Annotated in this window: 95 protein-coding genes and 2 pseudogenes (1 of these 97 only partly in view); 49 read left to right on the top strand and 48 right to left on the bottom strand. The window is 72.8% G+C overall.

Going from position 1 to position 112,764, the window contains the following annotated elements; genetic code table 11:
* The 4 genes from kdpB to ACZ69I_RS30955 all read right to left on the bottom strand — a co-directional run.
* Window positions 1–1,756, bottom strand: the 5' portion of a protein-coding gene (gene kdpB, locus ACZ69I_RS30970; RefSeq protein ID WP_470835877.1) for a potassium-transporting ATPase subunit KdpB. Its footprint begins 389 nt before the window's first position; only the first 1,756 of its 2,145 coding nucleotides appear in the window; its start codon is at window positions 1,754–1,756; its stop codon lies off the left edge, out of view.
* On the bottom strand, window positions 1,753–3,417 hold the full coding sequence (gene kdpA / locus ACZ69I_RS30965; RefSeq protein ID WP_467680733.1) for a potassium-transporting ATPase subunit KdpA: 1,665 nt from the start codon (window positions 3,415–3,417) through the stop codon (window positions 1,753–1,755). Before kdpA ends, kdpB begins: the two co-directional genes overlap by 4 nt.
* 8 nt (window positions 3,418–3,425) lie before the next feature.
* The gene (kdpF, locus tag ACZ69I_RS30960; protein WP_033264828.1) at window positions 3,426–3,515 is read right to left on the bottom strand and encodes a K(+)-transporting ATPase subunit F; all 90 of its coding nucleotides are present in this window, start codon (window positions 3,513–3,515) and stop codon (window positions 3,426–3,428) included.
* Between the two features lie 254 nt (window positions 3,516–3,769).
* Complete coding sequence (locus ACZ69I_RS30955; protein ID WP_467680731.1) at window positions 3,770–4,177, bottom strand: cupin domain-containing protein; 408 nt, start codon at window positions 4,175–4,177, stop codon at window positions 3,770–3,772.
* A 52-nt stretch (window positions 4,178–4,229) separates the two neighbouring features.
* Between ACZ69I_RS30955 and ACZ69I_RS30950 the strand changes: the two genes are divergently transcribed.
* Together ACZ69I_RS30950 and ACZ69I_RS30945 are read left to right on the top strand one after the other, a co-directional pair.
* Window positions 4,230–5,273, top strand: coding sequence for a GlxA family transcriptional regulator (locus tag ACZ69I_RS30950; protein ID WP_470835874.1), 1,044 nt, complete (start codon window positions 4,230–4,232; stop codon window positions 5,271–5,273).
* A 72-nt stretch (window positions 5,274–5,345) separates the two neighbouring features.
* Entirely contained in the window at window positions 5,346–6,908 is a 1,563-nt protein-coding gene (locus tag ACZ69I_RS30945; RefSeq protein WP_470835873.1) for an acetolactate synthase large subunit, read from the top strand.
* A gap of 163 nt (window positions 6,909–7,071) precedes the next feature.
* Here the strand turns inward: ACZ69I_RS30945 and ACZ69I_RS30940 are convergent, their stop codons facing one another.
* A complete protein-coding gene (locus tag ACZ69I_RS30940) occupies window positions 7,072–9,951 on the bottom strand; it encodes a peroxidase family protein (protein WP_470835872.1) in 2,880 nt (959 codons plus the stop codon).
* 378 nt (window positions 9,952–10,329) lie between these two features.
* Between ACZ69I_RS30940 and ACZ69I_RS30935 the strand changes: the two genes are divergently transcribed.
* Window positions 10,330–11,613, top strand: a complete 1,284-nt coding sequence (locus ACZ69I_RS30935) for a lipase family protein (protein ID WP_470835871.1) — start codon at window positions 10,330–10,332, stop codon at window positions 11,611–11,613.
* Between the two features lie 22 nt (window positions 11,614–11,635).
* On the opposite strand, the gene ACZ69I_RS30930 is transcribed toward ACZ69I_RS30935, so the two are convergent.
* Together ACZ69I_RS30930 and ACZ69I_RS30925 are read right to left on the bottom strand one after the other, a co-directional pair.
* A complete protein-coding gene (locus ACZ69I_RS30930; RefSeq protein WP_470835870.1) occupies window positions 11,636–12,046 on the bottom strand; it encodes a YchJ family protein in 411 nt (136 codons plus the stop codon).
* 77 nt (window positions 12,047–12,123) lie between these two features.
* On the bottom strand, window positions 12,124–12,825 hold the full coding sequence (locus ACZ69I_RS30925) for a FadR/GntR family transcriptional regulator (protein ID WP_470835869.1): 702 nt from the start codon (window positions 12,823–12,825) through the stop codon (window positions 12,124–12,126).
* Between the two features lie 138 nt (window positions 12,826–12,963).
* Here ACZ69I_RS30925 and ACZ69I_RS30920 point away from each other — a divergent pair, with 138 nt between their 5' ends.
* Both ACZ69I_RS30920 and ACZ69I_RS30915 read left to right on the top strand, forming a co-directional pair.
* Window positions 12,964–13,470: a gluconokinase gene (locus ACZ69I_RS30920; RefSeq protein ID WP_470835867.1), complete on the top strand. Its 507-nt coding sequence runs from the start codon at window positions 12,964–12,966 to the stop codon at window positions 13,468–13,470.
* Between the two features lie 105 nt (window positions 13,471–13,575).
* Window positions 13,576–14,973 carry a GntT/GntP/DsdX family permease gene (locus tag ACZ69I_RS30915; RefSeq protein ID WP_470835865.1) on the top strand — a complete coding sequence of 466 codons (1,398 nt, stop codon included), beginning with the start codon at window positions 13,576–13,578 and terminating at the stop codon, window positions 14,971–14,973.
* 83 nt (window positions 14,974–15,056) lie between these two features.
* Here the strand turns inward: ACZ69I_RS30915 and ACZ69I_RS30910 are convergent, their stop codons facing one another.
* The 3 genes from ACZ69I_RS30910 to ACZ69I_RS30900 form a co-directional block, all read right to left on the bottom strand.
* Window positions 15,057–16,622, bottom strand: coding sequence for an APC family permease (locus ACZ69I_RS30910; protein WP_470835864.1), 1,566 nt, complete (start codon window positions 16,620–16,622; stop codon window positions 15,057–15,059).
* Between the two features lie 47 nt (window positions 16,623–16,669).
* Window positions 16,670–17,632, bottom strand: a complete 963-nt coding sequence (locus ACZ69I_RS30905) for a hypothetical protein (RefSeq protein ID WP_470835862.1) — start codon at window positions 17,630–17,632, stop codon at window positions 16,670–16,672.
* A gap of 168 nt (window positions 17,633–17,800) precedes the next feature.
* The gene (locus tag ACZ69I_RS30900; RefSeq protein ID WP_467680709.1) at window positions 17,801–19,465 is read right to left on the bottom strand and encodes an FAD-binding dehydrogenase; all 1,665 of its coding nucleotides are present in this window, start codon (window positions 19,463–19,465) and stop codon (window positions 17,801–17,803) included.
* Between the two features lie 217 nt (window positions 19,466–19,682).
* Between ACZ69I_RS30900 and ACZ69I_RS30895 the strand changes: the two genes are divergently transcribed.
* The 6 genes from ACZ69I_RS30895 (at window position 19,683) to ACZ69I_RS30870 (ending at window position 23,440) form a co-directional block, all read left to right on the top strand.
* Window positions 19,683–20,570 (top strand): DMT family transporter, encoded by an 888-nt coding sequence (locus tag ACZ69I_RS30895; RefSeq protein WP_470835861.1) that lies wholly within the window; start codon window positions 19,683–19,685, stop codon window positions 20,568–20,570.
* 152 nt (window positions 20,571–20,722) lie between these two features.
* Window positions 20,723–21,376 carry a TetR/AcrR family transcriptional regulator gene (locus ACZ69I_RS30890; RefSeq protein WP_470835860.1) on the top strand — a complete coding sequence of 218 codons (654 nt, stop codon included), beginning with the start codon at window positions 20,723–20,725 and terminating at the stop codon, window positions 21,374–21,376.
* Window positions 21,373–22,143: an SDR family oxidoreductase gene (locus tag ACZ69I_RS30885; protein WP_470835859.1), complete on the top strand. Its 771-nt coding sequence runs from the start codon at window positions 21,373–21,375 to the stop codon at window positions 22,141–22,143. The genes ACZ69I_RS30890 and ACZ69I_RS30885 overlap by 4 nt, the downstream gene beginning before the upstream one ends.
* Window positions 22,144–22,158: 15 nt before the next feature.
* Window positions 22,159–22,695, top strand: coding sequence for an NUDIX hydrolase (locus ACZ69I_RS30880; RefSeq protein ID WP_470835858.1), 537 nt, complete (start codon window positions 22,159–22,161; stop codon window positions 22,693–22,695).
* A 23-nt stretch (window positions 22,696–22,718) separates the two neighbouring features.
* Window positions 22,719–23,111: a YidH family protein gene (locus ACZ69I_RS30875; protein WP_467680699.1), complete on the top strand. Its 393-nt coding sequence runs from the start codon at window positions 22,719–22,721 to the stop codon at window positions 23,109–23,111.
* Complete coding sequence (locus ACZ69I_RS30870; RefSeq protein WP_470835856.1) at window positions 23,108–23,440, top strand: DUF202 domain-containing protein; 333 nt, start codon at window positions 23,108–23,110, stop codon at window positions 23,438–23,440. Before ACZ69I_RS30875 ends, ACZ69I_RS30870 begins: the two co-directional genes overlap by 4 nt.
* A gap of 27 nt (window positions 23,441–23,467) precedes the next feature.
* On the opposite strand, the gene ACZ69I_RS30865 is transcribed toward ACZ69I_RS30870, so the two are convergent.
* Entirely contained in the window at window positions 23,468–24,403 is a 936-nt protein-coding gene (locus tag ACZ69I_RS30865) for an NADP-dependent oxidoreductase (protein WP_470835855.1), read from the bottom strand.
* Between the two features lie 136 nt (window positions 24,404–24,539).
* Between ACZ69I_RS30865 and ACZ69I_RS30860 the strand changes: the two genes are divergently transcribed.
* From ACZ69I_RS30860 to ACZ69I_RS30845, 4 genes are all read left to right on the top strand, one after another.
* Complete coding sequence (locus ACZ69I_RS30860) at window positions 24,540–24,836, top strand: hypothetical protein (protein WP_467680693.1); 297 nt, start codon at window positions 24,540–24,542, stop codon at window positions 24,834–24,836.
* 154 nt (window positions 24,837–24,990) lie between these two features.
* Window positions 24,991–26,037 carry a phosphotransferase family protein gene (locus ACZ69I_RS30855; protein ID WP_470835853.1) on the top strand — a complete coding sequence of 349 codons (1,047 nt, stop codon included), beginning with the start codon at window positions 24,991–24,993 and terminating at the stop codon, window positions 26,035–26,037.
* Window positions 26,038–26,046: 9 nt separating this feature from the next.
* Window positions 26,047–27,261, top strand: a complete 1,215-nt coding sequence (locus ACZ69I_RS30850) for an acyl-CoA dehydrogenase family protein (RefSeq protein ID WP_470835851.1) — start codon at window positions 26,047–26,049, stop codon at window positions 27,259–27,261.
* A 96-nt stretch (window positions 27,262–27,357) separates the two neighbouring features.
* Complete coding sequence (locus tag ACZ69I_RS30845) at window positions 27,358–28,281, top strand: hypothetical protein (protein ID WP_470835850.1); 924 nt, start codon at window positions 27,358–27,360, stop codon at window positions 28,279–28,281.
* Between the two features lie 33 nt (window positions 28,282–28,314).
* Here the strand turns inward: ACZ69I_RS30845 and ACZ69I_RS30840 are convergent, their stop codons facing one another.
* The 4 genes from ACZ69I_RS30840 to ACZ69I_RS30825 all read right to left on the bottom strand — a co-directional run bounded on the left by ACZ69I_RS30840 (window position 28,315) and on the right by ACZ69I_RS30825 (window position 32,371).
* The gene (locus ACZ69I_RS30840) at window positions 28,315–28,908 is read right to left on the bottom strand and encodes a TetR/AcrR family transcriptional regulator (RefSeq protein WP_467680685.1); all 594 of its coding nucleotides are present in this window, start codon (window positions 28,906–28,908) and stop codon (window positions 28,315–28,317) included.
* Between the two features lie 21 nt (window positions 28,909–28,929).
* Window positions 28,930–30,612, bottom strand: coding sequence for a class I adenylate-forming enzyme family protein (locus tag ACZ69I_RS30835; protein WP_467680683.1), 1,683 nt, complete (start codon window positions 30,610–30,612; stop codon window positions 28,930–28,932).
* Window positions 30,609–31,376 (bottom strand): SDR family oxidoreductase, encoded by a 768-nt coding sequence (locus ACZ69I_RS30830; RefSeq protein WP_470835917.1) that lies wholly within the window; start codon window positions 31,374–31,376, stop codon window positions 30,609–30,611. The genes ACZ69I_RS30835 and ACZ69I_RS30830 overlap by 4 nt, the downstream gene beginning before the upstream one ends.
* Window positions 31,377–31,651: 275 nt before the next feature.
* Window positions 31,652–32,371, bottom strand: a complete 720-nt coding sequence (locus tag ACZ69I_RS30825) for an alpha/beta fold hydrolase (RefSeq protein ID WP_470835848.1) — start codon at window positions 32,369–32,371, stop codon at window positions 31,652–31,654.
* A 159-nt stretch (window positions 32,372–32,530) separates the two neighbouring features.
* Between ACZ69I_RS30825 and ACZ69I_RS30820 the strand changes: the two genes are divergently transcribed.
* The gene (locus ACZ69I_RS30820) at window positions 32,531–33,862 is read left to right on the top strand and encodes an MFS transporter (RefSeq protein WP_467680679.1); all 1,332 of its coding nucleotides are present in this window, start codon (window positions 32,531–32,533) and stop codon (window positions 33,860–33,862) included.
* Window positions 33,863–33,937: 75 nt separating this feature from the next.
* Window positions 33,938–35,206 (top strand): serine-threonine protein kinase, encoded by a 1,269-nt coding sequence (locus tag ACZ69I_RS30815; RefSeq protein WP_467680677.1) that lies wholly within the window; start codon window positions 33,938–33,940, stop codon window positions 35,204–35,206.
* 12 nt (window positions 35,207–35,218) lie between these two features.
* Here ACZ69I_RS30815 and ACZ69I_RS30810 read toward each other — a convergent pair whose 3' ends face one another.
* Window positions 35,219–38,068: a penicillin acylase family protein gene (locus tag ACZ69I_RS30810; RefSeq protein WP_470835846.1), complete on the bottom strand. Its 2,850-nt coding sequence runs from the start codon at window positions 38,066–38,068 to the stop codon at window positions 35,219–35,221.
* Window positions 38,069–38,392: 324 nt separating this feature from the next.
* Here ACZ69I_RS30810 and ACZ69I_RS30805 point away from each other — a divergent pair, with 324 nt between their 5' ends.
* Window positions 38,393–39,001: a hypothetical protein gene (locus tag ACZ69I_RS30805; protein WP_467680673.1), complete on the top strand. Its 609-nt coding sequence runs from the start codon at window positions 38,393–38,395 to the stop codon at window positions 38,999–39,001.
* A 12-nt stretch (window positions 39,002–39,013) separates the two neighbouring features.
* On the opposite strand, the gene ACZ69I_RS30800 is transcribed toward ACZ69I_RS30805, so the two are convergent.
* Both ACZ69I_RS30800 and soxR read right to left on the bottom strand, forming a co-directional pair.
* On the bottom strand, window positions 39,014–39,532 hold the full coding sequence (locus tag ACZ69I_RS30800; protein ID WP_470835845.1) for a hypothetical protein: 519 nt from the start codon (window positions 39,530–39,532) through the stop codon (window positions 39,014–39,016).
* Window positions 39,533–39,671: 139 nt separating this feature from the next.
* Window positions 39,672–40,142 (bottom strand): redox-sensitive transcriptional activator SoxR, encoded by a 471-nt coding sequence (soxR, locus tag ACZ69I_RS30795; RefSeq protein ID WP_467680669.1) that lies wholly within the window; start codon window positions 40,140–40,142, stop codon window positions 39,672–39,674.
* Window positions 40,143–40,261: 119 nt separating this feature from the next.
* Between soxR and ACZ69I_RS30790 the strand changes: the two genes are divergently transcribed.
* Window positions 40,262–40,726, top strand: a complete 465-nt coding sequence (locus ACZ69I_RS30790) for a MaoC family dehydratase (protein ID WP_467680667.1) — start codon at window positions 40,262–40,264, stop codon at window positions 40,724–40,726.
* Between the two features lie 58 nt (window positions 40,727–40,784).
* Here the strand turns inward: ACZ69I_RS30790 and ACZ69I_RS30785 are convergent, their stop codons facing one another.
* The 3 genes from ACZ69I_RS30785 to ACZ69I_RS30775 form a co-directional block, all read right to left on the bottom strand.
* Window positions 40,785–41,423: a TetR/AcrR family transcriptional regulator gene (locus ACZ69I_RS30785; RefSeq protein ID WP_467680665.1), complete on the bottom strand. Its 639-nt coding sequence runs from the start codon at window positions 41,421–41,423 to the stop codon at window positions 40,785–40,787.
* Window positions 41,424–41,503: 80 nt separating this feature from the next.
* The gene (locus tag ACZ69I_RS30780; protein WP_467680663.1) at window positions 41,504–41,791 is read right to left on the bottom strand and encodes a YiaA/YiaB family inner membrane protein; all 288 of its coding nucleotides are present in this window, start codon (window positions 41,789–41,791) and stop codon (window positions 41,504–41,506) included.
* A 59-nt stretch (window positions 41,792–41,850) separates the two neighbouring features.
* Complete coding sequence (locus ACZ69I_RS30775; protein WP_467680661.1) at window positions 41,851–43,002, bottom strand: acyl-CoA dehydrogenase family protein; 1,152 nt, start codon at window positions 43,000–43,002, stop codon at window positions 41,851–41,853.
* A gap of 100 nt (window positions 43,003–43,102) precedes the next feature.
* On the opposite strand from ACZ69I_RS30775, the gene ACZ69I_RS30770 reads away from it, so the two are divergent.
* Window positions 43,103–43,750 (top strand): TetR/AcrR family transcriptional regulator, encoded by a 648-nt coding sequence (locus tag ACZ69I_RS30770; protein ID WP_467680659.1) that lies wholly within the window; start codon window positions 43,103–43,105, stop codon window positions 43,748–43,750.
* Between the two features lie 9 nt (window positions 43,751–43,759).
* Here ACZ69I_RS30770 and ACZ69I_RS30765 read toward each other — a convergent pair whose 3' ends face one another.
* Both ACZ69I_RS30765 and ACZ69I_RS30760 read right to left on the bottom strand, forming a co-directional pair.
* Window positions 43,760–44,335 carry a TetR/AcrR family transcriptional regulator gene (locus tag ACZ69I_RS30765; protein ID WP_467680657.1) on the bottom strand — a complete coding sequence of 192 codons (576 nt, stop codon included), beginning with the start codon at window positions 44,333–44,335 and terminating at the stop codon, window positions 43,760–43,762.
* Window positions 44,336–44,467: 132 nt separating this feature from the next.
* Window positions 44,468–44,779: an EthD family reductase gene (locus ACZ69I_RS30760; protein WP_467680655.1), complete on the bottom strand. Its 312-nt coding sequence runs from the start codon at window positions 44,777–44,779 to the stop codon at window positions 44,468–44,470.
* A gap of 119 nt (window positions 44,780–44,898) precedes the next feature.
* Between ACZ69I_RS30760 and ACZ69I_RS30755 the strand changes: the two genes are divergently transcribed.
* The 4 genes from ACZ69I_RS30755 (at window position 44,899) to ACZ69I_RS30740 (ending at window position 50,715) form a co-directional block, all read left to right on the top strand.
* Window positions 44,899–45,801 (top strand): LysR family transcriptional regulator, encoded by a 903-nt coding sequence (locus ACZ69I_RS30755; RefSeq protein ID WP_470835842.1) that lies wholly within the window; start codon window positions 44,899–44,901, stop codon window positions 45,799–45,801.
* 131 nt (window positions 45,802–45,932) lie between these two features.
* Window positions 45,933–46,943, top strand: a complete 1,011-nt coding sequence (locus ACZ69I_RS30750) for an urea transporter (RefSeq protein WP_470835840.1) — start codon at window positions 45,933–45,935, stop codon at window positions 46,941–46,943.
* A 29-nt stretch (window positions 46,944–46,972) separates the two neighbouring features.
* The gene (locus tag ACZ69I_RS30745; protein WP_467680649.1) at window positions 46,973–47,353 is read left to right on the top strand and encodes a hypothetical protein; all 381 of its coding nucleotides are present in this window, start codon (window positions 46,973–46,975) and stop codon (window positions 47,351–47,353) included.
* A complete protein-coding gene (locus ACZ69I_RS30740; protein WP_470835839.1) occupies window positions 47,350–50,715 on the top strand; it encodes an NACHT domain-containing protein in 3,366 nt (1,121 codons plus the stop codon). The genes ACZ69I_RS30745 and ACZ69I_RS30740 overlap by 4 nt, the downstream gene beginning before the upstream one ends.
* A 31-nt stretch (window positions 50,716–50,746) precedes the next feature.
* Here the strand turns inward: ACZ69I_RS30740 and ACZ69I_RS30735 are convergent, their stop codons facing one another.
* The 4 genes and pseudogenes from ACZ69I_RS30735 to ACZ69I_RS30720 form a co-directional block, all read right to left on the bottom strand.
* Complete coding sequence (locus ACZ69I_RS30735) at window positions 50,747–51,826, bottom strand: Zn-dependent alcohol dehydrogenase (protein WP_470835916.1); 1,080 nt, start codon at window positions 51,824–51,826, stop codon at window positions 50,747–50,749.
* A gap of 79 nt (window positions 51,827–51,905) precedes the next feature.
* Window positions 51,906–53,294: an aldehyde dehydrogenase family protein gene (locus tag ACZ69I_RS30730; protein WP_470835838.1), complete on the bottom strand. Its 1,389-nt coding sequence runs from the start codon at window positions 53,292–53,294 to the stop codon at window positions 51,906–51,908.
* 221 nt (window positions 53,295–53,515) lie between these two features.
* On the bottom strand, window positions 53,516–53,668 hold the full coding sequence (locus ACZ69I_RS30725; protein WP_470835914.1) for a rhodanese-like domain-containing protein: 153 nt from the start codon (window positions 53,666–53,668) through the stop codon (window positions 53,516–53,518).
* Between the two features lie 10 nt (window positions 53,669–53,678).
* Window positions 53,679–53,957, bottom strand: a pseudogene (locus ACZ69I_RS30720) (MBL fold metallo-hydrolase); the annotation flags it as partial.
* Between the two features lie 325 nt (window positions 53,958–54,282).
* Between ACZ69I_RS30720 and ACZ69I_RS30715 the strand changes: the two are divergent.
* Window positions 54,283–55,497, top strand: a complete 1,215-nt coding sequence (locus ACZ69I_RS30715) for a S8 family peptidase (RefSeq protein WP_470835837.1) — start codon at window positions 54,283–54,285, stop codon at window positions 55,495–55,497.
* On the opposite strand, the gene ACZ69I_RS30710 is transcribed toward ACZ69I_RS30715, so the two are convergent.
* The 5 genes from ACZ69I_RS30710 to ACZ69I_RS30690 all read right to left on the bottom strand — a co-directional run bounded on the left by ACZ69I_RS30710 (window position 55,481) and on the right by ACZ69I_RS30690 (window position 65,352).
* Window positions 55,481–56,719, bottom strand: a complete 1,239-nt coding sequence (locus ACZ69I_RS30710) for an MFS transporter (RefSeq protein ID WP_470835836.1) — start codon at window positions 56,717–56,719, stop codon at window positions 55,481–55,483. The genes ACZ69I_RS30715 and ACZ69I_RS30710 overlap by 17 nt on opposite strands.
* Window positions 56,719–58,155 carry a CitMHS family transporter gene (locus ACZ69I_RS30705; protein ID WP_470835834.1) on the bottom strand — a complete coding sequence of 479 codons (1,437 nt, stop codon included), beginning with the start codon at window positions 58,153–58,155 and terminating at the stop codon, window positions 56,719–56,721. Before ACZ69I_RS30705 ends, ACZ69I_RS30710 begins: the two co-directional genes overlap by 1 nt.
* 121 nt (window positions 58,156–58,276) lie before the next feature.
* Window positions 58,277–63,793 carry a caspase family protein gene (locus ACZ69I_RS30700; RefSeq protein ID WP_470835833.1) on the bottom strand — a complete coding sequence of 1,839 codons (5,517 nt, stop codon included), beginning with the start codon at window positions 63,791–63,793 and terminating at the stop codon, window positions 58,277–58,279.
* Complete coding sequence (locus ACZ69I_RS30695) at window positions 63,774–64,631, bottom strand: hypothetical protein (RefSeq protein WP_470835831.1); 858 nt, start codon at window positions 64,629–64,631, stop codon at window positions 63,774–63,776. Before ACZ69I_RS30695 ends, ACZ69I_RS30700 begins: the two co-directional genes overlap by 20 nt.
* Window positions 64,632–64,698: 67 nt before the next feature.
* The gene (locus tag ACZ69I_RS30690; RefSeq protein ID WP_470835830.1) at window positions 64,699–65,352 is read right to left on the bottom strand and encodes a TetR/AcrR family transcriptional regulator; all 654 of its coding nucleotides are present in this window, start codon (window positions 65,350–65,352) and stop codon (window positions 64,699–64,701) included.
* A gap of 102 nt (window positions 65,353–65,454) precedes the next feature.
* On the opposite strand from ACZ69I_RS30690, the gene hmgA reads away from it, so the two are divergent.
* The 3 genes from hmgA to ACZ69I_RS30675 are packed head-to-tail and all read left to right on the top strand — an operon-like array spanning window position 65,455 to window position 68,809.
* Window positions 65,455–66,804, top strand: a complete 1,350-nt coding sequence (gene hmgA / locus ACZ69I_RS30685; RefSeq protein WP_470835829.1) for a homogentisate 1,2-dioxygenase — start codon at window positions 65,455–65,457, stop codon at window positions 66,802–66,804.
* Window positions 66,805–66,831: 27 nt separating this feature from the next.
* Window positions 66,832–67,581, top strand: a complete 750-nt coding sequence (locus tag ACZ69I_RS30680; protein WP_467680627.1) for a GntR family transcriptional regulator — start codon at window positions 66,832–66,834, stop codon at window positions 67,579–67,581.
* Window positions 67,582–67,606: 25 nt separating this feature from the next.
* Entirely contained in the window at window positions 67,607–68,809 is a 1,203-nt protein-coding gene (locus ACZ69I_RS30675; RefSeq protein ID WP_470835827.1) for a type ISP restriction/modification enzyme, read from the top strand.
* A 20-nt stretch (window positions 68,810–68,829) separates the two neighbouring features.
* Here ACZ69I_RS30675 and ACZ69I_RS30670 read toward each other — a convergent pair whose 3' ends face one another.
* Window positions 68,830–69,573 (bottom strand): TetR/AcrR family transcriptional regulator C-terminal domain-containing protein, encoded by a 744-nt coding sequence (locus ACZ69I_RS30670; protein WP_470835826.1) that lies wholly within the window; start codon window positions 69,571–69,573, stop codon window positions 68,830–68,832.
* Window positions 69,574–69,636: 63 nt separating this feature from the next.
* On the opposite strand from ACZ69I_RS30670, the gene ACZ69I_RS30665 reads away from it, so the two are divergent.
* Both ACZ69I_RS30665 and ACZ69I_RS30660 read left to right on the top strand, forming a co-directional pair.
* Window positions 69,637–70,569: an ATP-binding cassette domain-containing protein gene (locus tag ACZ69I_RS30665; RefSeq protein ID WP_470835824.1), complete on the top strand. Its 933-nt coding sequence runs from the start codon at window positions 69,637–69,639 to the stop codon at window positions 70,567–70,569.
* Between the two features lie 62 nt (window positions 70,570–70,631).
* Window positions 70,632–71,414, top strand: coding sequence for an ABC transporter permease (locus tag ACZ69I_RS30660; protein ID WP_470835823.1), 783 nt, complete (start codon window positions 70,632–70,634; stop codon window positions 71,412–71,414).
* A gap of 145 nt (window positions 71,415–71,559) precedes the next feature.
* Here the strand turns inward: ACZ69I_RS30660 and ACZ69I_RS30655 are convergent, their stop codons facing one another.
* Window positions 71,560–71,829 (bottom strand): hypothetical protein, encoded by a 270-nt coding sequence (locus ACZ69I_RS30655; protein WP_361168343.1) that lies wholly within the window; start codon window positions 71,827–71,829, stop codon window positions 71,560–71,562.
* Window positions 71,830–72,057: 228 nt separating this feature from the next.
* Window positions 72,058–72,654, bottom strand: coding sequence for an ECF RNA polymerase sigma factor SigK (sigK, locus tag ACZ69I_RS30650; RefSeq protein WP_470835822.1), 597 nt, complete (start codon window positions 72,652–72,654; stop codon window positions 72,058–72,060).
* A 162-nt stretch (window positions 72,655–72,816) separates the two neighbouring features.
* On the opposite strand from sigK, the gene ACZ69I_RS30645 reads away from it, so the two are divergent.
* From ACZ69I_RS30645 to ACZ69I_RS30630, 4 genes are all read left to right on the top strand, one after another.
* Complete coding sequence (locus tag ACZ69I_RS30645) at window positions 72,817–74,379, top strand: DUF4331 domain-containing protein (RefSeq protein WP_470835820.1); 1,563 nt, start codon at window positions 72,817–72,819, stop codon at window positions 74,377–74,379.
* A gap of 187 nt (window positions 74,380–74,566) precedes the next feature.
* Entirely contained in the window at window positions 74,567–75,892 is a 1,326-nt protein-coding gene (locus ACZ69I_RS30640; protein WP_470835819.1) for a tetratricopeptide repeat protein, read from the top strand.
* Window positions 75,889–77,526: a HoxN/HupN/NixA family nickel/cobalt transporter gene (locus ACZ69I_RS30635; RefSeq protein WP_470835818.1), complete on the top strand. Its 1,638-nt coding sequence runs from the start codon at window positions 75,889–75,891 to the stop codon at window positions 77,524–77,526. Before ACZ69I_RS30640 ends, ACZ69I_RS30635 begins: the two co-directional genes overlap by 4 nt.
* A gap of 31 nt (window positions 77,527–77,557) precedes the next feature.
* Window positions 77,558–79,231, top strand: coding sequence for a serine/threonine-protein kinase (locus tag ACZ69I_RS30630; protein WP_470835816.1), 1,674 nt, complete (start codon window positions 77,558–77,560; stop codon window positions 79,229–79,231).
* Between the two features lie 7 nt (window positions 79,232–79,238).
* On the opposite strand, the gene ACZ69I_RS30625 is transcribed toward ACZ69I_RS30630, so the two are convergent.
* Window positions 79,239–80,060, bottom strand: coding sequence for an SGNH/GDSL hydrolase family protein (locus tag ACZ69I_RS30625; RefSeq protein ID WP_470835815.1), 822 nt, complete (start codon window positions 80,058–80,060; stop codon window positions 79,239–79,241).
* A gap of 234 nt (window positions 80,061–80,294) precedes the next feature.
* Between ACZ69I_RS30625 and ACZ69I_RS30620 the strand changes: the two genes are divergently transcribed.
* From ACZ69I_RS30620 to ACZ69I_RS30595, 6 genes are all read left to right on the top strand, one after another.
* On the top strand, window positions 80,295–80,720 hold the full coding sequence (locus ACZ69I_RS30620) for a hypothetical protein (RefSeq protein WP_470835814.1): 426 nt from the start codon (window positions 80,295–80,297) through the stop codon (window positions 80,718–80,720).
* 1 nt (window position 80,721) lies between these two features.
* Complete coding sequence (locus tag ACZ69I_RS30615; protein ID WP_470835813.1) at window positions 80,722–81,822, top strand: GNAT family N-acetyltransferase; 1,101 nt, start codon at window positions 80,722–80,724, stop codon at window positions 81,820–81,822.
* Window positions 81,823–82,184: 362 nt separating this feature from the next.
* Complete coding sequence (locus tag ACZ69I_RS30610) at window positions 82,185–83,018, top strand: glycosyltransferase family 2 protein (protein WP_470835812.1); 834 nt, start codon at window positions 82,185–82,187, stop codon at window positions 83,016–83,018.
* A complete protein-coding gene (locus tag ACZ69I_RS30605) occupies window positions 83,015–84,016 on the top strand; it encodes a glycosyltransferase family 2 protein (protein WP_470835811.1) in 1,002 nt (333 codons plus the stop codon). The genes ACZ69I_RS30610 and ACZ69I_RS30605 overlap by 4 nt, the downstream gene beginning before the upstream one ends.
* Window positions 84,013–84,816 carry a polysaccharide deacetylase family protein gene (locus tag ACZ69I_RS30600; RefSeq protein WP_470835810.1) on the top strand — a complete coding sequence of 268 codons (804 nt, stop codon included), beginning with the start codon at window positions 84,013–84,015 and terminating at the stop codon, window positions 84,814–84,816. Before ACZ69I_RS30605 ends, ACZ69I_RS30600 begins: the two co-directional genes overlap by 4 nt.
* On the top strand, window positions 84,809–88,576 hold the full coding sequence (locus ACZ69I_RS30595; RefSeq protein ID WP_470835809.1) for a lipopolysaccharide biosynthesis protein: 3,768 nt from the start codon (window positions 84,809–84,811) through the stop codon (window positions 88,574–88,576). Before ACZ69I_RS30600 ends, ACZ69I_RS30595 begins: the two co-directional genes overlap by 8 nt.
* Before the next feature lie 118 nt (window positions 88,577–88,694).
* On the opposite strand, the gene ACZ69I_RS30590 is transcribed toward ACZ69I_RS30595, so the two are convergent.
* Window positions 88,695–90,122, bottom strand: coding sequence for a xylan 1,4-beta-xylosidase (locus tag ACZ69I_RS30590; RefSeq protein WP_470835808.1), 1,428 nt, complete (start codon window positions 90,120–90,122; stop codon window positions 88,695–88,697).
* A gap of 139 nt (window positions 90,123–90,261) precedes the next feature.
* Here ACZ69I_RS30590 and ACZ69I_RS30585 point away from each other — a divergent pair, with 139 nt between their 5' ends.
* On the top strand, window positions 90,262–91,356 hold the full coding sequence (locus ACZ69I_RS30585; protein ID WP_467680591.1) for a DUF5925 domain-containing protein: 1,095 nt from the start codon (window positions 90,262–90,264) through the stop codon (window positions 91,354–91,356).
* 38 nt (window positions 91,357–91,394) lie between these two features.
* Here ACZ69I_RS30585 and ACZ69I_RS30580 read toward each other — a convergent pair whose 3' ends face one another.
* Complete coding sequence (locus ACZ69I_RS30580) at window positions 91,395–91,775, bottom strand: GntR family transcriptional regulator (protein ID WP_389717026.1); 381 nt, start codon at window positions 91,773–91,775, stop codon at window positions 91,395–91,397.
* A 111-nt stretch (window positions 91,776–91,886) separates the two neighbouring features.
* Between ACZ69I_RS30580 and ACZ69I_RS30575 the strand changes: the two genes are divergently transcribed.
* From ACZ69I_RS30575 to ACZ69I_RS30565, 3 genes are all read left to right on the top strand, one after another.
* The gene (locus tag ACZ69I_RS30575; protein WP_467680588.1) at window positions 91,887–92,825 is read left to right on the top strand and encodes a GNAT family N-acetyltransferase; all 939 of its coding nucleotides are present in this window, start codon (window positions 91,887–91,889) and stop codon (window positions 92,823–92,825) included.
* On the top strand, window positions 92,806–93,312 hold the full coding sequence (locus tag ACZ69I_RS30570) for a ribonuclease FAU-1 family protein (protein ID WP_470835807.1): 507 nt from the start codon (window positions 92,806–92,808) through the stop codon (window positions 93,310–93,312). The genes ACZ69I_RS30575 and ACZ69I_RS30570 overlap by 20 nt, the downstream gene beginning before the upstream one ends.
* A gap of 93 nt (window positions 93,313–93,405) precedes the next feature.
* Window positions 93,406–93,546, top strand: a complete 141-nt coding sequence (locus ACZ69I_RS30565; protein WP_361728517.1) for a hypothetical protein — start codon at window positions 93,406–93,408, stop codon at window positions 93,544–93,546.
* 18 nt (window positions 93,547–93,564) lie between these two features.
* Here ACZ69I_RS30565 and ACZ69I_RS30560 read toward each other — a convergent pair whose 3' ends face one another.
* Genes ACZ69I_RS30560 through ACZ69I_RS30545 form a run of 4 tightly spaced genes read right to left on the bottom strand, consistent with a single transcriptional unit; the run spans window position 93,565 to window position 97,055 of the window.
* Window positions 93,565–94,038, bottom strand: a complete 474-nt coding sequence (locus ACZ69I_RS30560) for a GNAT family N-acetyltransferase (protein ID WP_467680583.1) — start codon at window positions 94,036–94,038, stop codon at window positions 93,565–93,567.
* Window positions 94,035–95,543: a tripartite tricarboxylate transporter permease gene (locus tag ACZ69I_RS30555; protein WP_467680582.1), complete on the bottom strand. Its 1,509-nt coding sequence runs from the start codon at window positions 95,541–95,543 to the stop codon at window positions 94,035–94,037. Before ACZ69I_RS30555 ends, ACZ69I_RS30560 begins: the two co-directional genes overlap by 4 nt.
* A 1-nt stretch (window position 95,544) precedes the next feature.
* Window positions 95,545–96,075 carry a tripartite tricarboxylate transporter TctB family protein gene (locus tag ACZ69I_RS30550; RefSeq protein WP_467680580.1) on the bottom strand — a complete coding sequence of 177 codons (531 nt, stop codon included), beginning with the start codon at window positions 96,073–96,075 and terminating at the stop codon, window positions 95,545–95,547.
* On the bottom strand, window positions 96,072–97,055 hold the full coding sequence (locus tag ACZ69I_RS30545) for a Bug family tripartite tricarboxylate transporter substrate binding protein (protein WP_470835913.1): 984 nt from the start codon (window positions 97,053–97,055) through the stop codon (window positions 96,072–96,074). The genes ACZ69I_RS30550 and ACZ69I_RS30545 overlap by 4 nt, the downstream gene beginning before the upstream one ends.
* A 127-nt stretch (window positions 97,056–97,182) precedes the next feature.
* Here ACZ69I_RS30545 and ACZ69I_RS30540 point away from each other — a divergent pair, with 127 nt between their 5' ends.
* Window positions 97,183–97,869: a response regulator gene (locus ACZ69I_RS30540; protein ID WP_467680578.1), complete on the top strand. Its 687-nt coding sequence runs from the start codon at window positions 97,183–97,185 to the stop codon at window positions 97,867–97,869.
* Window positions 97,870–98,090: 221 nt separating this feature from the next.
* Window positions 98,091–99,104: a lytic polysaccharide monooxygenase gene (locus ACZ69I_RS30535; RefSeq protein WP_470835806.1), complete on the top strand. Its 1,014-nt coding sequence runs from the start codon at window positions 98,091–98,093 to the stop codon at window positions 99,102–99,104.
* A gap of 91 nt (window positions 99,105–99,195) precedes the next feature.
* Here the strand turns inward: ACZ69I_RS30535 and ACZ69I_RS30530 are convergent, their stop codons facing one another.
* Entirely contained in the window at window positions 99,196–100,068 is an 873-nt protein-coding gene (locus ACZ69I_RS30530) for an esterase/lipase family protein (protein WP_470835805.1), read from the bottom strand.
* 261 nt (window positions 100,069–100,329) lie between these two features.
* Between ACZ69I_RS30530 and ACZ69I_RS30525 the strand changes: the two genes are divergently transcribed.
* The gene (locus tag ACZ69I_RS30525; RefSeq protein WP_467680572.1) at window positions 100,330–101,388 is read left to right on the top strand and encodes a vWA domain-containing protein; all 1,059 of its coding nucleotides are present in this window, start codon (window positions 100,330–100,332) and stop codon (window positions 101,386–101,388) included.
* Window positions 101,389–101,446: 58 nt separating this feature from the next.
* On the opposite strand, the gene ACZ69I_RS30520 is transcribed toward ACZ69I_RS30525, so the two are convergent.
* Both ACZ69I_RS30520 and ACZ69I_RS30515 read right to left on the bottom strand, forming a co-directional pair.
* Window positions 101,447–102,442, bottom strand: coding sequence for a DNA polymerase Y family protein (locus ACZ69I_RS30520; protein ID WP_470835804.1), 996 nt, complete (start codon window positions 102,440–102,442; stop codon window positions 101,447–101,449).
* Window positions 102,439–105,912 (bottom strand): DNA polymerase III subunit alpha, encoded by a 3,474-nt coding sequence (locus ACZ69I_RS30515; protein WP_470835803.1) that lies wholly within the window; start codon window positions 105,910–105,912, stop codon window positions 102,439–102,441. Before ACZ69I_RS30515 ends, ACZ69I_RS30520 begins: the two co-directional genes overlap by 4 nt.
* Before the next feature lie 183 nt (window positions 105,913–106,095).
* On the opposite strand from ACZ69I_RS30515, the gene ACZ69I_RS30510 reads away from it, so the two are divergent.
* Both ACZ69I_RS30510 and ACZ69I_RS30505 read left to right on the top strand, forming a co-directional pair.
* The gene (locus tag ACZ69I_RS30510) at window positions 106,096–107,142 is read left to right on the top strand and encodes a DUF3533 domain-containing protein (protein WP_470835802.1); all 1,047 of its coding nucleotides are present in this window, start codon (window positions 106,096–106,098) and stop codon (window positions 107,140–107,142) included.
* 89 nt (window positions 107,143–107,231) lie between these two features.
* Complete coding sequence (locus ACZ69I_RS30505) at window positions 107,232–108,380, top strand: AAA family ATPase (RefSeq protein WP_470835801.1); 1,149 nt, start codon at window positions 107,232–107,234, stop codon at window positions 108,378–108,380.
* Window positions 108,381–108,398: 18 nt separating this feature from the next.
* Here the strand turns inward: ACZ69I_RS30505 and adhE are convergent, their stop codons facing one another.
* From adhE to ACZ69I_RS30490, 3 genes and pseudogenes are all read right to left on the bottom strand, one after another.
* Window positions 108,399–111,032, bottom strand: a complete 2,634-nt coding sequence (gene adhE / locus ACZ69I_RS30500) for a bifunctional acetaldehyde-CoA/alcohol dehydrogenase (protein ID WP_470835800.1) — start codon at window positions 111,030–111,032, stop codon at window positions 108,399–108,401.
* A 179-nt stretch (window positions 111,033–111,211) separates the two neighbouring features.
* Window positions 111,212–112,291 carry a S1 family peptidase gene (locus ACZ69I_RS30495; protein ID WP_470835799.1) on the bottom strand — a complete coding sequence of 360 codons (1,080 nt, stop codon included), beginning with the start codon at window positions 112,289–112,291 and terminating at the stop codon, window positions 111,212–111,214.
* Window positions 112,292–112,569: 278 nt separating this feature from the next.
* Window positions 112,570–112,764: pseudogene (locus tag ACZ69I_RS30490) on the bottom strand (slipin family protein); the annotation flags it as partial.

Genomic DNA, 112,764 nt, shown 5'->3' with positions numbered 1-112,764 from the left:
GGTCGGAGTCCAGGTCCACCATGTTCCCGGCCTCCTTGGCGGCCGAGGTGCCGGTGTTCATGGCCACGCCGACGTCGGCCTGGGCGAGGGCGGGGGCGTCGTTCGTGCCGTCGCCCGTCATCGCGACCAGCTTGCCCCCGGCCTGCTCGCGCTTGATCAGCGCCATCTTGTCCTCGGGCGTGGCCTCGGCGAGGAAGTCGTCCACGCCCGCCTCGTCCGCGATGGCCTTGGCGGTCAGCGGGTTGTCGCCCGTGATCATGACCGTCTTGATGCCCATGCGGCGCAGTTCGTCGAAGCGCTCGCGCATGCCCTCCTTGACGACGTCCTTGAGGTGGATGACGCCGAGGACCCGGGCGCCTTCGGCGTCCTCGAGGGCCACCAGCAGCGGCGTGCCGCCGGCCTGCGAGATGCGGTCGTTCAGCTCCTGCGCGTCCTCGGCGACCTCGCCCCCGCGCTCCCTGACCCAGGCGATGACCGAACCGGTCGCGCCCTTGCGGACCTTGCGTCCCTCGACGTCCACGCCGGACATCCGGGTCTGCGCCGTGAACGGCACCCACTCGGCGCCGGTCAGCTCGCCCTGGTGCCTCTCGCGCAGGCCGTACCGCTCCTTGGCGAGTACGACGACGGAGCGGCCCTCGGGCGTCTCGTCGGCCAGCGAGGAGAGCTGGGCCGCGTCGGCGACCTCGGCCTCGGTGGTGCCGCGCACCGGCAGGAACTCGGCGGCCCGGCGGTTGCCGAGGGTGATGGTGCCGGTCTTGTCGAGCAGCAGGGTCGAGACGTCGCCGGCCGCCTCGACCGCCCTGCCGGACATGGCGAGGACGTTGCGCTGGACCAGGCGGTCCATGCCGGCGATGCCGATCGCGGAGAGCAGCGCGCCGATGGTCGTCGGGATGAGGCAGACGAGCAGCGCCGTCAGCACGATCATCGACGTCTGGTCGTCGGCCTCCGCGTAGACGGCGAAGGGCTTGAGGGTGACGACGGCGAGCAGGAAGACGATGGTGAGGGACGCGAGGAGGATGTTCAGCGCGATCTCGTTGGGCGTCTTCTGGCGGGCCGCGCCCTCGACGAGGTTGATCATGCGGTCGATGAAGGTCTCGCCGGGCTTCGTCGTGATCTCGATGACGACGCGGTCGGAGAGCACCCTCGTACCGCCCGTGACGGCCGAGCGGTCGCCGCCGGACTCGCGGATGACGGGGGCCGACTCGCCGGTGATGGCGGACTCGTCGACGGAGGCCACGCCCTCGACGACGTCTCCGTCGCCGGGGATGGTGTCGCCCGCCTCGCAGACGACGAGGTCGCCGACGCGCAGTTCGGTGCCGGGCACCGATTCCTCGGTGGCGCCCGTCAGGCGGCGCGCGACGGTGTCGGTCTTGGCCTTGCGCAGGGTGTCGGCCTGCGCCTTGCCGCGCCCCTCGGCGACGGCTTCCGCGAGGTTGGCGAAGACCGTGGTCAGCCAGAGCCAGGCGGTGATCGCCCAGCCGAACCAGTCCCCCGGGTCCAGGGCCGCGAGCGCGGTGGTGACCACCGAGCCGATCAGGACGACGAACATCACCGGGGACTTGGCCATCAGGCGCGGGTTCAGCTTGCGCAGGGCGTCCGGCAGCGACTTGAGCAGCAGGGCGGGGTCGAAGAGGCCCGCGCCGACCCGGGTGTCGTCGGGGCCGCGGTGGCCGGTGGGCGCGCTCTGGTGGGGGGCGCGGTCGGCGGTGGCGACCGCTCCCCCGTCCCGGTCGTTCTCGTGCAGGTCAGTGCTCATGACGCCAGCCCCTCGGCGAGCGGTCCCAGCGCGAGCGCGGGGAAGTAGGTCAGTCCGGTGATGATCATGATCGCGCCGACGAGGAGGCCACTGAAGAGCGGCTTCTCGGTGCGCAGGGTGCCCGTGGTGGCGGGGATCGGCCGCTGTTCGGCCAGCGAGCCCGCGAGGGCCAGGACGAACACCATCGGCAGGAAGCGGCCCAGCAGCATCGCGATGCCGATCGTGCTGTTGAACCACTGGGTGTCGGCGTTCAGGCCCGCGAAGGCCGAGCCGTTGTTGTTGGCCCCGGAGGTGTACGCGTACAGGACCTCCGAGAAGCCGTGCGCACCGGAGTTGGTCATCGAGTGGCCCGGGGTCGGCAGGGCCATCGCGACGGCGGTGAAGCCGAGGACGAGGGCGGGGGTGACGAGGATGTAGCAGGCCGCCAGCTTGATCTCGCGGGTGCCGATCTTCTTGCCCAGGTACTCCGGGGTGCGGCCGACCATGAGCCCCGCGATGAACACCGCGATGATCGCCATGATGAGCATGCCGTAGAGGCCGGAGCCGACGCCGCCGGGCGCGATCTCGCCCAGCTGCATGCCGAGCATCTGCAGGCCGCCGCCGAAGCCGGTGTAGGAGGAGTGGAAGGAGTTCACGGCGCCGGTCGAGGTGAGCGTGGTGGCCACCGCGAAGATCGACGATCCGGCGACCCCGAACCGGGTCTCCTTGCCCTCCATGGCCCCGCCCGCCAGGTCGTGGGCCGGGGCGCCGTGGTGGAACTCGGTCCACATCATCAGCGCGGTGAAGCCGATCCAGATCGTCGCCATCGTGGCGAGGATCGCGTAGCCCTGCCGGAGTGAGCCGACCATCCTGCCGAAGGTCCGCGTCAGCGCGAAGGGGATCAGCAGGATCAGGAAGATCTCGAAGAGGTTGGAGAGCGGGCCGGGGTTCTCGAAGGGGTGGGCGGAGTTGGCGTTGAAGTAGCCGCCGCCGTTGGTGCCCAGCTCCTTGATGACCTCCTGCGAGGCGACCGCGCCGCCGTTCCACTGCCGCGCGCCGCCGGTGAACTGGCCGACCTCGTGGATGCCGGAGAAGTTCTGGATGGCGCCGCAGGCGACGAGGACGAGCGCGCCGATGACGGAGATCGGGAGCAGGACGCGGACGGTGCCGCGGACCAGGTCGGCCCAGAAGTTGCCGAGTTCACCCGTGCGGGAGCGCGCGAAGCCGCGTACCAGGGCCACCGCGACGGCGATGCCCACGGCCGCCGAGACGAAGTTCTGCACGGCGAGGCCGCCGGTCTGCACGACGTGGCCCATGGCCTGTTCGCCGCCGTAGGACTGCCAGTTGGTGTTCGCCACGAAGGACGCGGCGGTGTTGAACGCCTGGTCCGGGTCGATGGACCGGAAGCCGAGCGAGCCCGGCAGCGAGCCCTGGAGCCGTTGCAGCAGGTAGAGGAAGAGGACGCCGACCGCCGAGAAGGCGAGGACACCGCGCAGGTACGCGGGCCACCGCATCTCGGTGTCGGGGTCGGCGCCGATGGCCTTGTAGATCCACTTTTCGACGCGAAGGTGCTTCTTCGAACCGTAGACGCGGGCCAGGTGGTCGCCGAGCGGACGGTGTGCCAGCCAGAGTGCCGCGATCAGGGCGAGCAGCTGGAGCACACCGGCGAGGACGGGGCTCATATCCGTACCTAGAACCTCTCCGGAAAGACGAGGGCGAGGACGAGATAGCCCAGCAGGGCGACGGCCACGACCAGGCCGACGATGTTCTCGGCGGTCACAGCTTCGTCACCCCCTTGGCGACGAGTGCCACCAGCGCGAAGACCGCGATCGTGGTGGCGACGAAGGCCATGTCGGCCATCGTGGGCTCCTGACGGAAGAGACGGGGAACTGCTTGATCGGACGCTTAGAGGTAAACGCCCGTTCGGCCGCATCCGTCGTCCGTTGACGCCCTCCATACGGCGTCGGCGGACCTCTTGACGGGTCTCTTACGATCGCGCGCCGCTGACCGGCACCAGGGCCCTGACCTGGACCGCTACGCCTTCGGTCCGGGATGCCAGGGGTGGCCCGTCGTCACGTCCACGTGGTCGGGGACCTCCTCGTGGCGGTCGCCGACCGTCGGGGTGCCGGTGGGTTCCAGGAGCAGGATCCGGGCGCCGTCCGGGGCGGAGGGCCGGTGCTCGGTGCCGCGCCGGACCGTGAAGACCGAGCCCTGCGCCAGCGTCACCCTGCGCTCCCCCGCCGGCTCGCGCAGATCGATGTGGAGCTCGCCGCCGAGGACGAGGAAGAACTCGTCGGTGTCGTCGTGGACGTGCCAGACGTGCTCGCCCTCGACCTTGGTGACGCGGACGTCGTAGTCGTTGACGGAGGTGACGATGCGGGGGCTCCACAGGGCGTCGAAGGAGGAGAAGACCTGGTCCAGGGAGACGGGTTCACTGTTCATGGAGTGATCATCCGGTGTGCCGTACCGCCCCCACGAGTGCTAGAAATCGCGTATGCCGCAAGAATCCTCGCAACCGTCGGCGGGCCGGTCCCGGCACCGCGTCGTGGTCGTCGTCGACGAGGGCACCAACCCCTTCGAGGTCGGCGCCGCCACGGAGGTGTTCGGTCTGCCGCGCCCCGAACTCGGCCCGGACGAGGCCCTGTACGAGCTCGTGCTCTGCACCACCGGGCCCCGGGTGCGGATGAACCACGGGTTCTTCCACCTCACCGGCGTGCCCGGCCTCGACGCGGCGGAGACGGCCGACACCCTGATCATGCCGGGCCGGCCCGACACCACCGTGCCGCGCGCCCCCGCCGTGCTCGACGCCGTCCGGCGCGCCCACGCGCGCGGCGCGAGGATCATGAGCTTCTGCACCGGCGCCTTCGCGCTCGCCGAGGCCGGCATCCTCGACGGACGCCGGGCGGCCACTCACTGGCAGTGGGCGCGGTCCTTCCGGGAACGCTTTCCGGCCGTGCGGCTCGAACCGGACGTGCTCTTCGTGGACGACGGCGACATCCTCACCGCGGCGGGCAGCGCGGCCGCGCTCGACCTGAGCCTGTACGTGGCGCGCGCCGACTTCGGCGCCGAGGTCGCCAACTCCGTGAGCAGGCGCCTCGTCTTCGCGGCCCACCGGGACGGAGGCCAGCGGCAGTTCGTGGAGCGGCCCGTTCCACAGGTGCGGGACGAGTCCCTCGCGCCGCTGCTCGCCTGGGCGCAGGAGCGGCTCGCCGAGCCCCTCACCGTGCCGGGGCTCGCGGCCCGCGCCGGGGTCAGCCCCGCGACCCTGCACCGCCGCTTCCGGGCCCAGCTCGGCACCACGCCGCTCGCCTGGCTCACCGGCGAGCGCGTGACGCTGGCCTGCCGACTCATCGAGCGCGGTGAGGAACGCCTCGACGTGGTCGCACACCGCAGCGGTCTGGGCACCGCGGCCAATCTGCGCGCCCGGCTGCGCCGCGAGACGGGTCTCAGCCCGTCCGGCTACCGGCGCAGGTTCGGCCCCCGGGTGCCCGCGGCGGCTGGCCGGATCGCGGCTGCCGCCACGGCCCGGACCCCGTGAAGACTGGGCCTCCCTCACGCACCGGGCACCGCCGCCCACCGCGCCCACGCCACCGAGCAGAGGCGGACCGCCATGCCGAACGGAGCGCAGATCCTGATCAACGGCCTCGTGGACGGGGGCGTCCGCGTGTGCTTCGCCAACCCCGGCACCTCCGAGATGCACTTCGTGGCCGCGCTCGACGGGACGCCCGGCCTGCGGCCCGTGCTGTGCCTCTTCGAGGGCGTCGCGACGGGCGCCGCCGACGGGTACGGGCGGATGACCGGACGCCCCGCCTGCACCCTGCTGCACCTGGGCCCCGGCCTCGCGGGCGGCCTGGCGAACCTGCACAACGCGCGGCGGGCCGCGACGCCCCTGATCAACGTCGTCGGTGACCACGCCCTGCACCACAAGCGGCTCGACGCGCCCCTGGAGTCCGACATCGGGGCGCTGGCCCGCACGGTGTCGGCCTGGACGCGGCGTACGTACTACGCCACGGAGCTCGCCGGTGACGTCGCGGCCGCCGTCGCCGCCGCGGCCGGGCCGCCCGGCGCCGTCGCGACGCTGGTCGTGCCGGCCGACGTCTCCTGGTCGGGGACGGCCGAGCCGCCCGCCCCCGCGCGTCCCGCCCCCGAGCGGCGCGGTCTCGTCTCCGTGGACGCCGTGACGGGCGCGGCCGCGGCGCTGCGGTCCGGTGAGGACACCGCGCTGCTGCTCGGTGGCGCTGCCGCGCGCGGCGCCGGTCTCGCGGCCGCGGGGCGGATCGCCGGGGCGACGGGCGCGAAGCTGCTGTGCGAGACCTTTCCCGCGCGCCTGGAGCGGGGCGCGGGCCGCCCCGCCGTCGAGCGGCTCGCCTACCTCGGCACGAGCGCGGCCCGCCAACTCGCGGGCGTACGGCACCTGGTGCTGGCCGGGGCCGCGTCGCCGGTCACCTTCTTCGCGTACCCCGGGCAGCCCGGCTCCCTGACCCCCGAGGGGTGCACGGTGCACACGCTCGCGGCCGGCCCGGAGGACGTGACGGCGGCGCTCGAAGGGCTCGCCGAGGTGGTCGGGCCCGGCGCGAAGTCCACAGGGCAGGAGGCCCTCCGGCCCGCGCTGCCCACGGGTGAGCTGACCGCCGAGTCGGCGGCCGCCGTGATCGGGGCGCTGCTGCCGGAGGAGGCCGTGGTCGTGGACGAGGCCAACACCTCCGGCCTGTGGCTGCCCGGCGCGACGGCGGGCGCGCCGCCGCACGACTGGCTGACGCTGACGGGCGGGGCGATGGGCCAGGGCCTGCCGCTCGCGGTGGGCGCGGGGGTGGCCTGCCCGGACCGGCCGGTGCTCGCGCTGGTCGGGGACGGGGCCTCGATGTACACGCTGCAGGCGCTGTGGACCCAGGCCCGCGAGGGGCTCGACGTGACGACGGTCGTCTTCGACAACGGTTCGTACGCGATCCTGAACCTGGAGCTCGGCGCGGTGGGCGCGGCGGCGGGCGGGGCCGGGGCGCACCGGCTCCTGGACCTGTCCGGACCCTCCCTGGACTTCGTCGCGCTGGCGCGCGGGATGGGCGTCCCGGCCGAACGGGCCGCGACGGCGGAGGAGTTCGCGACCCAGCTGAAGCGCGGCCTGGCGGAGCCGGGCCCGTTCCTGATCAGCTGCGCGGTACCGCCCCTGGCATGACGCGTCAGCCTCTCGGCGTCAGGGCCCGCCGTCCCGCGGTCGGTCCGGTGCGGCCGGTCAGCGCGATCAGCACCGCCTCCTCCAGTTCGGAGCGGGGGCGCCGGACCGTCTCCGGGAGGGGCCTCGCGAACAGGTCCGCGAGGCCCGGTGCCCGGGGTCGCCGTCAGCCTCCCGCACGGGTTCCGCCGTCGCTCATCGGCTGCACCTGTCGCCACGGCGCGAACGCGGTGGCCCCGCGCGGCAGCAGCCCGGCGAGTTCCGGGCAGTGCCGCAGCAGGACGGAGTTCATGCCGCCCTTCTGGACCCAGTCGATGCCGAGCGGGGTGTAGATCTCGGGGCGGAAGTCCACGGTCAGGAAGCGGTCGCTCTGCAGCCGCCGGGTGGCCATCAGGATGAAGATGCGGAAGGCCGTGTCGCTGAAGCCGAAGCCGTGCGGCGGGTTCTCGGCGAAGAGGCCGACGACGGTGTCGATCTCGTCGACCGAGCCGTAGACGTCCTTGAGGCGGGCGACGGTCCCGGGGTCCTGCGACAGGTCCTCGAACCGGCGGATGCGCGACTTGTGCAGGCCTTCGCGGAAGTCGTTGTAGCGGGGCACGCCGCGCCTGCGGGTGCGGACCAGGTCGACGACGGAGAGGTCGATGATCTCGCCGTCGCGCTCGAACTGCTGCAGCGCGCGCGGGAAGTTGTTGAGGGTGATCGCGCCGGGGTGGGAGATGCCGAAGGAGTACAGCGTGTCCGCGAGTCCGGTCTTGCGGATGGCGGCTTCGGCGGCGCCGCCCTGGATGTCGCGGAAGTTCAGGGTCTCCAGGCGCTGGCCGAAGTGGTGCTCGCGCATCTCGAAGTCGTCGGGGATCAGCGGGTGCATGCGGTAGACGGTGACGAAGTCCTCCGTCAGGGAGTACGGCGCGCCGTGGTGGTCCGGCAGCGTCCTGGGGATGCCGGTCAGCGAGTGGGATTCGAGCAGCCACAGGCCGAGCTTCTGCAGCCACTTGTCGGGCGGGCCGTCCCAGTTGGTGTGCAGGCCGAGGTCGATGGCCTCGGTGGCGAGGATCGCGGGGGTCCACTCCACCGTGTGGATCTTGGCGATGAGGGCCGACACGACCAGGCGGGCCGTGTGGTAGACGCTCTCCGCGCTCATCGAGGGGTAGGCGTGCCGCAGCGCGTCGCAGACCGCGTTGTGCTCGCGGGCGAAGAGGGTGTGCATGGCGCTGAGCCCCATCCACCAGCTCTCGGCGAAGCCGGTCAGCGGGATGCCGTTCGGGCCGATGGGCAAGTGCCCTTCGTCCAGGCGGAGTTTGGGCCCGCCGTCGGGCTCGCGCAGGTACTTGGCGGTCTGTTCGTTCTCGCCGTACACCTCGGAGCCGTCCCACCAGTGGGAGGCGACGTTGGCGAAGAGGACGGGCGGCCGGTCGCCGGGGAGTTCGATGCCCTCGTTCTCGGCGAAGCGCATCACGTGCTCGGCGGGCCCGCCGGGGGTGTTGTGCCAGGTCGTGCCGGGCGGCAGCGGCACCTCGACGGCCTTGCCGCCGGGCTTGTGGCGCCGGTGGTTGACCCAGTCGTGGACCTGGAACTGGATCCACGCCGCGGCCAGCACGTTCAGCGAGGTCGCGGGCAGGAAGGTCTCCCGGTACAGGAGTTGGCGGCTGACGGTGACCGGGTTCGGGACGTCGAAGAGGTCGGGGCGGTAGACCGGCCGGAGGTTGCGTCCGAAGGGCGCGCCGACCGCGCCCATCGTGGGCCTGGAGAGGTCGTTGTACGTCCCGTCGTAGGACCGGACGGTGCGCAGCTGCTCGTCGAACCTGGGGGGCGCGGGCACGGTCCTGGGCGGCGCCTCGTGCACGTCGGTGTCGATGAGGTTGAAGCGGCGCAGCGCCTTGCGCAGGAGGACGAGGTTGAGCAGGCTCGCCTCCAACGGCAGCTTGTGCCAGGGGACATAGCGGTTGAGGAGGCGGAAGGCGGCGCCGACCGGAACGTCGAGCACCTTGTTGCGCAGCGGCTCCTCGGTGACGAAGCGCAGCCCGTGGCGGTGGGCCGCGCTGGCCTCGTAGGCGGACTTGCGGGCGCGGTTGAGGTTGCCGAGCGGACGGAAGTCGTCGGTGGTGAACCATGGGTTGAAGCCGATGACCTCGACGCGGCCGCCCGCGGCCCGCGCCTCGGCGGTGTCGAGGTCCTGGCTCGGGATGGTCAGGGTGGCGACGGGCAGCGCGGGGGCGACGGACTCCAGCCACTCCACGGAGCCGTCCTCGACGGGGGTGCGCTGCTCGTCGACGTACCGCTGGACGCACAGGTCGAAGACGACGTCGTGGCGGGCGAGGCGGGTCTCCAGCTCGCGGCGCAGGTACTGGGGGTCGCGGCGCTCGGCGCCGGGGCCTGCGCTCGGGACGTTGCCGACCGGGCGCAGCAGGTAGCGGACCGGTCCCGCGGGGCCCCACAGGACGGCGCTGCGGCTCCAGTACGTCTCCCCCGCGAGGCTCTTGACGGGGTGCCGGGCGGCCGCCCGGACGTTGCGGCGCATGCGGGTGGCGGTGGTACGGCCGACGGCGAGCGGGAGCTTGACGAACAGGCCGAACGCCTTCTTCAGCGGTGTGGTCGCGCCCGCCATGGCCCGGGCGAAGGCGACGAACTCGCGGGCGTCGCGGGCGTGCGACACCGGGTGGTTGGTGGCGAGCAGGTCGTGGCTCTCGTCGGCGGAGACCGTCACGCGCAGGGCGACGCCGCGCAGGTCGGGCGCCCCGTCGGCCTGCCGGATGCCGCCGGCGTTGGAGAGCCGCACGGTCGCCGGGTAGGCCGCGCCGGGCTGGGCGAAGCCGCAGCGCAGGTCGGCGGGGAGGTCGTCGTGGAAGCGCAGCCGGGCGTTTTCCACGCCGAGTGCGGCCTTGGCGTGCAGGGCGCGCTCGATGCCCGCGGCCCCGGCCGCGCGCCGGTTCCTCTCCTGGACCTTCATCACTTCCTGTGCGAGGCGCTGGAACAGCCGGCGTTCGGCTTCCGGGCTGCCGCCCAGGTAACGCTCGTGACTCTGCTGGTGCTGTCCGGTGTCGGCCATCGGGCGCCTCTTCCTTCGTACGGCTGCTTGCGGGACTGCGTACGGCACAGGGGGGCAGGCAGACGCTACTGGCGGCACCGGCGGCCCGCAGCGGCGGTTCCCGCCTATGTGCGCGGGCCCCCGCGGGCTTCGAACTGGCGGGCGGGCCAGCGCGTTTGGGCCCGTGGGCGGCTTCTGCCCGGGTGCGGGGGCCGGTGCCGGGTCCTTCTTTCACACCCCGTGTGAGCTCTCGCTCCCCAGCAGCCTCATGCGCGGGGTGCGCCCGGTGGCCGGGTCCCGACGGGTGGCGGCGGCCCGGCCGCCGCCGAGTTGACGGTGCTCCCGGCCGGTGGTGTGCTCACAAGTCCGGTGTGACAGCCGCGCGTTGTGGGGGACGCCATGCGGGAGGACATCGCCAGGGGGCCGAGCTTCGCGGAGCTGCGCCCGTACAAGAGCGCCACCGAGGGCGAGCCGGGGCGGCGGACGGTCTTCCCCGTCCACCCGGACCTGGTGGACCTGCTTGCGGCGGAGAAGGGGCCGCCACGGACGGCGGGTCCGGTGCCGCACACCATGGCGACCTGCGCGGCGTACGCGTACGCGGGGTTCGGGAACGAGGGGGACCCGGAGACCGTCGCCATGATCATGTCTCGGCTCGGCCTGGAGGAGAACCGCTGCCGGGTCTTCGAGCAGCGCGTGGACGCCATGTACATCGCGTCGGCCGCGTACCTGATCCAGGACAAGGACCGGCGCGTGGTGGTCCTCTGCTACCGCGGCACCCAGCCCGAGGACATCATCAGCATCCTCACGGACGCCGACGTACGGCCCGAGACGCTCACCGTGGAGCTGGCGGGCGAGCGCCACCAGGTGCACGCGGGCTTCTACCGCAACATGCGGGCGACCCGGCACCTGATCATGCAGGCCCTGGCCCGGGCCGCGCGCGGCGAATCCGTCGACCCCCGCGAGAAGGGCGTGCGCGGCGAAGGGATGGAGGCGCTGTACATCACCGGGCACAGCCTCGGCGGCGCGATGGCCGCACTGATGGGCGTCGCCCTGGTCCACGAACCGCGCTACGCCGAGATCGCCGAACGGCTGCGGGCCGTCTACACCTTCGGCCAGCCGCTGCTGGGCGGGCCGGACTTCGCCGACGCCTGTGCGCGGGCCACGAACGACCGCGACGAGCACGTCCTGCGCGACCGGCTGCTTCGCTACATCTTCGACCGCGACGTGGTGCCCGCCCTGCCGCCCCGGCCGGTCGGCCCCTACGCCCCCTTCGGCCGCGAGTTCCACTACCGCAGGCCGCGCGGTACGGCGGAAGGGGCGCTGGCGTTCGCGGCGGAGACGGCGATCGACGCGGTCTCGCTGCCGGGCGACCTGATGCGCGGGCAGCTGCGCCGGATGGCGGGCCGCAGGGCGCGGGCGGCGGGGCGCTCGCTGTCCGCGCTCGCGCGCGGGGCGGGCAGCGGCGGCGGCTGGTCCGAGGTGCGCGATCCGGGGCTGCACTACCCGCAGATGGACAGCCTCGCGGGGCTCGCGGTGGTGGCGCCTCTGGCGTTCTTCGCGGCCCGTCTCGCGCTGACGCGGTCGATCCCGTTCACGTACTCCTTCGAGGACCACGGGCCGGGCCACTACGTCAACGCGCTGGCTCCGCCGGGGGTGTTGAGCGAGTACGGGGACGTGCGGTGACCGGCGGTCCGCGCCTGTCCGGCTACTCGATGAAGGTGCCGTCGACGTACACCCACGCGCCGTCGAGCCGCTCGAAGCTGCTCTTCTCGTGCAGGGAGTCCGGGCGGCCGCCGTCGGAGTAACGGGCCCGGAAGGTGACCGTGCCGGTGGTGTGGAAGGCGGTGCCCTCGGTGGTCGCGCCGATCTCCAGGCCCGTCCAGCGCAGCGCCGGGTCGAACTCCACGCGGGGCGGCCGGGTGCGCGGATGCCAGGTGCGCAGCAGATAGCCCTCGTCCCGCACGGCGAAGGCGCTGTAGCGGGAGCGCATCAGCTCTTCGGGGGTGCTCGCGGCGGCCTCGCCCCGGTGCAGCCTGCCGCAGCACTTCTCGTACGGGCGGGGGTGCCCGCAGGGGCAGGGCGTGGGGGTGGTGGGGCGTGCGGCGCGTCGGGACATGGGGCCCATTCTCGCCGACCGGGCGAGGCGGGTCCGGCACGGGGCCCGGCCTCGCGGACGGCTTCAGGGAGGCGGCCTCAGGGGGCGAGGATGTCCAGCTCCTCCAGGGCGCCCAGGGCGATCTGCCGGGTCAGCGCCTCCGCGCGGGCCGCGTCGCCCTCCCTGACCGCCTCCGCGACCTTGACGTGCAGGGTGACGGCGGGCGGGTCCGGGTCCTCGAACATCACCTGGTGCGCGGTACGGCCGGTCAGGACCTCCGCGACGACGTCGCCGAGGCGGGCGAACATCTCGTTGCCGGAGGCGTTGAGGATGACCCGGTGGAAGGCGACGTCGTGCCGCAGGTAGCCCTCCAGCTGGTGTCCGCGCGAGTGGGCGACCATGCCGAGCGCGCACTCGGTGAGTTCCGCGCACTGCGCCGCGGTGGCGTGCCGGGCGGCGAGCCCCGCCGCGACCGGCTCGACCGCGGACCGCAGGACGGTGAGCGAGCGCAGCTGCCGGGCCCGGTCGGCGCCGGCCAGCCGCCACCGGATGACCTGCGGGTCGTAGACGTTCCACTCCTCGGCGGGCAGCACGGTCACGCCGACCCGGCGGCGGGACGCGACCAGGTGCATGGATTCCAGGACCCGGACCGCCTCCCGCATCACCGAGCGCGACACCTCCAGGCGCTGGGCCAGCTCGTCGGTGCGCAGCACGCTGCCCGGCGGGTACTCGCCGGCGGTGATGGCGGGCCCGAGGCTTTCCAGTACGCGGGAGTGCAGCCCTCGGGCCTGTGCGGTCATGACGGAAGCCTACGAGGAGCGACACGTGAACAATAAGTCAGACTTTTATGTCACAGGCTCTTGAATTCGTCAGACCTAATGGGTTTCAGTGACGTGAACAACCGACCGATGTCGATGAGGACAGCGAGGCAGGCAGCGATGAGCACCCCCCACGTCGTCGTAGTCATGGGCGTGGCAGGAACCGGCAAGACCACGATCGGCCCCCTGCTCGCGGACCAGCTCGGCGTTCCGTACGCCGAAGGCGACGACTTCCACCCGCCGGCGAACATCCGGAAGATGTCCGCCGGTACGCCGCTCACCGACGACGACCGGTGGCCCTGGCTCGACGCCATCGGCGCCTGGGCGCACGGGCGGGCCGGTCTCGGCGGGGTGGTCAGCAGCTCGGCGCTGAAGCGCAGCTATCGCGACCGGCTGCGGGCCGCGGCTCCCGGCGTCGTCTTCGTCCACCTGACCGGTGACCGGGCCCTCATCGAGGACCGGATGTCGCACCGGCAGGGGCACTTCATGCCGACCGCGCTGCTCGATTCGCAGTTCGCCACGTTGGAGCCTCTCGGCTCGGACGAGGTGGGCGTCGGCGTCGACGTCGCCGGGTCCCCGGAGGAGATCGCCGACCGGGCGGTCGAGGCGCTCGGTCGACTCGGCTGAGTGCTCCCGCCGGAGGTTCTCTCGCTGCGGGCCGCATGTGGCCGGTCGCGCAGTTCCCCGCGCCCCTGACGGGGCGCACCCCGCACCACGTACAAGGAACCCACCGTGACTCATCTCAGCGTCGAGATGCTGGCGGCGGACCCCGTCGAGCCGATCACCTCGGCGGGCCATGCCCAGCTGGGGATCGCCGTCCTCGCGGGCATCGCCGTCATCGTCCTGCTCATCACCAAGTTCAAGCTGCACGCGTTCCTCGCGCTGACCGTCGGGTCCCTCGCGCTCGGGGCCTTCGCGGGCGCGCCGCTCGACAAGGCCATCACCAGCTTCACCGGCGGGCTCGGCACCACCGTCGCAGGCGTCGGTGTGCTCATCGCCCTCGGCGCCATCCTCGGCAAACTGCTCGCCGACTCCGGCGGCGCCGACCAGATCGTCGACACGATCCTCGCCAAGGCGGGCGGGCGCGCGATGCCCTGGGCGATGGTCCTCATCGCCTCGGTGATCGGACTTCCGCTCTTCTTCGAGGTCGGCATCGTCCTGCTGATCCCGGTCGTCCTGATGGTCGCCAAGCGCGGCAACTACTCGCTGATGCGGATCGGCATCCCGGCCCTCGCCGGTCTCTCCGTGATGCACGGACTGATCCCGCCGCACCCCGGCCCGCTCGTCGCGATCGACGCGGTCAAGGCGAACCTCGGCGTCACGCTGGCGCTCGGCGTCCTCGTCGCCATTCCGACGGTGATCATCGCCGGCCCGCTCTTCTCGAAGGTCGCCGCCCGCTGGGTGGACGTTCCCGCCCCCGAGAAGATGATCCCGCAGCGCCCCTCGGAGGATCTGGAGAAGCGCCCGGGATTCGGCGTCACGGTCGCCACCGTGCTGCTGCCGGTCGTCCTGATGCTGGCCAAGGCGCTGGTGGACATCGTGGTCGACGACCCCGCGGCCACCGTGCAGCGCGTCTTCGACGTCATCGGCTCTCCGCTGATCGCCCTGCTCGCGGCGGTCGTCGTCGGAATGTTCACGCTGGGCCGTGCGGCCGGGTTCACCAAGGAACGGCTCTCCACGACCGTCGAGAAGTCGCTCGCCCCGATCGCGGGCGTGCTGATGATCGTGGGGGCGGGCGGCGGCTTCAAGCAAACGCTCATCGACATCGGCGTGGGCCAGATGATCCTGGACTTCTCCGAGGACTGGTCGATCCCGGCGCTGCTCCTGGCCTGGCTGATCGCGGTCGCCATCCGGCTCGCGACGGGTTCGGCGACGGTCGCGACGATCTCCGCGGCCGGTCTCGCGGCGCCGCTCGCCGCCGACATGTCGACCGCGCACACGGCCCTGCTCGTGCTCGCCATCGGCGCGGGTTCGCTCTTCTTCTCCCACGTCAACGACGCCGGTTTCTGGCTGGTGAAGGAGTACTTCGGGCTGGACGTCGGGCAGACGGTGAAGACGTGGTCGGTGATGGAGACGATCATCTCGGTGGTGGCGGGAGGGCTTGTCCTCCTGCTGTCACTGATCATCTAGCGGCCGGGGCGCGTTTCAGCCCGTCCGGCGCTTGAGGACGGACTCGGCGGAGCCGGTGATTCACCGAGCTCCGTGCGTCCGCCTCACGCCCCCGGTGACGAGGACGCCTTCTCCAGCTGGAACGCCTCGTTGCCCAGCCCGATGCGCGCGTGCGCCTCGGGGCTGCGGGAGCGCAGGAACGCCCCGTGGAGGACGCCGATCAGCGCCGCGGCGAAGATGACTCCGGGCAGCGCCCAGCTGAGCGTGGAGCCCTCGCCCGCGCCCACCAGGACGTCGAAGTCCCTGACCGTGTACCCGGCGATGATCAGCAGTCCGACCGCGGCGAGCGCGGCGGCGGCGATGCGCCAGGCCTGGGCGCGGGCGGCGCCCCTGCGGGCGAAGAAGACGATCACGGCGACGGACGCGGTGGCCATCAGGAGGATCACGCCGAGCGCGCCGATGTTGCCGCCCCAGGTGAACAGGTGCAGGACCGGCGCGGTCGGGTCGCCCGCCGTGCCGTCGTCCGCGACGGCGAAGGCCACGACGACGACCACCGAGACCACGGTCTGCAGCAGGGAGCCGGTGCCCGGGGCGCCGGTGGAGGTGTTGGTGCGGCCGAACGCGGCGGGCAGCAGCCCCTCGCGCCCCATCGCGAAGGCGTAGCGCGCCACGACGTTGTGGAAGCTGAGGATCGCCGCGAACATGCCGGTCACGAACAGTACGTGGAGCACGTCGGTGAAGGTGCCGCCGAGCCGGGACTCGGTCAGGCCGAAGAGCAGTCCCGCGCTCTGTTCCCGCGCCGCGGGGACGATGCCGGAGGGGCCCGCCGCGACCGTGAGCGCCCAGGAGCTGAGCGCGAAGAAGACGGCGACGAAGCCCACCGCGAAGAACATCACGCGCGCCACCACGACCTGCGGGCGGCTGGTCTCCTCGGCGTACACGGGGGCCTGTTCGAAGCCGGTGAACGCCGCGATGCAGAAGCAGAGGGACGTGGCGACGCCCGCGCCGGTGAGCGTGTCCGGGTTGAAGGCGTGCAGCGAGAGTCCCTCCTTGCCCGGGTCGGTGACGGCCGCGATGTCGAAGATGACGACGAGCGCCACCTCGATGAGGAGCAGGACGCCGAGCACGCGCGCGTTGAGGTCGATCTTCAGCCAGGCGAGGACGGCGACGAGGGCCACGGTGACGAGCGCCGGGATCCACCAGGCGACGTCGACCTCGAAGTACGTCTTCAGGAGCCCGGACACCTCGAAACCGAGCAGTCCGTACAGGCCTGCCTGCAGGGCGCTGTAGGCGACGAGCGCGACCAGCGCCGCGCCCGCTCCCGCGGTGCCGCCGAGGCCGCGGGATATGTACGCGTAGAAGGCGCCGGCGTTGTGCACATGACGGCTCATCTCGGCGTATCCGAGGCTGAACAGCGCGAGGACGACGCCGAGGATCAGGAAGAGCAGGGGCTGTCCGACGACGCCCATCACGCCGTACGTGGTGGGCATGACGCCCGCGACGACCATCAGGGGGCCGGTCGCGGCGAGCACGGAGAGCAGCAGGCCCGCGGTGCCGAGGCGGCCCGCGCGCAGCGCCCGCTCCTGACCCTTGTACGTGCTGATCCCGCTGTCGGCCGCCGGGCCGCCGGGTGACCTGGTGCCGCTCGGGCTCGAACTTCCCTTCGCCATGGCGCGGTTGTCCTTTCGGAGGTACTGATCGGGGGACGGACGGCGGGTCAGGACGGGCCGAACGCGGTGGCCCGCGCCGCGGTGAACGCCGCGTACGGGTCCCGGTCCGGGTACGACCAGGGGGCCGGGGTCGCGTGCCGTCCGATGCGGTGGAAGAGCGCGGCGGCTTCGGCCGCCCTGCCCTCGCAGGACTTCGCGTGGGCAAGGAAGTTGAGGTCGATGTGGCAGCGGGGGTGGCCGGGGCCTTCGGGGCCCTCCCGTCCGAGCCACCAGTCGAAGGCGGCCTTCATGACGCCGCGGGCGCGCCGTCCGGTCCAGTGCCCGGACGCGGCGGGGTCGGCGGACTCCAGGCCCGCGGTGGCGAGGACGCGGTAGCGCTCGGCGTGCGCGACGACGGGCAGGACCGCGAGGGGCGAGTCGGCGGGCGCCTGTTCGGCGGCCCAGGCCGCGAAGTCGTACACCTCGTGCAGGGGGTCCTGGCCCGCGCCGGGGCGCCGTTCGGCGAGCCGGGCCACCATCAGGTGGTGGGCGTGGTGGTGTTCGGGGTGGCGGTGGCGGACCTCGTCGAAGAGGCGTACGACGTCCTCCTCGCGGCCCAGGAAGCGTTCGAGCAGGAGGAGCGCGAGCCAGGGCGTGGGGTCGGCGGGAACGCGCGCGGCGGCCTCGCGGCACCGCTCGCGCACCCGGTCCGAACGCTCCTTGCCGCGCAGCGCCTTGTGCACGGCGGCGAAGGCGAACAGCACCTCGGCGTCGTGGCTCTCGGGTTCGGCGAGCCGCCAGTCGCGCGCCCAGGCGCTGGTGGTGGGCTCCTGTCCGAGCACGTCGAAGCGGTGGCCCCTGCGGTCCCAGTCATCGCCGGTCGCGGCGAGCAGCGCACGGACCCCGGTCCAGCGGCCCTGCGCCAACGCGGCGCGAGCAGCGGCGAGTTCGGCGTCGTCGAGCGCGGCGTCGAAGGTGTGCCTCGTGGCTTTTCTGCGGGAACGGCCCAGTGGGGGTGGGGGTGGTGGCACCGCGGGACGTCCCTCCCGGCGCGGCTCGCGTACGGATGATCACGCACAGCAAACCGGTAGGCACTGCTCCACGTCAAGGCCCGCCGCCGGTACCGCCTTCACCAACTCGTTTCAGAATCCGCAGACTTCGCCCTTCGCCCGGCCCGGCCCGGTCCGGCGTGCGCGGGCTCAGTCCACCGCGCGCGCGGCGGCGCGGCCCGCCGTGCGTCCGGAGAAGAGGCAGCCGCCGAGGAAGGTGCCCTCCAGCGAGCGGTAGCCGTGGACTCCGCCGCCGCCGAACCCGGCGGCCTCCCCGGCCGCGTACACGCCGGGCAGGGGCTGCCCGCCCTCGGTCAGGACGCGCGAGGAGAGGTCCGTCTCCAGGCCGCCGAGGGTCTTGCGGGTGAGGATGTTGAGGCGCACGGCGACGAGCGGGCCCGCGGCGGGGTCGAGGATGCGGTGCGGCGCGACGGCCCGGATCAGCCGGTCGCCGAGGAACTTGCGGGCGCCGCGGATGGCTGTCACCTGGAGGTCCTTGGTGAAGGGGTTGGCGATCTCGCGGTCGCGCGCGGTAAGGGTGCGGCGCAGGGCGGCCTCGTCGATGAGGGGGCCCGCCGAGTCCGCCGTCAGCGCGTTCATGCCGCGCACCAGGGCGCCGAGCTCCTTCTCCACGACGAAGTCGACGCCGTGGTCCATGAACGCCTTGACGGGGCCCGGGACATCGGCGCGCGCCCGGTCGATGACGCCGCGCACGGACCTGCCGGTCAGGTCGGGGTTCTGTTCCGAGCCGCTGAGGGTGAACTCCTTGCCGATGATGCGCTGGTTGAGCACGAACCACGTGTGGTCGTACCCCGTCCTCATGATGTGGGCGAGGGTGCCGAGCGTGTCGAAGCCGGGGAACAGCGGCACGGGCAGGCGGTCGCCGCGCGCGTCCAGCCACACGGACGAGGGGCCCGGCAGGATGCGGATGCCGTGCCGCTCCCAGATGGGGTTCCAGTTCTCGATGCCCTCGGTGTAGTGCCACATCCGGTCGCGGTTGATGAGGTGCGCGCCGGCCTTCTCGGCGATGCCGAGCATCTTGCCGTCGACGTGCGCGGGCACCCCGGAGATCATCTTCCGGGGCGGGGTGCCGAGCCGCTCGGGCCAGTGGGCGCGCACCAGGTCGTGGTTGCCGCCGATGCCGCCCGAGGTGACGATCACCGCCTGGGCCCGGAACTGGAAGGCGCCGTTCACCGCGCGGCTGCTGGCCTTGCCCCGCTCGACCGCCGAGGGTTCGAGGATCTCGCCGGTGACCGTGTCGACGGTGCCCGCGCTGCGCGCGAGCCCCGTGACGCGGTGCCGGAACCTGAACTGGACGAGGCCGCGCGCCGCCCCGGCGCGCACCCGCCGGATGAACGGCGCGAGCAGCCCGGGGCCGGTCCCCCAGGTGATGTGGAAGCGCGGCACCGAGTTCCCGTGCCCCTGCGCGTCGTAGCCGCCGCGCTCGGCCCAGCCGACCACGGGGAAGAACCGCACGCCCTGCCCGTGCAGCCAGGACCGCTTCTCGCCGGACGCGAAATCGACGTACGCCTCGGCCCATTCGCGCGGCCAGTGGTCCTCCGGACGGTCGAATGCCGCCGTGCCCATCCAGTCCTGGAGGGCGAGCGCGTGCGAGTCCTTGATCCGCAGCCGCCGCTGCTCGGGCGAGTCGACGAAGAAGAGGCCGCCGAAGGACCAGTGCGCCTGGCCGCCGAGCGACTGCTCGGGCTCCTGGTCGACGAGGATGACCCGGCGCCCCGCGTCGACGAGCTCCGCGGTCGCCGCGAGTCCGGCGAGCCCCGCCCCGATCACGATCACATCTGCGTCGTACGCCATGTAGCTCGTCCTCCTCGACAGGGTCCCGCAAGGTTACCGACCGGTCAGATCCCGGACAGGTCAGATCCTGAACAGCCGAGTGACGCACGTCAACCGACAGAGCGGGGGAACTCGTCAAGATCCGGGGAGCGGCGCGCGGGGATCGCCGCTATCGTCGGCCAAGTCGCGCTTTGCCACCCCGGCTTGGCCCCTCCTCCCCCACCCACAGGTATGTGACGTGTCGGTCCTGGTACTCGCCCTCGCCGTCGGCGCCGCCTGCTGCCTCGGCCTGGGCTTCGTGCTCCAGCAGAACGTGGCGCGCAGGGCGCCGCTGAGCGACTTCCTCTCGCTGCGGCTCCTCCTCGACCTGGTACGGGTGCCGCGCTGGCTGGCCGGGATCGGCCTGATGGTGTGCGGCATGGTGCTCGGCGCGCTCGCGCTCGGCCGCGGGGAGATCTCCTTCGTCGAGCCGCTGCTCGCCACCCAGCTCCTGTTCGCCCTCGCGCTCTCCCGCCGGCAGACCGGGCAGCCGCTCGGCCGCCAGGGGTGGGCGGGTCTGGTGCTGCTCGCGGGCGGCGTCACGGCGTTCATCGTGGCGGGCGAGCCGCGCGGCGGGAACGCGGTGACCAGTCCGCTGCGGCACTGGCTGATCGTCGGCGTGATGGTGGGCGGGGCGCTGGTCCTCACCGCGTGGGCGAAGCGGACGCGGCTCGGCGCGGGGCCGGTGCTCCTGGCGACCGCGGCGGGGCTCCTCTACGGCGTGCAGGACGCGTTGACGCGGGTGAGCGGCGACCGGTTCGCCGAGGGCGGCGTGGCCGAGGTGCTCACGGGGTGGCAGCCGTACGGAGTGCTCGTCCTCGGCGTCACGGGGCTCGTCCTCGTGCAGAGCGCCTTCGAGACGGCGCCGCTGCGGATGTCGCTGCCCGCGCTCACGGCCGCGCAGCCGCTGGCCGGGATCGCGTGCGGGGTGGGCTTCCTCGGCGACCGGCTGCGGACCGACACGGGTGCGCTCGCCTGGGAGGCGGCGGGGCTCGCGGCCATCGTGGCGGGAGTGGTGCTGCTGGGGATGCACCCGGCGATGCCGGGGCACGGCCGGGGGCCCGTGCGGGAGCTCAGCCGGCGCTGAGGCCGCCGCCGACGCGTTGCCGCGTCGCGTCGCCGTCGACCACCTTGCCGTTCATCACCGGCTTCGCCGGGTTCGTCCTCGAACGCCGGACGGGCTGGACATGCGGATGCCTTGGACAGCCGTTTAATAATGGGCAGCATTACAATGGGTCCATGGCCCGAACCTCTGGTCCCCAGACCCGCGAGAAGCTCCTGCGCGCCGGCGAGGAGGTCTTCGCCGCGCAGGGCGTGGACGGCGCCCAGCTGCGGGACATCGTCCGGCTCGCCGGACAGAGCAACCCCTCCGCGGTGCAGTACCACTTCGGCTCGCGCGGCGGCCTGCTCGACGCCGTGATGGCGGAGCGCCAGCGCCGCACGGAACAGGTGCTCACCGCCGAACTCGAACGCGCCGGGGAGGCCGCGGCCGGTCTGCGCGAGCTGCTCACCGCCCTGGTGAACGCCGAGGCCACCGAGTTGCGCACCGAGCGCGGACGCCGCTGTCTGCGCATCTCCGCCCAGCTCAGCCACGAGAGCGGGGTCCGCACCCGCACCCCGCACCCCACGCTCGACGGCACCGCCTACTGGACGCTGATCGGCCGGATCGAGGACCGCGTGGCCGACCTGGCGCCGGGGCTCCCGGAGCCGCTCCGCCTGGAACGGCTCGATCTCGCGCTCACCGTGATCGGCGCCGCCCTGGGCGACCGCGCCCGTCAGTACCTGGCGGGCACCACCCCCCTGACCGGCGAGGACCTCTTCCTCGCCGACCTCGTCGAGACCACCGCGGCGCTGCTGCGGGCCCCGTACCCCACCCCTGGAGACACCCCATGACCCAGCACGACCTCACCGGCCGGACCGTCATCGTCACCGGCGCCGCGCGCGGGCTCGGCGCCGAGGCGGCGCGGCAGGCCGTCACCGCCGGAGCGAACGTCGTCCTCACCGACGTGCTCGCCGACGAGGGCCGGGCCACCGCCGCCGAGCTGGGCGAACGGGCCCGCTTCACGCACCACGACGTGACGTCCGAGGAGGACTGGCGGCGCGTCGCCGACTACGCGGTCGCCGAGTTCGGCTCGCTCCACGGCCTGGTGAACAACGCCGGGATATCCACCGGCCAGTTCCTCGAGTCGGAGTCCGTCGAGCACTTCCGCAAGGTCCTCGACATCAACCTCACCGGCGTGTTCATCGGCATGAAGACCGTCGTGCCCGCGATGAAGGAGGCCGGGGGCGGCTCGATCGTCAACGTCTCCTCCGCGGCGGGCCTGATGGGTCTCGCGCTCACCGCCGGGTACGGCGCGTCGAAGTGGGGCGTGCGCGGGCTCACCAAGATCGGCGCGGTGGAGCTCGGCACGGCCCGGATCCGGGTCAACTCCGTCCACCCCGGCATGACGTACACGCCGATGACCGCCCAGGTCGGCATCGAGAGGGGCGAGGGCAAGTACCCCAACACCCCGATGGGCCGGGTCGGCGAGGCGCACGAGATCGCGGGCGCCATGGTCTTCCTGCTCTCCGACGCGGCGTCCTACGTGACGGGCGCGGAGCTCGCCGTCGACGGCGGGTGGACGGCAGGGCCCACCGTGCAGTACGTCATGGGGCAGTGAGGTTGGATGGTCGGCATGACCGACTCCGCCGCGACACCGGCCGACCCCCGTGACGAGATCCTGACCGTCGTCGACGAGCACGACGAGGTCGTCGGCGAGGCGCCGCGCGGCGAGGTGTACGCGCGGGGCCTGCGCCACCGCTGCGTGTTCATCGAGGTGCGGGACGCCCGGGGCCGGGTGTTCGTGCACCGCCGCACGCCGGTCAAGCTGGTCTTCCCCTCGCTGTACGACATGTTCGTGGGCGGCGTGGTCGGGGCGGGCGAGTCCTGCGACGACGCGGCGCTGCGCGAGGCGCAGGAGGAGCTCGGCGTCCAGGGCCTGGCACGCCCCACGCCGCTGTTCTCCTTCCTCTACGACGACGGGGCCGGGCACTCCTGGTGGTCCTACCTCTACGAGGTGCGCTGCGACCTGCCGGTGAATCCGCAGGTCGAGGAGGTCGCCTGGCACGCCTTCCTCACCGACGACGAGCTGGAGCGCAAGCTCGGCGTCTGGGAGTGGGTGCCGGACGGGCTCGCCGCCCACCACCGGCTGAGGGCCTTCCGCGCGGGGTGATCACCACCGCCTATGGTGCGGGCGTGAGCAATTTCGTACGGAGTCTGCGGCTGTGGTTCGCCCCCGAGCGCGTCCGCGAGGAGGGCGACACCCCCGACTACCGCTTCTCGCTCGCCAACGAACGCACCTTCCTGGCCTGGCTGCGCACCGCCCTCGCGCTGATCGGGGGCGGCTTCGCCGTGGACCAGTTCCTGCCGGACCTGCGCTGGGCCTGGCGGATCGGCCTTGCCCTCGCGCTGCTCGGCGCGGGGGTCCTGTGCTCGCTGCGCGCGGTCAACCACTGGGTGCGGTGCGAGCGCGCGATGCGGCGCGGCGAGGACCTGCCGACCAGCCGGTTCCCGACCGTGCTGAGCCTGGCGGTCGCGGTGGTCGCGCTCGCCATGGTGATCGTCGTGCTGTTCGGGTGGGAGGGGTGACGCCGCCCGCTGAACAGCCCGGCGCGCGGCTCCGGGACCCGGGCCTGCAGCCCGAGCGCACGTGCCTGGCCTGGCGGCGCACGACGCTGTCGGCCACGGTCGCCGCGGTGCTCGCCGCGCGCGCGGTGCTGCACGGCGGGCCCACCGCGCCGAACGTGCTGGCCTGCGCCCTCTGTCTGCTGGTGTGGCTCGGCTTCCTGGCGGTCGCGCACCGCAGGATGGTCGGCCTGACGGCACGCGAGCCCCGGACGATGACGCTCCGGGCGGCCCGGACCGCCGCGCTGTGCACGCTCGCGCTGGCGGTGTGCGCGGCGGCGATGGTGGTGTGAGCGCCGACGGCGGTCCTGGCCCCCGGGTCAGTCCTCCCAGTCCACCGTCACCACGACCTTGCCGCGGGTGCGGCCCTCCTCGCTCAGGCGGTGTGCCTCGGCCGCCCGCTCCAGCGGCAACGTCTCGTCGACGTGCACGGTCACCACGTCCTGTTCCGCCAGTTCGGTCAGGCGCGCGAGATCGGCCGCGTCCGGGCGCACGAAGCAGTACTGGCCGCCCAGGCCGATCACCTCGCCGTCCGCGATCGACGCGAGGCGGCCGCCGGGCGCGAGGAGCGCGGCGGAGGCTCTGAGGGTGTCGCCGCCCACCGTGTCGAAAGCCGCGTCGACCCCCTCGGGGGCCAGCGCCCGCACCCGGTCGACGAGCCCGTCCCCGTAGGTCACCGGCTCGGCGCCCAGCTCGCGCAGGTAGTCGTGGTTGCGCTCGCTCGCGGTGCCGATGACGCGGGCGCCCGCGTGCCGGGCGAGCTGCACGGCGATCGAACCGACGCCGCCCGCAGCGGCGTGCACGAGGACGACGTCCCCCTCGGTCACCTTCAGCGCCTGCGTGAGGACCTGGTGGGCGGTGAGCCCGGCGAGCGGCAGCCCGGCGGCCTCCGCGAAGGTGAGGTTGCGCGGCTTGCGGGCGAGGGTGCGCACCGGGGCAGCGACGTACTCGGCGAAGGTGCCGCGCGAGAGGAAGTCCTCGCGCACATAGCCGATGACCTCGTCGCCGACGGCGAACTCCGGTACGGAGGCGCCCGGTTGGACCACCACGCCGGAGACGTCCCAGCCGGGGATCACGGGGAAGACGGGGTCGATGAGTCCGTCGAGGTGTCCCTCGCGGCACTTCCAGTCGACGGGGTTCACGGCCGCCGCCCGCACCTTCACCAGGACGGAGTCGGGCCCGACCTTGGGGTCGCTCACCTCCCCGTACTCGAGCACTTCGGGGCCGCCGTAGCTGCGGTAGCTGATCGCCTTCATGGGGTGCCCCTCACAGGGTCGCCGTCGCGGAGGTCATCGAAACATCAACAAGGTTCCCATAACGGAATTAAGCGGGCATCAGGGGCTAGCCTGAGAGGGTCAAGCCACTCTCCCGCAGCCACAGAAGGTGCGCGTCATGACCACGCTCCACCACGAACACCCGGTGCACGACCACGTCCACGGCCCGGCCTGCGGCCACCCCGAGGTGCCGCACGGCGACCACGTCGACTACGCGCACGACGGCCACCTGCACCGTCTGCACAGCGACCACTACGACGAGTGCGAGCCGTCCGGCCACACCGCGCACCAGGGCCACGACCACCGGCACGGGGACGGCTGCGGCCACGACGCGGTCACGCACGGCGACCACGTCGACTACCTCCACGACGGGCACCGGCACGCGGAGCACGACGGTCACTGGGACGATCACTGACCGCTCCCCCGGAGTCCGCCGGGGATCCGCGGGCCGGTCGTGACCGGTCGCGCGGGTCCCCGCGCTCCTTCACCGCCCGGTAGCCTCTGGACGGCATACCGACTGGTCGGCATCATGGGGTGGCAGCAGCCACCCCGCCGATCAGGAGCAGCAGATGAGCGCAGACCACCCGCCGGGCCTCGACCTCGACCAGTTGCGCGGCCACCTCGACCGCGAGCGTCCCGGCCTGGTCGGCGGACCGCTCACCGCCCGGCTCATCGAGGGCGGCCGGTCGAACCTCACGTACGCGGTGACGGACGGCGCCACCCGCTGGGTCGTCCGGCGGCCCCCGCTGGGGCACGTCCTGGCCACCGCGCACGACATGAAGCGCGAGCACCGGGTGATCGCGGCACTGCACCCGACCGACGTGCCGGTGCCCGCGCCGGTTCTCCTGTGCGAGGACGACGCCGTCATCGGGGCGCCCTTCTACGTGATGGAGTTCGTGGACGGAACGCCGTACCGCACCGCCGAAGAGCTCGCGCCGCTCGGCCCCGAGCGCACCCGCGAGGCGGTACTCGGCCTCGTCGACACCCTCGTCGACCTGCACGCCGTGGACCCGGCGGCGGTCGGGCTCGGCGACTTCGGGCGGCCCGAGGGATTCCTCGACCGGCAGCTGCGCCGCTGGGGCAAGCAGCTGGACGCGTCCCGCAGCCGCGAGCTCGCCGGCATCGACGAACTGCACGCCGCGCTCGGGCGCGCGCTGCCCGACTCCCCCGCGCCGGCCGTCGTGCACGGCGACTACCGCCTGGACAACGTCCTCATCGGCGACGACGTCCGGATCAAGGCCATCCTCGACTGGGAGATGTCCACGCTCGGCGACCCGCTCACCGACCTGGGCCTGCTCGTCATGTACAGCGCGAAGCTGGAGGTCCCCGACTCCCCCGTCAGCACCACCGCGGGCGCGCCGGGCCACCCCGACCCGGCCGAGCTGATCGAGCGGTACGCCGCGCGCTCGGGGCGCGACGTGTCGGCCGTCTCCTGGTACACGGCGTTCGCGTGGTTCAAGCTCGCCGTGATCCTGGAGGGCATCCACTACCGCTACACGCTGGGGCAGACGGTCGGCGCGGGCTTCGACCGCATCGGCGAGCTGGTGCCCGTCTTCATCGAGCACGGCCGCGCCACGCTCCGGGGACGGGCCCTCCGGGCACGACAGGAAGGCTGAGACAGAGCCATGGACTTCGCATTCGACGCCCGCACCGAAGAGCTGCGCGCGAAGCTGCTCGCCTTCATGGACGAGCACGTGTACCCGGCCGAGGCCGTCGCCGAGGAGCAGCGCGCCGCGCTCGCCTCGCCGTGGGGCACCCCCGCCGTGGTGGAGGAGCTGAAGGCCGAGGCCCGCGGGCTGGGCCTGTGGAACCTCTTCCTGCCCGACGCGGAGCACGGAGCCGGTCTGACCAACCTCCAGTACGCGCCGCTCGCCGAGATCACCGGCCGTTCCCCGCAGTTGGCGCCCACCACGCTGAACTGCGCGGCGCCCGACACCGGCAACATGGAGGTGCTCGCGCAGTTCGGCACCGACGAGCAGCGGAAGCGGTGGCTGGAGCCGCTGCTCGCCGGTGAGATCCGCTCGGCGTTCGCGATGACCGAGCCTGAGGTGGCCTCCTCCGACGCCACGAACATCACCACGCTCATCGAGCGCGAGGGCGACGAGTACGTCATCACGGGCCGCAAGTGGTACATCTCCGGCGCGATGAACCCCGACTGCCGGATCTTCATCGTGATGGGCAAGACCGATCCGGACGGCGCCGACATCCGCCGTCAGCAGTCCATGGTGCTCGTCCCCCGCGACACCCCCGGCCTCGAAGTGCGGCGCGCCATGCGGGTGTACGGGTACGAGGACCACTACCACGGCGGCCACGCCGAGATCGTCTTCGACCGCGTCCGGGTGCCCGTCGCGAACCTCGTCGGCGAGGAGGGCGGCGGCTTCGCCATCGCGCAGGCGCGGCTCGGCCCCGGCCGCATCCACCACTGCATGCGGCTGATCGGGATGGCCGAGCGCGCCATCCAGCTGATGTGCGAACGCGCGGTGGCGCGCACCGCGTTCGGCAAGCCGCTGGCGCACCAGGGCGTCGTGCAGGAGTGGATCGCCGACGCGCGGGTCGCCGTGGAGCAGCTGCGGCTGCTCGTCCTCAAGACGGCCTGGCTGATGGACACCGTCGGCAACAAGGGCGCGCACACGGAGATCCAGTCCATCAAGATCGCCACCCCGCGCGCGGTGGTCGACATCCTCGACCGGGCGGTGCAGCTGCACGGCGCGGGCGGCGTCAGCCAGGACTTCCCGCTGGCCGAACTCTGGGCGGCGGCGCGTACGTTGCGCCTGGCCGACGGGCCTGACGAGGTGCATCAGCGCTCGCTGGCGCGGCGGGAGCTGAGGAAGTACCGGTAGTCGCGGCTGCCCTCAGGCTTGTCCTCGCGTACCTTCTCCGGTCGTTCCCGCTGAGCCTAGCCTCGGCCGGAACGACCGGAGGGGCGGGGAAACAGGGTGCGCGAGACGCGGAGAGCGACGGAGCCGGAGACGGCGGCCCGGGCCGCCGCCGGGCGCGGGACACCCTCCACGGGCCTGGCCGCGCTGCAACGGCGCGCGGGGAACGCGGCCGCGGCGCACTGGGTGCAGCGCCGGACGGGCGGCCTGGACGGGCACTACGCCACCAGGCCCACCGAGCACCCCGAGTGGGGGCCGTACCAGAAGCTGACGAAGGCCGCGGGCATCCCCCAGGACGAGGCCGAGGCCGCCTGGCAGCTGCTGCTCGGCGGGGTCGACTCGCAGGGCGCGCTGAACGACGAGGCCACGGCGCGGACGAGCGACCGCCAGGAGCAGCGCGAGATCCGCGCGACGAACTCGTGGTACCAGGAGTTCGGCAGGCTCATGTCCGAGCACCTGCAGATCGGGACGCCCACGATGGCCCTGTGGGCGGGCGGCTACGAGACCAGTGAGTACGCCCACTCGAAGGGCCACACGCCGCTGGCGCGGACCCGGATCGGCAGCGTGCTCAACGTCCTGGAGCTGCACCCGGACTGGAAGCTGACGGGGCCGATGTGGAGCGTCGTGTCCAAGGCCTTCGTGGACCGCGCGACCGGCCCCGTGCACGTCTTCCTGCGGGCCTACGCCCCGGACAGCATCCTCATCCGTCTCGAAGTCCCCCACCTGCGCCTGGTGCAGCGCCTGAACCCGGACGTGAAGCTGATCTGGCATCCCGTGTACACCGCCGCCGACGGGCGGATGAGGGAGGTCTCGCGGGACTGCCGCCTCGTCGACAACGCGGAGTACGACAAGCGGGACACCTGCGTGGCCGCCCTCCACCAGTACCTCAGGCTGTTCCACGACGAGAGCAACACCAAGGCCACCGCCGCCCATCGGAGCATGGAGCAGCTGCTCGTCGCCAACGGCCACAAGGACGGCGTCTGAGGCCTGGCCGCCCGGTCGCCCGGCCCTCTCACCTCACGGCCGCAGCGCCCTCAGCAGCAGGTCCGCCAGGTGGTCGGCCACCTGCTGCGGGGTGAGCGGGCCCTCGGGCCGGTACCAGGTGGACAGGTGGTGGACCGAGCCGAAGTGGTAGTCCACCACCAGGTCCGCCGGGGTCGCCGTGGAGAAGACGCCCGACTCCTGGCCCTCCTCGATCAGGGCCCGGAACCGCTCGTGGTAGCGGCGCCGTTCGGCCCGTACCTGCTTGTTCTTCTCCGGGCTGAGGTGGTGCATGGAGCGGAAGAAGATCGCCGCGTCGTCGAGGTTGTCGATGGTGGTGACCACGACGTCCGCGGCGGCGTCGCGCACCCGCCGCTCCACGGAGGCGTCCGCGTCCGCGATGGCGTCGAGCCGCTCCTGCTGGACGCGGAGCATGCGGGCGTAGACCTCGTGCAGGAGGTCGTCCTTGGAGCCGAAGTAGTGGTAGAGCGCGCCCTTGGTGACGCCGGCGGCCTCCACGATCTCCTGCACCGACGTACGGTCGTAGCCGTGGTCGGCGAAGAGCCTGGTGGCGGCGGCCAGCAGGCGCTGCGGGACGGGTGTACCGTCACCGTCCGTCGTTCGGGCCATTGCCGCCACCTGCCTTTCGCGTCACTTGCCGTGCTGTGCCCGGGAACGCAGTTCCCGCCGGAGGATCTTCCCACTTGTCGTCTTCGGCAACTCCGTCAGGATCTCTATCTGCCGCGGATATTTGTACGCGGCGAGCCGCTCCTTGCAGTACGCGGCCAGTTCGTCGGGGCCGGTGCCGCTGTCCGGACGCAGGCTGACGTACGCCTTGACGGTCTCCCCGCGGTAGCTGTCGGGGACCCCGACGACGGCCGCCTCGCGCACGGCGGGGTGGCCGTAGAGGACGTCCTCGACCTCGCGCGGCCACACCTTGAAGCCGGACGCGTTGATCATGTCCTTCTTACGGTCGACGACGTAGAGCCAGCCCGCCGGGTCCATGAACCCGATGTCGCCGGTGCGCAGTTCGCCGTCGGGGAAGGCCTCGGCGGTGGCGTCGGCGCGCTGCCAGTAGCCGGGCACCACCTGCGGGCCGCGCACGGCGATCTCGCCCTGCTCGCCGAACGGGACCTCGCGGCCGAGGTCGTCCAGGATGCGTACGACCGTCTCGGGACCCGGGACGCCGACCGCGAGGGTGCCGGAGACAGGGTCGACGGGGGCCTGCTGTCCCGGCGGCACGGAGGCGCAGGGCGCGGTGCACTCGGTGAGGCCGTAGCCGTTGTGCAGGTAGGGGCCGAAGGCGGCGCGGAACTTCTCCACCAGGGCGGGCGGCAGTGGCGCGCCGCCCGAGGAGATCATCACGAACGAGGCGAAGTGCGCGCGCGTCGCCGCCGGGTGCGCGGCCAGCGCCATGAAGGCCGTGGACGGGCCGACCGTATAGGCGGGGCGGTGCTCGGCGAAGGCGTCGAGGACCACGCCCGCCTCGAAGCGGTAGGCGAGCGCGAGGGTGCCCGCGTTGGCGACGCAGGCCGCGATCTGGGCGACCATGCCGGTGATGTGGAAGAGCGGCGCCATCGCGAAGTAGCAGGCGCCTTCGGATATCCCGGAGCCGGTGCGCTGGCGCTCCGCGTTGTAGGTGATGTTGCCGTGGGTGTTCATGGCGCCCTTGGGGGCGCCGCTGGTGCCCGAGGTGTAGCTGATCAGCGCCACGTCGGACGGTCCGAGCTCACGGTCGGCGGGGGCCGCGAGGCCCCGGCGCGCGACCGCCACCAGGTCGTCGGCGTCGGCGGGCACCGGCAGGCGCTCGAAGTCGAGGACCCGGGTGTCGTTGCGCGTCTGGAGGTCGAGCTGGCAGGCGGTGAGGACGACGCGCACCGGCGAGTCGGCCGCGGTGTCGCGCAGATACGTCTGCCAGGCGCGGTCCGAGCAGATCAGCGCGGTCACTCCGGCGTCGGCGAGGACGTGGCCGACCTCCGCGGACTTGTACATGGGGTTGACGGGGACGACCGTCGCGCCCGCCTTCCACGCGCCGAGGAGCGCGAGCACGAAGTGCGGGGTGTTCTGCAGGAGGATCGCGACGCGGTCGCCGCGGGCGACGCCGCGCGCGGCGAGGTGCCCGGCGACGGAGTCGCTGAGGGCGTCCGTCTCGCGGTAGCTGAGGCGGCCGTCGAAGTAGGCGAGGGCGGTGTGCTCGGGGGCCCGCGCGACGGCGGCGCGGAAGGCGTGCGGCATGGAGGCGGCGGGGTGCACGGGGCCGCGCTGGGCGTCGTTGAGCCGGGCGAGCCAGGGCTTGGCCGCGTACGGGGACGCGGCGGGCGAGGAGTCGGTCACCGCTGCGTCGCCTCCCACTTCTGCTGGAGGTGGTTCATGCCGGTCAGCCACTTGTCGGGGGTCGCGGCGCGGGCCTGGCAGTAGGCGGCGACCTCGGGGTGCGGCAGGATCAGGAAGCGGTCCTCGGCCATGCCCGCGAAGAGCGCGGCGGCGACGTCGTCGGGCTCGATCGCGGTGGGCGTGAGCACGAGGTCGCCCGCGCTGCCGGTGGCGGCGAGCATGTCGGTGCGGACGCCCTGCGGGCAGATCGCGTGCACCTTGAGGCCGCGGTGGCGGTACGTGAGCGAGAGCCACTCGGCGAAGGCGTAGGCGCCGTGCTTGGTGACGCTGTAGGGCGCGGCGCCGATCATGGTGAGCAGGCCGGCGGCGGAGACGGTGGAGACGAAGCGGCCGCTGCCGCGCTCCAGCCAGTCGGGCAGCAGCGTGTGCGCCGCCCGTACGTGCGCCATCACGTTGACGTCCCAGGCCGCGGCCCAGACCTCCTCGGGCGCGGCCTCGCTGCCGCCGGAGCCGAGCCCCGCGTTGGCGCAGTACACGTCGACCGTGCCGCCGAGCGCGTCCCTGGCCTCGGACACGATCGCCGACGCGTCGCCCGGCACGGCGATGCCCCCCACCTCGTCGGCGACCGCCTCGGCCTTGGCGCCGTCCAGGTCGTTGACGACGACACGCGCCCCCTCGGCGGCGAACCGCCGCGCGAGCGCGGCCCCGATCCCGCCTCCCGCACCGGTGACGACGACTCCCTTGTCCAGCAGGGTCTCCACGATGGTTCTCCTTCGGCCCTCGGCTCGGCTTCCCCGGCAGACTAACCAGTCGGTATGTCGTGGCGAAAGGGGGGGCGCGGGGGGCGACCACCAATGGGCGGCGGCGCGCGGCAGGCGGGCAGCGGCAGACGGCAGGCCGCAGGCCGCAGGCCGCAGGCCGCAGGCCGCAGGCCGCAGGCCGCAGGCCGCAGGCCGCAGGCCGCAGGCCGCAGGCCGCAGGCCGCAGGCGAACCGACCTTGCTCCCTCGACAGCGCCCGACTCGCCGTCGGTACCTACCTCACCTCTCGCCGCCGACCTCGCGACGGGCGACCCCCGCATGCAGGATGCGGGCCAGTTCGCGCGGCTGGGAGAACATCGGCCAGTGCCCCGTGTCCATCTCGACGAGCCGCCAGCGCTCGCTCTTGAGCAGGTCGGCCACGTCCTCCATCGGCTCGTCCCCGTCGAGCAGGCACTTGATGTACGTCGCGGGCAGCTCGCCCAGCGGGCGTTCGAGGACGGCGGGGTCGGTGAGGGTCGCGCCCGGGTGCGGTGTCGCGCCGCTCGCGATCCGGGCGACCTGTTCGCTGTCGAGACCCTGACCGTCGAACTCCGCTGCGTTCAGGGGCACCCAGAAGCCGTCGTCCTCGGCGAGCCGCGCCTCGAACGCCGCCTCGCCCTGCCACCACAGGGAGGCGAACGACTCTCCGTCCACGGGGACGTTGCCGTCGACGAACACGACATGGGCCAGCCGGTCGCCGATCCGCTCCGCGGCCTGGCCGACGGGGATGCCCGCGTAGCTGTGCCCGACGAGGACGACCTCCCGCAGACCGAGGCGCTCGACCTCGTCGACGACGTCCTGGACGTGCGTCTGCGGTCCGACCGTCACGTGCTGCTTGTCGGCGAGGCCGGAGAGGGTCAGGGGGTGGGCACCGTGTCCGGCGGCCCGCAGCTCCCCGGCCACGTCCTCCCACGCCCACGAGCCGAGCCACGCGCCTGCCACCAGGATGAAGTCAGCCATGACGTCGAAGCTACACGCCGCCGTCCGGGTGGGGCAGACCCCACCGGGAGGGCGGGTGCCCGCCGGATGACGCCGCCCGCGGACCGGCGGGTCTCAAGGTGCGAGACGGCCCGTCCCAAGTATTGACTGCCCCCTACATCCACCACGAAAGTGCCGCTCGTGCACAGCGAAGCGACAGCCACAGAGAAACAGCAGGTCCACGCCGCGGACGCGGAGCCGGACGCGAGCCCCGAGAGCCTGCGCCGCGTCGCCGTGGCCTCCTTCATCGGGACGGCCATCGAGTTCTACGACTTCTACATCTACGGCACGGCGGCCGCCCTCGTCCTGAACGAGGCCTTCTTCCCGACCCTCGACCCGGTCAACGCCACCCTCGCCTCGTTCTCCACGTACGCGGTGGCGTTCGCGGCGCGGCCCATCGGCTCGGTGGTCTTCGGACACTTCGGCGACCGGGTCGGGCGCAAGTCCGTCCTGGTGGCCTCGCTGCTCCTGATGGGACTCTCGACCGCCCTCGTCGGCGTCCTGCCCGGCTACGGCACGTGGGGCGTCTGGGCCCCGCTGCTGCTGATCCTCCTGCGCTTCCTGCAGGGCATCGGGCTCGGCGGCGAGTGGGGCGGGGCGGCGCTGCTCGCGGTAGAGCACGCGCCGAGGAAGAAGCGCGGACTGTACGCGGCCTTCCCCCAACTCGGCCCGTCCGTCGGGTTCTTCGCGGCCACCGGCGTCTTCTGGCTCCTTTCGGCCACGCTCTCCGACGCCGCGTTCCGCTCGTGGGGCTGGCGCGTGCCGTTCCTGCTCTCCTTCCTCCTCGTCGCCGTCGGACTGTTCGTACGCCTCAGGATCAGCGAGACGCCGGTCTTCGCCAAGGTCATGGCGGCACAGGAGGCGAGCAAGGTCCCGACGCTCGACGTGCTCCGCCGCCACCCGCGCGAACTGCTGCTCGGCGCGGGCGGCATGGTCGTCGCGTACGGGCTGTTCTACACCGCCACGACCTACTGCCTCGCGTACGCCACCGGCACCCTGCACGTCTCCCGCAACACCATGCTCGGCCTCTCCCTGGTGGCGTGCCTCTTCCTCGCGGCCGGCACCTGGCTGGCCGCGACGCGCTCCGACGCCGCGGGCCGGCGCAGGCTGGTCCTCGTGGGGGCGTCGCTCGCGGTGGTGTGGGGGCTCGTCCTCTTCCCGCTCCTCGACACCGGGCGGCCCGTCCTCATCGCCCTCGCGATCGGCGGCGCGCTGTTCTGCATGGGCGTCGTCTACGGCCCGATGGGCGCCTTCCTGCCGGAGCTGTTCGGCACGAACGTCCGCTACTCCGGCGCCTCGCTCGCCTACAACCTGGGCGGTGTGCTCGGCGGCGCGGTCTCGCCGCTGGTGGCCACCCGGCTGCAGTCGGCGTTCGGCTCCTCCTCGGTGGGCTGGTACGTGAGCGCGATGGCGGTCGTGTCGCTGCTCTGCGTCCTCGCGCTGCCGGAGACCCGGGAGCGCGAACTCGGCTGAGAGCCGATACCGCGTCCCCCGGCGGGTCGTGCGCGGGATCTGGCCAGGTGGCCCGGGCGGCAGGACCATACCGGCGTGGAGCCCTACTGGGAATTGACCTTCGACGCCGACGGCGACGTCGACACCGCGCAGCGCGCGCAGCTGCTGTCCGGCGCGGAAAGTGAACGCGTCACCGATCTGCTGGTCTTCGCGCACGGCTGGAACAACCAGCAGCAGGACGCCAGGAAGCTGTTCCGGCGCTTCTTCACGCCCTGCCGGGAGCTCTGCGGGCCGGGGGTGCGCCTCGGCTACGTCGGGGTGCTCTGGCCCGCCATCCGCTTCCCCGACGAACCGATCCCCGACTTCGACCCCTCAGCCACGGCCCCCGTCCCCGCCACCCCGCCCGGCCGCCCCGTGCTCGACCCGGCCACCCGGCAGGTGCTCGACCGCGCCTTCCCCGACCACGGAGCGACCCTGGACCGGATCGCCGAGCTGCTCGCGGAGCGCTCACGGGTGCCGTCCCGCATGTACGAGTTCGGGCGGCACGTGCGCGAGCTGGTCTCCCTGCGCGAGACGCACCCGGCCCGGCACTTCGGCCAGGACACCGGCGCGGGCGAGCCCGCCATGCTCACCGACGACGCGGTCCAGGTCTGCGAGGTGTTCGCCGCCGCGCGCTCGGACACCGGGGAGCCCGCGCTCCTCGGCGAGCTGCGCGAGCGGCTGTGGGACGGCGCGCACGAACTGCTGCGGCAGGGCTCGTACTACGCGATGAAGCGGCGGGCGGGCGCGGTCGGCCAGTTGGGCCTCGGCCCGGCGATCGGTCTGCTCGCGGCGGACGTGCCGGACATCAGGGTGCACCTCATCGGGCACAGCTTCGGCGGCCGGCTCGTCGCGTACGCGCTGCGCGGGATGCCCGCGGACGTGCGCGCGGTGAAGTCGGTGACGCTGCTCGAAGGCGCCTTCTCGCACTACACGTTCGCCGAGCGGCTGCCGCACGACACGTTCCGGGGCGGCGCGCTGCACGGCATGCAGCACCGCGTCGACGGGCCGCTCGTCTCCTGCTACTCGCGCCACGACGACGCGCTGGGAAAGCTGTATCCGCTCGCCTCGAAGCTGGCCGGTGACTCCACGAGCTTCTTGAACCTGTGGGAGCGCTGGGGCGCCATCGGTTACAACGGCATCCGCGCCGTCGACGGCACCCAGCGGATCGAACTGGGCCAGAAGGTGCCCACCAAGGGGTGCGTCAGCATCGACGCGGCCTCGGTGGTGCGGCGCGGCGGTCCGCCCTCCGGCGCACACAGCGACATCTGCCACGAGGAGCTGGCACGTGTCGTGTTCGCCGCGGGGCGGATCGCTCACGCCTGACCGGAGCACCGGTTACGGGCGGTGCCTCGGGAATTCGACGACCTGCTGGTAGGTCGGGCGGTTCTGCCACTGGATCGACTTGTGCGTGATGCCGCCGAGGGGCCGGTGGACGACCGAGTCCGCGCACCACTGGTCGCCCGCCTTGCACGTGTCGTCACCGGGGTAGACCTCGGTGGCGGGCTCGGCGACGGCCCGGGCGAGCGTGCCGAGCAGGGTGTCGCGGCAGGCGTCGAGCTTGCCGGCACCGCAGTAGGTCTCGGCGAGCGCGCCCTTCACGGGCTCCCCGAGGACCGTGCGCAGGTCCTTGTCGGCATAGCCCCACCAGCCGTACTGGAAGGCCGATCCCGCGTGTGCCCCGGTGGGACCGTGGCCCGCGGACGGCGCCTCGTCGGTGGCCAGCTGCGCGGTCAGGGCCCCGTAGAGGTCCTTGCCGAGGCCCGGCTCGAACTCGGCCCGGACGAGCTTCGGCCACCAGGCGTCCATGATGCGCACGGCGTCGGGGTGGGCGTACGTCCTGGAGCCCGCCGCCGTCTGGTTGCGCTGCGCGCCCGCCTTGCGCCACGCGTCCAACTGCTGGACGGCCTTGGCCAGTTCCGGGTCGGTGACCGGCGCGCTGCGCAGCACCTTCAGGAGTTCGGGCAGCACCTGCTCACCGCGCAGGTCGGTGACGGCCGCCTCGGACATGGCCCGGGTGAGCGAGGCGCGGGTGACCCCGCCCTCCTCGGTGAGCTTCCTGACCCGCCCGTCGAGCAGGTCCCCGCGGTGCACGGCGCTCACGCCGAAGCCCGCCGTGCTGAAGTCCTTGGCCTGCTTGTTGTTCCAGGAGATGTAGTAGTCCTGGTTGACGGACTGCGGGTGCTCGGCGGGCGGAGCCTGCGCCGAGGTGTTGTCCTGCGGATCGAAGTCCCGCCACTCGTAGGCGGGTTCGGCCTTGACCGGGAGCGCCGGGTCGATGCCGTCCGCGCGCTCGGGGTTGGCGCCGCTGTTGTAGTACGCGATGTCGCGCGAGTCGGCGTAGAACCAGTTGAAGGCGTAGCTGATGTGCTGCGCCGCCTTCTGGAAGCTCTCGGCGTCCTTGACGTACGAGGGGTCGTTGAACATCTGGAAGCCGATGATGGAGTCGGCCTCGTGGCGGTAGGTGGAGCGCAGCGAGACGTACGCGACGGGTTCACCGTCGACGGTCGCGCGGTGCGTGACGATGCCGTACTTCGTGCGGAAGACCTGCATGCGGTAGGAGCCGGCGGCCGTGGAGTCGGCGAGGGTCGGCTTCCAGGCGTTCTTGCGCTCCAGCTTCTCCATGGGCGTGCAGGTGCCGCGGTGGAGGTAGCCGGTCGACTGCTTCGTGGGGGTGCCGCCGCCGGGTTCGCACAGCTCGACGGCGTACGTGTCGGTGATGTCCTGTCCCGCGGAGGTGGCCGACCACGCGTAGTCCTGGCCGCGCCCCAGCTGGACGTACATGCCGACGCCCGCGAAGGAGACGCCCCGCGCGCTGATGCCCGGGCCCTGGAGTTCCTGCTGCATGAGGAGCTGGGGCGCGAAGTAGCCGGTCTGCGGGCCGAAGACGGCGACGGGGTTACCGCTCGCGGTGTGCTCGCCGGAGACGAGCAGCGCGTTCGACATGCCCTTCTTGTGGCCGTTGGCCCGGAACAGCTCCGAGGGCAGCACGCCCTCGTCGTACATGCCCTGCAGCGGCTTGAGCTTCTTCGGCGCCTTCACCGGGTCCTTGGCGCCGGTCTTCGCGCCGCCCTCGCGGTCGTGGACGAGCTGCTCGCGCTCGACCGACCCCGCGTCGGGCATCGCGGTGCCGCGCGCGTGCTCCGGCCTGCCCGCGTACGGGAAGCTCGTGCCGTCGTGGACGGTCTGCACGGCCTCGGGATCGTTGCGGGCGCGGAAGGACTCCCAGACCTCCGTGCCCTTCTCGACGCCGTACTTCTCCTGGGACTTCAGCAGGGACAGGGCGGACTCGACCTCTCCGCCGCCGCCGTTGCCGAAGAGCCCGCCGACCACGGAGGCGAGCGCGATCATGTCCGTGATCTTGAACGGCTGGATCTCACCGGCGTTGGTGATCGCGTCGATCTTGCCGGTCAGGACGTACTCGCCGGGGAAGTAGCGGCCGTTCTTGGACTTCACGCGGTAGGCGTTGAGCCCGTCGACGTAGGCCTGCGCGTCCTCCATGGCCTGCTTGCCGCGCTCGCCCTGCGTCGACCTGATGTACTCGACCTGCTTCTCCAGGTCCTTCTCCGCGTACGGGGCCTGCGGCCAGAACTGCTGCTCCAGGCCTTGGTTGGCGAGCGCGCCGCCCGCGAACGAGGTCAGCTCGCCGCGTCCGATGTGCCGGAAGAGGTCGATGAGCCAGAGCCGGTCCTGCCCGGCGGCGAAGCCCGCGCCGAACTCGGTGCCGTAGCGCGTGGTGCCCTTGATGTGCGGCACGCCGTACTTCTTGTCCCGGGTGATCGTCACGTCGTCGCGCGGCCTGGTGACGGACGCGACCTGGCCGTCGGGCACCCCGAAGGACGCGTCGTCGAAGAACTCGGTGAGCCGGTCGTCGGTGAGCGAGGGATAGCCGGACGACAGGGCGTCGTACGGGCCCAACTGGTCGTCCGCGTGCGCCGGCTGGGTGCCCAGGAGCCGGTGGGCGAGGATCTCGGCGAGCGTCGCGCCGCCGTTCGCGCCGGGTGGCAGGATGTCCGCGCAGTGGCCCCCGCAGTAGTCGTTCTCCTCGGCGGACCCGGCGGACCGCTCCCGCGCCGCCGTCCCGCCGGGCGCGGCCGCGGCGCCCGGCAGCGGCGCGAGGAGGCCTGCGCCGAGCGCGAGCGCCGCTCCCGCCGTGAGTGTTCTGAGCCTGACGTTGCGTCGTCGCATGGGGTGCTCCTCCGGGTCATGCGGAAGGCCGATGCGCCGGAGGCTACTGGCGGGTTGGCGAACTAGAAAGGTGAACATGCGTCGCCTTTTCCGAATCACCACAACGCGCCCCCCTTGTGTCTGCATCACACCAGCTCGGCAGGGCAGGCGAAAAAGGATGCGCGACGAGGGAGCCGAATCGCGTGTCGATACGTCTACTCGGCAGCGTCGTTTCGACTTCGGCGGACCGGGACGGTTCCCGTCCCGGTCCGTCCCGACAGCGGCGCCGGCGAAAACGGAACACGGGTACCAGTACGGAAGTGCGTGTGACGGAGGTGCAGGGCGATGGCCGGATTCCGGAGTCTCGCGAGACAGGTGCGTGATCCGCAGAGCGATCTGGCGCTGCGGCGCTACTCGCTGCGCAAGTGCCTGGAGAGGTTCGCACCGTACGGACACCGGGCGACCTGGGACCACCTGTGCGCCCGGGCGGGGTTCGGCCCGGAGGACAGGTCGCCCGACCCGGCGCGCCTGGTGGCGGCGCTGAACGAACTGGAGGCGGCGAGGGCGGTCTGGCTCGCCTACGAGGCGGGCTTCGCGGAACGCCGCCGCAAGGAGAAGCACGACGGGCTCAGGCGCCCCGGGAGCGTCGACGACTGGCACCGCTGCACCTGGGGCGGTTTCGGCATCGCCTGGTGCGACGACCCGGACGTCCACCCGCACGAACCCCTCGCCGAAGTGCTGCGCCGGCTGATCGCGGCGCTGGAGAGGGAACCGGGGTCGGCCTGCCCGGTCTGTGCGGACACCGCCCTCGTCTTCAAGCACGGCCTGGCGCACGAGCCGTCGTCGGGACCGGTCTGCGCGGGCTGCGGGATCGTCGTACCGGCCCCCCTCCTCACGCCGGACGCGGTGGCCCGGGCCCGGGCACGACGGGAGCGCCCCCTCGTGTCGGCGTGAGGCGCGGCCGGTTCAGGGTGTCTTCACGTCCGTGTGTATGGCCAGCTTGAACTGGGCGTGCATCAGCGGCGTGGCGAGCTTCACGTCTCCCACGCCGCGTGCCGAGATCTTCAGGCCCAGGGGCGTGTCCGGGTGCACGAACAGCTGCCAGAGGTAGGTGCGGTACTGCCCTCCCCTGCTCGGCGCCGAGTCGTTCGTCGCGGTCGAGTCGTACCCGGTCGTGAGGCCGAGCGGGTCCCGGACGTAGCGCGAGCGGTACTCGATCGGCTTGGCCGACGGCTCCCAGAAGACCATCGCGGAGAGCAGCCCCCAGCCGTCGTGGCTGGGCCAGATCAGGCCCGAGCGGGCGTCCGGGAACTTCGAGGGGCGGGTGCCGCCCTTCCCGGGGTCGTGCATGCGCCACGGGTCGTAGGACTCGTCACCCGCGCCGTACGGAAAGCGCACCAGGTAGTAGCCGTCACTGTCGTACTTGACGGTCTGCCGCCCGTGCCGTGCGGCGTCCCACAGCAGTGAACAGATGACAACGGACATCGGCCTCTCCCCCGATCGGCGTCCACGTGTTCCGCGTACTCCTGTACGTACAGGACACGGTGATACCGGGGCGGCGGTCGCGGCTAGATGCGGTACGGGGGGATTTTCGGTGGCCGTGCCGGATCGCGGGCCGTGACCGTCAGTTCCGCCGGGGCCTGCGCTCCACCATCAGCCGGGAGCCGCTGTGCCGCTCGCCGAAGACGTCGTCGGGGTTGGAGAGCACGCAGGTGTCCAGGGAGAGACAGCCGCAGCCGATGCAGTCGGTGAGGTGGTCGCGCAGGCGGCCCAGCTGCTTGATGCGCTTGTCCAGTTCCGAGCGCCAGCCCTCCGAGAGGCGCGCCCAGTCCTCGCGGTTGGGCGTGCGCTCCTCGGGCAGCGAGTCGAGGGCCTCGCGGATCGTGGAGAGCGGGATGCCGACGCGCTGGGAGGCGCGGATGAAGGCGACGCGGCGCAGCGTGTCCCGGTGGTAGCGCCGCTGGTTGCCCGAGGTGCGGCGGCTGGTGATGAGGCCTTTGGACTCGTAGAAGTGCAGGGCGGAGACGGCGACGCCACTGCGGTCGGCCAGCTGGCCGACGGTGAGTTCATGGACCTTCTCCGGGATCTGGGGCACCTCTCGAACCCTACTGGCTGGTCCGTTGACACGCGTCGGCACACACCCCATGCTGAGCAAGCGCTTAGTCTGCGTACCTTTACGCGCACGATTCTGCATACGTCTAGGAGGCCAGGGACATGGCGGAGCCGAAGATCTTCACGTCGGCCGAGGAACTGCGTGCCGGAGTCGGCGCGCGACTCGGGTACAGCGACTGGCTGGAGATCGACCAGAAGCGGATCGACCTCTTCGCCGACGCCACGGGCGATCACCAGTGGATCCACGTGGACGCGGAGAAGGCGGCGCAGGGGCCCTTCGGGACGACCATCGCGCACGGCTATCTGACGCTGTCGCTGCTGCCGAGCCTGGTACCGCAGATCATGCGCGTCGAGAACCTGAAGATGGGCCTCAACTACGGCACCGACAAGGTCCGTTTCCCCTCCCCGGTGCCGGTCGGCTCGCGGCTGCGCGCGACGGCGCAGCTCACCGACGTCACGCCGACGAAGGACGGCGGCGTGCAGGTGACGGCCAAGGTCACCGTGGAGCGCGAGGGCGGCGACAAGCCGGCGTGCGTGGCGGAGTCGGTGTCGCGCTACTACTTCTGAGTCCTCCTGCACTTCTGAGTCCTCCTGCCGGCGTGGCTCCGCCGCTTCCGGGGCTCCGCTACTTCCGGGGCTCCGCGGGCCGGGCGCCCACCATCCGCAGGACGAGGTCGGCGTAGAGCGCGCCGACCTCGTCGGGCGTCCGGTGCCCGGCCACGTTGAACCAGCGGGCCACGTCGATGCAGAGCGAGAGCACGGCGAGCGTGGTGCCCGGCACGTCGGGGACGTCGAACTCCCCCGTCCGCACCCCGTCGTTGATGATGTCCCGCACGGCCTCGTCCGACCTGCGGCGCAGCGCGACGATCTCCCTGCGGTGCTCCTCGCCGAGCGCGTCCAGCTCGTACTGCACGACGCGCGCGGTCATGTGGTGGGCGGCGTGCCAGCCGACGAAGGAGCGGACGGCCGCCGCGAGCCGTTCGGCGGCGCCGCCCTCACCGTCCGCCGCGGTGCGCAGGATGGTCAGGGCCTTGTCGTGGCCGATCCTGCTGATGCGGTGGAGCAGCTCTTCCTTGGTCTTGTAGTGGATGTATAGCGCGGCGGGGCTCATGCCGGCGCGGCCCGCGATGTCACGGGTGGTCGTCGCGTGATAGCCGCGCTCGGCGAAGGCCTCCACGGCGGCGACGAGGAGCCGCCTGGCCGCGTCGGGGCTCACCTCGCCCCACGGCTGCTCCTCGCCGCCGGTCTCCTCCGCCGCGCTCATCGCCCACTCCTTCAGCTTTCGGGAGGGACACCATACCTCTGACGGTGAGCAAGCGCTTAGGGTCTGTCTCCGGGCGTCGGTCAGGGCTTGCCGAACGGGTCGTGCTCGACGAGCAGCTTGTCGACGCGGGCCTGGTCGACCCTGCTGACGATCTGCACCACCTCCTGCCGGTCCCTGATCACCTTGGCGAGGGTGAACGCGGAGGTCGTCAGGTAGAGCACCGCGATGGCGAGGAAGCCCCGCACCCAGGCCGAGGCGTCCAGGTAGCCGATGCCGACGGCGACGGCTCCGATAGACACGGCGAAGGAGGCCACGGCCTGGCCGTAGAAGGCGTTGGTGGTCTGCTGTCTCACAGGCGGCTCAGTCATGTGCCCAGCATCGGCGGGGGCGGCGCGCGCCACATCCGCTCGGGTACTCAGGCGCGTACTCAGAAGGCCGAAACGCCGGTCAGGGCACGGCCGATGACGAGCTTCTGTATCTGGCTGGTGCCTTCGTAGAGGGTCATCACGCGCGCGTCGCGCAGCAGCTTCCCCGCCGGGTACTCGTCGATGTAGCCGTAGCCGCCGAAGACCTGCAAGGCGTTGTTGGCGGCGCGCACGGCGGCCTCCGAGGCGAACAGCTTGGCCTTCGAGGACTCCGTGGCGAAGGGCTGCCCCCGGTCGATCAGGTCGGCGACCCGCCAGGTCAGCAGGCGCGCGGCGTCCACGTCCACCGCGATGTCGCTGAGCAGCTCCTGCACCAGCTGGTGGTGGGCGATGGTCTTCCCGAACTGCTCGCGCTCACCGGCGTAGCGCACCGCGGCGTCGAGCGCGGCCTGCGCGATGCCCACGCAGCCCGCCGCCACCGACATGCGTCCCTTGGCGAGGGCCGACATGGCGACGGAGAAGCCCTTGCCCTCGGGCGCCATCATGGCCGACGCCGGGACGCGGACGTCCTCCAGGACGAGTTCGGCGGTGGCCTGGCCGCGCAGGCCGAGCTTGCCGTGCAGGGTGCGGCGGGTGAGGCCGGGAGTGTCGGCGGGGACCAGGAAGGCGGAGACGCCCTTGTGTCCGGGCGCGTCGCCGGTGCGGGCGAAGAGGAGCACGACGTCGGCCCAGGTGCCGTTGGTGATGAACATCTTGGTGCCGTTGATGACGTACGAGTCGCCGTCGCGCACGGCCCTGGTCGTCAGGCTGCCCGCGTCGGAGCCGGTGCCCGGCTCGGTGAGCCCGAAGCACCCGACGTACTCGCCGGAGGTGAGCCCCGGCAGCCACTGCCGCTTCTGCTCCTCGCTGCCCCAGTGCGCGACGGTCTTGGCGACCAGGCCGAGGGAGACGGAGACGATGCCGCGCACGGAGGAGTCGCCGCGGCCCAGCTCCTCGGTCACCAGGCAGTACGCGAGGTGGTCGCCGCCCGAGCCGCCGTACTCCTCGTCGATGGTGAGCCCCAGGAAGCCGACCTCGCCGAGCTTCTTCACGAGGGCCCGGTCGACGCTCTCGGCCCGGTCCCACTCCACGACGTGCGGGGTGATCTCGCGCGCCACGAACTCCTCGGCAAGCCGGCGGACGGCGGCCTGCTCGTCGCTGAGCTCCAGGTTCACGGTGGGCACCTCTCACGTGGGGTTACGGCGAGTTACTCGGATGACGTCACGTTTTAAATTAGCACTGCTAGTTTGTGGATGCAGCCCTACTATGTGCCGCATGGCCCGACCGCGCAAGCCCCTCCTCAGCCGAGAACGCATCGTCGAGACGGCGCGCGCGCTCGTGGACTCCGAGGGGCTCGCCGCCGTCTCCACGCGCCGCCTCGCCGCCGAGCTCGGCGTCAGCGGCCCGTCCCTCTACAACCACTTCCGCACCAAGGACCAGATCCTGGAGGCGGTCGCGGACTCGGTGAGCGCACAGGTCGACCTGTCGATGTTCGAGGCCGACGACGGTCGCGACTGGCGCACAGCGCTGCACGACTGGGCGGTCTCCTACCGGGCCGCCCTCACCCTGCACCCGAACATCGTCCCGGTCCTCGCGAGCGGCCCCGGCCGCCGCCCGGCCGGACTGCGCCTCGCCGACGCGGTGTTCGGGGCGATGGTCGACGCGGGCTGGCCCGCCGCGCAGGCCACGTCGATCGGCGCGCTGATGCGGTACTTCATCATGGGCTCCGCGCTCGGCTCGTTCGCCGGGGGCTTCGTGGACGACGAGGCGGCGTACGACCCCGCCGACTATCCGCACCTGGGCCAGGCCCACCTGCTCGCCGACCGTCAACAGCTCATCGACGAGCGGGCCTTCGAGGCGGGCCTCCAGGCGCTGCTCGACGGGCTCGCGCTGCAGTACGAACAGGTGGCGGCGCGGACCTGAGGGGCCGGGTCAGTCCGTGATGAAGCGCTCCACCGCCGTCACGACGAGCTCGTCGCGCTCGGCCTCCGAGAGGACGTCCGGCAGCGTGAGCTGCTCCAGGATGAGCCAGTTGAGCGCCAGGTAGAGGAGCTTCACCGCCTTGGCGTCCCCGGGCAGACCGGAGGCCTCGTGGTACGCGAGGTTGGCGTCGAGGTCGGCCCGGACGCGCTCGGTGAGGACGGCGCGCAGCGCGGGGCGGCGGGTCGCTTCAAGGCGCAGTTCGAGCAGGGCCAGATAGCCCGTACGGAAGCCGCTGACCCGGCCGACGACCTCCCGCATCAGCTCGACGTAGCTCGCCTTGTCCCGCTCGGCCGTCCGCTGCCGCTCGATGACCGACTCGTCGGGGATGAGCCGCTCGTAGACGCGGGCACCCGCCTGGGTCAGCAGGTCGTCGCGGTTGCCGAAGTAGTTGGAGGCGGTGCCGGTGGGCACCGCCGCCTCGGTGTCCACCGCCCGGAAGGTCAGGCCCCGGGCGCCCTCTCTGGCCAGCACCTCGATGGCGGCGTCGACCAGGGCCGCCCGTCGGCCGTCGTTCCTGCGCACCATCGACACCACTCCATTCGCAGTACTACATATCGACCACTACAGGTTGAGTACTACAGGAGGAGTTCCCGGATGCGCAAGCTGGCGCCGGTCGCAGACCGGCCTGAACGTGCCCCGGAACGTGCCAGGCCCGCCTCAGCCGGTGCCCTCCCGCACCGGATAGTTGACGACGACCACACCGCCGGTGGCGTAGTTGGCGACATCGGCGGACAACCGCCGGCCTTCCGGCGACGCCTGCGCCGCGGCCAAGGCGGCGGCGTCGGCGAATTCGCCTTCGAATACCGCGAAATAGGGCGCTTCACCGTCGGCGGCCGCCACGTCGAAGCTGTAGCGCCACGCAAGCAGGCCGGGCCACTTCATGACCAGGGGAAGGTGGTGGGTCACGTAGTACTCGCGGAAGTGGTCAGGGTCGGCGGGCTCGGGATAGAGGACGAGCACCTTATGCATGACGGCCTCCGGTCAGTTGAATCGTCATATGCGCACGGTAGGGCTGGACTTGGGGTCGGGGGAAAGATCGATACGGGCTAGACTCAGAACGGATCGTTATCAATCGGCAGGGAGGGCCCATGGCCCCGGATACGGTCAGCCTGCGGTACTTCCTGGTGCTGGCGCAGGAGCTGAACTTCACCCGCGCGGCCGCCCGCATCGGCATCGCGCAGCCCGCGCTCAGCGCCCGGATCCGCCGGTTGGAAAGGGAACTCGGCAGCGCCCTGCTGGTCCGAGACACCCGCAACGTCGCATTGACCGCGGCCGGTGCGGCATTGGCGGAGTCAGCACCGCCCGCCCTCGCGGCGCTGGACCGGGCATGGGACACCGCCCGGCGGGCGGGGGCCGGTGAGCTGGGCACGCTCCGCATCGGATACAGCCTCAGCGCCGGGGCCGAGACGACTCCGGCCCTGGTGGACGAGCTGATCCGCAGCGCTCCCCGACTCGAGGTCGGCGCGGTCCCGATGGCGACGCCCGAGATCTCCCCCGCGGTCGCCGACGGCCGCATCGATGCCGGGATCACCCGCGGGGAGCAGCCGGGCCGCGGCGTGCGCCGGTACCTGCTGCGGCGTGCGCGGATCGGCGTCCAATTGGCGCGGCACCATCCGCTGGCCGAACACCCGGAGATCGAGATCGCCGACGCGGCCGCGTATCCGCTGCGGCTCCCCGACCGTGCGGCCAACCCCGTGATCCACGACCAACTGGCCGCGCTGTTCCGTGACGCCCGGCCACACCCACGATTCCACCCGCCCACCGTCTCTTTCGACATGTCGCAGCGCGACCTGCACGACGGCCTCACCCTCGCCCCCGCTGGTGAGGCCGCCGCCACGGCAGCACCGCCCGGCATCACCTGGCGACCGCTGCGCGGCGCACCCAGCCTGACGATCCACCTGGTCCTTCCGCGCGAACAGTCGCCCCTGCACCGCCGCGTCCGTGCCGTAGCCCACACCCTGGCGCACGAGCTGCGCTGGCTGCCGGACTGACGGGCGGCGTGGTTCGAGGCGGTCCGGTGAGGCGGCGGCCGAGGTAGTAGATGTACTCTGCATCCGTCTTTCCGGGTGCAGGCCTGGCCGCCGAGCCCTGGACGAAACAAATACATCACGCGGGAGTGGCCGTGGGGCACGCGACGGATGCGCTGGACACCGGTGGCTCGGCCGGTGGCACGGGCCGGACGGCCGGGGCGCCCTGGGCACCCCGCGCCCGCGCCTTCGCCGCCCAAGTGCTGCGCGGGCACGGGCAGGTGACCTTCCTGCCGGGCACGGCGGCGGGCGCCCTCTTCTGCGCGGCGCTCTTCGCCGCGGGCTGGGAGTACGGGCTCTACGGCCTGGTGGGCACCGCCGTCGGCACGGCCACGGCCCGGCTCCTGAGCGTCGACGGGGACCGCGTCTCCGCCGGCCTCGAAGGGTTCAACGCCTGCCTGACGGCGCTGTCGTTCGCGGTCTTCCTCGGGCCCGGGCACCTCTCGACCGCGCTGCTCGCGGCCGTGGGCTGCGCGGTCGTCACGGTCGTGACCGCGGCCGCCGTGCGGCTGCTCGGCGCGCGGGGACTGCCCACGCTCACCCTGCCGTTCTGCCTGGTCGCGACGGTGACGACGATCGCGGCGCCCGGCTTCCGGCGGATCTGGCACCACGGCGAGGGCCTGGCGGCGCTCACCGCGCCCGCGACGGGCACGACCGCCCTGCGACCGGACGACCTCGCCCGGGCGTTCTTCGCCGGTTTCGGCCAGATCTTCTTCATGCCGCAGTGGTACGTGGGCGCCCTGCTGCTGCTCGGCCTCCTCGTCGCGGGACCGCGCACGGCGGCCGTCGCGTGCCTCGGCAACGCCGTCGCCATCGCCACCGCGTGGGCCCTCGGCGCCCCCGCCGCACAGATCACCGACGGCACCATGGGATACAACGCCGTCCTCGTCGCCCTCGCCCTGTGCGGGGTCTTCCTGCCCGCGCGGGCCGCGACCCTGGCGTACGCACTCCTGGGCGCCGCCACCGCGACGGTGCTCGGCCCCGCGGTGGCCGCGCTCTTCGCGCCGGCCGGCGGGCACGCCTTCACGTGGCCGTTCGTGCTGACCACGCTGGTGTTCCTGGCCGGGGCCAACTCCTTTCCGCGGATTACCGGTTCGGGCCGGTAGCGGCGGACGCGGAGCATTAACGTGACGCCATGAGCATCGCCTTCGACGCACTGGCCGCCGCGGCGCTCGGCGGAGCCGGGGGACAGCTGGGGACCCACGCCGCCACCGCCCTGTGGGAACGGCTCCGGGAGCGGTTCTCGCGGGACCCCGCCCTCGTGGCGGTCCTCGACGAGCGCGACGCCGCCGACCCCGAGGCGGTGCGCCGGCTGGGCGGAGCGCTGCGCGACCTCGCCGCTTCCGACGCCGGGTTCCAGCGCGAACTGGAGGCGCTGACACTCCGTTTGGGGCCGTCGGCGGCGCCGCGCTTCAACACGGTCAGCGACTCCCGGGGGCTGAACGCGCCGGGGTCCACGTTCACCGGCCCCATCACCATGAACTTCGGTGACGAGCCGGAGCCCGACGGGCCGTGAACAACCACGTCGAAGGCTCGTCCGGGCTCAACGCGCCCGGCGCCGTCTTCCACGGCGACGTCACGTTCCACCTCAAGGGCGACGACGACTCCCGCTCCGCGCCCCGGACGCGGGGGACCGAGCAGCTTCTCCTGCGGATCCTGCAAAGGGAGTTCGGCGACGGAGCCACGGTCCGGCTCCTCAACCCCGTCCTCGGGCGGGAGCACCGCGGCCTCGCGGACGTGTTCGTGGATCTCCTCGTCCGGATGCCGTCGGAGGATCAGGACGAGAGGAACACGGCGGGCGCGCCACGGCACACGGGCGCCCCACGGCACTTCGTACAGCAGTATTTCAAGAGCGAAGAGCCGTCGTTCCGTACCGTGTTGACGGGCGGCCCCGGCCAAGGCAAGACCACCGCCGCGCGGATGCTCGCCCATGTCCACCGGGCCGGTCTGCTGCGGGCCTGCGACGCCGCGCTGATCTCTCCCTGGACCGCCACGGAACTCGACCGCGTCGAGCGCGGACTGCGCAGGCTGTGGCTGACACCGCCCGCCGCCGCACGGTTCCCGCTCTGGGTGGACGCCGATGCCTTCGCGTCGTACCTGGCCGACGCCGCCGAGACCCGGCGGTCCCTGTGGCACTACCTCGCCCACCGCTACGAGCGCCTCCTCAAGACCGAGGTCTCGACGTCGGAGGTCCGCGCGCTGGCCCGCTCGGTACCGACCGTGCTGATCCTCGACGGGTACGACGAGGTGTCGCCCCGGCAGCGCGCCGCCGTACTGGGCCACGTCAGGGACGTCGCCGACGATCTGCAGCTGGACCGGGCCGACGCGTCGGTCATCGTCACGTCGAGGCCACAGGCGTACGGGAACGAGCTGCGCCCGCACGGATTCGCCTCCTGGTCCCTGACGGACCTCACCCCGGAGGAGGCCGAGCGGCATGCTGCCGTCCTGGCGGGCGACGACGCGGCGGGCGGGCGGCTCCTCGGGCTCTTCCGCGAGGCGGCCCGCCACGGCGACCTGCGGAACATCCTGAACACACCCCTGCACGTCGCCCTCGTGGTCTCGATCCTGGCCGACTCCGGTGAACTGCCCTCGGGACGCCACCGGTTGTTCGCCCGCTACTACGACCACGTGTACGCCCGCGAGAAGGGCCGGGGCGGCGAACTCGGCACCTTCCTGGAGCAGCACAGGAGCCTCGTCGACGAACTGCACCGGCGGGCCGCCTTCCGCATCATGGTGGCGAGTGAGCGGCGCGAGGAGGAGGGCGCACGCGGCATCCGCGCCGAGGAGTTCGCCGCGATGGCCCGCTCCGTGGTGCGCGACACCCGCGACACCCGCGAGATCCGTGACATCCGCGGCGGCCCGACCGGTTCCGACGTCGCGGAAGAGGAGGTGGTCGAGCGGCTTCTGCGGTTCGCGGGAGAACGCCTCGTCCTGATCGTCGGCGTGGACACCGACGTCGTGGGCTTCCAGATCAAGTCCCTCGTCGAGTTCCTGGCCGCCGCCCACCTCTCGGACACGGCGGACGAGCAGCTGGTGCGCGAGCGGTTCCGCGCCGTCGCCGCGAGCGAGCCGTGGCGCAACGTGGCGAGGTTCATGGCCGCGGCGGCGTTCGAGCCGGACCGTCTCGGCGAACGGGATCTGCGGGACTCGGTGGTGACCGCCCTGGCCGAGCTCGACCAGGCGGAATTCACCGGGACGGCGTCCCTGTACCTGCGCGGGGCGGAACTGGCCATCGATCTGCTGACGGACCTGCCGGAGCTCGACGCGCGGTATGTCCACCACCTGCTGCCCGCCGTGGACGTCATCGCCGACCTCGACGAGCGCGCCGACCGGCTCGCCCGCGTCGCGGCGCCGCTGTTCGAGGGGCCCCGGCTCGACGAGCTCCTCGATCACATGACGGCGGAATCCCCGGGCCCGCACGCCCACTTCGGCCTCTGGCGCTTCCTCAACAAACTCGCCGGGGCCGGGAACACGGCGGCGGGCGAGGCGGCCCGCGCCCATCTGGACTCGGCTTCCCCGCAGCTGCTTCCTGACCTCCTCCTGGACGTCGTGATCCCCGAGGTGGTCGCCGGGCCGGAACGCCTCGTGGACTTCCTGCGCAGGGCCGACCCGCACGCGGTACGTACGGACGCGTACGCACGGCCGGTCGAGCTCGCGGGCTGGGGGAAGGCAGCCTGGGATGTGATGCACTCGGGGCCGGCCCCAGGCAGCTTGCGCAGTCCGGTGCTCGAAGGCCTCTGGCCACTGCCCGGTCCGAACACCCTGCTGGACTCGCGCTGGTTGGGGCCGCTGGCCACGCCGCCGGACGGCTGCCACCCGAACTGGGTGGCCTGGGGCGAGGCGGCGAGCACGGTGGACACGCCCACCGCCGCCGTACTCGAATCGCTCGCCCGCGAGCGGCCGGACTTCTCGGACTTCCCGGCGTCGCGCATGTTGCCCTGGCCGGTCCGGGAATGGCTGGTCGGTGGGGGGCCTGCGCCGGAATCGCCCGACAACCTGGCCTGGCTCGCCGCGGAGAACCGCTGGGCGATGCACGGGGTGCGGCTGCACGACATCGACACCTATGTGCGCAAGGGCTCCCTCGACCGTCACGTGGCATCGAGCGGCTTTCCGTTCGCGACGCTCCACTGGGCGTTGCCGGGCGGTGCTGACCCCCGTATCTCCTCGCTGGCGGCCGAGGTCTGGAGCATCTGGTCCGCGCACCGTGACAGCCCGCCCGAGACGCGGGCGACCATCGCCGAACGACTGCTCCTGCCCCTGTGCGACTACGGCCTGGAACACGACGACCCGACGGCGTCGCCCCGGCAGCTACGCGAGGCGATCGGGTGCATCCCCGCTCCGCGGACCTTCTACCTCTCGTACGAGACCGCTCTGCTGGCGCTCTCCGACTGCCCCGACGACTCGGAGTTCGCCGCTCTCGCACAGCGGCTCTCGCTCCAGGAGTGGTCCAGAGGGAAGGGCACCGCCCACGACGTCATCGCGCGGGCTCGCCGTCTGCTGCCCGACGGCACGTTCCGGTCGCTGTGCGCGACCATCGCCGACGTCGACGACCGGCCGGAGACGTGGGACGCCCTGGTCGCCCATTGGATCACCCAGGGAGACCCCGGGCACGAGGACTGGCCCCTGGTGCGTCTGCTCCGGCCGGACGCGTCCTGGCCCTCGGACCGTGACATCAGGTCGGCCAGGCAGTCCCTGCCCTGGCGGGGCCTGCAACAGCTGATCGACCACGTCCCCTACTGGTCGGACGAGTTGCGGTCCCACGTCCACGAGCGCCTACAGCTTCAGGAGGGGCAGCGGTGGAGTCAGCACCCTGACCTGGTGCCCTGGCACGACGTCACGGACCCCCTCCCCCTGGCCCTCCTGAAGCTGCGCGTCTGACCTCGGAAGACAGTGCCTCGGAAACAGTGCCTCAGAACACGATGAGCGCCCGGCCGCCCCTGCCCGCGATCATGTTCTCGAAGGCCGCCGGGATCTCGTCGAGACCGATCCGGTCGGTCACCAGGGTGCCCAGGTCGAGGCGGCCCGCGCGGATGTGCCCGGCGAGGACCGGGAGGTCCGTCGCGGGGTCGCAGTTGCCGTACACGCAGCCGGAGAGCGTCCTGCCCCAGTGGAAGAGCTCCAGGGCGTTGAAGGTCACCTGCTGGTCCTTGCCGCCGATGCCGACGACCGTGGTGCGGCCACCGCGCCGCGTCGACTCCCAGGCCGTACGGATCGTCACCGCGCGGCCCACGCACTCCACGGCCACGTCGACGCCCTGACCGCCGGTGAGCTTGCGGATGTCCTTGGCCGTCGTCTCCGAGGCGACCACGTACTCCGTGGCACCCGCGGAGCGCGCGAGCTCCTCCTTCTCGGGGGAGACGTCCACCGCGATGATCTGCGCGGCGCCCGCGATCCTGGCGGCCTGCAGCGTGGCGAGGCCCACCCCGCCGACGCCGTACACGGCGACGGTCTCGCCCGCGCGCACCCGCGCCGCGTGGTGCACGGCGCCGTACCCCGTCAGGACGGCACAGCCGAGCAGGGCCGCGTCGGTGAGCGGGACGCCGTCCGGAATTGGCAGGACACACCCGGCCGCGACCACCGTCTCCTCGGCGAACGCGGCGACGTTCAGGCCGGGGTGGAGCTCCGTGCCGTCGAGCCGCTTCGCGTAGACGTCCGCGGCGCCCGCGAGGGCGTTGCCGCAGAGCCAGACCTCGCCGAGCGAGCAGGCGTGGCAGCTGCCGCAGGACGGCGCCCAGTTCAGGACGACGCCGTCGCCGGGCGCGAGGTGGGTGACGCCCTCCCCGACGGAGACCACGGTCCCCGCGCCCTCGTGGCCGAGGACCGCGGGCACCGGGACCCGCATCGTTCCGTTGGTGAGGGACAGGTCGGAGTGGCAGACCCCGGCTGCGGCGAGGCGCACCCGGACCTGGCCGGGGCCCGGCTCCGGCAGGTCGATCTCGGCGATCTCCAGCGGAGAGCCGACGGCGGGGAGGATGGCGGCGCGGACCACGTTCACGTACTCCTTGGGGAAGGTGTCGGGCTCAGGGGGCGGGGTTCAGGACCCAGGTGCGGGCGTGCGGGCGTGCGGGTCAGAACTGCAGCGATTTCGTCTGCAGGTACTCGGTCAGACCGTGCGCGCCCAGTTCGCGGCCGACGCCCGACTGCTTGTAACCGCCGAAGGGGGCGAGGGGGTTGAAGCTGCCGCCGTTGATGTCGACCTGTCCGGTGTCCATCCGGCGGGCGAACGCGACCGCCTCCGCGTCGTCGGCCGCCCATACCGCACCCGCGAGCCCGTACACGGTGCCGTTGGCGATGCGCAGGGCGTCGTCCTCGTCCTCGTACCGGATGATCGAGACGACCGGGCCGAAGATCTCCTCCTGGGCGATGGTCATCTCGGGCGTGACGTCGGCGAACACGGTCGGCTGGACGTAGTAGCCCTGCTCCTTGGGGGATTCGGGGCCGCCCGCCACGATGCGGGCGCCCTCCTCGACGCCCTTCTCGATGTAGCCGCGCACCCGCGCCTGCTGCTTGGCGTTGACGACGGGGCCGATGCGCGGGCCGTACTTGGCGGCAGCGGCCGCGGCGAGCTCCACCGCCTCGTCGTAACGGTCGGTGTGCACCAGCATGCGGGTCCAGGCGCTGCACGTCTGGCCGGAGTTGGACATGACGTTGGCGACGCCGACGTTGACGGCCTTGTCGAGGTCGGCGGAGGGCAGGATGACGTTGGCGGACTTGCCGCCGAGTTCCAGGGCGACGCGCTTCACGGCCCTGCCCGCGGTGGCGCCGATCTGCTTGCCGACGGCGGTGGAGCCGGTGAACGAGACGAGGTCGACGCCCTCGTGCTCGGCGAGCGCCTGGCCCGCGACCGGGCCGAGCCCGGTGACCAGGTTGAACACGCCCGCGGGTACGCCCGCCTCATGCACCGCCTCGGCGAAGAGCTGGGCGGTGAGCGGGGTGTCCTCGGCGGGCTTGAGCACGACCGTGCAGCCCGCGGCGAGCGCGGGGGCCACCTTGTTGACGATCTGGTGGAGGGGGTAGTTCCAGGGCGTGATCGCGCCGACGACGCCGACCGGCTCCAGGTAGACCGTGGAGTTGCCCACCTGCTCCTCGAAGGGGTGCGTGGCGGCGAGCTCGGCGTACGAACCGGAGACCAGGATCGGCACACCGGCGTGCACGGCCTGCGAGAACGCCAGCGGCGCGCCCAGCTCGGCGGTGACGGTCTCGGCGATCTCGTCCTTGCGGGCGACGAGGCGGTCGCGCAGGGCGCCGATCAGGGCGGCGCGCCCGTCGGGCGGTGTGGCGGCCCAGCCGGGCAGGGCGGTGCGGGCCGCGCGGACCGCGGCGTCGACGTCCTCCGCGGTGCCCGCGGGGACCTGGCCGACGGGCTGCTCGTCGGCCGGGTTCAGGACCGTGATGCTGTCGGTGCCCGCGGCCGGTCGCCAGGCACCGTCGATGTACATCCCGTCGTGGGCCTTCATCGCATTCCTCCAGGTAGTCGTCCGCGCCCCAAACTAGCGCTGATAGTTTTCTGGCACCAGGGGCATCAGAGCCCGTCCTGCATCACGTCGCGGCGGTGGTGTCGTCGGACCCGGGCGGTCACGCTATTCGCCCGGTGCGGCGTCCGGTGCTCCGCATCTGTAGAGCAATAGCCTCCGTACAGGTCAAGCAGCCACCCCTGCTCCCCCCGTGAAGCGCCATCTCAAGGCCGGGCGACACGCAACCCCGCGTCGGCCGCCGCCTCGAAGCCGTCGTCGAGGGCGACGACCTTTCGTCCGGTCGCGTCCAGGAGGGAAGCGGCGATCGCCGCGCGCATCCCGCCCGCGCAGTGCACCCACACCGTGCCGGACGGCACCTCACCGAGCCGCCCGTGCAGCTCGTGCACCGGAAGGTGCACGGAACCCTCGATGAAAGACGAGGTAGCGGGCGCCGGTGAGGTGGGCCAGTTCGAGGCCGCCGCTGATGTAGTCGTTGTGCAGGTGGGTCTCCGCCACGCAGGCGATGCGCACCCCTCGCCGGGCGGCGACGGCGATCATGCGGTCGACGTCCCGCGGCGGATCGACGACGACCGCCGTACTCGGACCGCCCGCCAGGTAACTGCGGTTGCCCAGGCCTGCGAACTCCAGGGTTTCGACGAAGAACACGGCATCGCCCCCTTCTCAGGGTGGTGTACCCGGTGCCGTCCCGTTCAGGGGAATCACCGCCACGCCGCCGAAAGACGCACCCCAGTCCGGGCCGTCAGCGGCTGACGGGGCCCGCAGTCCTCACCCCGCCCCGATTGATTGCGCATACATGACAGACGCATGACAAGGCGCCAACTCCCTTGATCTGGCCCCGGCGCAGCGGCCACGCTACTGATCGCGACGGGAGCGGTACTCACCGCTCCCGTCTCCGTATGCGTCTCCCGCACACCCCACCGTCGCGCCGTCCGACCCCGGGCGCGCCGCCCATGAGGAGGACTCCCCCGTAATGGCCACGCTGCGCAGCAAGAAGACCGTGATCGCCGCCGCGATCTCGACCGCCACCGCCGCCGCCGTCCTCGGCGCGGTCACCACCCTGCCCGCCCAGGCCGCCCCCGCCGAGGGCACCGTCGTCGCGGCCGGCTCCGCCGACGCGGTCAAGGGCAGTTACCTCGTCACGCTGAAGACGAGCTCGGGTCTCGACGCCGCCTCGGACCGGGGCAGGAGCCTCATAGCCGAGTACGGCGGTTCGGTGCAGAAGACCTTCAGATCCGCGCTCAACGGCTACTCCGCGCGGCTGAGCGCGTCGGAAGCCCGCAGACTCGCCGCCGACCCGGCGGTCGCCACCGTGGAGCAGAACCAGCGCATCCACGTCGACGCCACGCAGTCCAACGCCCCCTGGGGCCTGGACCGCATCGACCAGCCGAAGCTGCCGCTGTCCGGCACCTACACGTACCCGGACAGCGCGGGCGGCGGCGTCACCGCGTACGTCATCGACACCGGCGTACGCATCACGCACACCGAGATCAGCGGCCGCGCCGTGAACGGTTACGACGCCGTCGACGGCGACAACACCGCCCAGGACGGCAACGGTCACGGCACGCACGTCGCCACGACCATCGCGGGCAAGACGTACGGCGTGGCCAAGAAGGCCAAGATCGTGGCCGTCCGCGTACTCGACGACAACGGCTCGGGCACCACCGCCGGTGTCGTCGCGGGCATCGACTGGGTGACCTCCCACCACGCCGCCGGAGCCCCGGCCGTGGCCAACCTGTCGCTCGGCGGCGGCGCGTCCACCACGCTGGACAACGCGGTGAAGAAGTCCATCGCCGACGGCGTCACCTACGCGGTCGCGGCGGGCAACGACAACGCCGACGCGGGCAACTCCTCCCCCGCCCGGGTCCCCGCGGCCATCACGGTGGGCGCGACCGGCAACACCGACGCGAGGGCCGGATTCTCCAACTACGGCTCGATCCTGGACGTCTTCGCGCCCGGCGTGAACATCAAGGCGGGCTGGAACACCGGTGACACCGCCACCAACACCATCTCGGGCACGTCGATGGCCACTCCGCACGTCGCGGGCGCGGCCGCCGTCTACCTGGCGGGACACACCTCGGCCACCCCGGCCCAGGTCTCCACCGCCCTCGTGAATGGCGCCACCCCGAACGTCGTGACCAGCCCCGGTTCGGGTTCCCCGAACAAGCTGCTCAAGATCGTTCAGTAACCCTTCCCGTACGGGTCGCACCCCGTGTCCCCCGAGGGCCGCTGACGCCCTCGGGGGGCTTGCGCGCGCCGAGCCCCGCCGCGACGAGCAGCAGCCCGCCCAGCATCACGAACGGCGCGGCCACGCCCGCCACTCCGGCGATCAGGCCCGCCGACGCGGGGGCGGCGACCTGGCCCAGGCGGTTGCCGGTCAGGCGCAGCGCGAGCGCCGTCGAACGGGCGTCGGCCGGGGCCGCCCGGACGACCGTCGTCATCGAGAGCGGCTGGCCGACGCCCAGGCAGAAGCCGAGCAGGACCAGCATCGCGCCGAGGCCCCACACCGGCACGGGCAGCGCGACCCCGGCGCAGAGCAGCGCGCCGAGGGCGCAGGTGGCGACGGTCAGGGCGGTGCGGCCGAGGAGGCCGATCAGCGGCGTCATCACCAGGCGGCAGGCGATGGTCGCCGCGGCCCGCAGCGAGAGCAGCAGCCCGACCGTGGCGGGTGCGATGCCCCGGTGCTCGCCGACCACCGGCAGGTAGGCGGTGAGGATGTCCGTCGCGGAGAGCACGGCGAGGCTGATGAAGATGCCCGCGGGGACGCCCCGGGTCCGCAGGATCCGCGTGACCGGCACCTTCGGGGCCTGCCGCGTCGGACCACCCGCGGCGCGGACGTGCTCGATGCGCCACAGCGAGGTCAGCGAGACCGCGCCGACCGCCGCCGAGACGAGCAGGGCGAGAGCGCTGGTGCGGTCGATGTCGGCGCCGATCAGGGCGCCCGCCGCGAGCGGCCCGGCCAGCTGGCCGAGCGAGGCGCCGATGGTGAAGTGGCCGAAGTTGCGGTCGTGTTCGTCGGGTGCGGACTGCCGGGCGACGATCGACTGGGCGCCGATCACGAAGCAGAGGTGGCCGAGGCCCATCACCCCGCTCCACGCGGCCATCGCGGCGAGGGAGCCGGCCGTGCCGCTGAGCGCGCAGCCGCCGGAGATCAGGACGACGCCGACGGGCAGCAGGGGCGCGCACCGCCCGTGGTCCGTCCTGCGCCCGAGGGGCACGGCGGCGAAGAGCGGGAGCAGGGCGTAGACGCCCGCGATGACGCCGACGGCCCGTTCGTCGGCGCCCAGCGAGAGGGCCCGGTAGGAGACGGCGGGCCGCGCCATCGACACCGCCGCCTGCGCGAAGCCGAAGGCGATGACGAGACGGAGCAGCCAGCCCCTGCCGCCGGGCCCGGGCGACGCGGTCGGCATCAGATGATGCCGAAGAGGATTCCGGCGCCGAGCACCACGAGCGAGGTGAGCACGGCCCACTTGACGGTGAACCTGGTGTGGTCGCCGAACTCGACCTTGGCCATGCCGACCAGGACGTACACGGCGGGCACCAGCGGGCTCGACATGTGCAGGGCCTGTCCGGCGATGGAGGCGCGGGCGATCTCCAGGGTGGAGACGCCGTGTGCCTGGCCCGCCTCGGCGAGGACCGGCAGGACGCCGAAGTAGAAGCCGTCGTTGGACATGAAGTACGTGAGCGGGATGGAGAGCAGGCCGGTCACCAGGCCCATGTGCGGGCCCATGCCCTCCGGGATGGCGTCGACGAGCCAGTCGGCCATGTGGTCGACCATGCCGGTGCCGGTGAGGACGCCGGTGAAGACGGCGGCGGCGAAGACCATGCCGGTGACGTTGAGGACGTTCTCCGCGTGGGCGGCGATGCGGGCCTTCTGGTCGGGCATGTGCGGGAAGTTGACGGTGAGGGCGAGCGCGGCGCCGAGCAGGAAGAGCACCGGGATCGGCAGCCACTCCATGATCATCGCGGTGAGCAGCAGGACGGTGAGGGCCGCGTTGAACCAGTAGAGCTTGGGGCGCAGCGTGGCGCGGTGCGGGTCGAGCCCCTGGAAGCCGTCGTCGTCCGCGGCGTCGGTGTGCTCCGGACCGGCCGGCGGGGCGTCCGCGTCGGTGCCTGAGCCGGGTCCGCCGGTGGTCTTCTTCGTGAGCGACGTAGGCCCTTCGCCGCCACCCGCGCCGACGAGGACCGTCTCGTCGGCCGTCTCCTTCTCCAGCACGTCGTCGAGCGACAGCGTGCCGAGCCGCCTGCGCTCGCGCAGACCCAGGGCGTACGAGAGGAGGAACACCGCGACGAGCCCCATGGCGAGCGCCGGGATCATCGGCACGAAGATGTCGGCCGCGTCGACCTTCAGAGCGGTCGCCGCGCGGGCCGTCGGGCCGCCCCAGGGCAGCGTGTTCATGACGCCGTTGGCGGTGGCGGCGACGCCCGTCATGACGACGAGGCTCATCTTGAGGCGCTTGTAGAGCGGATACATCGCCGAGACCGTGATCATGAAGGTCGTCGAGCCGTCGCCGTCGAGCGAGACGATCGCGGCGAGCACGGCGGTGCCGACGACGATGCGCATCGGGTCCGCCTTGCAGAAGCGGAGGATGCCGCGGACGACCGGGTCGAAGAGTCCGACGTCGATCATGACGCCGAAGTACACGATGGCGAACATGAGCATGGCCGCCGTGGGCGCGAGATTGCCGATGCCGTCGAGGACGTAGTCCCCGAGGTGGGCGCCCTTTCCTACGAACACGCAGAAGAGCGCGGGGATCAGCACCAGTGCCGCGATCGGCGACATCTTCTTCATCATGATCAGCACCAGGAAGGTGGCGATCATGACGAATCCGAGGATTGTCAGCATGGGGGCTACCTATCGTTCACCATCGAACTCCCACCAGGTCTGGCGGTCCGGATGACGTTAGGACCCGCCATCCGGCGTTAACAAGATGTTGACGCGCGAGCAATAAGCGCAAAACTCCTGGTCAACGAGGTACGTCCGGCGCCTCTTCGGCCGGGGTCCAGGGGCGGTCGAAGAGGACGAGGCCGTTGCGGGTGCCCACGGCCAGTTCGCCCCCGGGGCCGACGGCCAGGGCGGTGCAGGCGGAGGGCAGGACGAGGCGGCCGCGAGCCCTGCCGTCGCGCACGCCCACGACGGCGAGCGCCTCGCCCGCCGCCACCGCGTACTCGGTAGCTCCCGGGAACAGCGCCACCAGCTTGATGTCGAGCAGCGCGGGAGCGTGCTCGTGGGACGCGGTGAGGGAGGGCGCGAGGGCCTTGCTCCGCCGGTCGCCCTCCAGGCGGGTCCGCCGGTCCACGGGTCGCGCCAGAGCGGCGAGGGCCTCCTCCATGGGCAGGACCCTGGTGCGCTCCCTGCCGACCACGAGCAGCTCGTGGCGCCCGCCCGCGCTCAGCGCGTACGTCCCCCATGCGGCGGAGTCCGGCAGGCGCAGGCGGCGCCCGGTCGTCGCGTCCACGAGGTAAAGGCCGTCGTGGGCCGTCGGCAGGGCGACCAGGAGCCGGTCTTCGAACCGCAGCGCCCGCAGGTCGGAGAAGGACGGCTCCCGTCCGGGATCGAAGCAGGGCACGTCGATCCGGGGCCCCTCCCGCACGTCGTGCACGGCGAGGCGGCTCGCGTCAGGACCGTTCCACACGGCCAGCGAGAGGAGACTCTGGACGCCGTCCGCGTCCGGCGGGAGCGCCGCGAGCCAGGCGGGGCCGTGCGCGCTGTGCTCGACGGGGGTGCGCAGCGGGGCACCGGACCGCCGCACCGCGCGCCCGTCGCCGCGCGCGAAGTCCCAGTACTCCAGGACGCCGAGCTCGCTGCGGGCGAAGAGCAGGGGCCGCGGCGCGCCGTCGGGGGCGGGCCACCGGGCCGCGACCAGCTCCCGCACCCCGCTCTCGCACACCGGGCGCAGCCGCCGGGTCAGCAGGCCGTCGCCGCCGTCGCGCACCTGGAGCGAGCCGTCCGGGCTGCCCGCCACGACATCGGTACGGCCGGCGACGGTGACGGTGGTGACGGCGGACACCGGGCGGACCGCGTCCACCGCCTCCGTCAGGTCCCAGCCCGCCGCGGTCACCTCCAGACGCCACAGGTGGCCGAGGTCGTCCCCGCACAGCAAGGCGTCGCCCGCGGCGCCGAACGACCTGATGGGCACGGGCATCCGGCGCTCCTTGAGCGCGCCCGGGGCCGCCCGCCCCGGCAGGACCACGAGGCGGTGGTCGTCACCGGCGCTGACCGGCCGCGGCCCCTCGGAGCCGGGCGCGAAGGCGACGGCGGACACGCGTCCCCGGTGCGCCCGCACCGGTTCGCCGACCGCCCGGCAGGACGGCAGCGACCACTCCCGCACCCTCCCGTCGTCCGCGCCGACGAGGAGCCTGCCGCTGCCGTCGGGGGCCAGGGCGAGCGCGGTCGTCCACGCCGGTTCGGCGGGGGCGGGTCCGTGCGCGTACCAGCGGTCGTGGGTGACGTCCCAGCACAGGACACGGCCGGTGCCCGTGCCGACGACGACCACGTCGCGCGGTCCGACCCGGCCCGTCGTGAGCCGCGCGGGGACGCCCGGCACGGTGAACTCCCGCTCGGCGACCGGGAGTCCGGCCCGCAGCGCCAGCACCCTGACCCGGCCGCCGCTCTCCCCCGTCACCACGAGGTCACGGCCGTCGGCGGTGCGGCCGACGGCCGCACACTCGATCAGGGGCGTGTCCCAGGGGTCCGGCCACGGCAGGTCGAGGCGCCACAGCTCCTTGGAGTCGGCCGGGTCCCAGCAGTGGATCGCGTGGTCCTCGCCCACGCTCACCAGCACCGCACCGCCGCCCGCTCCCCGCACCTCGCCGACCGTGAGCACCGGGCCGTGGTGGGCGGTGAACTGGGTGGAGTCCGCGGCGTGCGCGGTGGGCCACAGGCGTACGACGCCGTCGCTGCCGCCCACCACGGCCGTCCCGGCCACGGTGCACACCGCCGCCGCCTCGTGCGGCCGGACCTGTCCGCCGACGCGCTCCCCCGTGACCAGGTCGTACAGCTGGAGTCCGCGGCGGTCCCCCAGCACCGACACGCAGTCCACCGCGCCGAGGGCGAAGGCGGCCACGCGGACGGAGGTCCCCGCGTCGGTGCGCAGCGGCAGGCCCACCGGGCGGCCGCTGTCCACGTCGATGCGGTGCAGTTCCCCGCGCGCCGTCGCCACCGCCGCGAGCCACTGCCTGCCGACCTTGCGGACGGCGAGCGATGCGATGGGGCCCGCGTCCCTGAGGAGGGTCCTGACCTGCAGGCCGTCGCCGAGGGAGGTCAGGCGCACGGTGTCGTCGGCCCCCGCGGTCACCAGGAGCCGCCCCTGCGGATGCTCGGTGACGAGGTCGAGGTGGGTCACCGCGCCGTCGTGGCCCGTCGTCGCCACGGCGGAGGCACCGCCGCGGACGTCCTGCAGCGCGGCGGTGCCGTCCTTGAAGCCGAGCAGCAGTGTCTCGGGCGGCAGTCCGTGCGGCGCGGCGCAGCTCGTGACGTACCGCGGGCCCAGGCCGGAGGTGCGCGGGTCCCGGGTGCCGAAGACGTTCAGACAGGAGGCGGCGAGCCGCTCGTCACGGGCCGCCCGCAGCCGCACGTCGTACGGGGACGCGGACCGCAGCTGCTTGCGGGTGAGCGGCACCTGGGCGGTGGCGTTCCCCAGCGCGTACACCAGGACGGACCCGTCGGCGAAGCGCAGCGCGGCCCACCCCCGCCCGCCCATCGTGCCGGCCGCCTCGGCGAGCACCACCACCTGCTCGGCCGCCGTCAGGACCAGGCGGCCGTACGCGTCCTCGGCGTCGAAGCCCGGCTCCGGCGGCAGCCGCCACGTCGAGCAGTGTCCGGTCGGCAGGTGCCACATGTGCAGCAGGCGGTCCCGGCGGACCATGAACGGCCGCCCGGCGGCGTCCAGTTCGGGGTACTCGTCGTGGGAGAGCACCGCGGCCTCACCGGGTAGCTGCGGCGGTCCCGCCCATGTGCGGGAGAACAGGACGGCGTCGATCGAGGTGGCATCCCAACGCTCCCCGGTGTCCAGGTCCCAGCACTGCGTGGCCTCCCGCCAGGGCCGCCGCTCGAAGAACCAGGCCGCTCGCCGGTCCCTGCCGGGCACGACCACTCCGTACGCCGCCCCGTACCCCATTCCCTCGTACCGCCGCGAGCCCTCGTGCGGGTTCCACGCCGCCCACCGCGCCCGCCACGGCAGGCCACCGCCCTCGTCGCAGGACGCGGCGAGGGTGTCCGCCCTGCGGCACACCGCCGCGAGCCGCAGCCGGGCCCGCACCCCGGAGTCGGCGCCCGGCACGCGCGGGAACCACAGCAGCTGCTCCACGTCCCGCACCGCGCGCCCGGCCCTGCGCCCCGCCGCCGTCCTCAACTGCGGCAGCGCGGCGAGGAGTTGACCGGGGTCGGAGTCGAGGACGAAGCGCGCGTCCTGCACCAGCGGGTCGAGGACGCCACCCTCTCCCGCGTGCAGGGCCAGGTAGCGGCGTACGTAGGGGTGGTCGAGGCCGCGCAGGGTCTCGGTGACCTTGCGCTGGACGCGGGCGGCGTCCTGGTGTTCGCGCAGGTACTCGATGAGGGCCCGGTGGTAGACGCGGTAGACCGAGCCCCCGCCCTCGACGCTCTCCACGACGTACGACCCCGCGGCCTGCCGCAGCCACACGACGTGTTCGTCGCGGTAGTCGCGACCGGTGATCGCGGCGGCGAGCCGGGGCCAGATGCCCGCCCAGGGCAGGCCCGCGCCCTGCGCGTAGGCCAGCGGCAGCAGCAGGTCCCTGGCCTGCCCGGCCTTGTCCCCCAGGCGCTGTACCAGATCGCGCTCCATCGCCTCACCGGGCAGCCGCGGGAGCTCGTCGCGCCAGCGCCGGTCGCAGGGGTCGGGCGGGTGCGGTTCGCGGGCGATGGTGCGGGCGGTGATGCGGGCGACGAGGAAGGACCGTCCCGCCGCCTCGGCCACGGCCCGCGCGATGGCCTCGACGAGGGGGTCGTCGGCGGCGGCGAGCGCGGAGCCGGGGACGGTGAGCAGCTTGCGGGTGTAGGCGCGGACGGCCCCGGGGTCCGCGTAGCGCGCGTCGTCGAGGTCGACGCGCCGCGCCGTGCCGGGCAGGCGCCGCGCGATGTGCGGGCGGGCGCCGACCAACAGCCTTAGCGGCAGCTGGCGTTGGGGGTCGGCGAGCGGGATCAGGAGTTCCTCGACGGTCTCGTGCGGGGCGAGGGCCTCGTCCACGGAGTCGACGAGGACCACCAACGGGTCGCGCCTGAGCTGGAGTTCGGCGGCGAGCGCGCCGAGCGATCCGGCGGCGCAGCCCGCGGCGGCGGCGATCGCGTCCAGGAGCTGCCGGGTCGACTTGTGGCTCGCGTTGACGGCGACGTCGACGGCGCCGCGCTCGGGCACGGCGGCGGCGGGCAGCTCGCCGCGCTCCACGGAGTCCCTGCGGTCCGGGTCGGTGAGCACCGCGACCATGCCGAGCAGCGAGGACTTGCCGGAGCCGGGGTCACCGGTGACCACGCACAGGCGCTCGGCCGCCCGCTGCGGGGTGAGCCAGGAGGCGAGGTCGGCGAGCGCCGTGTGCCGGCCCGTGAAGTTCCAGACCTCCTCGTGGGAGACGTCGGTGCCGCGGGCGCGAGGCAGGAAGAAGCTGAGGAGTTCCTGTTCGCGCGCGGCCCGCTCCCGGGAGCGCAGGGCGACGATGCGGTCGATCTCGTCGAGCTTGAGGCCCGCCGCGTCCGGGATGTGCCGGGGATTGGGCAGGAAGGCGGGGATCGCGGCCCTGCCGTGGCTGAACGACCAGACGGGGACCTGGGTCGCGGGCACTTCGGGGTCGGCGGCGACCGCGTTCATGACGTCGTTGAGGCTGATGTGGGCGGGTGCGTGCCCGGCGGTCGCCCGGCGGCGCACGGCACGGTCGAAGGCTGCGGAGAGCGCCCCGGCGGAGCTCTCCTCCTTGCGCCGCGACGAGGCGACGAGCACGAGCCCGGTGCTGCTCGTGCTCGTGCGGCGGCCGCGGCGCGCCTCCAGGGCGCTGCTCAGCGCCTTGTCCGTGCCCTCCTCCGCGTAACAGGCGTCGATCATCACGAGGAGGCGTTCGAGGACGGTCTCCTCCCACAGCTGGGCGATCAGGTCGTCGGTGGGCAGCGCGGTGCCGCGCAGATCGTCCGCGTCGCCGTCGGCGAGGAGGAGGTAGTGGCGGCCGCTGTCCTGCGAGGTGACGCCGTGCGTGGCGATGTAGAGCACCACGTGGTCGTCGGGGGTGCGCTCCGGTGCCCGCGCGAACGCGCGCAGGGCTGCCAGGAGGCCGGCGCGGGTGGGGTCGATGCCGGGGTCGGCGCCCCTCCGGTAGCCGAGGGTGCCGAGGAAGAGGTCGTCGATCCGGCGGACGTCGTCGGCCAGTTCGGGCAGGGCGAGTTCGGGGTGACGGTGCACGTCGGTCACCGCGGTGGAGATCAGGAAGCGGCGCGCGGTCCCGCCCGGCGGGCCCGCCGTCTCAGCCGGGGCGGCAGCCATCGGATACCGCCCGGCCGGTCTCGGGGGTGTTGAGGTAGCGGGTGGCGTCGTGGGCGCGGGCGCCGTTGTGCACGAGGTGGTTCACGACCCGTTCGCCGAAGAGCGGCCGGAGGTCCTTGGCCGGCGCGACGGCATCGCCCGCGTCCGCGATGTTCGTCCAGTGGGCGACGCGGCCCGGCCAGCGTCCGGGGCCCGCGCCCTCACCGGTGCGCAGCCGCTCGAAGACCGGCTTGCGGATGCCCAGCGGGGACCCGAGCGTCACGAGCGAGCGCACCGGCCACTCGGGGTGGGCGCAGAGCGCCTCGTAGGCGACCACGCTGCCCAGGGAGTGGCCGACGATCACCCGGGTGTCGTCGGTGACGGCCGCCGCGGCGCGGCGCTGCACGGCTTCATGCACGGCCGGGTCGCAGAGGTAGGCACGGACCTGTTTCAGGTCGTGGACGAGGGCACGCATCGCCAGGCCCGCGAAGAAGCGCGAGTTGCCGAGGGCGTTGAGCGCCCGCTGGACGGAGCGCGGGGCGCGGGTGAGGGTCCTCGCGCCGGGTGCCACGACCGCCTCGTCGGTACGGGCCGCCTCCGCCCAGAGCGCGAGCAGCAGCTCCGTCTCGAATCCGGCGTCGACGTCACCGGCGTCCAGCGGCGCGTCCCGCGCGGCCAGGGTGCGGCCCCGGGGGCGGAACAGGTCGCCGTAGAAGGCGCACGCCACGTCGTCCGCGTCGAGTGCGGGGGCCTCCGCCCTGGTCAGCCCGTCGGCCAGCGCGGGGAACCAGGTCCCGTGCAACTCCCTTTCCCCGCCGTACTGCTGACCGATGCCGTGCAGGCAGACGACTCGCGCCATCGAGCACCCCCGGCTCCTCCTTCGGGTGCGATCACCTTAGCAACGAAGGCCCCGTCGCCACCCCGGTTCAGCGGGGCCCTTCGAGGCGGCTGCGCAGATAGGCGTGGAGCAACTCCCGCGCTTCGTCGATCAGTTGGGCATCCCCGGCCGGATCGGCGCGGAAGGCCAGCTGGAGGACCGCGTCGACCGCCTCGACGCCGACCAGCATCGTGCGGCGCAGGACGGCGTCCAGCGGGCGGCCGAGGTGGAGGGCGAGCAGGGCGGCCACCCGCTCGGCGACCTGGAGGTTCGCGTCGGGCATCGCCTCGGGGGCCGAGGGCACGCCGAAGTCGACGAGGCCGAAGCCGGGCACCGTGCGCATCATCACGAGGTACTCGTCGAAGGCGGCGTCGACGGCGCCGCGCCAGTCGCCGTGCTCGACGCCGCTCACGCGGGCGGCCACCCGTTCCGCGTACGCGTCGAGGTTGCGGTGGGCCAGCGCGTCCGTGAGCGCCCTCTTGTTGCCGAAGAACCGGTAGACCGAGCCGATCGGAACGCCCGCGCGCTGGGCCACGGCGCGGGTGGTGAGGCCTTCGTAGCCGGTCTCGTCCAGGACGGCGGCGCAGGCGTCGAGGATCCGCGTCAGGCGCTCGGCGCTGCGCTCCTGCACGGGGACGCGGCGCATGGAGGCCGGGGGCCGCGGGTCGGGGCGCGGGTCCTCGGGCGGGTTCGGGTGGGGCATTCCGGGAGAGTAGAGCATCGCTCACATTCCCGCTTCCTCTTGCGGAAGGAAAAAGTGAATCCTACGGTGTCCCATAGGAATCACTTCTGAGGGAGCGGTGTGATGATCGGGGACCACGCAGGCAACGCGGGCCGAGCGGACGCGAGTGACACACGCAAGACCGCCGAGGGGCTGGCCTACCTCTTCGGCTTCGGCAACGAACACAGCTCCGAAGCCGTGCCCGGCGCCCTGCCGCACGGCCGCAACTCCCCCCAGCGCACCCCCCTCGGCCTCTACGCCGAGCAGCTGAGCGGCAGCGCCTTCACCGAGCCCCGGGCGCACAACCGCCGCTCGTGGCTGTACCGCATCCGCCCCTCGGCCGCCCACCCGCGGTTCACCCGCGCCGACAACGGCGCCCTGCGCACCGCTCCCTTCGCCGAGTCCGTCCCCGACCCGAACCGGCTGCGCTGGAACCCGCTCCCCGAGCCCGCCCCCGGCACCGACTTCCTCGCGGGCCTGTGGACCCTGGGCGGCAACGGCGACGCGGCACAGCGCACCGGCATGGGCATCCACCTCTACCACGCCAACTCCTCGATGCGGGACCGGGTGTTCAGCGACGCCGACGGCGAGCTGCTCGTCGTGCCCGAGCACGGCGGGCTGCTCCTGCGCACCGAGTTCGGGCTGCTGCACGCCGAGCCCGGCGAGGTCGCGCTGATCCCCCGCGGCGTCCGCTTCCGCGTGGAGCTCCTCGACGCGAACGCGCGCGGGTACGTGTGCGAGAACTACGGCGCGCCCTTCCAGCTCCCCGACCTCGGCCCGATCGGCGCCAACGGCCTGGCGAACGCCCGGGACTTCCGGGCGCCCGTGGCGGCGTACGAGGACGTCGAGGGCCCGGTGGAGGTGGTGAACAAGTTCTGCGGCAACCTGTGGCGGGCGACGTACGACCACTCGCCGCTCGACGTGGTCGCCTGGCACGGCAACCACGTTCCGTACGTGTACGACCTGCACCGCTTCAACGTGATCGGCTCGATCAGCTACGACCACCCGGACCCGTCGATCTTCACCGTGCTCACCTCGCCGTCCGACACCCCGGGCCTCGCGGGCGTCGACTTCGTCGTGTTCGCGCCGCGCTGGCTGGTGGGCGAGGACACCTTCCGCCCGCCGTACTTCCACCGGAACGTGATGAGCGAGTACATGGGCCTGATCGAGGGCGCGTACGACGCGAAGGCCGAGGGCTTCGTGCCCGGCGGCGGATCGCTGCACAACATGATGTCCGCGCACGGACCCGACCGCGAGACCTTCGAGAAGGCGTCGGCGGCCGAGCTGAAGCCGCAGAAGATCGACGACGGCCTCGCCTTCATGTTCGAGACCCGCTGGCCGGTGACCGCGACGGAGCAGGCGGCGACCGCGTCCCACCTGCAGCGCGGTTACGACGACGTGTGGCAGGGTCTGGAGCGCCACTTCCGCAACTGACGCGCAACCACTCTGATTCGGAGAGACGTGACCGCTTTCGCCCCGGACTCGATCGTCCTGAATCGGAAACTCCCGCTCTGGTACCAGGTGTCGCAGTCGCTGCGCGCCTCGATACTGGGCCGCACTCCCGAGGCCCCGCTCCGGCTGCCCACCGAGGAGCAGCTGGCGGGGCACTACGGCGTGAGCGTGCTGACCATGCGGCAGGCGCTCAAGGAGCTGGAGGACGAGGGGCTGATCACCCGCCACCGGCGGCGCGGCACCTTCATCGAGCCGAGCGCGCACCGCGGCTCGCCCGTCCGCCTGCTCGGCTCGGTCGACGCGATCGTGGCCCAGCAGTCGGGCATGACCACGCGGCTCCTCGACCACGGCACCGCCCCGCTCCCCGCCGAACTCGCCGTCCACTTCCCGGACTCGGCCGAGGTGGCGACGTACCACCGGCTGCGCCGCGACGAGAAGACGGGGGAACCCACCAACCACGCCCGCAACTACGTCCGCCCCGAACTGGCCGCCCGTATCGAGCCGGACGACCTCGTGCGCTGGCCCATGACGAAGGTCCTGCGCGACGTGGTGGGCGTCCGCATCAGCCGCATCACCGACACCGTCGAGGCCACGCTCGCCGACCCGGAGACCGCCCGGCTCCTCGAAGTGCCGCTGCTCAGCCCGATCCTGCACTACACGGGCATCACCTACGACGAGGACGGCCGGACCCTGGACGTGGCCCGCATCCACTACCGCGGCGACCGCTTCTCCTTCTCGGTCACGCTCGACGCCACGTGACGGACCCGGGCGGACACGTCGTACGATGCCGGGCGTGACGCACGACGAAGCGCCGCTGCTGGCGGACCTCATGCCGTGGTCCGTCGCACCGCTCCGGCCGGGACGCGGGTGGCCGATGGGCCCGGACGCCGCATCCCTGAAAGCCCGCTGGGACGCCCTCGTCCGTAGCCGGGGCGACGACCGCGAGGCCCTCTTCCGCCCCACGCGCGCCCGCACCCTGCACACCGCGGTCACCCAACTCCCCGGCCACCACGGCGGAACGGGCCGCCTGGCCCGGGAGAGCGGCCCCTGCCCCGAGCCCGTCCGCGTCCTGCACGGCCCCTACGACGAGCAGTGGCTGATCCCCGACCACCGCCTCCTGGACGTCGCCCGCCCCGAACTGTGGCGGGTGGCGGGCGAGGGCCAGCTCTTCGCCGTGGAGCAGGGGTACGTGCCCGGCACCGCGGGTCCGGCCGTCCTCGCGTCCGCGGTACTGCCGGACGGGCGCTCGCCCGCCGGGCGGCCCGGTCGGATCCGGCCGCTGTTCCGCCGCCCCGGGGGCCTGGAACCCAATGTGGCGCCGGGGCTGCTCGGGTGGCTGGCGGAGGTGCTCGGCCAGGAGGTCACCGCCCGGGACCTGCTCGCGTGGGTGCTCGCGGTCGGCACGGGGTCGGCGGCGGGCTGCCGGGTGCCGCTCACCCGCGACCCCGGCGCCTGGACGCGGGGTGTGGAGCTCGGCAGGCGGCTGCTCAGGCTGCGGCTGCGCGGCAACGGCGAGCGGCCGAAGCTGCCGGGCGGCCGCAGGCCGTACGTCCGGGCCCCGCTGCCCGCCCGGCCCGCCGCCCTCGCGTACGACGCCGAGGAGGAGATCCTGCTCGTCGGCGACGAGGGCGTCATCTCACCGGTGCCGAGGGAGGCGTGGGAGTACGAGGTGAGCGGTGTGCGCGTCGTGGAGCGCTGGTTCGCACTGCGCACGGAGGCCGCCGAGGCGGGGACGCTGGAAGCGATCCGCCCCGCGACGTGGCCCCAGACGTGGACGTCCGAGCTGCTCGAACTGATCACGGTGCTCGCCCTGACCGCCGAACTCGCGCCCGAGCGCACTCAGTTGGCGTCATCCCTCGACGCCCTCTTCACCGAGGACGAGCTGCGCGGGGTGGGCGTCCTGCCGGTGCCCGACGCCGCGCGGCGCCCCGCCTCGGTCCTCGACCACCACGAAGAGGGCCCGGACGGGCAGTTCGCGTTGATCTGAGTCCTGTGGGCCGCCACCCCCTAGCCTTCCGACCCGGCACCCTCCCGCGCCGCGGGCCGGAACGAGTCGAGGAGGCGGCGGAGCGCCCGCTCGAAGCTCTCGTCCGCACCTCCGGGCGGCGGCGCCCCCGTCAGCATCGCCGACAGCCGCGGATACGCCCCTCCCGCCAACTGCCCCGCCAGGTAGGCGAACCGCACCTCCTGCTCCTGGTCCGCCGACCACGGCAGGCCCCTGGTGCGCTCGGCGATCGCGATCTCGTTGGCCACGGAGGTCAGCGCCGTGCCGTTGACCATCGCGATGAGCTCCATCTTGGTGCCGTGGGGCGCGTCCAGGGTCTCCAGGACGCCGAAACAGTGCTCCAGGTAGCGCAGCGCGTTCGGGCTGAAGCCGTGGACCGTCGACATCACGCGCACCATCCACGGGTGCCGGTGCAGGATCACCCGGGCCTGCCGCCCGATGCCGAGCATCCCCGCGTACCAGTCGCCACCCACGGCCTCCTCGGACAGCTCGTACTCGCCGCTGACCGCGTCGACCATGAGCTCGTAGAGGTCCTCCTTGCGCGGTACGTAGTTGTACAGCGACATGGTGCCGCAGCCCAGCTCACCGGCCACCCGCCGCATGGACACCGCGTCGATGCCGTCCGCGTCGGCGATGCGGACGGCCGCCGCCGCGATGTCGGCCCTGCTGTACGCGGGCCGGGGGCCGCGGCCCGCACGCTCGGGGCGCGCCCAGATCACTTCGGGAGTGGCCGCTCGGCCCGCCATGGATCATCACCTCGCCCACCATGTTAGTTACGTACAGCGTACGTAGTGCGGTACCGCGCCGCCATGACTTCTACGTACGCTGTACTTAGTGAGGGTCTGGAGAAGCGCTTCGGCTCCGGAGCCGCGGCCGTGGACGCCCTGTGCGGCCTGGACCTCGCCGTCGCCGAGGGCACCGTCTGCGGGCTCCTCGGCCCCAACGGCGCGGGCAAGACCACCGCGGTGCGGGTGCTCGCCACCCTGCGGAGGCCGGACGCGGGAACCGCGCGGGTCGCCGGGCACGACGTGGTGCGGGAGCCGGCCGCGGTGCGCCGGCACATCGGCGTCACCGGGCAGTACGCGTCGGTCGACGGCGACCTGACAGGGCGGGAGAACCTGCGGCTCTTCGGGCGGCTGCTGCGGGCGCCGCGCGGCCGCACCGACGAACTCCTCGCACAGTTCGGGCTCACCGAGGCCGCCGGGCGCCCGGTCCGCACGTATTCGGGCGGCATGCGGCGCCGCCTCGACCTCGCGGCGAGCCTCATCACCCGGCCCGCCGTGCTCTTCCTCGACGAGCCCACCACCGGCCTCGACCCGCACAGCAGGAACGACATCTGGGAGGCCGTGCGCCGGCTCACGGACGAGGGCACGACGGTGCTCCTGACGACCCAGTACCTGGAGGAGGCCGATCAGCTGGCCGACGACATCGTGCTGATCGACGGCGGCCGGGCCGCGCACCGCGGCACACCCGCGGAGCTCAAGGCGCGGATCGGGAGTTACGCGGAGGTCGTCGTCGACCAAGAGACGGCGCTGCCCGCCGCGGCGGCGGTCCTCGACCGGCTCACGGGGGCGGAGCCGGTGCTCGACGCGGAGTCCCGCACCGTCGGAGTGGTCACCCCGGACCCCGCACTCACGCTGCCCCGGCTCGTCCGCGAACTGGACGCGGCGGGGGTTCCCGTCGTCGACGCGAGCCTGCGGCGGCCCTCCCTCGACGACGTCTTCCTGCGGCTCGTCCCGTGACGCGAACCGCCCCCACCGCCCCGCCCACGACACCCAGCCCCCGACCCCCGGAGATCTCCCCCATGAGCGCCCTCCTCCACGACGGCACCGCCGTGCTCGGCCGGCACCTGCAGCGCGTCCGGCACGCCCCCGCGATCCTGGTCATGACCCAGACGATGCCCATCGTCTTCCTGCTCTTCTTCGGCTACGTCTTCGGCAGCGCCCTCGCGATGCCCGGCTCCGACTACCGGGCCTACCTGGTGCCCGGCATGTTCGTCGCGACCGCCGCGGGCGGCGTCATGACCGGCATGTTCACGGCCGCCCAGGACACCCACCGGGGCGTGCTCGACCGGTTGCGGACGCTGCCGATGAGCAGGGCGGCGGTGCCGCTCGGCCAGGCGCTCGCCGATCTGGTGACCACAGCGGCCGGGTTCGTGCCCCTGGCGCTCGTCGGGCTGGCCATGGGGTGGCGGATCGAGGGCGGGCCGACGGCCGCGGCGGGGGCGTTCGGGCTGCTGATGCTGTTGCGGTTCGCGACCACCTGGGTCGGCATCCTGCTCGGGCTCGCCTCGCAAAGCGAGGAGGCGGCGAGTCAGCTGGGCAGTGCCACGTTCATGCTGCCGCTGCTGTCGAACGCGTACCTCCCGACGGACGACCTGCCGTCGGGGCTGCGTCTGGTCGCCGAGTGGAATCCGATCAGCGCGGTGGCGACGGCGGTACGCGATCTGTTCGGCAACGCTCCCGTCCCGGCGGACGCGGCGTGGCCGGTGGCGCATCCGGTGGCGGGATCGGTCCTCTGGTCGCTCGCGCTGCTCGCGCTGTGCGTACCGCTCGCCGCGCGCCGGTACGCGCGCGGCGGGAACTGAGAGCGGGCGGGGCCTGCCGGACCTCAGCCGGGTGTGCTCAGGGCATGGGTCGTCGGGGGTGGTGGTGATGAGTGACGGGGTGGAGCGGGGTGGGTGGGAAAGACCCGCCGCGGAGCGGCGGTTCCGTCCCGGGGACCACCCGCGGTCAGCGTCCGCCGAACAGCGAACGCCGCAGCCTGCGCAGCGGCGCGAAGAGCGAGACTCGCCTCACTCGGGCACCCCTGCTGCTGCGGGCGTGCGCGGCGTCACGTGAGGTCAGCTCGCGCATCAGCAGTGTCGCCTCGTGCGACTCGCGCTGCGGGACGGCGGGGCCGCCCAGCACCGAGAGATGACGATCGAGACGCGAACTGCTCGCGCTGCTGCCACAAGTGATCGCAGGGACACGCGCCCTGCTGCGCACCGTTATCTGTTCCATGTCACTCCCCACCCGTACGAGGGCACCCGGCCCAGGGCAGGTTAACCCTATCGCCCTGTCATGACACACGTGTATCCCGGTCACAGGATTCACCTACCCCACAAGGAGGTTGACGATTACTCTCCGGATCTGCGGGATTCCAGGGCGAGTTGGACATACACCCCGACAACGGTCGCCCACAGCCGCCGGTGACGGCGGGGGCACCGTGCGCACACCGGGGCACGTGGGCTATCTCACGTGCGGTTTTCCCGCGCTCCTGACGGCCGCCGACGACCCTGGACCGGGTGCCGACATCTCCAGACAGGCCCGCAGCCGCAGCAGTCCGTCCCGCATCCTGGTCTTGACCGTCCCCAGGGGCACGGACAGGCGCCGGGCCACCTCCCGGTACGTACAGCCGTCGTAATAGGCGAGCGTGACGGCCTGGCGCTGGAGGTCTGTGAGGCTGCACAGACAGCCCCGCACCCGCTCGCGGTCCAGTGTCGCCTCGACTTCCTCGGCGACGTGGTCGAAGGCGGGGCCCTCCCCGAACCGGGCCGCCCGCGCCTCGCGTTCCCGCGCCGCACGCACGCTGCGCACCCGGTCCACGGCCCTGCGGTGCGTGAGCGTCAGGATCCAGGACAGGGCGCCGCCCCGCCCCGGATCGAACCGGGGCGCGGTCCGCCAGACCTCGACCAGCACCTCCTGGGCCACCTCCTCGGACTGCGCGTGATCGCGCAGCACCCTGCGCACGAGCCCGAAAACCTGCCCGGACACCAGTCCGTACAGCTCCTCGAACGCCTCCTGGTCCCCCTCGGCGACCCGTAGCAACAACGTGTCGGCCTCCACCCGTTCCCCCTCCCCCGCTTCCGCGCCGGCTCTCCGGCACCAGGAATTCGGCGCGGCAGGCGCCGTGGATGCGCGGGACGCGACATCGGCCCAATCCGCCCGCGGCGCGGCCCCGAATGGCCTGTGTCAGTCAGGTACATCAGGCGCGTGAGGACGGATGCGATGACAGCGATCACCAAGAAACGGGCGGGGCGCCGCGGCCTCGCCACACTGGTCTGCGGCGCGCTCGCCGCCGGGGGGCTCGTGGCCGCCGGGGTGAGCGCGCTGGAGCCGGGGGCCGCCCGGGCCTCCAGCCACCGGGAGGCCCCGCTGATCTCGGGGCAGCCGCAGTACGACAACACGGACGTGTACGCGTTCGTCAGCCCCGACAAGCCCGACACTACGACCCTCGTCGCGAACTGGATCCCCTTCGAGGAACCCGCGGGCGGGCCGAACTTCTACCTCTTCCCCGAGGACGCCCGCTACGACATCCACATCGACAGCGACGGGGACGGCCAGGGCGATCTGCTCTACCGGTGGACGTTCGACACCAAGGTGAGGAACGGGAACACCTTCCTTTACAACACCGGCCCGGTGACGGCCCTCGACGATCCCGACCTCAACATCACACAGACGTACGACATCGACCTGCTGAAGCTGAAGGACCAGAAGGTCGTCTCCACCAGGAAGATCGCCGACGGCCTGCCGATCGCGCCGTCCCGGGTGGGCAGGGCGTCGATGCCCGACTACAAGAAGCTGCGCGACCAGGCCGTGCGCAAGGTCGCGGGCGGCGGCACGTCGTACGTCGGGCAGGCGGACGATCCCTTCTTCCTCGACCTGCGGGTCTTCGATCTGCTGTACGGCGGCGACCTCTCGGAGGTCGGCCGGGACACGCTCAAGGGCTACGACGTGAACACGGTCGCGCTGCAGGTGCCCAACGCCGACATACGCCAGTCGCAGGAGCAGCCGACGGTGGGCATCTGGTCGACGACCGAGCGCAAGAACGCCGGAGGCGACTGGACGCAGGTCTCCCGGCTCGGCAACCCGCTGGTCAACGAGGTCGTGGTGCCGCTGCGGGACAAGGACAGGTTCAACGCCTCCGCGCCGTGGGACGACGCCCAGTTCCTCCCCTACGTACAGAAGCCCGAGCTGGCGAAGCTGCTCGAGAAGTTCTACGGCGTGAAGGCACCCGCCGAGCCCAGGAAGGATCTGGTCTCCGTCTTCCTGACCGGCGTGCAGGGCCTCAACCAGCCGCCCGGCGTACGCCCCGCGGAGGCGCTGCGCCTCAACACCTCCGTCAAACCGGCCGCCGATCCGAAGCGGCTCGGCGTCCTCGACGGCGACAACGCGGGCTTCCCGAACGGGCGGCGCCTCGCCGACGACGTCGTCGACATCGAACTGCAGGCGGTCGCGGGCGAACTCGTGGGGGCCAAGAACGACCTGGGCGACGCGGTGAACGCCAACGACCAGGCGTTCGGCGGGACCTTCCCCTACCTGGCACTGCCCACCTCCGGCTCGCGCGGTCCGCTGGCCCGCGGGGGCGCCGACGGGACCTCGGCACGCGACGCCCTCGCGGGCGGGGCCGTACCGCCCGCCTCCGTCCCGTCCTCCCCGTCCTCGTCCGGGGACTCCGACGACACGGTCCTCATCGCCTCCGCGGCGGCCGGGGCCGCGGGAGTGCTCCTCGTGGCGCTTGGCCTCGGCTGGTGGCGGTCCCGGCGGCGGACGGCCGCGGGGATCTCCTGAGAGCCGCCGCTCCGCACCACCGGTCCGCACCACCGGTCCGCCGCACCGGCGGACCCACTCCGCAGCCGGGAACCGGCTGCCCGCCCCGAACGGGCGCGGCCCGCGGCGCTTCCTCCCGCGGGCCGCGCCGCCATCCGTTCCGGGCCCCGTCCGGCTCGTCCGTCATCCGGAAAGTCAGGTCGCTCCCATGAAACGCAACTCCGTACGGAACGCCGTGGCCGTCGCCGCCCTCTCGCTCGCCCTCACCGCGGGTGCCGTCGTGCTCGGCGCCGACGAGGGGACGGAGCGGCCCGCCGTCGCCACCGGGCCCGTACCGGCGCCCGACGCGCTCCGCGGCGGGAACCTGGACCGGGGCGTGGACACGCTCCGGGCCCACCTGCGCACCCGGCCGAAGGACTTCGTGTCCTGGGCCACGCTCGGCACGGCCTACGTGGAACAGGCCCGCACCCGCGGCGACCCCGCTCTCTACGGCGCCGCCGACCGCGCCCTTGACCGCTCGCTGAAGCTGCGCCCCGGCAACGACGCGGCGCTCGCGGGGCGCGCCGCGGTGGCCGCCGCCCGGCACGACTTCCGCGGCGCCCTGCGCCACGCCACCGCCGCCCTCGCCGAGAACCCTTACAGCGAACGGGCGTTGGCCACCCGCATCGACGCCCTGGTGGAGCTCGGACGGTACGGCGCGGCGTCCCGCGCGGCCGACGAGGCGGACGCGCGACGGCCCGGGGTCCCCGTCTTCACACGGTACGCGTACGTACGGGAGTTGCGCGGCGATGTCACGGCCGCGCGACGCGTCCTGGAGCGGGCGCTGGCGGGGGCGACGGCGCCGGGAGACGTGGCGTACGTGTCGACGGCGCTGGGTCAACTGGCGTGGCGCCAGGGCGACTACCGCTCCGCGCTGCGGCACTGCGGGGCCGCGCTACGGGCCGACGCTGACTATCTCCCCGCCCTGGAGTGCCGGGCCCGGACCCGGGCGGCCCGCGGCGAAACTGCCTCGGCGGTCGCCGGACTGCGGACGGTCGTGGAGCGGCAGCCGCTCCCGGGACCGGTGCTCGCGCTCGGCGAGCTGTACGAGGCGCGGGGCGACACCGAGCGGGCCCGGGAGCAGTACCGCCTCGTGGACACGTGGGTCGCGCTGGCCCGCGCGAACGGGGTCGACCCGGATCTGGACACCGCGCTCGCCGAGGCCGACCACGGGGACCGGGCGGTCGCCCTGCGGGCGGCGCGGGCGGAGTGGAACCGGCGCCGGACGGTGCACACGGCCGACGCCCTGGCGTGGGCCCTGCACGTGAACGGCCGGGACGAGGAGGCACTGCCGTACGCGCGGCGGGCCACGCGGACGGGGTTCCGCGAGGCGTCCTTCCTGTTCCACCGGGGGATGATCGAGCGGGCCACCGGAGCCGACCGGGCCGCCCGGAGGTCGCTGGAGGCGACGCTGCGGCTGAACCCCGGCTTCTCGCCGCTGGGTTCACGCGAGGCGCGCGCGACGTTGCGGGCGCTCGGGGGCGGTGCGCCATGAGGCTCCGGACGAGAAGTGGGAGCGGACGCAGGCTCACGCGGCTCCTGGGAGCGGCCGCGGCGCTGGGGGCGGCCCTCGCTCTGGGCGCCCCCGCCGGGACCGCGCACGCCCACCCCCTGAACAACTTCACCGTCAGCCATTACGACGGGCTGGTGGCGGAGCCGGGCCGTCTGAAGGTCGACCACGTGGAGGACCTCGCCGAGATCCCGGCCGCCCAGGCGGCGCCCCGCATCCGCGAGGCGGGCCGCGGCAGTTGGGCCCGCCGGCGCTGCCGGGACGCCGCCGACACCACCCGGGTCAGCGTCGCGGGGCGGCCCGCCGAGCTCGCCGTGGGCACCGCGCGGGTCCGCGCCCGCCCGGGTCAGGCGGGGCTCGACACGCTCCGCGTCGAGTGCGCCCTCAGCACCGCGCTGCCCCGGGGCGAGTCGGTCACCGTACGGTTCCGCGGCGGCGCGGCGGACGACAGGACCGGCTGGCGCGAGATCACCGCCCGCGGCGACCGGATGACCCTCGCCCGTTCCGACGTACCGGAGACCTCCGCGTCGAAGCGGCTCACCCGGTACCCGAAGCGCCTGCTCTCCGCGCCGCCCGACACCGTGTCCGCGTCGCTGCGGATCACGCCCGGTGGCCCGGCCCTCGCCGATGCCGGAACGGCGGAAGAGGACGGGATCGCCGCCGTGCTGCCCCGCGGCGCCGACCGGTGGACACAGGCCCTGACCGGGCTCGTCGGACGCCACCCCCTCACCCTCGGTTTCGCGGCGCTCGCCCTCGGCACCGCCGTGCTCCTCGGGGCCCTGCACGCGCTCGCCCCCGGGCACGGCAAGACGCTGATGGCCGCCACCGCGGCGGCCCGCGGCCGCGCCCGCGCCCGTGACGTACTGCCGCTCGCCGCCTCCGTGACGGTGACGCACACGCTGGGCGTGCTCGCCCTCGGCCTCCTGGTGAGCGGGGGTTCGGCCGCGGCACCCTCGGTGGTCGCCTGGCTCGGCGTGGCGAGCGGGGTGCTGGTGACGGGAGCGGGCGTGCTGCTCGTGCGCAGGGCGTGGGGGCGGGGGCGGGCGTGGGGGCGGGGGCGGGCGTGGGGGCGGGGGCGGGCGTGGGGGCGGGGTGCGGAACATGGGCACGGGCACGACCACGGCCATGAGCACGGGCACGGGCACGGGCACGACCACGGGCACGGCCACGGGCCCGAACACGACCCAGCCCACCCCCACAGTCACGCGCACCACTCCCACGCCTCCCACATCCACCCCCATCCCCATTCCCACCCCCATCCCCGCTCTCACTCCCACCCCCACTCCTCCGGAGGCAGCCTGCGCGGCATGCTCTTCCTCGGGTTCGCCGGGGGCCTGGTGCCCAGTCCCTCCGCCGTCGTCGTCCTGGTCGGCGCCGCCGCGCTCGGCGAGGCCTGGTTCGGGCTGCTGCTCGTGGTGGCGTACGGCGTGGGGCTCGCCGTCACGCTGTCGGCCGCGGGGTTCCTCGTGGTCCGCGTGGGGTCCTTCGCGGGGCGGCGCCTCGGGCCCGGGTGGCCGAGCCGTCGCGCCCGGCGGTTCCTGCCGCTCGGCTCCGCCTGCGTCGTCCTCGCCCTCGGGTGTGGATTGGTGCTCAAGGGGGCCGCAACCGCGCTCGGTTGAGCTACTTTTGTCGAGAATCTCACCGCTGCGGATGGGGGCGCCCGTGAACCAGCCAGAGCGCGTGATCGCCGGGCGCTACCGCCTCCTCGCCCCCCTGGGCGAAGGCGGCATGGGCACCGTGTGGCAGGCCCGTGACGAGATCCTCGGGCGTGAGGTGGCCGTCAAGGAGGTGCGCGCCCCTGCCGGTCTCCCGGCGGCCGAGGTCGACCGGCTGTACGCGCGCCTGGAGCGCGAGGCCTGGGCCGCCGCCCGCATCCCCCACCGCAATGTGGTCACCGTCTACGACGTCGCGAGCGAGGGCGGCCGCCCGTGGATCGTGATGGAGATGGTGCGCGGCCTCTCCCTGTCCGACGTGCTGGAGGCCGAGGGCGCGCTGTCCCCGCGGCGGGCCGCCCACATCGGCGCCGAGGTCCTCGCCGCCCTGCGCGCCGCCCACGACGCCGGGGTCCTGCACCGCGACGTCAAGCCCGGCAACGTACTGATCGCGAACGACGGCCGCGTCGTCCTCACCGACTTCGGGATCGCCCAGGTCGAGGGGAGTTCGGCGCTGACGATGACCGGCGAGGTCATCGGCTCGCCCGAATTCCTCGCCCCGGAGCGGGCGTTGGGGCACCACCCCGGGCCCGCCTCCGACCTGTGGTCGCTCGGCGTCCTGCTGTACGCCGCCGTGGAGGGCAGCTCGCCGTTCCGCCAGGACACCCCGCTGAGCACGCTGCGCGCGGTCGTGGACGAGCCGCTGCCGCCCGCCCGCGGCGCAGGTCCGCTCGCCCCGGTCATCGAGGGGCTGCTGCGCAAGGATCCGGCCGAGCGGCTGTCGGCCGCCGACGCCGAGAGCGACCTGCGGGCCGTGGCCTCGGGCGGCACCCCGCGCGCCGGGACGCCCCTCCCCTACATGCCGACGACCACGGCCGAGCGGCCGCCGCCCGGGCCGACGCCGCCCGCCCCCTTCCCCGTCTCCCCGCCCCCGTCGACGGCGTCCACCACATCCACCACGACGACCGGCCCCGCCCGGTCCCGCCGCGCGGTGGCCGCCCTGGTCGCGGGGCTCGTCGCGCTGGCGCTCGCACTGGCCGGGATCACGTACGCCCTGGTCAACCGCGACGACGGGGGTGATGACGGCTCTTCGAGCAGCGAGGGCGGCAGCGGGTCGGCCAGCGGTCAGGGCGGCGACAGCAGCGCGTCGCAGGACCCGGGCAACGGCTCGTCCGGGGGCGGCTCGGACAGCTCGTCGGACGGTGACGGCGGCAACGGCAAGGCCACGAGCGGCGGCGGTGGGGGAAACGGCGGGAGCGGCGGCCACGGCGGCACCTCGGCCCCGCCCGCCCAGACGGTGAAGGTGTACGTCTCCGGTGCGCACACCCGCTACGAGGGCGCGTGCCCGCCGACGCCGGGTCAGGCGCCCTCGTTCACGGCGACGTTCACGGTGGGGCGCGTCCCCGCCACCGTGCAGTACCGCTGGGTGACACGGTCCGGCAGGTCGGGCGACCCCGGCTGGAAGACGCTGTCGTTCGGCTCGGGCGGCGGGAGGACGCGGCAGGTCAACCATGTCGAGACCGCGTACGACACCGGGGGCGGGACGTATGAGAACTCGATCGGCGTCCAGGTGCGGAGCCCCGTGAAGACCACGTCGAACGCGGTCGCGTACACGGTGACCTGCGAGCAGGAGACCCCGACGGACGGGGGCTCCTACACGCCGGACGCGTAGGCCGGGGTCAGGCGGCCTGGGTGAACACGGGAAGGTAGCCACCGGACTGGCCGGCGGCGGTGGGGTGGTAGGACTCGCCGATGTTGAGCCAGTTCACGCTGTGCAGCCAGGGGCTGCCCGAGCAGATCTCGTGCCCGGCGAAGGCGGACGTGACGTTGCCGAACGTGAAGCCGTGGTCCGCGGCCCGCTTGGCGGTGGCCGTGTTGAGGTAGTCGGAGGCGTCGTTGATGGCGGCCCGCTCGCGCTCGGAGAGACCGGCGAGGCAGCTGCCGCTCAGCTGGTAGAAGCGGGGGTAGCCGAGGACCACGACGTGGGCGGAGGGTGCCTTGGCGCTGATCGCGTCGTAGACCTTGTCGAGGTTGCCGGGGAGGGTGGAGTCGACGTACGCGCGCGCCGTCGCGATGCGGGCCAGACAGGTGCTCTCGGACTGCAGCACACAGGTCGTCATGACGTCGGCGAAGCCCGCGTCGTTGCCGCCGATGGAGATCGAGACGAGCCCGGTGCCGGAGCCCAGCGGGCCGAGCTGGCCCGAGAGAACATCACCCGTACGAGCGCCGGAGCACGCCACGAAGTTGAAGCTCGAGGGTGAATGGGCGGCCGCCCACAGGGCGGGGTAGGCGCGGGTGCTGCGCTTGCAGTTCCCGCTGGCGCTGTCGTAGTTGCCCGCGCCGACGCCCGAGGAGTAGGAGTCGCCGAGGGCCACGTAGCCGGTAGCCGCGGCCCGTTGGCCGGTCGACTGGTCCGCGTGGGCCGCTGCCGCGCCGGTGAGGGCGAAGGCGGCCGCGAGGAGGAGCGAGGACATGTATGCCGTGATGCCGGACAATTTCATGGAACCTCCCTTAGCAGGGTTTCTGCCACGACCGTGGTAGCACGCGCTCCCGGCCGTCGATAGTGTCCATGTCAATAACTTCCTGCACAATTGGCTTGCCCACGCGGGGAGTTCACCAACACTTACGGGGTATGGCGGGGAACATCTGCACGCCCCCTCCGCGTCTTGACGGGCCGTCCGGGCCTGCGCGACATTGAAGCCCGGCATCCGGCGCTTCGGGGGGCAAAGTCGCCCATGCAGACCATCGGGAACACGGCACCGGCCGCGGACACGGGCCATCGTCCGGGGCACGACACCCAGCAGGACCTGCTGCCGCTGCTCGCCGGCGCGGCCGTCGCGGTGGGCGCCGTCGGGGCGATGCTCGCGCTCGTCGACCTGGCGTCGCCGCTGCGCGCCCCCTTCACCCTCTTCTTCCTGCTCGCCGCGCCGGGCGCCGCGATCGGCGCCGCGCTGCGGGCCCTCACACCGTGGGGCCGGGCCGTGGCCGCCGCGTCCGGAGCCGTCGCGGTCGACCTGCTCGTGGCGCAGGGCATGCTGGCGCTGCACGTGTGGTCGGTGCGCGGCGGCGTCGCCGTCGTCGCCGCGGTCAGCGCGCTCATCCTGCTGCCGACAGCGATACGGCGTCCGCGCCGCCGTCCGGCGAGAAGGTGGACTTCCTGACGTGGCCCTCACCGTGCACCGCCCCGGCGACCTCACCGCCGCCGACCGGGCGGCGTGGACCTCCCTGCAGTCCAAGGCGCACCTCGAAGGACCGGCCGGGCTCGCCAACCCCTTCCTCTCCCCCGAGTTCGCCCTCGCGACGGCGCACGAGCGGCGCGGGGTGCGGATCGCGGTCGTGCGCGAGGGCGACGAGCCCGCGGCGTTCCTCCCCTTCCAGCGATCCGCCGGCGGTGTCGGCCGGGCGATCGGCCTCGGCGTCTCGGACTGCCAGGGCCTCGTGCACCGGCCGGGCTTCGACTGGGACGCCAGGGAGTTCCTGCGCGCCTGCGGACTGACCGTGTGGGAATTCGACCACCTGGTGGGCGGGCAGGCGCCGTTCGAGGCGAGCGCCTCCGGCTCCTTCCCCTCACCCGTCATGGACATCGACCGGGGGTACGCGGCCTATCTCGAACAACTCCGCACACAGTCACCGAAGTTCACCCGTTCGACGCTGGCCAAGGAGCGCAGACTCGGCCGCGACCACGGTCCCGTGCGCTATGTGCACGACGAGCGCGACCCCCGGGTCCTCGCCACGCTCATGCGCTGGAAGTCCGCCCAGTACCGCAGGACGGGCCGCAGCGACCGCTTCGCGCACCCCTGGATCGTCCGCCTGGTGCGCCGGCTCTTCCACACCCGCTCCGACTCGTTCGCCGGGCTCCTGTCGGTCCTCTACGCCGGGGACGTGCCGGTCGCCGCGCACTTCGGGCTGCGCTCCGAGCGGATCCTCGCATGCTGGTTCCCGGCGTACGACCCGGCGTACGCCAAGTACTCGCCGGGCCTGGTCCTGCATCTGCGCATGGCCGAGGCCGCCGCCTCCGACGGCGTCGCGTATCTCGATCTCGGCCGCGGCCACAAGACGTACAAGGACTCCCTCAAGACACGCGAACTCACCGTGTCCGAGGGGTGGGTGGCACTCCGTCATCCGGTGGCGTTCGGACACCTGGCACGCCGTGCCCCGGTCAGGGCGTTGCGGAACACCGTGCAATCCAGACCGGCATTATTCGAACCGGCCGACAAACTGCTCAAGCACATGGGCCGAATTCGATCCAGGGGCCGGATATAGGACGGTCCGAATGTGATCGCATAGATGACCCAAATCGTGAAAAACGTGAGACCACGTTCCAGGTCTTGCCATACAGTCCCAATCATCAATACCGTCGTACATCCACCCGCAACGGCCCATCACGCCATGCGATCCAGGGGAGGGCTCAAGATCGCGATGGGGCCGGTGCGGGGCGCGGTAGGGGGGTGCCGTGCTCGGTGACCGCTCGTCGGCCGAGACACGTCCCGCGCTGTGCCAGCTCACTCGGCATGCACGGAGACCCATTTCGTCATGCTCACGTGCGAACCCCCCTTTCGACCCGGATCAACGACCGGACTGCCCGGGGGCGGGCCGTCCACCGGACGAGAGGGATCACCGGACTCATGAGTTATTCCGTGCGCCCGGCAGACGCCGGACAGGACCCGTCGAAAAAGATCGCCAGAAACTACCGGCCGATCTCCACGCATTTGGCGATCACGCCGCCGGTGAGTGTCGTGATACCCGCCATGAACGAAGCGGAGAATCTTCCGTACGTGTTCAAGACACTTCCCGAATGGATCCACGAGGTCGTTCTCGTCGACGGCAATTCCACCGACGACACGGTGGCCGTCGCCCGCGAGCTGCGGCCCGACGTCAAGGTCGTGCGCCAGCTCGGCAAGGGCAAGGGCGACGCGCTGATCACCGGCTTCGCCGCGTGCACGGGCGACATCATCGTGATGGTCGACGCGGACGGCTCGGCGGACGGCCAGGAGATCGTCTCCTACGTCTGCGCCCTCGTCTCCGGCGCGGACTTCGCCAAGGGCTCGCGGTTCGCCAACGGCGGCGGCACCGACGACATGACGCCGATCCGCAAGCTCGGCAACCACGTCCTGTGCTCCGTCGTGAACACCAAGTTCGGCGCGCGCTACACCGACCTCTGCTACGGCTACAACGCCTTCTGGCGGCACTGCCTGGACAAGATAGAGCTCGACTGCACCGGCTTCGAGGTCGAGACCCTGATGAACATCCGGGTCGTCAAGGCGGGCCTCAAGGTGCAGGAGATCCCGAGCCACGAGTACCTGCGGATCCACGGCACCAGCAACCTCAGAGCCGTCCGGGACGGCATCCGCGTACTGAAGGTGATCCTCAGCGAGCGCTCCCACCGCGGCAGACGCGGCGCGCGGCGCAGGAGCGCGCGGGGGCTCCCCCTCGGCACCGGCCGGGGAGAGGTGTCTTGAGCGCGGAGATCTCCGTGGTCGTCTGCGTGTACACCGAGGACCGCTGGGCGGACATCCTCGCGGCGGTGTCCTCGGTGCGCGCGCAGTCCCTGGCGGCCCTGGAGACCCTGCTCGTGGTCGACCACAACCTCCCGCTCCTGGACCGGCTGGCCGAGGAGTACAAGGAGGACGAGGGGGTGCGGGTGCTCGCGAACGCGGGCCCCCGCGGCCTCTCGGCCGGCCGCAACACCGGGATCGCCGCCTCCCGCGGCGAGTTCATCGCCTTCCTCGACGACGACGCCGTCGCCGAGCGGGAGTGGCTGCGGCACTTCGCCGAGGCGTTCGAGGACCCGCGGGTCCTCGCCGTCGGCGGCCGCACCCTGCCCGCGTGGGAGTCCGGCGGGCGGCCTGCCTGGTTCCCCGAGGAGTTCGACTGGGTCGTCGGCTGCACGTACCGGGGACTGCCCCCGGGCCGGGTCCGCGTGCGCAACGTCCTCGGCGGCAACGCCGCGTTCCGGCGCACCGCCTTCGACGCGGCGGGCGGCTTCGCCACCGGCATCGGACGGGACGGCGACAAGCGCCCGCTGGGCTGCGAGGAGACCGAGTTCTGCATCCGCCTCGCCCGCGCCCGGCCGGACGCGGTGCTGCTCATCGACGACCGCTCGGTGATCCACCACCGGGTGCCGGCCGCCCGGGAAGCGTTCCGCTACTTCCGTGCCAGGGCGTACGCGGAAGGCCTCTCCAAGGCGCTGGTGGCCCGGAGCGTCGGCGCCGGCAAGGGACTGGAGTCCGAGCGCCGCTACACCACGCGCGTGCTGCCCGCGGGCATCGGCCGCGGCCTGCGCGACGCGGTGCTCGGCCGCCCGGGCGGCGCGGGGCGCGCGGGTGCCATCGTGACGGGCGTGCTCACCGCGGCAGGGGGGTACGTACTCGGGAGCGTCCGCGCGCGCAGGGGAAACGCCGCGTTCTCCGTCGCGCGGATCGGGGAGGGCGCGGGCCGCGAGGGGGCCGCGGCATGAGCACGGAAGCCGTGCCGATACTGATGTACCACTCCGTGGCCCGCGCGCCGAACGAGGCGACGCACGGCCTCTCGGTCTCCCCCGACGCCTTCGCGCACCAGATGGACGTGCTCGGCGAACGGGGCTTCACCCCGCTCACCGCCTCCCAACTCGCCGCGGCCTGGCGCTCGTCCGGCCGCACGCTGCCCGGCCGCCCCGTACTGATCACCTTCGACGACGGCTACGAAGGGGTGCACCGGCACGCGCTGCCCGTGCTCGCCCGGCACGGCTTCGCGTCGACCCTGTTCGTGTCCACCGGCTGGCTGCGCGGGGAGTACGACACCGGAGGCGGCCTGGACCGCATGCTCGACTGGGACCAGGTGCGCGAGCTGGCCGCGGCGGGGGCGGAGATCGGCGGGCACAGCCACACCCACCCCGAGCTCGACCAACTGCCCGACGAGGAGCTCCTCTTCGAGCTGCGGCGCTGCCGCGACATCGTCACCGACCAGCTGGGCACCCGGCCCGCGTCCTTCGCGTACCCGTACGGCTACTCCAGCCGCCGGGTGCGCGAGCGCGTGCGCGAGACGGGGTACGGCCAGGCGCTCGCCGTCGGCAACGGCCTGGCCCGCCGCGGCCAGGGCCCGTACGCGCTGCGGCGGGTGACCGTGCGCCGCGCCACCGGCGCCGAGGAGTTCGAACGGCTGGTGACCGGCGGCCCGATCGGCCGTGACTTCGCCCGGGACCGCGCCCTGACCAAGGGGTACGCCATGGTCCGCAGAGCCCGACAGATCCGCCGGAAGGCAATCCGTACCCGTGTCTGACACGACCACGGCCCGGGCCGGCGTCGCCGGGCCCGCGCCCACCGGAGGGCGGCCCGCCGCCGGGTCCGGCCGGACCCGCCTGCGCCTGCCGGGCCGGGGCGGCGGCCCGAGCCCGCTGTTCCGCAACGCGTACGCGCTGATGCTCAACACCGGCATCTCCGGCGTGCTCGGCGTGGGCTTCTGGCTGGCCGCCGCGCACTACTACTCGGAGTCGGCGGTCGGCCAGGGCTCGGCCGCCATCGCCGCGATGAAGCTCCTCGCGGGGCTCACCGCCGTGACACTGACCGGCGCCCTCGCACGGTTCATACCCATCGCGGGCCGCGCCACGGGAAAGCTCATCTTCCGTACGTACGCGGGCAGTTCGGTCGCCGTGGCGCTCGCCGCGCTGGTCTTCCTGCTCACCCTGGACCTGTGGGGGCCCTCGTACCGCTTCCTGCACGGGCCGGTCCACGGCGTCGGCTTCGTACTCGCCGTCGTCGCCTGGTCGGTCCTCACCCTGCAGGACGGCGTCCTGACCGGGCTGCGCAATGCGCTCTGGGTACCCGTCGGCAACACCGCCTTCTCCGTCGCCAAGCTCGGGCTGCTCATCGCGGTGGCCGCGGCGATCCCCACCGCGGGCGTCTTCGTGTCCTGGGTCGCCTCGATCCTCGTGTCGGTGATCCCGCTCGGCTGGCTGGTCTTCCGGCGCCTGGTGCCGCGGCACGTCGAGGCCACCGACGGCAGGGCGCGGCCGCCCACGGTGCGCGAGATCGGCCGCTTCCTGGCGGGCGACTACACCGGCTCGCTCTTCTCGCTGGCCGTGGTCTACCTCGTCCCGGTGATGGTCGCCTCGCAGGTCAGCTCGGTCGACAACGCGTACTTCTACATCGCCACCACCATCGGCGGCACGGTGAACCTGCTCGCCATCAACATGGGCGCCTCACTGACCGTCGAGGGCGCGCACGACCCGGCGCTGCTCGCCGCCAACACCCGCTCGGCGCTGCGCCGGATGGCGACGATCATGCTGCCGGTGTGCGGGACCCTCTTCCTCGCCGCGCCGCTGATCCTGCGCGTGTTCGGGCAGGGGTACGCGGACGCGGCCACCCCGCTGCTGCGCTGGTTCGCGGTGGGGGCGCTGCTGCGGGTGGTCATGGAGACGTACTTCGCGGTGCGGCGCGCCCAGAGCAGGACCTCCGGAATCGCCTGGCTGCAGGGCCTGTTGTGCGTCCTGGTGCTCGGCCTGACGCTGCTCCTGCTGCCGCGCACGGGGCTGACCGGCGCGGGCATCGCGGAGGTCTCCAGCCTGGCGGTGATCGTGGCCGTCGCGGCGCCGCAGCTGTACCGGGTGGTGCGGGCGGCACCCTCGAAACCGGCCGAGGACGCGGCGCCGGACGGCGACCTGGCCGATCTGGGGACACCGGAGGCACCCGTCGGGCGGGTACGGGCGCGGGCCGCGGGCACGGAGCGGCACGGCCCCGCGTGGGCCCTGCGGGAGTCGCTCGACTCGGACACCCTCCAGCTCGCCGTACCGCTCGACTTCGAACACCAGGAGCGCAGGCCCGACGTGCGGCCGGGCCCCGGCACGCCCGCCGCCGGAACGCCCGCGGCGCGGAGCGAGGGGGATCCCGCGGACCACCGGCCCACCTGGGCGCTGAAGACCCCGGCCGCCGCACCCTCCTCTTCCGTGTCCACGCCCCCGGCGGGGGCGCCGGGCCGGGACGCCTCCGTGCCGCCGACCGCGGTCCCGGCGCCCGCCGCTCCCCCGCACGCCGGGCGCCGCCACGTCCTCGTCCTGGCGTTCCTCCTCGTCGCCGCGCTCGCCCTGTACTGGCTGCCCGTCCTCGGCCTCGGGGAGGAGGACCTGGACGACATGGGCGGGCTCGGCCTGATCTCCGTCCTGCCGAGGCCGACGCTGCTCGGCGCCGCCCTCCTGGTCATCGTGTTCGCCGCACTGCTGTGGATGGACCGGCCGGTCAAGAGCCTGCTGCTCCTGACGCTGCTCGCCACCGTGGTGTCCCTGCACGCGCTGCCCGCGGTCGTCGAGACCGAGCCCCGGTTCGCCACGGCCTGGCAGCACCTGGGCTTCCTGGAGTACATCGACCGGACGGGCTCCGCGGTGCCCGACCTGGACGCGCGCTGGAGCTGGCCCGGCTTCTTCGCCGCGGCCGCCTTCGTCGCGAAGGCCTGCGGCGTCACGGATCTGACCGAGGTGATCCGCTGGTGGCCGACGGCCGTGCAACTGCTCTACCTGGCGCCGATGTTCCTGCTCGTACGCTCCCTGCGGGCGTCCTGGCGCGCCCAGTGGACGGGCCTGTGGATCTTCGTTCTGAGCGGCTGGGTCGGCCAGGACTACTTCTCCCCGCAGGGCTTCACGTATCTGCTCTACATCGCCTTCGTCGCGATCCTCCTGGTGTGGTTCCGCGCCCCGCGCGTGCTGTGGGCCGAGCGCCGTCCCGGCGAGAGCGAGGTCGAACCGACGGGCCGCGGGGAGCGCGCGGTCCTGCTCCTGGTCCTGATGGTCCTCTTCGCGGGGACGGTGCCCGCGCACCAGTTGACGCCGTTCGTGATGCTCGGCGTCCTCACGGTGCTCGTCCTGGTCGGCCGCTGCGAGCTGCGCGGCCTGCCGCTGCTCTTCGGCGTGCTCGTCGTCGTATGGCTGGGCTTCCTCGCCGAGCCCTACTGGTCGGGGCACTTCGACGACCTGTTCGGCGGGGTCGGCGGGGTCGGCGGCAATGTGTCCTCGTCGGTCTCCGGGCGGATCGAGGACGGCAGTTCGTCGCATCGGCTCGTGCTCTACGCGCGCGTGGCGCTGGCGGGCGGCGTCATGGCGTGCGCCTGCTGGGGCTGGTGGCGGCGGCGCTTCCACCAGTACGGCGAACGCTCGCTCCTCGTCCTCACCTTCGTGCCGTTCCTCGGTTTCGGCATGCAGTCGTACGGCGGCGAGATGGCCCTGCGCGTCTTCATGTTCGCGCTGCCGGGCGCCGCCCTGCTCGCGGGGCTCGCGCTGTTCCCGCGCACGGGCGCGACGCCGGAGGAGCGCGACCGCGACCGGGTGAGCCTCGCGCCGCTGGCCGCGCTCCTTGCCGGTCTCGTCCTGCTGTGCGGCTTCCTCGTGGCCCGCTGGGGCAACGAGCCCTTCGAACGGATCCGCCCCGGCGAGGTCACGGCGATGGAGTACGTGTACGCGCACGACGACCCGACGGTGCGGCTGCTCTGGATGAGCGACGACACGGTCGACAACGTGACCCCCGCGATGCCGTGGGGCGCTCGCGACATGGAGAAGGTGGAGTACGTCCCCACGCTCGCGCCCGCCGACCCCGTCCTGGTGTCCGGCCTGGTGAAGGCCCTGAAGGACGCGGGCCCGCACTCCTACCTGATGATCAACCGCAGCCAGACGACCTACTTGCGGATGGACGCGGGGTACTCCTCGACGTGGGAGCCTCGGCTCCTGCGCAATCTGGACGACCGGGAGGACCTCCAGAAGGTCTTCACCAACGACGACGCGAGCATCTACCGGCTGACCGAGCAGCCGGAAGGACCGGTCGCGAAGCCCGATCCGGGGCCCGTCGGGCCGAGGGTGACCTGGACGCCGTGGTCGGTGGTGGGCGGCTTCGCAGCCGTCACCCTCCTTCTGCTGCTCGGGGCGCGCGAGCTGGTGCGGGTCGCCGCGGCGCCGAGCGTGCGGCAGCAGCGGTGGCTGCAGAGCAGCTTCTGGTTCTCACTGCCGCTGCTCGCTGTGCTGCTGGCGTCGTTGGTCCAGCGGTTCTCGACGATGGCGTGAGCACGGGGGCGGGCGCGGCCCGGGTGTGGGGGATCGGCGGGGGGGGTGCGGCGGCCAAGCGGCGGGGGTACGGGGGTCAGGCGGCGGGGGTGCGGCGGTCAGGCGGCGGGTGCGGCGATCACCGCTTCAGCCACTTCACCTCGTACCCCTTCATCCCGAACCGCTGCCCGTCGACCTCCGCGCCGATCTGCCGGTCGAGGGTGTTCACCACGAGGACCGCCTCGTCGTCGGCGAGCACTCGGACGTCGGGCCGGTCGTCCGCGGCGACCGGCACCTTCTCGTACCGCGTGCCGGGGCCGAACTCCTTGCCGAACCGCTCGACGAGCCGCAGCATCGGCAGCGCGGCGCCGCCCTCGGGCACCCGGGTGGACGTCCAGAGGCAGCCCGCGCAGGCCGTGCCGTTCCTCTTCTGCGGGTTCCAGTAGAAGCCGCTGGTGGCGCCGCCCCGGGCGATCGCCATCAGCCCGGACGCCTGGACGGCGACGCGGTGCGCCTCGGACCAGTCGTCGCGGTCGTCCTGGCTGTCGCCCGGCTCCACGTAGTACTCGGCCCACCACAGGGGAAGGCCACCGGTCCGCGCGCGCAGCCACGTGCCGACGGCCGTGAACTTGTCGGTGGCCCTGAACTCGTCCGGGAGCAACTCGTCGTCCGCGGTGTAGCTGGCGCCGTCGACGACGACGAAATCGGCGCCCGCCTTGTGCTTGTTCCAGTAGTCGAAGGCGTCGAGGGGCCGCTGGTCCATTCGGCCCCAGGGTCCCTTCGGCTCCTTCGCCACGCCCTCGGTCCTGCGCGGGTCCACGCTGTCCATGACCAGGTAGGGGCCGCCGACCAGGATGTCCTCGTCGACCTTCTTGAGCTCCCGGTAGACCAGGTTGTAGAGCTCGGTGTAGCCCTCGTAGTCCCAGCGTCCCTCTTCGTCGTTCCAGAAGCCCTTGAACTCGTTCCACACGAGGAAGTGGCGTACGTCGGGATAGCGCCTGGCGACGGTCGCGGCGAGCTTCGCGAAGTCCTCGTAGTGGGCGCGCTCCGGGGCCTTCTCCAGGGAGGGGCGGCTCCAGTCGGTGTTGTCGGCGCCGGGCTTTCCGCCCTTCATCCAGTCGGGAGCGCAGCACAGCGTCACGACGGGGGTGCCCTCGCTGCCCCGGACGAAGTCCATCCGGCGGTCCATGGCGGAGAAGTCGTAGCGCCCCTTCACCGGCTCCGGGTTGCCCGCGCCCCAGCCCATGATGTGCTGGATCTGCGGGACGGGCCGGCCCTGGCCCGCGAGTTCGGCGCGGACCCGCTCGACGGCGGCGTCCTCCCCGTCGTCCGCGCTGTACTGGGTGTGGGTGAAGCCCCAGCCGACCCGGGGTTCCGCCGCACCCGCCGGGACGGCGGGGGTGCCGTACACCTTGTCGCCGTCGGGGGTGGTGCCCGCGGTGCTGCCCCTGTCGCCGGGCGGCGTGTCGACGAGTGTGATCACCAGGGCCAGTACGACGAGTCCGACGCCGAGCAGGGCGACGAGACGCCACCGTCGTACGCGCGCATTCCACCCATGACGTGCCATCAAGGACCAGGGTATCGGGGCCGGTCGGCGGTGGGGCGGGTTCGGGGAGGCGGGCCGCGACGGCTCCGGGAACGGGACACAAGGGACGCACTGCGGAAATCTGATGCGTGACGGCGGGTGCGTGCCGGATCATGGCGGCATGTCTGCGAACCCACAGGACGCCCTGCCGATCCGGCTCAACGTCGACGACAGCGACTCCCCGTCGGATGTCGTGGACGCGCTCTTCCTCGGCCGTTTCGCCACGGGTGAGCAGCCCTTCTCGCACAGCGCGAACATCGACCGCGTCAAGTCCGGTTCCACGCTGCTGCCGCCCGGGGCCTCGGTCCTGCGCGCGGCCCGCGACGACGACCGCAGCGCGACGCTCGCCGAGGGCGACGGCTGGACCCTGCTCGTCTCGCGCTGGAACCGCGGCGCGGACGTCACGGTGACGGCGACCAGCGCCGAGCTGGCCGAGAAGGTCCTGAAGCAGGCCACGGACGACGCGCAGGACGAGCCCGAGCCCCAGCCGGAGAACGTGACCATGGGCTTCTGGTACGTCTCTCCGCGGCGCGGCCCGCACCGCACCACCCGGCAGATCTCTGCCGGTACGTGGGAGGAGGTGCGGCCCAACTACACGGCGCCGGTCGCCGACGCGATGGACTCGCTGATGAAGACCACGCCCGAGGACATCTCGGGGCGGCTCCTGCTGCTCCACGGACCGCCCGGCACGGGCAAGACCTCGGCGCTGCGCACGCTGGCGCGGTCCTGGCGCGACTGGTGCCAGGTGGACTGCGTCCTCGACCCGGAGCGGCTGTTCAGCGACGTCGGCTATCTCATGGACATCGCGATCGGCGAGGACGACGGGACGGCGAAGGGCCGCTGGCGGCTGCTGCTCCTGGAGGACTGCGACGAGCTGATCCGCGGCGAGGCCAAGCACACGGCGGGCCAGGCGCTCTCGCGCCTGCTCAACCTCACGGACGGGCTGCTCGGCCAGGGCAGGAACGTCCTGGTGGGCGTCACGACCAACGAGGACCTGGAGCGCCTGCACCCGGCGGTGGTCCGCCCGGGGCGCTGTCTCGCCCGCATCGAGGTCGGCGCGCTGACCCGCCCCGAGGCGGTGGAGTGGCTCGGCACGGAGGAGGGCGTGGGCCGCGAGGGCGCGACGCTCGCGGAACTCTTCGCCCTGCGCCGCGGCACGAGCCCCACGTCGGTCCCGGACCAACGGGAGGGCGCGGACGCGGGCTTGTACCTGTAACCGCCCTCGCACCCCTGCCGGGTACGCGGGAAGCAGGCCTACCCCGCGTCGCCGTAGGCCGCGCGCAGCGCGTCCCGTACGGCCGACACCGCGTCCGCCTCGGACAGCCCGAGCCGCCGCACCCGCTCCGCGTACGCCTGCGCCTCGGCCGCCGCGGTCCGGGCCGCCGCGTCGCCGGCCGCGGCGACGAACGTCCCGTTGCGGCCGCGCGTCTCGATGACCCCGTCGGCCTCCAGGGCCCGGTAGGCCTTGGCGACCGTATTGGCCGCGAGCCCGAGCGATTCGGCGAGCCCCCGCACGGTGGGCAGCTTGTAGCCGACCGGCAGCTCCCCCGACCTCGCCTGCCCGGCGATCTGGGCCCGGACCTGCTCGTACGGCGCGTCGCCCGCGCCCCCATCGATGTCGATCTTCAATGTCACGCAGCGATTGTCCCGCACGGTCCGGGCCCGCGGGGACACCCGCGCGCCCCCTCTTCGCCCCGCGGAAAATGAGAGGCAGCCCGCCCGGCCCCCCGCGTACCGTGCGGCTCCATGACTGTGATCGTGCGAGCCCTGAACTCCGACGCCCCGTCCGCGGCCGCGGACGACGCCGCCTTCGCCGCGGTGCGCCGGGCCTGTGTGCCCGCCATGCTCTCCACTCCCGCGTCGGTCGCCTTCGACCGCGCGCAGGCCCATCCGGCTTCCGGCTACCGGCAGTTGATCGCCGAGGTGGACGGCGAGATCGTCGGCACGGCGCAGGTGGGGCTCGCGTACGACAGCCCGGAGCCGGGCCAGGGCTTCGCCAACGTCTACGTCCATCCGGAGCGGCTCGGCCGGGGTGCCGGAACGCTCCTGCTGCGGACCGCCGAGGAGTATCTGGCGGGCGCGGGCGCGCGGACCGTGTACGCGTGGGTGCTCGACTCCCCCGCGAACCTCGCCTTCGCCGCCCGGCGCGGCTACGCGGCGCGGCGCGGCGCGCACTTCCTCCGTCTCGATCTGGCGCACGGCACGCTGCCGCCGCGCGAGGCGCCGCCGGCCGGGGTCGAGCTGGTCAGCGGGTCGGTGTTCGCGCACGACGCGCGGCCGCTCTTCGCGCTCGACGCGGAGACGGTGGCCGACGAACCGAGCGATGTGGCGGCCGAGTTCACGGACTACGAGCACTGGCTCGCCGAGACCTGGCACCACCCGCTGGTCAGCCAGGAGCTGACCACCGTGGCGCTGGTGGACGGCGTTCCCGCGGCGTTCAGCCTGGCCCGTGCGGACGGCGCGGGTCGCTACGCGTCCGGCATGACGGGCACCGCGCGCGCCCACCGCGGCCGCGGTCTCGCCAAGGCCGCCAAGAACGACTCCCTGCACCGCGCCCGCGAGGCCGGGTGCACGGAGGCGTTCACGGGCAACGACGCCGGGAACGAGCCGATGCTGGCGATCAACAAGTGGTTCGGTTACGAGATCTGCGACACGGAGGTCCGCCATGTCCGCACCCTCGGCTGACGCGGTGGAGGAGACGACCACCGTGGAGATCGCGCTGGTGAAGGCGGGCCGGACGAAGATCCGCTATCCGGCGCGCCTGCTGCACGACGACGGCAGCCGCGTCACCGTCTCCGCGCCCTGGGCGGCGCCCGGCGTCCGGGACTTCGGGTTCGTGCGCTTCGAGCCGGGCGACGTCTTCACCGAGCACTACTGGCGCGACCGCTGGTACGCGGTCAAGGAGGTGTACGCCGCGGACGGCGCCCTCAAGGGCTGGTACTGCGACGTGACGCGCCCCGCGGTCCGCGAGGGCGCGCTCCTCACGGTGGAGGACCTCGACCTGGACCTGTGGTGCTCGGCCGACGGCACCGCCGTACTGCGCCTCGACGAGGACGAGTTCGCGGCGAGCGGCCTGTCGGAGGCCGATCCCGCGGCGGCCGAGGCGGCGCTCCGGGCCCTGGACGAGCTGGAGGCGAAGGCCCGCGGCGAGGGCTTCGGGACCATCGGCTGACAGCCCTCGATCAGAAAGCGGGCCGCAACAGGTCTACCGAGTGCTCCGAATGGACATCGGTAAGGCAGGGAGTCGGGAAGCCGGGAGGCCGCCATGCGACGAGTGACCACGCACAAGCCCGCGAGCAAGTCCGTCAGCCGCAGGGTGCGGGAGCGTCAGGAGGCGGAGGTCCGGCCGCGGGAGAGGCCCGAGGTCCGCAAGGACATCCAGCGGACGTGGTGGCCGGACGGCTGAACGGGCGGTGGTGCCGGGTCACTTCTCCGTGAGCCGCTTGCGGTAGTGGATGCGGTCGTAGGGGCCGTCCATCCGGCGCTCGACGACCTCGTAGCCGTACCGGGGGTAGATCTTCTGGTTCTCCCACATCAGCGCGTTGGTGTAGAGCCGTACCTCGATGAGCCCCAGCGCACGCGCGTGCGCGTCCACGAAGGCGAGCAGACGCCGGCCCACCCCCTGCCCCGCGGCATCGGGGTGGACCGCGATCGATTCCAGGAGGAGCCGCCCCTCGTACGGGCGCGGAACGAGCACCAGGAGACCCACCACGGGGTCCCCGGTGACGTACACGAAGCCCGCCGCCACGTCGGCCGCGTGGTCGGCCTCCATCGGGACGGGGACGCGCCCGATGCGTTCGATGTAGTGGTGGTAGGCCGCGTCGGTGACCGCCCGCACGGCGGGCACGTCGGCGGCGGTGGCGAGGCGGATGTCCGTGGAACCCTCGGTGGTGGTCATGCCTCTACGTCTACGTCACCGCGCCGCGACCGCACCACCGCCTTCTTCAACAAGGGCCACGCCACGATCAGGACGATGAGGCCATAGACCGTCACGGAGAACGGCGTGTCGACGAGGCCGGAGACGCTGCCGTCGCTGATCTGCAGGGCGCGGCGCAGCTGTTGCTCGGCGTTCGGGCCGAGGATGACGCCGATGACGGCGGGCAGGACGGGCAGTCCGTAGCGCCGCATGCCGAAGCCGATCAGGCCGATGACGAGCAGGATGACCAGGTCGAGGGAGTCGCCGCCGACCGCGTAGGCGCCGACGGCGGCGAAGAAGAGGATGCCCGCGTAGAGGTGGGGCCGCGGGATGCGCAGGAGCTTCGCCCAGACCGGGGCCAGCGGCAGGTTCAGCGCGAGTAGGAGCACCATGCCGACGAACAGCGAGGCGATGAGGCCCCAGACGAGGTCCGCCTCGCGTTCGAAGAGGAGCGGGCCCGGCTGGATGCCGTACTGCTGGAAGGCGGCGAGCATCACGGCGGCGACGGCGGTCGTGGGCAGGCCGAGCGTCAGCATGGAGACGAGGGTTCCGGCGGCCGAGGCGGAGGAGGCCGACTCGGGGCCCGCGACGCCCTCGATGGCGCCCTTGCCCCACTCCTCCTTGTGCCGGGACAGGCGCTTCTCGGTGACGTACGAGAGGAAGGTGGGGATCTCGGCGCCGCCCGCGGGGATCGCGCCGAACGGGAAGCCGATGAGGGGGCCGCGCAGCCAGGCCTTCCAGGTGCGCTTCACGTCCTTCCTCGCCAGCCAGGGGCGGCCGACCGGGATCGCCTGCCCGCTGGTGCGGCGCAGGTGGGCGGCGACCCACAGGGCCTCGCCGATCGCGAAGAGGCCCACGGCGACGATCACCACGTCGACGCCGTCGGCGAGTTGGAGCGAGCCGAAGGTGAGCCGCTGCTGGCCCGTCATCTGGTCGAGGCCGACGAGTCCGATGGTCAGGCCGATCAGGAGCGAGGCGAGCCCGCGGATACGCGAGGAGCCGAGCACGGAGGTGACCGCGATGAACGCGAGCACCATGATGGCGAAGTAGTCGGGCGCGCCGATGTCGACGGCGAGGTCGGCGACCGTCGGCGCGAGGACCACCAGGAGCGTCGTGCCGATCATGCCGCCCGCGAAGTGCCCGATGGCGGCGGCCGCGAGAGCCTGTGCGCCGCGCCCCGACCTGGCCATCGGGTGGCCCTCCATGGCGGCGACGACGGCCGCGCTCTCGCCCGGTGTGTTGAGCAGGATCGACGTCGTCGAGCCGCCGAACATCGCGCCGTAGTAGATCCCGGCGAACATGATGAAGGCGCCGGTCGGTTCGAGTCCGTACGTCACCGGGAGCAGCAGGGCCACCGCCATCGCGGGGCCGATGCCGGGCAGCACGCCGATCGCCGTGCCGAGCAGGACGCCGACCGCGGCCCACAGGAGGTTGACGGGTGTGAGGGCCGTGCCGAAGCCGTCCATCAGGGAGTTGAAGGCGTTCATGTCACAGCACTCCCATCAGGGGGCCGCCCGGCAGGGGCACGCCGAGCAGGTTGTTGAAGACTTCGTAGGTGACGACGGAGAGCGCGGCGGCGATGAGCGGATCGCGGTCGAGGTGGCGGCTGCCGAGGGCGTAAGCGGCGCCCCAGAAGAGCAGCGCCCCGGCGATCGGGAAGCCTGCGGGTTCGATGAGGACGGCGGTCATGAGGAAGACGCCCGCCAGGAGCAGCACGGTGCGCCAGTCGGCGGGTTCGGAGAGGTCGATGTCCTCGCCGCCCTCGGCCTCGCCGCGTCCGCCGCGCAGGACGTCGACGGCGAGCAGGACGGCGACGACGAGCAGTCCGGTGCCGACGGCGACCGGCACGGTCTTCGGGCCGATGGGACCGCGCTGGGTGAGGTCGACGTCCATGGTGAGCGCGTCGGTGAGGACGAGCGCGCCGAGGGCCAACAGCAGGACGCAGACGCCGAGTTCGGAGTGTTCGCGCAGCCAGGAGCGGCGGTTTCGCGGCTCGTTCGGGAGGTCGGTGGTGGTCACAGCCCCAGCTCCTTCAGTACCGACACGACGCGCCGGTCCTGGGCGCGCAGGAAGTCGCCGAACTTCTCCCCGGTGAGGAAGGCGTCGTCCCAGCCGTTCTTCTTCAGGGACTCGCGCCACTCCGTGGAGGCGTGCAGCTTCCTGACGAGCCCGGTGAGCTTCTCGCGCTCGGCGTCGGTGAGTCCTGGCGGGGCGACGATGCCGCGCCAGTTGGTGAAGTCCACGTCGTAGCCGGACTCCTTGAGGGTGGGCCCGTCCAGGCCCTTCACCCGCTCGGGTCCGGTGACGGCGAGCAGCCGCAGCTCGCCCGATCTGATCTGGTCGAGGTACTCGCCGACTCCGGAGACGCCGAAGGCGACCTTGCTGCCGAGGATCGAGGCGAGCAGTTCGCCGCCGCCGTCGAAGGGCACGTAGTTGACCTCCTTCGGCTCGATGCCCGCGGCGCGCGCCATCAGCATCGGGGCCAGGTGGTCGGGCCCGCCGGGCGACGAGCCGCCGCCGACGGTGACCTTGCCGGGGTTCTTCCGCCAGGCGTCGACGAGCTGGCCGATGGTCTCGTACGGGGAGCTCTTGGCGACCACGACGACGTCCTGCTCCTCGGTGAGCCGGGCGATCGGTGTGGTGTCGGCGAGGGTCTTCGGGGAGTGGTTGGAGCGGGCGGCGCCCACGACGCCGAGGCCCATGGACATGGCGAGCTTGCCGTTGCCGTGCTCGCCGACGAGGCGGGTGAGGCCGACGGTGCCGCCCGCGCCCGGCAGGTTGAACACCTCGATGTTGTGGGTGAGTCCGGCGTCCTCGGCGTTCTTCGCGGCGGTGCGTGCGGTGATGTCGTAGCCGCCGCCCGGCGTGTTGGGCACCATGAGGCGCAGCCCGGGGATCCGCGTGCCGGTCCCGGCGCCGCTGCCCGGGGTGAGCAGCGGCGGCGCCACGAGGACGAGGAGTGCGGCCCCGAGCAGGGCGAGGGGGGTGCGCAGGCGCACGTGTGCCACCACCTGTCGGTAGTCGGGTGTGAGGTGGCCCACATGTTGCCCGCGCGTCGATGACCTGTCTCCCTTCCGGAACCAACGGACGTTGTGGTCGTTGTGGTCGCGCCCATAGCCTGCGGCGATGACAAGGGTGCTGGTCGTGGACGACGACTTCATGGTCGCCAAGCTGCACAGCCGGTACGTCGCGGCGGTGGAGGGCTTCACCGTGGCCGGGGTCGCCCACAGCGGCGCCGAGGCGGTCGACGCGGTGCGGCGCCTCCGCCCCGACCTCGTCCTCCTGGACGTGTACCTGCCCGACATGGACGGCATCGCCGTCCTGCGCGAGCTGCGCGCCGCCGAGGAGCGCGAGCCCTCGTGCCGCCCGGTGGACGCCCTGTTCATCACGGCCGCGCGGGACGCGGAGATCGTCCGGGCGGCGCTGCGGGCCGGTGCGCTGCACTATCTGATCAAACCGTTCAACCAGGCGGCCCTGCACGAGCAGTTGCGGCACGTGGCGGCGCTCCGGGCCCGGCTCGACGGCCTGCGGGAGGCCCGCCAGGAGGACGTCGACCAGCTCTTCGGCACCCGCCCGCCCGGCTCCCGCGAACTCCCGAAGGGCCTGGCCGCCCACACGGCGGAACTGATGGAGCAGACCCTGCGCGACCACCCGTCCGGCCTCTCCGCGTCGGAGTGCGCGCGGGCCGGTGCCCTGTCCCGGGTGAGCGCACGCCGCTATCTGGAGTTCTTCGTGACCACGGGACGCGCGGAGGTGACGCTGCGGTACGGGGGGACGGGGCGGCCGGAGCGGCGGTACCGGTGGGTGGGGTGAGGGCATTTCGGGCACGACCTGAGCGGAGTCCGAAGGCTTCCTTAACCGCACCATAAGGATCACCGTTTACCGCTCCCAGCAGGGGATTTCGCGGATTTCAGGGGCTAGCTTTCTGGTCGCCGGGGCGATGACGAACCGTCGGTGCCGCTGGTGCTCGGGGGGCTGTGCCGCCCGTTCGCCGTCGCCCCGTGTCCCCCAACCGCTGCTTGAGGAGAGCCCCCATGACCGCCCGCCGCAAGATCGCCGCGTTCGCCGCCGCCGGTGTCGCCCCGCTCACCCTGACCGCCCTGTCGACCGCGCCCGCCGCCGCGCACGGCTCGATGACGGACCCGGTCAGCCGGGTCTCCGCGTGCTTCCAGGAGGGCCCCGAGTCCCCGAAGTCGGCCGCCTGCAAGGCAGCGGTCGCGGCCAGTGGCGCGCAGGCCTTCTACGACTGGAACGCGGTGAACGTCGCCAACGCCGCGGGCAAGTCGAAGCAGATCATCCCCGACGGGAAGCTGTGCAGCGCCGGGAACGACAAGTACAAGGGCCTGGACCTGCCGCGCGCCGACTGGCCGTCCAGCAAGCTGTCCGCGGGCAACCACACGTTCCGCTACAAGGGCACCGCCCCGCACAAGGGCTCCTTCGAGCTGTACATCACGAAGGACTCGTACGACCCGGCCAAGCCCCTGAAGTGGTCGGACCTGGAGGCGAAGCCGTTCGTCGACGTCGCCGACCCGAAGATGGAGAACGGCGACTACGTCTTCGACGGCAAGGTCCCCGCCAAGTCGGGCCGCCACCTGATCTACTCGATCTGGCAGCGTTCGGACTCCCCCGAGGCGTTCTACACCTGCTCCGACGTCGTCTTCGGCAAGGACTCCGGCGGTTCCGGCGCCGCTCCCGCCCCGGCCGCCTCCGCCCCTTCCGAGCAGGAGATCGCGGCGGGCGCCGACAAGTCCACCGTCGAGCACCACGGCCACGGGGACGCGAACGCCCACACGGGTGCCGAGGCCACCGGTGCCGCTCCCGCGGCGGACACGGCGGACACGGCGGACGAGGCGGCCGGGGACAACCGGCCCGAGGTGAACGGCGGCGCCGAGAAGCCGGTCACCGCGGCGCACGACAACCTCGCCGAGACCGGCGGCGACAGCACCACCCCGTACCTCGCGATCGGCGGTGCCGCCGCCCTCGCCGTCGGCGCCGCGGCGATGTTCGGCACGACGCGCCGCCGCGCGGCCGGCCGCCACGGGCGCTGAACGGGCCGAGTACGGCAGAGGGCCGTCGCCTCCCCGCAGTCGGGGGGCGGCGGCTCTCGTGCGTCGCGTGCCGGGGTGGGGACAGGCCGGGTCAGGACAGGCAGGTGCTGGGGGTCGCGTGGGCCGGGTCCAGCGCGTTCGCCACCTCGTGGTGGGCGACGCGGTCCAGGATGCCGATCGCCACGTGCTCCGAGAGGGCGACGGGGCACAGGTCCTGCAGGGTCACGTTGCGCACGCCGGGGCCGTCGAGGAACTGGGTGCGGTACGGGGTGACCACCTCGTCGTACCGGGTGGCGATGACGGTGTAGCGCACGCCGGGGACCGTGTCCCCGCCCGCGTTGAGCTTGGTCAGGAAGGGCGATCCGGCGATCTGGTCGGCGAGGCCCGGGGTGTTCGTGGTCAACAGGTCCTCGACGCCGGGGAAGTACGGCAGCAGCTTGGTGAGGCCGAGCAGGGTGGTGCCGTGGTTGTCGGGAGCGAGGCCGATCATGGCGTTCACCTTCTGGGCGCCGCCGAGGAACTTGAGGTAGTAGCGGGGCATCATGCCGCCCTGCGAGTGGCCGACGAGGTCCGCCTTCTTCGCGCCCGTCGAGGCGAGCACCTTGTCGACGAAGCCGTCGAGCTGCCCGGCCGACTTGTCGATGGGTCCGAGCCCGTTGAAGAAGGGCACGCCCGGCAACTGGCCGTAGTCCAGGGAGAAGACGCAGTAGCCGCGCTGGACCAGGTAGGGCGCGAGGACGAGCCAGTTGTCGACGGAGTTCCCGAACGTGCCGTGCACGAGGACGACCGGGCGGGGGTGGGCGGCGGACGGCTTGCAGGAGTCGTCGTTCCAGCCGCTCGACGAGGCGGACGTCCCGGCCGGGGCGGTCGACGCGGCGGCCGTGGCCACGGGGGTGAGGGTGGCCGCGCCCGTGACGAGCAGGGCGGCCGCGAGCGCGCGCAGCGCGCGTCTCCAGGGCAGCATCGTGTGATCTCCTTGCGGCTCAAGGGAGTTGCGGGGGGGGGAGGTACGACCTGCGACCCGGATCAGCAGGATGCCGTGCTCACGTCAAATTACGCGCCGGTAGGTGAAGAGTGAAGCGGCGCGACGGCAAAAGTTCCAGTGATCACTGGCACGGTCGCAGCGCGGCGGCCGGAGCGGGGCCCCGGCGCATCGAAGGCCGTTGTCAGTGCCCCCTCATAGAGTGAAATCACTCGCCAAGCCGCCGGGAGAAGGAGCAGAACCATGTCCGCCAACAGGATCCAGCACAAGGTGAATCACGTCGCGCTGGTCGTGGACTGTTCGGGTTCCATGCGTCCGCACCAGAGCCAACTCGTGCGCGTCGTCGACGAGTTCGTGGCGGGACTGAAGGCCGAGTCGGACAGCCTCGGCCACGAGACCCGGATCAGCCTCTACTCCTTCGACCACCGGGTGGAGAACCTGGTGTGGGACATGGACGTGAAGCACCTGCCGTCCATGCGCGGCCTGTACCGCGTCAACAACGGAGCCACCGCCCTCATCGAGGCCTCCCTGAAGTCCCTGGACGACCTGGGACACATATGGGAGGAGTACGGCGAGCACAGCTTCCTCCAGATCGTGGTGACGGACGGCGAGGAGAACGCCTCCGGCGGCGACCGGCGCCACGACGGCGACATGACCATCCTCGGCCCCTGGCTGGACCGGATCACGGCGACGATGGGCGGGCTGCCGGAGCACTGGACCTCCGCGATCCTCGTCCCGAACTCCCTGGCCAAGCGGACCGCCCAGAACTACGGCTTCCCGGCGGGCAACATCGCCATCTGGGACGCGGACTCCACGGAGGGCGTCGAGGAGGCCATCGGCACCGTGCGCGCCGCCGCCACCAGCTTCCTGCGCGCCCGCGAGCAGGGCGTGCGCGGCACGAAGAACCTGTTCGCCGTCGGCCAGGACATCTCGGTCGACGAGGTCCGGGCGAACCTGGAGCCCATCCCGGCGAACAAGTACCGGCTCCTGAAGGTCGACAAGGAGGCCGAGATCCGCCCGTTCGTCGACTCCCACCCGGGCGTGACGTACGAACGCGGCTCCTGCTACTACCAGTTGGGCGCCCGCGCCCAGGTCCAGCCGGACAAGGAGGTCATCGTGGTCGAGAAGGACACCGACCGCGCCTACACGGGCGACGCGGCGCGCAGCCTGCTGTTCGGCACGGGGATCCAGGGGACCGTATCGGTGAAGGCCGGGAACAACCCCGAGCTGGAGGTCTACGTGCAGAGCCGTTCGGTGAACAGGAAGCTCAAGCCGAAGACGCGGTTGCTCATCATGGTCTGAGGCGTGGTCCGAGGCACGCGGCCCCGGCAAGCGCGGAGCCGGTAAGCGCGGGAACCGGTCACGCCGCCAGCGTCCCCGGCACGATCGCGCCGGGGCCGAACTTCTTCCGCGCCCGGTCGGCCACCTCCTCGATCCGGCGGGCCTTCTCGTCCACCGGGTCGAACGTCAGCTGGTGGGCGGCGCGTTCGGCGGGCCCGATCCCCTCGGCGCGCAGGGACACGGCCCGCACCCGGGCGCGCTGCAGGCCGAGCGTCTCGTACATGCGGTAGGCGGCCGCGGTCAGCGCGGCGGAGTGGGCGGTCGGCTCGGGCAGGGTCCGGCTCCGGGTGATCGTCGAGTATCCGGTGCGGTCCGCGTAGCGCACGGTGAGGGTCAGCGTGCGGCACACCTGGGCCTCCCCGCGCATCCTGACGCCCAGCTCCTCGGCGCCGGAGAGCAGGGCGCGGCGGTGCCGGGAGGGGTCCAGCTCGTCGCGGGGGAAGGGGCGTTCGACGGCGACCGAGCGCGCGGCGGCGTTCGGCACGACCAGGGTGCGGTCGACACCCCGTGCCTTCTCGCGCAGCTCGCGGCCCGCGCGGGCGCCGACGAGCCGCTGCAGGGTGGACAGGGGCGCGGCGCCAACCTTCTCCAGGGTGTCGAGGCCGTACTCGCAGAGGGTGCGGGCGGTGGCGCGGCCGATCCCGGGCAGCTCGCCGACCGGCCGCCCCGCGAGGAACTCCGCCACGCCGTCCGCCCCTTCGGGCACCGCGCGGGTCGTCCCCGGCGCGGCCCCCCGCGCGGCCATCCGCGCCAGCATCGGGCCGGGCCCCGCGCCGATCGCGCACTCCACCCCGTACAGCGCGAGGGCCCGTACCCGGATCAGCGCGGCGAGTTCGACGGCGCCCCGCCGGAAGTACCGGCGCGCGCCGCGCACGTCGACGAGCGCGGCGTCCGGCGGGAGCGCCTCGACCTGCGGGGTGAACTCGCCGAGCAGAGCGATGAGTTGCGGCAGCACGGCCTCGTACATGGGCGGCAGCAGGAAACGCACGTAGAGGGTGGTGGTCCTGTTGTTCATCCCGCGCTCCCCGGACTCCGGTGCCACAACTTCCTGCCGCTGCCCGCCGGCCCCTCGCCCGCCGGGCGCAGATCCGCCCAGGGGTGCATCTCGTATCCGTTGGCCAGCCGGATGCGGCGACCGCCGGCCGGGCCCGGCTCCTCCTCGGACGCGGGTCCGGGCTCCGGTTCCGCCAGGCGCCGCGCCACCGCGTCCAGTCCGCCCTCCTTCCGCGTCTCCACCAGGTCCGCCAGGTTCCACGCCGCCGCGCCCACCACGCTGAGGCTGCGCGGTCCGCGGCGCTGCACCACGCCGCGCACGAGCAGCAGCCAGGAGTGGAAGACGGTGTGCGCGCACCGCTCGTGGGCGTCGTCGAAGAAGGCCAGGTCGACCAGGCCCGTGCCGTCGTCCAGGGTGGTGAAGATGACGCGTTTGCCGGAGCGGATCGGCGGGGTCTGGGTGGCGGCCTTGGCGCCCGCGACCAGGACGGTCGCGCCGTGTTCGGCCTCGCGCAGGCGACGGGCGCTGAACACGCCGAGCTCCTCCAGGAAGCCGCGGTGATCCCCCATGAGGTGGCGCGAGGAGTCCATGCCGAGGACGCCCAGTTCGGCACTGAGCCGTTCCGCGTCGTCCAGGTCGGGCAGGCCCGCGGGGGCCGTCTTCCGCCCGTCGGCCAGGGGCAGTTGGGCACCGGCCGCGCCCCGTGCGCCGCGTCGCAGCTCGGCGAGGTGCAGTTGCAGGTCGCGGCGGTTGGCGCCGAACGCGTCGAGCGCGCCGACCTGCGCGAGCCGTTGCGCGACCGGCTTCGAGGGCCTGGCGCGCTCCCAGAAGTCGACGAGCGAGGCGTAGGGCTGTCCGTCGGCGATCCGCGCGGCCTCGGCCTCGCTGATGCCGTGCACGTCGCTGAGCGCGAGGCGCAGGCCCCACCGGTCCGGAGCCGCGCCGGAACCGGACGCCGAGTCGGAACCGGACACCAGTTCGATACGGTGAGCGACCGCGGACCGGTTCACGTCAAGCGGCAGGATCGGCACCCCGCGCCGCCGCGCGTCCGCGAGCAGCAGCCGCTTCGGGTACATGCCGGGGTCGTGCGTGAGCAACCCGGCGTAGAAGGCGGCCGGATGATGGGCCTTCAGCCAGGCCGACTGGTACGTCGGCACGGCGAAGGCCACCGCGTGCGCCTTGCAGAAGCCGTACGAACCGAAGGCCTCGACGATCTCCCAGGTGCGGCCGATCGTCTCCGCGTCGTACCCCCTGGCCGCCGCGTGCTGCGCGAACCAGAAGCGGATCCGCCCCTGCGAATCGGGGTCGGAGAGCCCGCGCCGCACCCGGTCCGCCTCGTCGCGTCCGCAGCCGGTCATGATGTTCACGATCTCGATGATCTGCTCGTGGAAGACGACGACGCCGTACGTCTCCTTCAGCGGCTCCGTCAGGTCCGGGTGCGGGTAGCGGACGGGCGCGCGGCCGTGCCGGGACTCGATGAAGGGCCGCACCATGTCGGCGGCGACCGGCCCCGGCCGGAACAGCGAGATGTCGACCACCAGGTCGTGGAAGGTCGCGGGCTGCAGCCGCCCGACCAGGTCCCGCTGGCCCGGCGACTCGATCTGGAAGCAGCCGAGCGTCTCGGTGGACTTGATGAGCCGGTACGTCGCCGGATCGCCCGGCGGGACCTGGCGCGGGTCGTCGAGATCCACCACATCGCCCGTGGCCCGCTCGACCTCCGCCACCGCGTGCGCCATCGCCGACTGCATCCGCACGCCGAGCACGTCCAGCTTGAGCAGGCCGAGGTCCTCGACGTCCTCCTTGTCGAACTGCGACATGGGCAGGCCCTCGCCGCTGGTCGGCACCACGGGGGTGCGGGCGAGCAGCGAGGCGTCGGAGAGCAGCACCCCGCACGGGTGCATGGCGACGCCGCGCGGCAGCGCGTCAAGCGCCTCGACCAGCTCCCACAGCCGGTCCCTGCCGCCCAGCTCCGCGGCGATCTGCCGCAGTTCGGGCAGCTCCTCCATCGCGGCGCGGGCGTCGCGCGCGCGGACGTGCGGGAAGGCCTTCGCGATCCTGTCGATCTCGGCCGGGTCCATGGACAGGGCGGCACCCACATCGCGTACGGCGTGCCGTACGCGGTAGGTCTCTGGCATGGCGACCGTCGCGACCCGCTCGGTGCCGAAGCGGCCGATGATCGCGCGGTAGACCTCCAGACGGCGGGCCGACTCGACGTCGATGTCGATGTCCGGCAGGACGTGCCGCCGCTTGGACAGGAACCGCTCCATGAGCAGCCCGTGCTCGACGGGGTCGGCGTGCGCGATGCCGATGAGGTGGTTGACCAGAGACCCCGCGCCGGAGCCGCGCGCCGCGACCCGGATGCCCAGGTCCCGTACGTCGTCGACGACTTGGGCGACGGTCAGGAAGTAGGAGGCGTAGCCGTGGTGGCCGATGATGTCCAGCTCGTGGTGCATCCGCTCCCAGTACGCGCGGCGGGTGTCGTAGCCGCGCCGCACCATGCCCGCCGCCGCCCGTGAGGCGAGGACGCGCTGCGCGGTGCGGCGCCCGGCGCCGACCAGGTGCGGCTCGGGGAAGCGCACGGACCCGATGCCGATGTCGTCCTCGGGGTCGACGAGGCACTCGGCGGCGGCCGCCCGCGTCTGTTCGAGCAGGCGGTGGGCGGTGTCGCCGCGGAAGCCCGCCGCCTCGACGACGCGCTCGGCGACGCGCAGCATGTCGTCCGCGCCCTTCAGCCACCGTTCGCCGCTGTCGAGCTCCTTGGTCGGGTCGACCGGGACGAGGCGGCGCGCGGCGTCGAGGACGTCGGCGACGGGACCCTGGCCGGGGTCGGCGTAGCGCACGGCGTTGCTCAGCACGGGACGTACGCCCTGCTCGGCGGCGAAGCCGACGGTGCGCGCGGCGAGCCGCAGCGAGCCGGGGCCCGTGCCCTCGCGGCCGTGCCAGACGGACTCCAGGCGCAGCGCGTCGCCGTAGCGCTCGCGCCAGGGGGCGAGGAGGCGGGCGGCGCGGTCGGGGCGGCCCGCGGCGAGCGCGCGCGCCACGTCGGATGCCGGGCCGAGCAGGACGGTCAGGCCCTCTCCATGGTTCTCCTGCCACGGCAGGACGGGTGGCCCGCCGGCGGCGTCGGCGCGGTGTGCCGCGGTGATCAGACGGCAGAGCGCGGCCCAGCCGGTGGCGCCGTCCCGGGCGAGGAAGGTGACGCGCGGGGCCGACTCGTCGACGAAGGCGCCGCCGCGCACGGGGGCCCGCCGCCGTGCGCCGGTCTCCGGGGCGGGCGCCCCCACGGCGAGCTCGGCCCCGAACAGCGGCCGTACGCCCGCCTTGGCGCAGGCCTTGGCGAACCGGACGGCGCCCGCGAGGGTGTCCCGGTCGGTGAGGGCGAGGGCGTCCATGCCCCGCTCGGCGGCGCGCTCGGCGAGCCGCTCCGGGTGCGAGGCCCCGTACCGCGGGGAGAACCCGGAGACGGTGTGCAGATGCGTGAACCCTGACACACGCACCTCCTGGCACCCCGAACCGATCCGATCTCACATCCCCCGTCTCCACCATAGACCAGTTTCGAACTTACGTACGACACATACGTTCGATTCATGATCGAGGGCCGCCCCGCCCCCTTCCTGTCGTCCGTTCGGCCCATCCCACCTGCGAGAACGCCCGCGGCCCCCGAGCGTTGAGGCATGAGCTTCGCCGACGAATTCAAGAGCGCCGTCACCCCGCGAGCAGCCCTGCTCGTCATCGGCGTACTCGCCCTGCAGCTGCTGTTCATCGCCTCCTACGTGGGGGCCCTGCACCATCCGAAACCCAAGGACGTGTCCTTCGGAGTGGTCGCCCCCGGCCCCGCGGCCGAGCAGACGGCCGACCGTCTGAAGAAGCTCTCCGGCGAACCGCTCGACCCCCGGGTCCTCAAGGACGAGGCCACGGCCCGCCGCCAGATCATGAACCGCGACATCGACGGCGCCCTGCTCGTCGACCCGAAGGGCACCAACGACACCCTCCTGGTCGCGTCCGGCGGCGGCACCGCCCTCTCCAGGACCCTCACCGAGCTCGTCTCCGAGGTCGACGCGGCCCAGAAGCGCACGGTGAGGACCGACGACGTGGCCCCCGCCTCCGGGCAGGACTTCAACGGCCTCTCGTCCTTCTACCTGGTCGTCGGCTGGTGCGTCGGCGGCTATCTGTGCGCGTCGATCCTCGCGATCAGCGCGGGCTCCCGCGCCGCCAACGTGCCGCGCGCGGTCATCAGGCTCGGCACCATGGCGCTCTACTCGATCGTCGGCGGACTGGGCGGCGCGGTCATCATCGGGCCGATCCTCGGCGCCCTGCCCGGCAGCGTCCTGGGCCTGAGCGGCCTCGGCGCCCTGGTGATCTTCGGAGTTGGCGCGATCACGCTCGCCCTGCAGGCGCTCACCGGCATCGTGGGCATCGGCCTGGCCGTCCTCCTCATCGTCATCGGCGGCAACCCGAGCGCGGGCGGCGCCTTCCCGCTGCCGATGCTGCCGCCCTTCTGGCAGGCGATCGGGCCCTGGCTGCCGCCGGGCGCCGGCACCTGGGTGGCCCGCTCCATCGCCTACTTCGAAGGCAACTCGATCACCCGCGCGCTCCTGGTCCTCTCCGCCTGGGCCGTCGTCGGCGTCGTCGTCACCATCGCCCTGTCCGCCCGCCGCAGGACGCCGCACAGCAGCTCGATCGACCTCAGCGGCACGAGCTACGGCAGAGGCATCGGGTGACCTGAGCCCCGCCCCGGCCCCGGCCTTCGCCCTCCCGGGGGTGAAGGTCAGACCGCGTGCTGTCAGACCCGGGTGCGAGGCTGGAACGCATGATCCGCACACTCGCCGTCGAGAACTACCGCTCCCTGCGCAAGCTGATCGTCCCGCTGGACCGGCTGAACGTGATCACGGGGGCGAACGGCACGGGCAAGTCCAGCCTGTACCGCGCCCTGCGGCTGCTCGCCGACTCGGCCACGGGCGGCGCCGTCGCCGCCCTCGCCCGCGAGGGCGGCCTGCCCTCCGCGCTCTGGGCCGGCGAGCGCAAGGCGGAGCCCGCGGGCCTGAAGCTGGGCTTCGCGGGCGACGAGTTCGGGTACGCGGTCGACTTCGGCCTCCCCCAGTCCAGCGGCGCGGGCCCCGGCGGCGCCCCCTCCATGTTCGCCCTCGACCCCGAGATCAAGCGCGAGTCCACCTGGGCCGGGCCCGTCCTGCGGCCCGCCTCGCTGCTCTGCGACCGCGCGGGCCCCGCCGTGCGCACCCGTACGGCGGACGGCGGCCGGCACCGCACCCAGGGCATCCGTCCGTACGACAGCATGCTCAGCGAGTTCGCCGACCCGCAGCTCGCGCCCGACCTGCTGCGGCTGCGCGAGCTGATCCGCTCCTGGCGGTTCTACGACCACGTGCGCACCGACGCCGACGCACCCGCCCGCGCCGCCCGCGTCGGCACCCGCACCCCCGTCCTCGCCCACGACGGCGCCGACCTGGCCGCCGCCCTGCAGACCATCCGCGAGACCGGCGACGACCGGGCGCTCGACGACGCGGTGGACGACGCCTTCCCGGGCAGCCGGGTCCGCGTCGTCGACAACGGCGGACGCTTCGAACTCCAGCTGCACCAGCGCGGCCTGCTGCGCCCCCTCGGCCCGGCCGAGCTGTCCGACGGCACCCTGCGCTACCTCCTGTGGGCCGCCGCGCTGCTCACCCCGCGCCCGCCCGCCCTCCTCGTCCTGAACGAGCCGGAGACGAGCCTGCACCCGGACCTGCTGCGCCCCCTCGCCGACCTGATCGTCGCCGCGACGCGGGACACGCAGATCGTCCTGGTGACCCACGCCCGCCCCCTCGCCGAGGCGGTGGCCAAGGGCGCGGCCCGCCACCGTGTCGACGTCAACTCCATAGAACTGCTCAAGGAGTCGGGCCGGACGACGGTGGCGGGCCGGGAAGGCTTCCTGGACGAACCGCTGTGGTACTGGCCGAAGCGGTGAATCCGGACCCGCGGGTCGTCAGTGGCCGGTCGCGCGGTTCCCCGCACCCCTGCGGGGCCCGTCCCCGTAGTACGCCCGCCGCATGATCCCCTCCATCTCGGAGAGCATCGGCATGCGGGGGTTGGCGGGCGCGCACTGATCGGCGTACGCGTTCATCGCCTGCTGCGGCAGAGCGGCGATGAAGGCCTCCTCGTCCACGCCCTCCTCGGCGAAGGACGCGGGGATCCCGCACGTGGCACGCAGCTCCTCGACGGCGCGTGCATAGGACTCGACGCCCTCCTCCGGGGAAGCCGCCGCCAGGCCCAGCGTCCGGGCGATCTCCTGGAACCGCTCGGGCGCCCGGTAGACCTCCGCCTTCGGCCACGGCGTCGCCTTGCCGGACACCGTGCCGTTGTGCCGGATGACGTGCGGCAGCAGGAGCGCGTTGGTGCGGCCGTGGGAGACGTGGAAGGTGTTGCCGAGGGTGTGGGCCATGGCGTGCACCAGGCCGAGGAAGGCGTTGGCGAAGGCCATGCCCGCGACGGTCGAGGCGTTGTGCATCCTCTCGCGCGCCTCGGGGTCCGCGGCCCCGTTCACGACGCACCGCTCCAGGTTCCCGAAGATGAGCCTGATCGCCTGGAGGCAGAGGCCGTCGGTGTAGTCGTTGGAGTAGGCGGAGACGTACGCCTCGGTGGCGTGGGTCAGCGCGTCGAAGCCGGAGTCGGCGGTGACCGTCGGCGGGAGCCCCATCGGCAGGACCGGGTCGACGATCGCCACGTTCGGGGTGAGCGCGTAGTCGGCGAGGGGGTACTTCCGGGCGGCCGCCGGGTCGGAGATGACGGCGAAGGGGGTGACCTCGCTGCCCGTGCCCGAGGTGGTCGGGACGGCCACCATCCGCGCCTTCGCGCCGAGGCCGGGGAACCTGAAGGCGCGCTTGCGGATGTCGAAGAACTTCTCCTTGGTGTCCGCGAACTCGACCTCCGGGTGCTCGTACATCAGCCACATGATCTTCGCCGCGTCCATCGGCGAGCCGCCGCCGAGCCCGATGATCGTGTCGGGGCCGAAGTCCCGCATCAGCGCGGCCCCGGCCCGTACCGTCGCGAGCTCCGGGTCCGGCTCGACGTTGTCGATGACCTGGACGGTGACGGCCTCGGGGCGGGCCGCGAGGATGTCGGTCACACGGGCGACGAACCCGAGCTCCGACATGGTCCTGTCCGTCACGATCGAGACGCGTCCGATGCCCTCCATCTCCCCCAGGTACCGCAGGGAGTTGCGCTCGAAGTAGATCTTCGGAGGGACCTTGAACCACTGCATGTTGGTGTTGCGCCGTCCGATCCGCTTGATGTTGACCAGGTTGACCGCGGAGACGTTGCCGGACACCGAGTTGTGTCCGTAGCTGCCGCAGCCGAGGGTGAGCGAGGGCAGGAAGGAGTTGTAGACGTCGCCGATACCGCCGAAGGTGGAGGGCGCGTTGACGATGACGCGGACCGCCTTGACGCGTCTGCCGAACTCCTCGGCGAGCTCCTCGTCCTCGGTGTGGATGGCGGCGCTGTGCCCGAGGCCGTGGAACTCGACCATCCCGGCGGCCAGTTCGAGGCCGTGCTCGGTCGAGTCCGCCTTCAGGGCGGCCAGTATCGGGGAGAGCTTCTCGCGGGTGAGCGGCTCGCTCTCGCCGACCTCCGCGCACTCGGCGACGATGACGGAGGTGCCCTCGGGCACGGCGAACCCGGCCTGTTCGGCGATCCACCGCGGGGACCTGCCGACGACGTCCGCGTTGAGCTTCGCGCCGGAGCAGTTCTCGGCGAAGGCCGTCGTGCCGAAGACGAACTCCTCCAGCTTGGTCTTCTCGGCCGCCGTGACGACGTACGCGCCGAGCCGCTCGAACTCCGCGAGCCCCTCGGCGTAGATCTCCGCGTCGAGGATGACGGCCTGCTCGGAGGCGCAGACCATGCCGTGGTCGAAGGCCTTGGAGAGCACGATGTCGTGCACGGCCCGGCGCAGCTTGCCGCTTCGGGTGACGTACGCGGGGACGTTCCCGGCGCCGACGCCGAGCGCGGGCTTGCCGCAGGAGTAGGCGGCCCTGACCATCGCGTTGCCGCCGGTGGCGAGGATCGTGGAGACGCCCTCGTGGTGCATGAGGAGACCGGTGGCCTCCATCGAGGGCTCCTCGATCCACTGCACGCAGTCCTCGGGGGCGCCCGCCTCGACCGCGGCGTCCCGCACGACGCGGGCGGCCTCGGCGGAGCAGCGCCGGGCGCTCGGGTGGAAGGCGAAGACGATCGGGTTGCGGGTCTTCAGGGCGATGAGCGCCTTGAAGACGGTGGTCGAGGTCGGGTTGGTCACCGGGGTCATCGCGCAGACGACGCCGACCGGTTCGGCGATCTCGGTGACGCCGTTCAGCTCGTCGCGGGAGACGACACCCGCGGTCTTCAGGCCGCGCATCGCGTTGACGACGTGCTCGCAGGCGAAGAGGTTCTTGACGGCCTTGTCCTCGAAGAGGCCGCGGCCGGTCTCCTCGACCGCCTGCCGCGCCAGCTCCCCGTGCCGGCCCAGGGCGGCCAGCGAGGCCTTCGTGACGATGTGGTCGACACGCTCCTGGTCGTACGCCTCGAAACGGTCGAGCGCGACGAGCGCCCTCGCCACCAGTCCGTCCACCATCTCCTTGGCCTGCATGACAGGTTCTCCTTCGATGAGACCTTTTTCCGTGCCACCTCGATTCGACACCCGTACGAGCGGTCGGAGCGCCGGAAAAGGGCCTCGCGGGGCAGGTCGAAGGTCCTGCCTGGGCGCGCCCCGGGAAAAAGCCCCGCCCCCGCGTTTCGCGGGGGCGGGGCGGAGGTTTCCGGTCGGGCTCAGCCGATTTCCGCACCGTAGGCCGACAGGGCCTCCGGCACCGGCTGGAAGAACGTCTCGCCGCCCGCGGAGCAGTCGCCGCTGCCGCCCGAGGTCAGCCCCAGCGCGGTGTCGCCGGCGAAGAGCGCGCCGCCGCTGTCGCCGGGCTCGGCGCAGACCGTGGTCTGGATCAGGCCGTGCACCTGGCCCTCCTGGTAGTTCACCGTGGCGTCGAGCGCGGTGACCTCACCGTCGTGGACCTGGGTGGTGCTGCCGCTGCGCGTCACCTTCTGGCCGACCGTGGCGTCCCCGGCCTTGCTGATCGCCTGGGTGCCGCCGTAGAGGTTCACCTCGCTGGGGTGCGGGGTGTCGGCCGTGTACTTCACCAGGGCGTAGTCGTTGTCGGGGAAGCTCGACTCCTGCGTGGTGCCGATCTCACCGCCGCCCTGCGCGTCGGACCAGCTCTTCACCGCGTTGCCGCAGTGGCCGGCCGTCAGGAAGTACGGCTCGCCGCCCTTGACGACGTTGAAGCCGAGCGAGCAGCGCGAGCCGCTCCCCCAGATCGCGTCGCCGCCGGCGATGAAGGCCTTGTACTCGCCCTTGCTCCGCTTGAGTTCGGCCTTGCCGCCGAGCTTCTTCACGACCGCGCCGACCTTGTCGAGCGCGGCGCCCTCGACCGTGCGGTCCGCCGTGACGACCACCTTGTTGGTCGCCGGGTCCATCGCCCACGAGGTGCCGGGGACGGCGGCCCTGTCGTCGAGCGTGGCGCGAGCGCTCTTCAGCTCGGCCAGGGAGTTCTCGACGATTCTCGCCCTGCCGCCCGCCGACTCGACCGCGTCCGCCGCGCTCTTGTTCAGCACGTTCACGACGAGGGACCTGGCCTTGGCGTCGTAGTACGTTCCCGCGGCGTCCGCGCCGAGGTCCTTGCCGAGGGCCGAGGCGAGCTTTCCGGCCTTCGCCACGGAGAGGGTGTCCGGCGTGGGGGCCGGGGAGTTCTCGCTCGCGTTCGCACTCTGGAAGGTGATTCCCGCGGCGACCAGCGCGGCGATGCCCGCGCCTGCCACGGCGGCACGGCGCTTGGGTATGCGTCGGTGCTTCAAAGCTCACGACCTCCTGTGGGGGGAACGGTCCGTCCGGCGTGGGGGCCTGACGGACCGCAAGGCTTACGCGGCACGGAGTCGCCACGCTGAAGAAGCCGCGTCCATGCCAATTTGGCCCGGCCCACTATCCCGATGCCCTCAGGTCGCACACAAGGTCTACTTCCGGACGCGCACGTGGGAACGATCGCGCGCCCCCTGTGCGTCGGGCGGGCAGGTCCCGCCACGTCGGTTCCCTCTGCAAACACCGCGCGCGAGGAAGGATCGTCAGCCTGTGAGGACTAGTCCTGTCCGGTTCTCGCCCCTCCGGAGGGCTCCGGACCCCCCGCTTCCGCGCCCCGCGCACCGGATTCCGGCAGCTTCGCGGGCGGCGCCTGCTGGGCCCGTTCCAGGAAGCGGAGGAGTTCGACGGGGAAGGGCAGGACGAGGGTGGAGTTCTTCTCGGCGGCGACGGCCACCACGGTCTGCAGGAGGCG

Source organism: Streptomyces sp. NPDC036815 (genome assembly GCF_055609205.1).
Note: the sequence above shows the minus strand (reverse complement) of the source record. Positions and strands in the feature narration are given on the sequence as shown.

What these genes read in the sequence shown, in the direction of transcription:
- ACZ69I_RS30695 (WP_470835831.1), bottom strand. Translation starts at nt 64,631, where the DNA reads ATGGCGCGAGTCGTCTGCCTGCACGGCATCGGTCAGCAGTACGGCGGG.
- ACZ69I_RS30620 (WP_470835814.1), top strand. Translation starts at nt 80,295, where the DNA reads ATGCAGACCATCGGGAACACGGCACCGGCCGCGGACACGGGCCATCGT.
- ACZ69I_RS30625 (WP_470835815.1), bottom strand. Translation starts at nt 80,060, where the DNA reads ATGAAATTGTCCGGCATCACGGCATACATGTCCTCGCTCCTCCTCGCG.
- ACZ69I_RS30535 (WP_470835806.1), top strand. Translation starts at nt 98,091, where the DNA reads ATGACCGCCCGCCGCAAGATCGCCGCGTTCGCCGCCGCCGGTGTCGCC.
- ACZ69I_RS30530 (WP_470835805.1), bottom strand. Translation starts at nt 100,068, where the DNA reads ATGCTGCCCTGGAGACGCGCGCTGCGCGCGCTCGCGGCCGCCCTGCTC.
- ACZ69I_RS30920 (WP_470835867.1), top strand. Translation starts at nt 12,964, where the DNA reads ATGAGCACCCCCCACGTCGTCGTAGTCATGGGCGTGGCAGGAACCGGC.
- ACZ69I_RS30665 (WP_470835824.1), top strand. Translation starts at nt 69,637, where the DNA reads ATGACTTCTACGTACGCTGTACTTAGTGAGGGTCTGGAGAAGCGCTTC.
- ACZ69I_RS30930 (WP_470835870.1), bottom strand. Translation starts at nt 12,046, where the DNA reads ATGTCCCGACGCGCCGCACGCCCCACCACCCCCACGCCCTGCCCCTGC.
- ACZ69I_RS30880 (WP_470835858.1), top strand. Translation starts at nt 22,159, where the DNA reads ATGACCGACTCCGCCGCGACACCGGCCGACCCCCGTGACGAGATCCTG.
- ACZ69I_RS30635 (WP_470835818.1), top strand. Translation starts at nt 75,889, where the DNA reads ATGAGGCTCCGGACGAGAAGTGGGAGCGGACGCAGGCTCACGCGGCTC.
- ACZ69I_RS30525 (WP_467680572.1), top strand. Translation starts at nt 100,330, where the DNA reads ATGTCCGCCAACAGGATCCAGCACAAGGTGAATCACGTCGCGCTGGTC.
- ACZ69I_RS30590 (WP_470835808.1), bottom strand. Translation starts at nt 90,122, where the DNA reads ATGGCACGTCATGGGTGGAATGCGCGCGTACGACGGTGGCGTCTCGTC.
- ACZ69I_RS30675 (WP_470835827.1), top strand. Translation starts at nt 67,607, where the DNA reads ATGCCGGGCGTGACGCACGACGAAGCGCCGCTGCTGGCGGACCTCATG.
- ACZ69I_RS30655 (WP_361168343.1), bottom strand. Translation starts at nt 71,829, where the DNA reads ATGGAACAGATAACGGTGCGCAGCAGGGCGCGTGTCCCTGCGATCACT.
- ACZ69I_RS30700 (WP_470835833.1), bottom strand. Translation starts at nt 63,793, where the DNA reads ATGGCTGCCGCCCCGGCTGAGACGGCGGGCCCGCCGGGCGGGACCGCG.
- ACZ69I_RS30790 (WP_467680667.1), top strand. Translation starts at nt 40,262, where the DNA reads ATGGCGGAGCCGAAGATCTTCACGTCGGCCGAGGAACTGCGTGCCGGA.
- ACZ69I_RS30840 (WP_467680685.1), bottom strand. Translation starts at nt 28,908, where the DNA reads ATGGCCCGAACGACGGACGGTGACGGTACACCCGTCCCGCAGCGCCTG.
- ACZ69I_RS30855 (WP_470835853.1), top strand. Translation starts at nt 24,991, where the DNA reads ATGAGCGCAGACCACCCGCCGGGCCTCGACCTCGACCAGTTGCGCGGC.
- ACZ69I_RS30570 (WP_470835807.1), top strand. Translation starts at nt 92,806, where the DNA reads ATGTCCGCACCCTCGGCTGACGCGGTGGAGGAGACGACCACCGTGGAG.
- ACZ69I_RS30765 (WP_467680657.1), bottom strand. Translation starts at nt 44,335, where the DNA reads ATGGTGCGCAGGAACGACGGCCGACGGGCGGCCCTGGTCGACGCCGCC.
- ACZ69I_RS30900 (WP_467680709.1), bottom strand. Translation starts at nt 19,465, where the DNA reads ATGGCGTACGACGCAGATGTGATCGTGATCGGGGCGGGGCTCGCCGGA.
- ACZ69I_RS30630 (WP_470835816.1), top strand. Translation starts at nt 77,558, where the DNA reads ATGGGGGCGCCCGTGAACCAGCCAGAGCGCGTGATCGCCGGGCGCTAC.
- ACZ69I_RS30865 (WP_470835855.1), bottom strand. Translation starts at nt 24,403, where the DNA reads ATGAAGGCGATCAGCTACCGCAGCTACGGCGGCCCCGAAGTGCTCGAG.
- ACZ69I_RS30955 (WP_467680731.1), bottom strand. Translation starts at nt 4,177, where the DNA reads ATGAACAGTGAACCCGTCTCCCTGGACCAGGTCTTCTCCTCCTTCGAC.
- ACZ69I_RS30540 (WP_467680578.1), top strand. Translation starts at nt 97,183, where the DNA reads ATGACAAGGGTGCTGGTCGTGGACGACGACTTCATGGTCGCCAAGCTG.
- ACZ69I_RS30910 (WP_470835864.1), bottom strand. Translation starts at nt 16,622, where the DNA reads ATGGCGAAGGGAAGTTCGAGCCCGAGCGGCACCAGGTCACCCGGCGGC.
- ACZ69I_RS30780 (WP_467680663.1), bottom strand. Translation starts at nt 41,791, where the DNA reads ATGACTGAGCCGCCTGTGAGACAGCAGACCACCAACGCCTTCTACGGC.
- ACZ69I_RS30710 (WP_470835836.1), bottom strand. Translation starts at nt 56,719, where the DNA reads ATGCCGACCGCGTCGCCCGGGCCCGGCGGCAGGGGCTGGCTGCTCCGT.
- ACZ69I_RS30560 (WP_467680583.1), bottom strand. Translation starts at nt 94,038, where the DNA reads ATGACCACCACCGAGGGTTCCACGGACATCCGCCTCGCCACCGCCGCC.
- ACZ69I_RS30600 (WP_470835810.1), top strand. Translation starts at nt 84,013, where the DNA reads ATGAGCACGGAAGCCGTGCCGATACTGATGTACCACTCCGTGGCCCGC.
- ACZ69I_RS30945 (WP_470835873.1), top strand. Translation starts at nt 5,346, where the DNA reads ATGCCGAACGGAGCGCAGATCCTGATCAACGGCCTCGTGGACGGGGGC.
- ACZ69I_RS30660 (WP_470835823.1), top strand. Translation starts at nt 70,632, where the DNA reads ATGAGCGCCCTCCTCCACGACGGCACCGCCGTGCTCGGCCGGCACCTG.
- ACZ69I_RS30825 (WP_470835848.1), bottom strand. Translation starts at nt 32,371, where the DNA reads ATGGCTGACTTCATCCTGGTGGCAGGCGCGTGGCTCGGCTCGTGGGCG.
- ACZ69I_RS30645 (WP_470835820.1), top strand. Translation starts at nt 72,817, where the DNA reads ATGACAGCGATCACCAAGAAACGGGCGGGGCGCCGCGGCCTCGCCACA.
- hmgA (WP_470835829.1), top strand. Translation starts at nt 65,455, where the DNA reads ATGATCGGGGACCACGCAGGCAACGCGGGCCGAGCGGACGCGAGTGAC.
- ACZ69I_RS30925 (WP_470835869.1), bottom strand. Translation starts at nt 12,825, where the DNA reads ATGACCGCACAGGCCCGAGGGCTGCACTCCCGCGTACTGGAAAGCCTC.
- ACZ69I_RS30575 (WP_467680588.1), top strand. Translation starts at nt 91,887, where the DNA reads ATGACTGTGATCGTGCGAGCCCTGAACTCCGACGCCCCGTCCGCGGCC.
- ACZ69I_RS30690 (WP_470835830.1), bottom strand. Translation starts at nt 65,352, where the DNA reads ATGCCCCACCCGAACCCGCCCGAGGACCCGCGCCCCGACCCGCGGCCC.
- ACZ69I_RS30670 (WP_470835826.1), bottom strand. Translation starts at nt 69,573, where the DNA reads ATGGCGGGCCGAGCGGCCACTCCCGAAGTGATCTGGGCGCGCCCCGAG.
- adhE (WP_470835800.1), bottom strand. Translation starts at nt 111,032, where the DNA reads ATGCAGGCCAAGGAGATGGTGGACGGACTGGTGGCGAGGGCGCTCGTC.
- ACZ69I_RS30730 (WP_470835838.1), bottom strand. Translation starts at nt 53,294, where the DNA reads ATGAAGGCCCACGACGGGATGTACATCGACGGTGCCTGGCGACCGGCC.
- ACZ69I_RS30585 (WP_467680591.1), top strand. Translation starts at nt 90,262, where the DNA reads ATGTCTGCGAACCCACAGGACGCCCTGCCGATCCGGCTCAACGTCGAC.
- ACZ69I_RS30745 (WP_467680649.1), top strand. Translation starts at nt 46,973, where the DNA reads ATGAGCATCGCCTTCGACGCACTGGCCGCCGCGGCGCTCGGCGGAGCC.
- ACZ69I_RS30810 (WP_470835846.1), bottom strand. Translation starts at nt 38,068, where the DNA reads ATGCGACGACGCAACGTCAGGCTCAGAACACTCACGGCGGGAGCGGCG.
- ACZ69I_RS30520 (WP_470835804.1), bottom strand. Translation starts at nt 102,442, where the DNA reads ATGAACAACAGGACCACCACCCTCTACGTGCGTTTCCTGCTGCCGCCC.
- ACZ69I_RS30565 (WP_361728517.1), top strand. Translation starts at nt 93,406, where the DNA reads ATGCGACGAGTGACCACGCACAAGCCCGCGAGCAAGTCCGTCAGCCGC.
- ACZ69I_RS30800 (WP_470835845.1), bottom strand. Translation starts at nt 39,532, where the DNA reads ATGTCCGTTGTCATCTGTTCACTGCTGTGGGACGCCGCACGGCACGGG.
- ACZ69I_RS30505 (WP_470835801.1), top strand. Translation starts at nt 107,232, where the DNA reads ATGATCCGCACACTCGCCGTCGAGAACTACCGCTCCCTGCGCAAGCTG.
- ACZ69I_RS30940 (WP_470835872.1), bottom strand. Translation starts at nt 9,951, where the DNA reads ATGGCCGACACCGGACAGCACCAGCAGAGTCACGAGCGTTACCTGGGC.
- ACZ69I_RS30715 (WP_470835837.1), top strand. Translation starts at nt 54,283, where the DNA reads ATGGCCACGCTGCGCAGCAAGAAGACCGTGATCGCCGCCGCGATCTCG.
- ACZ69I_RS30805 (WP_467680673.1), top strand. Translation starts at nt 38,393, where the DNA reads ATGGCCGGATTCCGGAGTCTCGCGAGACAGGTGCGTGATCCGCAGAGC.
- ACZ69I_RS30950 (WP_470835874.1), top strand. Translation starts at nt 4,230, where the DNA reads ATGCCGCAAGAATCCTCGCAACCGTCGGCGGGCCGGTCCCGGCACCGC.
- kdpA (WP_467680733.1), bottom strand. Translation starts at nt 3,417, where the DNA reads ATGAGCCCCGTCCTCGCCGGTGTGCTCCAGCTGCTCGCCCTGATCGCG.
- ACZ69I_RS30770 (WP_467680659.1), top strand. Translation starts at nt 43,103, where the DNA reads ATGGCCCGACCGCGCAAGCCCCTCCTCAGCCGAGAACGCATCGTCGAG.
- ACZ69I_RS30885 (WP_470835859.1), top strand. Translation starts at nt 21,373, where the DNA reads ATGACCCAGCACGACCTCACCGGCCGGACCGTCATCGTCACCGGCGCC.
- ACZ69I_RS30850 (WP_470835851.1), top strand. Translation starts at nt 26,047, where the DNA reads ATGGACTTCGCATTCGACGCCCGCACCGAAGAGCTGCGCGCGAAGCTG.
- ACZ69I_RS30755 (WP_470835842.1), top strand. Translation starts at nt 44,899, where the DNA reads ATGGCCCCGGATACGGTCAGCCTGCGGTACTTCCTGGTGCTGGCGCAG.
- ACZ69I_RS30610 (WP_470835812.1), top strand. Translation starts at nt 82,185, where the DNA reads ATGAGTTATTCCGTGCGCCCGGCAGACGCCGGACAGGACCCGTCGAAA.
- ACZ69I_RS30935 (WP_470835871.1), top strand. Translation starts at nt 10,330, where the DNA reads ATGCGGGAGGACATCGCCAGGGGGCCGAGCTTCGCGGAGCTGCGCCCG.
- ACZ69I_RS30705 (WP_470835834.1), bottom strand. Translation starts at nt 58,155, where the DNA reads ATGCTGACAATCCTCGGATTCGTCATGATCGCCACCTTCCTGGTGCTG.
- ACZ69I_RS30890 (WP_470835860.1), top strand. Translation starts at nt 20,723, where the DNA reads ATGGCCCGAACCTCTGGTCCCCAGACCCGCGAGAAGCTCCTGCGCGCC.
- ACZ69I_RS30640 (WP_470835819.1), top strand. Translation starts at nt 74,567, where the DNA reads ATGAAACGCAACTCCGTACGGAACGCCGTGGCCGTCGCCGCCCTCTCG.
- ACZ69I_RS30860 (WP_467680693.1), top strand. Translation starts at nt 24,540, where the DNA reads ATGACCACGCTCCACCACGAACACCCGGTGCACGACCACGTCCACGGC.
- ACZ69I_RS30510 (WP_470835802.1), top strand. Translation starts at nt 106,096, where the DNA reads ATGAGCTTCGCCGACGAATTCAAGAGCGCCGTCACCCCGCGAGCAGCC.
- ACZ69I_RS30555 (WP_467680582.1), bottom strand. Translation starts at nt 95,543, where the DNA reads ATGAACGCCTTCAACTCCCTGATGGACGGCTTCGGCACGGCCCTCACA.
- ACZ69I_RS30785 (WP_467680665.1), bottom strand. Translation starts at nt 41,423, where the DNA reads ATGAGCGCGGCGGAGGAGACCGGCGGCGAGGAGCAGCCGTGGGGCGAG.
- ACZ69I_RS30760 (WP_467680655.1), bottom strand. Translation starts at nt 44,779, where the DNA reads ATGCATAAGGTGCTCGTCCTCTATCCCGAGCCCGCCGACCCTGACCAC.